Raw genomic sequence first — 115,343 nt, forward strand, 5'->3', positions numbered from 1 at the left:
CGAGCATGTTGTCGGGGATCGCCGCGCAGTTGATCGCCACGAAGGGCTGGCCTGCCCGCGGGGACTGCTGGTGAATGAAGCGTGCCAGCACTTCCTTGCCGGTACCCGACTCACCCGAGATCAGCACCGTCGAGTCGCTGCGCGCCACGCGCGCGGCCAGCTCCAGCAATTGTCGGCTGGCCGGCTCACAGGCTACCGGCCCCTCCTCGTCCACCGCACTCACGCGCCCGGCAGCATGGCGCTGCACCAAACACAGCAGCGCCTTGGGCTCGAACGGCTTGACCAGGTAATCGGCTGCGCCCTGGCGCATCGCTTCCACGGCACGTTCCACCGCAGCATGCGCGGTCATCAGCAACACCGGCAGTTGCGGCTGCTGGCGGCGCAACTGCGCCAGCAACTGGTGCCCATCCATACCCGGCATGTTCACGTCACTCACCACCAGGCTGAACGCTTCGCTCAGCACAGCCTCCAGTGCCTCTTCGGCACTGCCCACGGCGCGGTAGGCGAAACCGCCGATTTCCAGGGTATCGCCAAGCGCCTGGCGTAACACGCGGTCATCCTCGACCAGCAGCACCTTGATGGTCATCCGTGCGCCTCCGCCAGTTGCCCATCGATCAACGGCAGCTCGACCCGCACGCAGGTGCCGCGCCCGACCTTGGAACGCACGCTGAGCGTACCCTGGTGCGCCCGCACCACGGCCTTGACCACGGCCAGGCCCAGGCCGGTGCCGGTGGCCTTGGTGGTCAGGAACGGCTCGCCCAGGCGGCCCAGCACGTCGGCGTCGATGCCGCTGCCGGCGTCACTCACGCACAGGTGCAACACCTGCTGGCGACGGAACACGTGCACCTTGAGCCGCGCCGGCGCCTCGCTCGCTTGCAGGGCATTCTCGATCAGGTTGAGCATGGCGCCGACCAAGGTGTCGCGGTTGCACAGCAGCTCGCCCAGGTGGCTGTCGCACTGCCAACGCACGGCATGCCCTTGCACGTGCGACTGCGCGGCCTGCTGCAAGGCCTGGAACAGCCCTTTGGGGCTCACCCGATCGCCGAGCGGCAGCTCGCCACGGGCGAACACCAACATGTCGCGCACCTGGTGCTCCAGCTCGTGCAGGCGCTCCTTCAAGGTACCGACGAAGCGCTGGCGGGTTTCCACGCTCAGGTCTTGCTCGCTATCGGCCAGGTGGCTGGCGTAGAGCATGGCTGCCGACAGGGGCGTGCGGATCTGATGGGCCAGCGAGGCGACCATGCGCCCCAGCGACGACAAGCGCTCGTGGCGAGCCAACTGGTCTTGCAGGCGACGGGTTTCTGTCAGGTCGTTGAGCAGCACCAACTGGCCGGGCTCGGCATCCAGCGAGCGGGTGGCGATGGACAGGCGGCGGCCGTCGCGCAGCGAGACTTCATGGCCGTCGTCCTTGCGCGGGGCGAAGCTGCGGGCAATCACCTGGCGCCACAGCTCGCCGATCAGCGGCTCGCCGAGCAGTTCGCAGGCGGCCGGGTTGGCTTCGCGCACCAGGCCGTGGCCATCGATCACGATCACCCCGCCGGGCAGCAGGTCCAGCAGGTTCTGCAGGCGGTTGGCCAGGCGTTCCTTTTCACTGAGTTCGGCGATGCGCTGGGCGCTGACCACCGCCAGCTCGCCCTTCAGTTCGCTGACCCGCGCTTCAAGCAGGCTGTAGGACTGGCTCAGCTGGCTGGAGACCTGGTTGAACAGGGCGAAGGCTTGCTCGACACCCTGTCGGCTTTCCTGCTCGATCAGGGCATGCCCCTGCGGATCGGGGGCTCGGGAAACGTGGGCGGCCTGGGGCATCGTGCTCTCTCGCGTGGCTGACCGTCATAAAAACGGTATGTTGCCAGCGGTGTAGCAATAGCCGTGCCGAAGATGGGGATTTTCGGATGCGCTGCCTCCCTCGCCCGCAATGGGCAAGGGAGGCCAGCCAGGCTCAATCCGGCAGCCAGGCCTTGCGCCAGTGATTCAGGTTTTCGCCTTCGAGCATCCAGCCGCCCTGCACCGCATCGCGCAGTGCATCGCCCGCCTTCGCCGTCGCATCCAGGTCGGCAAGGTGCATGCGGATGGCCTCTACCCAGCTACGGAAGCGGTTCTTCACCAGGGTGACCGGCAAGTCGCTGTAGCCCTGATAGCAACGTACGTCGCTGGCGATCACCGGGAAACCACAGGCGCCGTACTCCAGCAGGCGCAGGTTGCTCTTGCACTCGTTGAACAGGTTCTGCTCGACGGGCGCCAGGGCCAGGTCCAGGTTCATTCTGGCCAGCGCCGCGGGGTAGTGTTCAAAGGCAATGCCTTGGTGGAACTCATGCACATAAGGCCGCAGCTTATCCGGGCACATGCCGAAGAACACCCACTCCACCTCGTTGGCCAGCTCCCTGACCACGTCCGCGATCACTTCCAGGTCGCCCGTGTGGCTTGCGCCGCCCGCCCAGCCGACACGCGGTTTGCGCGACTGCCGGCGCTGGGCGTTGAGGCCTTTCCAGTAGCGGGTATCCAGCGTGTTGTGTACCACCCGGATATCGTCATGCAGGCCGGCAAAGGCTTCGGCCAGCGGCTGCGAAGAGACGACAAAGCGGTCCACATAGGCCAGGCCGCGACGTATGGAGCGCAGAATGTCCTTGGGCATGTGCGCCCTGTGTACGCTCTTGATCGGCAGGTTGGGCAGATAGTCGTCCAGCTCGAAGACCTTGAAGGCCTGCGAAAACGCGTGCATCCGGCGTATGTGCTCAATCTGCTCGTCGCCCACCTGGCGCTGCAGGACGATGCTGTCCGGCTGGTAACGCTCCAGTTCGCCTGGTGCCAGGTGATTCCACGACAGCAGCCCCTCGGCCAGCCCCTCGCGGCTGAGCGCATCGAGCGGCTGGATGACCCGGTAGTTGCCACAACCCTGCCTGTCCGCCGCATGGGCCAGGATCGTCGGCAGCGGCTTCCAGGACGACAGCGGTCGCCAGCTCAGCTGGGTGGGCGCCAGGCCGAAGCCATTGGTGGACGACAGCGAGAAGTTCGGGTTGTAGAACGGGTCTCGCGCCAGTGCCGGCAGCCAGCGGGCAAACAGGGCGTCTTCTTCCTCGGTGCTGGCCGGCGTTGCCGCATCTTCGCTGAGCAGCAATTGCACACGCGGCGTCCACACGTTCAGGTAGCCGGCACGGGACAGGCGCAGGCACAGATCGACATCCGCCCAGCGCTGCAGCTCGGGTGTCTCGTCGAAACCACCCACCTCCAGGAACAGGCCCTTGTTCACCAGCAAGCACTTGCCGCTCACTGCGACATAGTTCTGGTCGACCTGCAGGCGCTGCAGGTAGCCAGATGCATCCAGCGGCTGCCCGGCAAAGGCTTCGCCAACCGGGCCGTTCAGGCCGAGCACGAAACCGGCATGGCTGATGGTAGCGTCCCCCGCCACCAGCTTGGCCCCCACCACGCCGACTTCCTGGCGCACGCCATGGTTGAGCATCTGCTGCAACCAGTCGCTATCGAGCACCGCAGCGCCCTCGTCCAGCCACAGCAGGAACTCACCACGCGCCTGCTCGGCGGCCTGGTTGCGCATGTGCGCAGGCGCCATGCCGGCAGGGAAACGCAAGCAACGAATGGCATCGGTGCCGAGCTGGGCAACGCTATCGAGCCAGCTGCTCACTGCTGGGCCGGCATCATTGCGCGCCAGCAGAAGCACCTCGTAGTTTCGATGGGGCGTCTTCTCCAGGATGGTTTCCATGCAACGCTGCGCCCGCTCCGTGCTGTTGCCCTGGAGCAGGATCAGGATGCTGACCGGCAAATCACCGGGGGCGCCGTAGTCGAGGTCATAACGCCCGGGCAGACGCGACTCGACGCGAGCCTGCGGAAAACCGCGTGCATGCAGATGGCGCTGAATGACCTCGCGCTCGTCCGGGCAGTCGCGCAGCGTCTGCGCATCGCTGATCAGCAACGGCTCGCTGATATGCCCCAGCCCCTCGAAACCGGCGGTCTCGATCAGGCGCAGGATGTACTCCAGCTCGAACGCCTGGCCTGCCTCCTGGCGGAAGCCGCCCATGTCCAGCCACACCTGACGGTTGAACAACCAGTGGCGTGACAGGCTCGCCGGCAAACTCAGAAGAAGATCAAGGTTGAGGTCAGGGCGCAGCGCAGCGCCCATTTCCGCGCCATCGCCACGCAAACCTTCATCACCATAAACGGCCCGACAGCCAGGCGCTGCCAGCAGATCAAGCGCGGCAATCAGCAGGCCGCTGGCAGTGAACTCAACGCCCGCCTCTACCAGCATGAACCAGTCGAACTCACCCGCCAGCACTGCCTGGTTGAGCTGGTCGCTGAGGCTGGCGTCACTCAAACGCAGGCACTGCAGTTTGCCCTGGGCCGAAGTTGCGGGTGCCTCCCCCGGCGTCAGCGCGATGACTTTCACTGTGGGGTAAAGGCAGTTATCGCTGCTCAAGCTTTGCAGCGATGCTTTCAAGGCATCCGCATGCCCTTCAGCGTCCACCACGATGACCCCGATTACAGGCCCACCCTGATGGGCTTGCAGGCGCTGCCCGATCAGCCGGCTCTGCATGGCATCCGGAACGCGTTCGGCCAGCCAGTCTTGCAGTGTCAATGACTTGGGCTTTTCGCCCAGATGCTCCAGCATTTGCTGGCGCCCGCGCTTGACTTCATCGCTACCACAGTCGGCATGGCGTGCATACAACTCACGATACAGCGCAGGGTAATCTTGCAGTGCCTGCTCCGAACGTCGTGCAGGGGCATTGTCATCCCGGCGCATGCGCACTTGCACCGTCTCATCACGAACATGGTGGAAAGCGCTTCGAGCACATAAGCGCATGAGGAAGTCCCAATCCTCCAGACCTGTCAGTGATTCGTCGAAGCCCCCTACGGCCAGCGCAAGCGCACGTGGGCAGGCAAAGGTGTTGACTGGGATGTAGTTGTTGACCAGTAACCGTTCGCGGGAGTACGCCTCGTGGGGGTAGCGCTGCTCACGCGCCACCTCGGCCCTCTCGCCCGCCGTGATCGTTTCCTGAATGAACACCGCATCCGTATACACCACGCTGTCGGGGTGAGCCGCCAGCGCGTTGGCCAATGCTTCGAGATGACCAGGCAGGAACAGGTCGTCGTCGTCCAGATAAACGACATACCGACCACGGGCCAGGTGCAAAGCAGTGTTACGGGCAGCGGCAGGGCCGCGATTACGGCCTTGGCGGATGTACGTGACAGGGAAATCGTAATCAGCCAGCAGCGACTCGACCGGGTCGCCGTTGTCATTGACCAGAATGACCTCGAAGTCCTTGAAAGACTGGTGGCCAATGCTGTTCAGCGCATCGCTGAGCAATTGCGGGCGGTTGTAGGTCGTCACGATAATCGAGAACAACGTCGTCTCTTGCTGCCGCGCCTGCCCTTCCAAACGCTCGCAGAGCTGGCGCGCCCGGGCACCCAACTCGGAATGCTGCTCGCCAGGGTATTGCTCCAGACGCCGCTCGAGGTGCGCCGCCACCTCGCGCTCACGCCCGTAGAGGTGATGCTGCGCATTGCGCTCGAATACGCCTTCGACAATGGCAAGGTGCCCGATCAATGGCTCAACGGAGGCGTAGAACTGGTTCGACTCCTGCGCACCGTGCCAGCGATAGCTGACACCGGGCATATCGACATAGGCGAAATCGGGGTAACGCTCCGCCATCTGCACGACCATCTCCCAGTCACCGGCACCGTACGTCTTGCCTGGGCTCCAGACCTGACAAAATGCCTCACGCCGGTAGATCACTGCCGACGGTGTCATGTAACTGTCGAAAATCAGCAGGTCAGCGACTTCATTGCGCCCACCGACATAATCGCCGTTGCGGTAACCGGGATGACGAGGCTGGTTCAACGCCTGCCCAGCGCCATTGACCCAGCGAATGCCGGTATAGCCAACCGCCACGTGGGGCTGGCTCTCCAGCGTAGGCAACAGGCGCGACAGGTGGCCTGGGTTGAAATAATCGTCGGCGGAAAGGAACGTGAAGTACCGCCCCTGTGCGATACGCAGGCCATTGCGCCAGTTGTAGCCTGGGCCGAAATTGTATCGGTTACGGATGTAGCGCACGCTCGGGTTGCCCGCGAATGCCGCCATTACCTCGGTGGTGTCGTCCGTGGACGCATTGTCCAGCACCAGGATCTCGATATCGTCCACGCCCTGGTCGAGTACCGACTGGACACACTGGCCAAGGTAACGCCCGTGGTTGTAGGTCGGGATCACGACACTCAACAGGGGCTCGAGGTGCCGTACCGCAGCGGCATCATCAGCGATTGCGGTGGTTACCTTGTACAGCCAGTAGTCTGCCGAACAATGGTAGTTCCTGGAGTAGTCGCGATCTTCCGTATCTCGGGTGATTGGCCACGCTTGCGAGTCGGATGCGTCAGCATCGGGAAGTTTCAGGTAATCCAGGCAGACCAGCGAAGTACTGGGCTGGCCTTCCTTTGCCGGGACAAGGATTTTGCTGAAGGCGGCTTCTTCTTGCAGCGCCTCCCGTTGCTCGGCATCACCTAATAGCAGATATCGCTGTGCTTTGGACGGCAACTCGCACACCGCCTGGGCCTGACGAGGGTGGGCAATCAGAAGCACGCCATCGGCCTCTCCTGCGGCATCGGTAGCCCGCTCGAACAACAGCCCGTTGCTCAAGCCATACACCGTCAGGGGCTGCAGCGGCAATTTGCGCTGCAAGCCTTCCCAGTCCGCATCGGACAGCAGGAATGCCTGCTGATCTTCCAGGCAAAACCCAGCTACCCGTACTCGCCAAGGTTGCCCGGCACAACGCCCACCTGCGATCAAAGCCCAATTCGTCATGCTGTCACTTCCCCAAAATGGTTGCTCGCTTGCGTCAAGCGACACGGCGCCTGTCGGCACGTAGCCTGTATGTCGTGAATCACGCAGATGCCGTCAGGTGCTTCCAGGACACGACGCGTGCCGCTGCCCTGAGGTGCTGATGGATAAGCGCTTCAATGTAATGTTCATGATCCCGCTCGGAACTGATGACCACGACATCGCCCTCTTCCACGTGCTCACTCATCCAGGCCAAGGGCTGAATGGGTACGCCCAGCATTTCTCTGCCCTGGCGATTGATGTTGGAATCGATACAGGCAACGACCTGATCGCCGTTTTTCTCGGCTTCAAGAATCAACAGCGCGGCGATGAAGGCACTACCGAAGATGATGATCCTGCGCCCCTCCAGGCCGGCCAGGATGCTCGAGCGTGGCGTTGCGGTGGCTTTGCGCGCCCAGCTCAGAAGTTTCTCGGTAGCGCTGGCATGCCCGGAGGCCGACAGCGTGTTCAGTTGGCACGCCGGTTCGCCCAGCGACAGAAGCTGGGCCAGCAGAAACACAGGCAGGCCCGCCAGAAAGGCGTCGGGGGCCAATGCCATGTTGCGCTGCAGGCCGTCGGCCGTTTTACCAATCTTCTTTAAAATGCCGTTGTTGATCGCCCTCGCGGGCTGGGTCGTAATGGCTTCCTGAATGAAGAAGCGCGCCGTGAAGGCATCGAAATGCAGGGTTTCTGCCTCCAGCCCGGGAACGCCCTTGGCGATGTGCTTCAGGTCTCGATAGAGGGCGACCCCAGGCAGCGACAGGCTCGCCGCATGGGAGAACTGCTGGGTATGCACCCGACGGCGCAGCAAGGGCTGGTCAAGGTAGCCGATGGCATGCCGGCGATTGATGCGCGCCGGCATCAGCACGTCCTCGATGCCCGCCGTCTCCAGGGTTTTCTTGCGCGCAGCCGCCTCGCCGAGGCACGCGTGTACCGCATACAACTTGGGCAGTACGGCGCGCTCCAGCATCACACCGCTGGGCATCGGCCACAGCCGCTCCTTGAGGAAACTGCTGATGTATTCCCCGGGCGCGAAAATTCGCTCCGCGTCGGGCACGGTGCTGCCCCCGACCAGCGCATGGCCATCCTGATCAATGTCGCTGACGCGCGTCCACACCAGCCGCACCTCGGGGTGGCCATCCATGAAGCGCATCTGCCGCTCCAGCATGTCTTGCTCCATGACGTCGTCGTCATGGGTGACGATCACCCGTCGCCCCAGGGCGAGGTGATAAGCCGAACGGCAGTTGAACTCCACGGTGGAAACATTGCGCGAGTTCCTGACGTAACGGATTCGCGGGTCCTGCAGGCCCAGAATGAACTGCGCCGTCCCGTCACTGCTGCCATTGTCGAGAACCAGCAGCTCGAAATCCTCGAAGCTCTGGCCGAGCACGGCAGCGAGGGACTGCTTGAGGTAGTCCAGTCGGTTGTAAGTCAGCAGAGCAACGGTCAGCGGCGGAATGGCTGGGTTCATGGCATGGACCGCAGCAGGTCGGCGATCTGACGGTGCTGCTGCTCGTGCACAAAGACGAAGTTGGTTTCCTGGGTTTGCTCGTCAATGCCCGGGCAGGGGTGCAGCCCCTCTTTGCTCAGGGTATAGGCCTGATAGCCGATACGACCAAGCCGCTCCACCACCTCGTTGGGGTGGTAGTCGAACTGCCTGGCCCACTTCCTCAATAGCTCGATCAGAATCACCGGCTTATGGCGAGCGAGCATCGCCTCGCCGCCCTGGATCACCATCAACTCCGCCCCCTCTACATCGCACTTGATGATCTGCGGCGCCAGCTCATGCTGCGCGCAGAAGCTATCCAGCGTCGTGGCCAGGCAGGACACCTTCTGCAGGCTTTCCTGGCTGCCCGGTTGCCCGGCCAGCACCTGGGAAGTGGCGCCGGAACAGTTGGGCGTGTAGAGAAACTCTAGTGTCGCCTGCTGGTTCGAAAAGGCCAGCCGGTGCGCCTCTATGTTGAACAAACCGTTGTGGCGGATGTTGCGCTCTAGAATCTCATGGGTATGCGGAATCGGTTCGAAGGCGTGAATCCGCGCCGAGGGGCAGTGCCGAGCCAGCGCCAGGGCATACCAGCCGCAGTTGGCGCCGATGTCCAGAACCACCCCGTTTTCCGGGGTGATGGCTTTGAGGAACTCGGTCTCCAGTGTTTCATAGGCACGGAAGTTCATCAGGGTGCAGGGCACCAGGTGCTGGTCCTGGGGGTCGAGAAACAACTCGATCTGCTGCGAGCGGGAACGCACGAAGACGCCCTCCGGCAGGATACGCAGAGACTCCACGTCGGTACCGGCGAGGAACTCGGGGTACGCGAACAGGCTGGCGTGCCGTGCGTGGATGGCCTCGATGTAATCCTGCTTGGCAGATTCCCCGGCCTCGTAGGCCGCACGGATGTGGTTAAGCGTGTTCATCGGCATTACCGGGCTCCGGTGGCGAGGCTGAGGATTCTGCCGCGCCAGTCATGTTGCTGGATCAGTGTGTCGCGGATCTCTGCAGCGTAAGTGGTACTGGCAATGAACACCGTGGCCCCCTGGTGCTGCGCCAGCTCATCGGGGCCGGTAATGGTCACACCGAGCAGGGGTTTGCCCTGCAGGTTCCTGTTCCGGTCGACGATGCCGCAGATATTGGCCTTGCCCAGCCGGGTATCGCAGAGCAACCGGCTGGTAAGCGCGCCAGCGCCCCAGATCAGCACCGGCTCGGCACTGGCCTCCAGTTGCTCGGCCAGCGCTTCCACCGGGCGCAATACCTGTCGCGACAGCTCGACATAACTGAGCAGGCTGGCAGCCGCCACAGCATCAAGCGTGAAACGCTTAGCTGCCTTGGTCGTCTTGCGGTACATGGCCAGCAGGTAATGGTTGTCGTAGAAATCGTTGTGCTGGGAGATGACCGTCACTTTCTCGAAGCCGCTGGCAGCCAGCAGGTTGTCCAGGCTGACGGCACTGAAGAAGTTGATGTGCTCCAGCGCAAACTCGAGGAAGGGCTCAGCCGGCGGCGTCTTGCCGAAGGCCTCGGCATCGGGAACCGCGATGAACAGATAACCATCGTCCGCCAGCAGCGCCGCAATCTTGGCCATGCTGTTGCGCAGGTCGGCAATGTGCTCCAGCACGCCGCAAAGGCTGATCAACTGGAAGCGCTCTTCAGTGACGAAAGCATCCACGGTCGCGCTTCTGATCTCCACCCCGTAGATTTCGTGCGCCAGCTTGGCTGCAGCCGGGCTGGGCTCCATACCGAGCAAGCGCTGGAAGCCTGCCTGTTTGAAATGTGCAAGGAAATGCCCCATGCCCGAACCGATATCGAGAATGCGAGCGTCGCTTGCCAGGTCTGCATGTTGCTGGACGAAGTGGAAGAAATCCCCGTGAATACGCGCCAACCCGGGCGGCAAGTCGGTATGCAGGTGATGCTCGACGTTCTGATAGAACTGATCGAGCGCCGACTGATCCGGAATGTCGCTGGCGTAGGCAAAACCGCAGTTGCGACAGGCCACCACATCGTAATGCACGGCCTGGGGAAGCCCCGGGAACAGAAAATGCTGACGGTGCAGTTGCTCTAGATGGCTTCCGCCACAAATTTCACACGCTCTCATATCGCCTACCCTGAACTTTACGAACGGCCTTGCCAAAACCGAAAGACGCAACAATAACTGGCCAAATCAAGCGGTCTTAACCCGCCTGTGTATTAAGACGAGAACGGTACCAACGTTGGGAAATATCACTGATCTGGGCAAGCTTCAAAAAGGTCTCGTCCGGAATCCCGGCGCAAATAGCAAGTTGCTGCTCCAGGTTGAACATTTCTTCGGGTGAGTAACGCGGGACGCGCTCCTCGCTGGCCACCTGCACGTCAGGCTCAGGTTCCCAACTATCAATAATCGAACCCGCTGCATCGATATTGCCGTCGAGCCCAAGCGTGCGCAGCGTCTGAACGAATCGCGCATAGGCATCTTGATACTGCGAAAGCGTCGCGGTGTAGTCACAGCGTGACAAGAAGAAGTTGATATCCATTGACGCAGGTAGCTCATGCTCCGCCACAAACGGCAGTGAGAAGAACTCGCACATTTCCCGCACCCTCGAATCGTGCGCAATGAACACGGCAGGCTTCCCGGCATGCAGCGCCGGCGTCAAACCATGCATGCGGGCACCGAACACAAAATCCATCGAGCCGAGGAATGCCTTCCACAGGCTATAGTTTGTAAAGTAGCGAACGCGCTTTTGTTTCAACAAGGCCAGCACAGGCGCCAAGTCTTTATAGAAACGCCGCGCCGCATGGATATCAGCCCCGCTGACCTTCCCGGGGTAATAGAGCGCCTGCGCAAGCAGGCCAAAGACCTGCTCGACATAGTAATAATCGTGCTGACTGGCCAGGCGCAGAACGTCGTCGATGCGGCTATGACGATTGCCCTGATAGTTCGAGTAGCACACCGCAACCTTTTCAGGGTTGTGCGGCACCTCCAGCAAGGACGTACGCAGCGAAGGGCCATTCAGGTAGAGGGACGGGCAGCCTAAAGGAACGGCATTCTTGATCCCGAGGCTATTCAGCACGTCCGCTGAATAATAACCGCGCGTCCCCACCACCGGTGACCGATCGGCAATCACACTCAGGTAGCGAACCACGGCAGGAGAAAGCTGCTTGTGGAAGCCGGGCTGATAATCGTACTCCCTGGCTTGAATGGATTCGCCAAGACTGAAAAAAGGAATTTTCAGTTTCTCGATAAAGTCCGTGACGTACGCGTAAGGGTAACCATCCTGGTCATAGGGAGGCGGCGCAATTCTGCAAGGAATGAAAAATATCACCTTGGAAAATCGTTCATTGACCTCTTCTGCGGTCATCCGAAAGTTCCACGCCTCAACATGACGCCCCGAGGTCAACATGGCGCCGGCATGAGCGTAAACAATATCCCCAATATTGATGAATTGAGAATGATATTGGTAGTTGGCCCCGGTCTTTCTAATGCCCTCAGGCGGAGGGAGGTAACCAATGAGTGTCGGACGCGAATCGGGAGCGGTCATGTATGGGCCTGCAAGAGTCGGGACAAACCCACATCCAAAGGTGTGAGTGGCGCCCACCCTAAAGCGCGAATTTTGTCGATATTGAAATGCCCGGCGTTTCTCACAGCAGGTGCCGGGCCACTGCGCGCCTGCGGCCTGACCGTGAGCTGCCCTGCCTTACCGGCTGAGGCAATCAACTTTTCGGCCAATTCCAGGATGCTGGTTTCCTGCGTTTCACCGACGTTGTAGGCATGGCCCGCTTCGCCCCGGAACAGGATGTGGAACAGCCCGAGCACGGTATCGGAGACATAGCAGAACGGACGCGAGGCGCTTCCATCGGAATCCAGCTGGATATCCCGGTTGTGAAGGACATCGGCAAGCAGATCGGAGATCGCCCGGCCATCGTCCAGCCGCATACCCGGCCCATAGCAATGGGAAATCCGCGCAATCCTGGCATCCACACCGTATTGGGTGTGGTAGGCCTGGCACAGCGTTTCGGCCAAGCGCTTGCTCTCGCCGTAGCAGGCCCGTGGAGCCAACGGGTCTTCCCGGCCAAAATCACCTTCCGCGATCGCATCGGTTTGCCAAGGGTTGTCGCCGTACACCGCACCACTGCTGAGAAACAGAAAACGTGCCTGCTTGTCCCGGGCCAGCTCAAGCAGTGCCCGGGTGCCATCGGTATTGGCACGGATCGTATCGACCGGCCGTTGCAGATAGTCCTTGGGGCTGGCAGGGCTGGCGGCATGGACGATGAAATCCAGCGGCGCAGCAAGGCCGCAGGGCTGGGTGACATCCTGGATCAGAGGCGTCACTTCGCCTGGAATATCCAGCCAGGGCATGCGCTGACGCAGTTTTGCCAGGTCCCGCGCCAGGGCGTACACGTGCACCTTCGCCTGAGGCTGACGCCGATTGAGCCAGACGAGGGCTTCGACGACATGCCCACCAATGAAGCCCGAGGCGCCAGTGACCAGAATATGACGGCCGTGCAGGGCTTCCCAGGGCAGCGGGGCTGTGAGCATCCCGCTCAAGTCCGCAGCGAGAACGGGATCAGGCGTTTTCATAGATGCTATCCAGGCCGATGATGCGCTGCGCTGCAATCCCAAGGTCGAGCAGGTGCTGACGGATGTCCGTGGCGAAGCGAATGGAGCAGATGAGGATGGGCAACTCCGCGTGCACTTGCGGATCGTAGGCACACACCACGTGTTTACCCAGGCGCTGCCCCCATTTGGTTTCTGATGAGTCCAGCAGGGCGTGGATATCCAGCGACTCGGCAATCGGTGCCAGATAATTGAGGTAGTCGCCGCCAATGCCGTACACCAGGAACGGGCCGCCAGTTTGCTCACGAAAACGCTGCAGCAGACGCTGCTCGCGTTGCGCGGCCGCAGGCTGCAAGCGGGCGACGAGGCGCACCGAGTCCGAGTAGACCGGCGATTCGTAATGCCCCACGGACAACGCTTCGCAGGTAAAGCCGCAACGTGCGAGCAGCAGGGCCAGCGACGCCGGGGTGAACTGGTGCAGGTGCTCGGGATTGCGATCGCTGGCCAGCAGCGGATGCCCGGCCTGGTTCGGCACCTCGATCAGCACACGCCCGTCCGCACTCAGAAGGCTCGCCCAGGCTGCAAGCTCCTGCTCGGGTCGAGCAATATGCTCCAGCACATGGAAGGACACGATCAACTGGTACGGCGTTGCCTCAATCTCGCTGGCTGGCGTGTGGAATACGCGGTCAAGTTTCTGCGTCGCCAGCACCCTGTCCTGCGACAACTCCACACCCTCATAGGTGACGGCAAAGCGCGCCTTGATCTCGCGACCGAGCTCACCTTCCGCACAGCCGACTTCGAGCACGCGTTCCTTGCCTGTCTTCAGCAAGTCGGATACCGCGGCGACACGTTCACGCATCTTGCGCTTGAACCAAGGCGTGTTCAGATCGTTACGAGCGACCAGCGTTTCATAGTAGCCCGCCTCGTCCATCGGCATCCGCCAACGATGCCCACACAGCCGGCAAGCGGTGTATTGCGGGCGGGGCAATACGCGCTCGACCGTTGCGCAGCAGGGGCATGTGTTGGCTGTAGCAGCTGTGTTCATGCGCGCACCAGGCGTTCCAGCAACTGTTGCGGCGAAGGCAATGGCTGCTCATGACTGGCAAATTGACCATAGCCCCAAGCGACTGGCCAGAACTCGACACCATTGGCCGCCGCTGCACGACCGTCTGCGACGGTATCGCCAATGTAGAGGGCCGATTGCGCGGCAATGCCGCCATCCCCCAGCAAGGCTGCGATCATGCCGGCCTTGTCCGTGTAGCGATCAGGGTAGGAGTCACTGGCATACACGTCGCTGAACAGCCCTTGCCAACCCAATGCCGCAATGATGCGCTGGGTCGGCAGCAGACGTTTGTTGGTCGCAATGGACAGATTGAAGCCCTGCTCGCGCAGCTGCTCCAAGATCGCCTGGCAACCCGCATAGGCCGGTGTTTCCAGGCAGGCTTCGGAATCGTAAATGTCCTTGAACGAGGCGCTCAGGGCATCCAGCAATGCTGCGTCGTCACTGCCGCTCAGTGTCGCCAGCGTCTGGCGCAAGGGCGGCCCGATCAGGCTGGCGTCTATGGGGCGCATGGCCTGCAGCCCGTGCGCCTTCAGCACACGGGTAAAGCAGACAAGAATGGCCGGCGCCGAGTCCACCAAGGTACCGTCAAAGTCGAACAGGACGTGGCGTTTCATCAATTGACCTGCTGCCGAACCTGGCGCGATACCGGGGCGATGTTGCCAGCCATTTCTTCCTCCAATACCGCCAGCGGCAGCAAGGGGCTCATGTCTTCCAGCGGCATCGAGGTCATCGAGCCATCCGCCTGCGGAATTGCCGCAACCTTCGGGCTCAACGCCTCATCCTTCATCAACACCACTTCCACGATCATCGGACGCGGCATTTGCACGGCCTCGGCCAGGCCCTGCTCCAGCTCGGCGGCATCGCTGATGCGCTTGAACGGCAAGTGGTAGGCACGTGCCAGTTCTTCCAGGTCTGGCATCCACAAGCCCGCCTCGGGGCCGGTGCCGACATAGCGGCTTTCGAAGTAGTTGCGCTGGGTATTGCGGATCGAGGCATAACCGCCGTTGTTCATCACCACCAGGCAGATCGGCAGGTTGAACCCGCGCAGCGTGGCCAGCTCCTGAATATTCAGTTGCAGGCTGCCATCGCTCTCCACCGCCACCATCGGCTTGCTGCCGTTGGCGAAGCACGCACCAATCGCAGCGGGCAGGCCGTAACCCATGGCGCCCAGGCCAGAGGTCAGGAATACACGCTGGCCTGGGCGATTGCGGAACACGGTGTAGAAGACTTCGACCGCCAACCCCGAGCTGCCGGTGCTGACCAGGGTATTTTCCGGCACGGCGTTGGAAAGCGCGTCAGCAAACTGGAAGTGGCTGATCGGCCCGCTGGCCGCGAAAGGCTTGCCGTCGTTGACGCCATAGCGTGACTTCCAGTCGCGGCAACGTGCCAACCATTGCGGGCGGTTGAACGAGGCACCTTTCAGCGACGCGGCCAGTGTTTCGATGAAGCTGGCGGCATCGCGGGTAACGGCGACATCGATGTCCATGTCGAGCTTGGCGATCTCGTTGGCATCCACATCCACGACGATCTTGCGTGCGTTGCGCGCAAAGTCGCGCGGCGCATAGGCGGTGATGATGTTGTCCAGACGACAGCCGATGGTGATCAGCAGATCGGCATTCTGTATTGCGAAGTTCGGTGCACGCAGCGCTACCACGCCTGGGCGACCGACATACAGCGGGTGCTCGTGAGGCAGCAGGTCCATTGCATTCCAGGTCGTCACCAGCGGCACGCCCATGCTTTCGATCAAATCACGGAAGGCTGCTGCCGCGCCGCTCAAGCGAACACCATGGCCGGCGAGGATCAGCGGCCGCTGGGCACCGTCAAGCAAGCTGCGGATCTGCTCCAGCGTTGCCGCGTCCAGCGCTGCAACGGGTGCTGTGGCCTCGTCCCAGCCCACCAGGCTGTCGGCATCGATCGGCGCGCCCTGCACGTCCAGCGGTACGTCGATCCATACCGGGCCGGCACGGCCATCTCGCGCTACAAAGACAGCGCGCTCCAACTCGCGGCGAATGTCTTCTGGCTGCTGGACGGTCACCGCATACTTGGTGATCGGCTCGACCACGCTGACGATATCCACTTCCTGCACGCCCTTCTGCCGAAGTGGCGCGCCACGCAGCAGGTCGGCACGCTTGACCTGGCCGGAGACGACCAGCAACGGCACCGACTCGATCCAGGCACCGGCAACGGCAGTCACCGCATTGGTCGCTCCCGGGCCAGTGGTGACCATCGCCACACCGATGTTCTCGTTGATCCGGCAGTAGGCTTCGGCGGCAATCGCGGCGGCCTGTTCATGGTGGCAGGCCACCACATCCAGGTTGGGGTGCTTGCCGACCGCGTCGTTGAGGTGCATGGCACCTCCGCCTGGCAACAGGAAGACGTGCTTCACACCCAGATCGGCAATGAAGTCAGCAATGTAGTCTGCAACACGATAGGGGCTTGGCACGTCAGTCCATCCAATAGCTCAAGAGGGTTTTACGGTCGCGATTGGCATTGATCGCTTCGTCGGTATAGAACGAATCATTGCTGAAATGCGTGGAGGACAGCTCTTCGATAATGGCCCCACCCTCGCTGTGGAAGGCATGGCGAACACCCGGCTCGACGGTGACCACATCCCCCGGACGGCAGACCCGCTTGACACCGTCCAGCTGCAGCGTCAGCTCGCCATGCAGGACGTGGAAGGTTTCTTCCTTGCGCTTGTGGTATTGCTCAGGGTGCTGTTGGCCTGGCAGCAGCATCAGCAGTTTCTTGCAGTAGCCGCGATTGACCACCGTGAGCATGGTCAAACCGATTTCGTCGAACTGCTCCAGGCCATAGTGGTGGGAGATCTCCAGGTCGACCCGCCCCGGCACCACTACATGGCTGCCGCTCAACTGTGCGCGCACTTGCTGGACAATCGCCCAGACCTTGTCACGCACATCACGCCGCGTGCTGTTCTGCGTGCTCAGTGCGGCATGCTCAGGGATATCCGCCTGGGCAGTGAAGGTGGCGTACTTCGACCAGTCGTTGGCAGTGACCTGCCCGTCTTGCGGCGGGAAGGCAAAATACACGTCGTCTGCCTGTACCACCTCACCCGCGGCAATGGGCCTGCGCGCAAACACACCACGACGCAGGGAGCGCAGGCTGTCGCGTTCACGCTCGTTCACCGGCAGACGCTGCTCGCCTTCACCACACAGCAACAAGGCATATTGCGCCGCTTCCAGCCAGCGCCGAACCTGCTCAGGGCTTGCCGAGTAGGCGTTGATGGGGAATTGCTCGGTGGGCAAGCCGACGTGTTTCTCGAAAATACGCGCGCCCTTGGCCAGCGCGATCTTGACGATATCGGTGTTGTCCGGGTTTTCATGGGTGGAAAAGCCCACGCGCACGTCAGGGTAGCGCCGGCGCAGAAAATCCACCTGCGACAGGTGCATGTTGGCATCCGGGGTCGGGTACTCCCCTACGCAATGCAGAATGGCGAAACTCTTTTCCCGGTGGGCTAGGAAGCTGACCAGACGATCGAGCTCATCCAGGGTCGAACCGGCCGTGGAGACGATCAGCGGCTGCTGAGTCTGTACCACGCGTTCCAGCAACGGCCAGTCGCTCATCGAGCAACTGGCGATCTTGATCGCATCCAGCCCCTGCTCTTCGATCACGCCTACCGATGCCTCATCGAACGGCGTGGACAGGCAAAGAAAGCCGTTGGCACGGATTTCCGCCACCAGGGTATCGAACTGCTCACGGGACAAACGTGTCTCGCCGAAACGCTTGATGTACTTCACATCGTCACGGCCGCGCATCGCCGGGTGAATGAAGGTATCCAGGTCACGGTATTGCAGCTTGAAGGCAAAGCGAAACGGGAACGCCTTGCACACCTCGGCAAATGCGCGAATCAGCGCCACGCCATGCGCCACATCGCCCATGTGGTTGTTGGCCATTTCGAGGATGAACAGCGGTTTGTCGAACAACGTACCGGTGTTGGCGGAAGAGGCAGTGCTCATCAGTGGGTTCCTCGATTGAGCCAGGTTTCGATGTGACTGGCCGCATGTTCCAGATGGTCATCGCTCAAGCCCGGCCAGAGGCCGATCCAGAACGTGTCGTTCATGATCTTGTCGGTGACCGGCAGTTCGCCGGAAACCCGGTAGTTCAGCCCCTGCATGTAAGGCTGGCGCGTCAGGTTGCCGGCGAACAGCAGGCGGGTACCCACGCCCTGTTCATCCAGGTAACGCAACAGCTCGAGGCGCTTCACGCCGCTGCCGTCGCGCAGGGTAATCGGGAAGCCGAACCAGGAGGGGTCACTGTCGCGGGTGGCCTGCGGCAGGATCAGTTGGTCTGCACAACTGGCCAGACGCTCGCTGAGCCAGCCGAAGTTGCGTTTACGCGCAGCGACGAAATCATCGACCCGGTCCATCTGCGCCAGCGCGCAGGCGGCCTGCATGTCGGTGATCTTCAGGTTGTAGCCCAGGTGCGAGTAGGTGTACTTGTGGTCGTAGCCTTGCGGCAGGCCACCCAGTTTCCAGCAGAAACGCTTGCTGCAGGTGTTGTCCTCGCCGGGCGCACAGTAGCAATCGCGGCCCCAGTCGCGGTACGACTCGATGATGCGCTTGAGCAACGGCGAGTCGGTGAACACTGCCCCACCCTCGCCCATGGTGATGTGGTGCGCCGGGTAGAAGCTGAGCGTGCCGATATCGCCGAAGGTGCCGACCATGCGCCCCTGGTAGGTGGAGCCCAGGGCATCGCAGCAGTCTTCGATCAGCCACAGGCCGTACTTGTCGCACAGGGCGCGGATCACGCCCAGGTCGAAAGGGTTGCCCAGGGTATGGGCGAGCATGATGGCCTTGGTCTTCGGGCCGATGGCCGCTTCGATCAGCGCCGGGTTGATGTTGTAGGTGCCCATCTCGACATCGACGAACACCGGTACCGCGCCAAACTGCAGGATCGGGTTGACGGTGGTCGGGAAACCGGCGGCAACGCCGATCACTTCGTCGCCGGGCTTGATCGCGCGGTCGCCGAGACGTGGCGAGGTCAGCGCGGAAAACGCCAGCAGGTTGGCCGACGAACCCGAGTTGGTGGTGAGTACGCAGCGACGGCCCAGGTACTTGGCCAGGCGCTTCTCGAACGCCTCGTTGAAGCGCCCGGTGGTCAGCCAGCCATCCAGCACGGCCTCGGTCATCGCCTGCAGTTCGCCCGCGCCGATCACCTTGCCGGCAGGCGGAACGCTGCTCTGCCCCGCCACGAAGGGTTTCGGCGCCATCTGCAGATCGGCATAGCGCCCGACCAGTTCGGCAATCTGTTGGCGCAACTGCTGCGCCGTACTGTCACTCATGGGATCCGCCTTGGTGAACCGCGATCTGCTCGCGGGTAACGATGTTCATATCACGCCCTGCGCGCCAGGCCAGATGCCAGTCCAGGGTCTGTTTCAGGGTGTCATCCAGCGACCAGCGGGGCGACCAGCCAAGCATCTGCCGCGCCTTGCTGGAGTCCAGCGCCAGCAGGCCGGCTTCGTGCGGCTGGGCATCGCCGGCCACCGACCAGCGCGCCTCGCCTGGCCAACGTTCGGCAAGGCGCCGGACGATCTCGCCGACGCTGGCCAGCCCTGCGCTGTCAGGGCCGAAGTTCCAGGCTGCGGCGTGTCGCTCGGCATCGGTCAGCAAGCCCTGCGCCAGTTGCAGATAGCCCATCAGCGGGTCGAGTACGTGCTGCCAGGGGCGCGTCGCATCGGGATACCGCAAGATCACCTCTTGGCCATCCTCCCAGGCACGCAAGATATCCGGCAGCAAGCGCTCGGCAGACCAGTCCCCGCCCCCTAGCACGTTGCCAGCGCGCGCCGTGGCCAGGGCCACGCCGGAGGTACGCAAGAACGAATCGCGGTAGCTCGCGCACAGCAGTTCGACACAGGCCTTGCTGCTGCTATAGGGGTCGAAGCCGCCTAGGGCGTCCTGTTCCCGGTAGGGCCAGGGCCATTCGCGGTTGTCGTAGCATTTGTCGGTGGTCACCACCAGCACCGCGCGTACCGAAGGCGTGGCACGCACGGCCTCCAGCAGGTTGAGCGTGCCCATGACGTTGGTTGCGTAGGTGTCGCCTGGCGCACGATAGGATTCGCGCACCAGCGGCTGAGCCGCCAGATGCAGCACCACCTCCGGCTGGAAATCCTTCAAGGCACCAGCCAGGGCCGAAGCATCACGGATATCGGCGAAATCGCCGGCTATCTGCTGCTGCAGCTGCGCGGCCTGCCACAACGATGGCGTGGTCGCGGCAGGCAAGGCAAAGCCGCGCAGTTCGGCGCCAAGCTGGCGCAGCCAGACGGCCAGCCAGCCGCCCTTGAAGCCGGTATGCCCGGTCAGCAGGACTCGGCGCCCAGCCCAGAATGCCGGGTTCAGCGCCATAGCTGCCATGCTGCTTCGCCGTTTTTCCAGTGTTCTTCAAGCAGCATGCGATCACGCAGGGTGTCCATCGGCTGCCAGAAGCCACGGTGCAGGTGGCTCATCAGCTGCTCCTCCTTGGCCAGACGACGCAGCGGCTCGTATTCCCAGGTGGTGTCGTCACCTTCGATGTAATCGAGCACGGCCGGCTCCAGCACGAAGAAGCCGCCATTGATCCAGCCGCCGTCGCCCAAAGGTTTTTCCTGGAAGCCACGTACCTGCTCGCCCTGCACATCCAGCGCGCCATAACGCCCCGGCGGCTGCACGGCGGTAACCGTGGCCAGCCTGCCGTGCTGCCGGTGGAAGTCGATCAGTTGGGGGATATCGACGTCGGACACACCGTCGCCGTAAGTCAGGCAAAAGGTTTCATCGCCAACATAGTCGCGGACACGCTTCAGGCGGCCACCGGTGGCGGTGTTTTCCCCGGTATCCACCAGCGTCACCCGCCAAGGTTCGGCGTGGCGGTTATGGATATCCATGCGATTTTCCGCCATGTCGAAGGTGACGTCCGACATGTGCAGGAAGTAGTTGGCGAAGTACTCCTTGATCACATAGCCCTTGTAGCCCAGGCAAATGACGAAGTCGTTGATACCGTAGTGCGAGTAGATCTTCATGATGTGCCAGATGATCGGCTTGCCGCCTATCTCGATCATCGGCTTTGGGCGCAGGTGGGATTCTTCGCTGATGCGTGTGCCCAGCCCACCGGCCAGAATGACTGCTTTCATTATGCTGTTTGTCCGCATTGGTCGGAGGGGTGACAAAAAACTGACCCCTGGCCCTTTATGCTATGCAAAGCAAAACGCATGCCTGCTTTATGCTGGCATTCGCTGCGGAATCGGTTTTATAGGCGAAGGGAATCGAGGCAGGGCTTGGGATGTGTGACAGGGAGGAAATCGAGCGTCGCATGGGCGGCGCTCAACTAATGGGCGACAGAAAAACCGAGGCGAAAACCCCGGCCCAGGCGTCAATCCTCCGCCTGGTCCTCGCCGCCCTGGCGGCTCATGCCGTACTTGCGCATTTTCTCCACCAGCGTGGTACGGCGAATGCGCAAACGTTCAGCCGCGCGCGCAACGATACCGTTGGCGTCGTCCAACGCCTGTTGAATCAGACCCTGCTCCAGGCTACCGAGGTAGTCCTTCAGGTCCAGCCCTTCAGGCGGCAGCATCGCAGGGTTGCTGAAGTTCGGCGCGTGGCCATTGATTGCCACGCGCTCTTCCAGGTCACTGCGCAGGCTGTCGACCATCTGCTCGTCTTCGTCATCGACGTAGCGGAATTTTTTCGGCAGCTCGGACACGCCAATCACCCCGTACGGGTGCATGATCGCCATGCGCTCGACCAGGTTGGCCAACTCGCGCACATTGCCCGGCCAGCCGTGGCGGCACAACGACATGATCGAAGCCGAATTGAAGCGGATCGAGCCGCGCTTTTCGTGCTCCATGCGCGAAATCAGCTCGTTCATCAGCAACGGGATGTCTTCTACCCGCTCACGCAGCGGCGCCATCTCGATAGGGAACACGTTCAACCGGTAGTACAGGTCTTCGCGGAAGGTGCCGTCCTCGATCATGCTCTCGAGGTTCTTGTGCGTCGCAGCGATGATGCGTACGTCGATACTCTGGGTCTTGTTGCTACCCACGCGCTCGAACGTACGCTCCTGCAGCACACGCAGCAGCTTGACTTGCATCGGCAACGGCATGTCGCCAATTTCGTCGAGGAACAGGGTACCGCCGTTGGCCAGTTCGAAACGCCCGGCACGGCTGGTGATCGCCCCGGTAAAGGCGCCCTTCTCGTGGCCGAACAGTTCGCTTTCGAGCAGCTCGGCCGGGATCGCGCCGCAGTTGACCGGCACGAACGGCGCTTCGCGGCGCTTGGAGTGGTAGTGCAGGTTGCGCGCCACCACTTCCTTGCCGGTGCCGGACTCACCCAGAATCAGCACGCTGGCGTCGGTATCGGCCACTTGCTGCATCATCTGCCGCACGTGTTGGATGGCACGGCTGGTGCCGACCAGGCTGCGGAACAGGTTGGGTTCGCGCTGGCGGCCACGCTCGCGGGCCTGGTCGTACATCTCGCGATAGACCTGGGCACGGTGCAGCGAATCCAGCAGCTGGCTGTAGCTTGGTGGCATTTCCAGGTTGGACAGTACCCGGCGACGAAGGTCTTCCGGGAGCTCGGCAGAAGAAATTTCACCTAAAAGCAGAACAGGAAGGAACTCATCCCAACCCGCCACTGTCTTAACGAGCCCTAGGAGATTGCCCGGAGCGTTTACAGCGCCGATGAGCACGCACAGCACTTCACGACTCGAGGACAACGTCTCGACCGCCTGTTGCCAGTCCTGGCTTGAGCAAGCGAGGTTCTCTTCGCCGAGAAAGTTCAGCACCACCGCAAGGTCGCGGCGGCGCGCACTGTCGTCATCGATCAGCAGAATCTTGGTTTCACGCCACATGCAATAGCAACTTCCCTAGTCATATCGGCGCCCTGCAAGGGCATGCTCGACATCATTCCGACTGAATGGTCAGTGTTCGGACGTCTGAAATTCGAAAACAGCCACTAGTAAAGTCAAAAAGGCCCAAACAGTCAAATTTATGGCGCCTTTTATTCAGTTGTGCGCATATTAACTGAACAGATGATAAACCTTCGAAGCATTTTTCGCTTGGTTGATCTGCATCATCTCTTCGGCAATTGCCTGGCGTTCACCGGTTGTCACATCGATCAGGTTGCGGTAGACCCGCAGCACCCCTTCCAGCTTTCCGCGCAGCAACGTCTGGTCCATCGCGTGGGTTTCCAGTACCTCGTCGATGCACGCGCGGCACGCCACATCCAGCTTGGCAATGGCATCCCAGTCACGCTCACCCAAGGCGCCGATCAGGGCATCACAGGTGTCATCGAGGCGTTGCAGTGCGGTCACGGTAATCTCCTTCCGTCAGCTGGCGGGCTGGGCGTCGGCGATGCCGTCCCAACCGCTTTTCACGGTAATCAGCAGCTGGGCAACTTCGTCGATAATGCCGGCATCGTTGTCGACGTTGGCCTGCATCAAGCGGTTGGTCATATAGACGTAAAGGGCGTCGAGCTTTTCGACGTACTCCGGGTTTTCGCTCTTTTCAGGCAACAACCCATCGCGCAGGCCGATGATGATGTCGATCGCCTTGCCGAGCATCAGCCCCTTTTCCGCGATGTCGCCACGGGCCATTGCACCCTTGGCTTGCGCCATGCGATCAAGGCCACCCTCCATCAGCATCTGCACCAGGCGATGCGGCGTGGCTTCGGAAATCTGGGCATGGGAATTGACCTTCTGGTACTGACGAAGGGCTCTCATGGGATTCATCTTGCGACCTCGTGACGGGCAGGCTAAAGGGGGGTGATATTCCCTGTATCGGGCAAAAGGCGGAAAACTTTACCGGCCGATGACATGAAGCCGGGCGTCACGCCCGGGCTTCACGCACCGCCCACTGATCAATCGTCGCTCGATTTGTTCAGTGCGTTGAGGGTACTCAGCACCGAGTTCTGCTGCTGACGCAACTGAGTGACCAGGGTATCCATGTTGTTGTACTTGTCTTGCAGGCTTTTCTGCAGGGCTTCCATACGAGCATCCAGCGAGTCCTGCTCGCTCTTGAGCTTGGTCAGGCTCTCGCTCAGGGTCTTGGAGCGCTCGGCGAGGGAGCCGGTGGCGGCTTTGGCGAATGGCTCGGTGACCTTCTGCAGGCGCGCCAGCAAGCCGTCCTTGCCATTGAAAATACTGGTCAGGTCTGCCGCATTGGTCGAGGCAACCTTGTCCCATTTCTTGTCGTCCAGGCTCAGCGCACCGCCATCCTGGGCCGAGGTGACACCGAAGGCCGCAAGCGATTTCAAGGTGCCATTGCCCGACACCGCATTGAGCTCTTCACGAATGGAGGACATCAACGTGCGCATCGCGGCATCACCGGTCAGCGCGGCAGCGGTCATGGTGCCGTTGGCATTCTTGGTGACCTTGGTTTCTGCGTTCATCACATTGAGCAAGGCGTTGTAGGTATCGATGAAACCCTTGAGGCCCGACTTCAACGTCGCGGAACTGGTACTCAGCGAAAGGATGGTAGCGGTCACTTCGCCACTGGTAGCGTTTTTCGGTGAAGTACCGATCAGCTTGATGTTCAGACCACTGACGGCATCGGTAATGTCATTGGTCTTGGACTTCATGGCAATGCCGTCGAGCGTGTACTCAGCGTCCGCCGGCTCATCGACAACGGTATAGCCCGTATCGATGCCTGAATCGCCCAGCAGCGTAATGTCGGAACCTTCACCCATCTTGGTCGAGGTGATGATCAAACGCGAGCCATTGGCATCCGTCAGCACGTTGGCGCTGAGGCCCGCCACGCCGAACTGGCTGTTGATGTTATCGCGCACCTGCTGCAGTGTTGCGCCGGCTGGAACACTCAGATCGTAGTTCTTGTCATTCTGACGAATGGTCAAGGTGGTCGGGGTGCTACCGGCATTGACTACCGAGCCCGCGCCGTTCGCATAGACCTTGGTCGAGATCTTCGAAGCAGTCGCCAACTTGTCGACAATCAACTTGAACGAACCGTTGGCAGCACCGGTACCCATGGTGACGGTCGCGACCTTCTCATCCGAAGACTTCAGGCTCAAACCGCCGAAGCTGTTGGTGTCGGTCATGTTGGTCAAGGCGCCGCGGAAGGCATCCAGGGCCGACTGAATCTTGCCGATAGAGGACAACGTGGTGGTTGCCTTCAGCGTTTGGGTATTGATCTGCGCCTGCTTCGGCGCCTTCTGCGCGGCTACCAGGGAATCGACAATCGCCTGGGTATCAATGCCCGAGCCAATACCGCTGACTGTTGTACCTGCCATCATTGCTCTCCTTGTTCAGTAGCTGCCGGATCCTTGGCGGATAAATCCATCAAATAGATAACAGCAACAAAAATCATGCCAGCCTATGCCTGATCAGTGAACAGCAGGCTGCCGGCTTCACTGAGGCTTTGTGCAAGCTTCAGCGCTGTTTCCGACGGGAGCTGGCGAATCACTTCACCTGATTGGGTGGCGATCACCTTGACCACAACCTGCCCCGTGGAATCATCAATGGAAAAGTCCAGCTGACGCTGGCTCGACTGGACGAAATCACGAATCTCGCCAACCGCCTTCTCCAGGTCTTCGCGCGAGTGCGGCTGACTGTCGGGGGCAGCAGCAGCCTCCTGCACTTTGGCAGGCACTACCGGGTCCCGGTCAGCGACTGGCGCCTGGGGTAACACAGACGGGTACACCTGGCTCAGCTTGACATTCATGTCCATGTTTCGAACTCCTCATGCCAAAAAGGGTGAAAGGGCACGTAAACGCGCCCTTTCACCCTTTACTCAGGCGCCTGAATTACTGAAGCAGTTTCAGGACCGAAGATGGCAGCTGGTTAGCCTGCGACAGGATCGCAGTCGAAGCCTGCTGCAGGGTCTGCTGTTTGGTCAGCTCGGCAGTTTCCGAAGCGAAGTCCACGTCCTGCACGGTGGAGCGGGCAGCGGTGGAGTTCTTCTGGATGTTCTGCAGGTTATCGACGGTGGTTTGCAGACGGTTCTGGGTAGCACCCAGGCCCGAACGGACGCTGTCGATCGAACCAATGGCCTTGTCGATGACGGCCAGAGCGTTCTGGGCGTTGACGGCGTCGGTAACATCGGTATCAGCGATGGTGGTTTTATCCGAGGACTTGGACGCCGCGCCGAACAGGTCAGTAGCACCCGTACCGGTTGCACCGTCAGCGACCGAGTAACCTTTGGCGGAGTCCAGAGAAATCTGGCCAGTGATAGTCGATTTGTCGTTAAGGGTAGCGGAAAGCGTGGTCAGAGTACCTGGGAAATCACCGCTGCCGTTGCGTGCACCCACCGAGATGGCGTCTGCGCCAGCTTTGGAGGTGAAGGCCAGGTTCTCGCCAGTGTCCGACTTGACCGACAGGCTCTTGGTCGATTCGTCATAGTTGACGCTGATACCCAGCTTGGCGGCGTTGGACTTCAACTGATCAGCCAGGCTTGCGGTGTCCTTAACACCGATGAAGCTGACGGTGCTACCGCCTACAGTCAGGTCGAAGTTGGCTGGAGTAGCTGCAGCGCCACTGGCAACAGCCAGTTTGACTTCGGTGCTGGCAGTAGCAGTCAGGCCACCGATCGAGCCATTGAGTTTGGCAGCGATGTCTTTGGCCGAGGAGCCGGCATCGTAGCTGACGGTTTTGCTCTGACCGTTGCCAGTGACAACCAGATCGGCTGCGGCGACGCCGCTGGCGCTTGGCGAGATAGTGCCCGACTTGATCTGCTGCGAGCCGATGCTCTTGGCGGAAACGTTGTCCAGGGCCAGGTTGATGGTTTCGTTGGCGTTGGCGCCGACCTGGATGGCCTTGGTGCCGTACGAACCGTCCAGCAGCTTCTGGCCACCGAAGGTGGTGGTTTCCGAGATACGGTTCAGCTCAGCGGTCAGGGCCTGGTATTCGTCGTTGTTCGACTTACGGTCGTCAGCGCTCAGGGAGCCAGTAGCCGAGGACAGAGCCAGGGTACGCATTTTTTGCAGGATGTCGGTCGAAGCCTGCATCGCACCTTCAGCGGTCTGGGCGATCGAGATACCGTCGTTGGCGTTCTTCACAGCCTGGCCCAGGCCATTGATCTGGCTGGTCAGACGGTTGGCGATCTGCAGGCCAGCAGCGTCGTCTTTAGCGCTGTTGATACGCAGACCCGAGGACAGACGCTGCATCGAAGTGGTCTGAGCGTTGCTCGCCTTGGTCAGGTTGCCCTGAGTAGTGATCGACGCAATGTTGGTGTTTACAGTTAAAGCCATGACGAAATCCTCGTTGGATGGGTACTGCGGCTTCCGGCCTTGGCAACCGCCGGCTTGGCCTAGAGAACCTTCGTAATAGTTATCGTCGGGTGCGCGGGTTGCTTGAGGGCTTTTTCGAAAAAAAAATACTGGCAAGCGGCCACCCTCGGAAAATCAAGGGCTTAAGGGCATTTTATTGGCGTCAAAAACCTTATGAAATGCCCCAGATAACGGCTTGCAGCACCACCACGAGAGCGGTTTTTCTGCAGGCATAAAAAAAGCGCCAGGCGGTGGCCGCCGGGCGCTTTTTTGGGGTCTGCGAGCAATCAGTCGCGATACAGGATGGCCGAACCCCACGACAAGCCCACACCAAAGCCGCTGATCGCCACACGCTTCCAGCTGCCGTCAAGCATGTGCTTCTGCAACAGCAGCGGCACGCTGGACGACACGGTGTTGCCGGTTTCCAGCATGTCCTTGACGAACTTCTCCGGGTGTTGCTCTTCGAAGCGCCGGGCCACGGCATCGACAATCGCCGCACTGCCCTGGTGAATACAGAAGGCGTCGATATCCGCCGACGTCAGGCCACTGGCATCCAGCAGTTCGTGCAGGTGCGCCGGCACCTTGACCAAGGCAAAGTTGAACACCTGGCGGCCGTTCATGAAGAACTTGCCGTCAGTGACTTTAAGGTGCTCGGCACCGGAGCCGTCAGTACCGAAACGCGCTTGACCCAAGTTCCACACCGCGTTTTCACCCATCCAGGTGGCCGTGGCGGCATCACCGAACAGCATGGTGGTGTTGCGGTCTTCCGGGTCGACGATCTTCGAATACGGGTCGGCGGTGATCAGCAAGCCGCTCTTCAGCCCTGCCGCTTCCATGAAGCCCTTGATAGCGTACAGGCCATACACGTAGCCGGAGCAGCCCAGCGACACGTCGAACGCCGCCACGCGGGTAGACAGGCCAAGTTTGCTCTGGACGATGGCAGCGGTGTGCGGCAGGCCTTCTTCATCACCATTCTGCGTGACCACGATCAGCGCATCGATCGACTGCGGATCAAGGTCAGGGTTGCTGGCGAACAGGGCCTGGGCGGCCTCTACGCACAGGTCGGAGGTTTCCTGCTCTTCGGCCTTGCGCGGCAAGAACGACGCGCCGATCTTGCCGAACATGAACTCTTCGTCCTTGCCGAACTTCGCACCCTGGACATAGTTGTCCAGGCCAGCGGTGGGCACGTAACTCGCGATGCTTTTGATGCCAATCATTCTGGCTTCCCAATGAAAACAGCCAAAGACCACCACTCGATGAATTGAGGGCGCCAAATACCGGAGCGTCACCGCCAAGGGTTGAAAGCAGAGCTCGCCTGCGCACCGGTAACAAAATGCTGCAACAGCTGCTGCATAGAATACAGGGAAGATGAGCGTTTTGACTCATTGGTCACATTGAAATGCTACGAAAGCCGTGCGCCGGGCGTGGAGACTGAGGAATTCGAGGAGTGACCAGGCAGGCACAGATCCCCGTAGGAGCGGCCTTGCGTCGCGAATGGGCTGCGTAGCGGCCCCGGCGATTTTTGCTGCGCCACAGAACCTGGGGCCGCTACGCGCCCCTTTCGCGACGCAAGGCCGCTCCTACAAACCCCGCGGGGCCTGGATGAGGAACACGATCAGCGCCACCCCGGGCAACCCGGCGCCCACCAGCGCTACCCCCTGCCAGCCGAACTCGGCAAACAGCGCACTGGCCATCGCCGAGCCCAACGCCCCGCCCAGAAAGATGCTGGCCATGTACACCGCGTTCATCTGTACCGCGAAGTCCAACAGCATACCTGTCAGCGCCAGGCCGATCACGCTGAGGCCAGGCGAAGTCAGCCCGATCAGCAGCGCCACCGGCGCCAGCATGCTGCGGGACTTTGTTCGCCGTGATTGGCGTGGCGTTGCCCCTGGGCCGCTGAGTGGCCGTTTGTAGGAGCGGCCTTGCGTCGCGAATGGGCTGCGCAGCGGCCCCAGGTTCTGTGGCGCAGCAAAAATCGTCGGGGCCGCTACGCAGCCCTTTCGCGACGCAAGGCCGCTCCTACAAACCCCGCCGGGCCTGGATGAGGAACACGATCAGCGCCACCCCGGGCAACCCGGCGCCCACCAGCGCTACTACCCCCTGCCAGCCGAACTCGGCAAACAGCGCACTGGCCACCGCCGAGCCCAACGCCCCACCCAGAAAGATGCTGGTCATGTACACCGCATTCATCTGTACCGCGAAGTCCAACAGCACGCCTGTCAGCGCCAGTCCGATCACGCTGAAGCCAGGCGAAGTCAGCCCGATCAGCAGCGCCACCGGCGCCAGCATGCTGCGGGACTTTGTTCGCCGTGATTGGCGTGGCGTTGCCCCTGGGCCGCTGAGTGGCCGTTTGTAGGAGCGGCCTTGCGTCGCGAATGGGCTGCGCAGCGGCCCCAGGTTCTGTGGCGCAGCAAAAATCGTCGGGGCCGCTACGCAGCCCTTTCGCGACGCAAGGCCGCTCCTACAAACCCCGCCGGGCCTGGATGAGGAACACGATCAGCGCCACCCCGGGCAACCCGGCGCCCACCAGCGCTATCCCCTGCCAGCCGAACTCGGCAAACAGCGCACTGGCCACCGCCGAGCCCAACGCCCCGCCCAGAAAGATGCTGGTCATGTACACCGCGTTCATCTGTACCGCGAAGTCCAACAGCACGCCTGTCAGCGCCAGGCCGATCACGCTGAGGCCAGGCGAAGTCAGCCCGATCAGCAGCGCCACCGGCGCCAGCATGCTGCGGGACTTTGTTCGCCGTGATTGGCGTGGCGTTGCCCCTGGGCCGCTGAGTGGCCGTTTGTAGGAGCGGCCTTGCGTCGCGAAAGGGCTGCGCAGCGGCCCCAGGTTCTGTGGCGCAGCAAAAATCGTCGGGGCCGCTACGCAGCCCTTTCGCGACGCAAGGCCGCTCCTACAAGGATTGTGCGAGCCTGTAGGGGCAGCAGCGGATCAGAGCTTGTTGAACAGGCTCAACTGGGAAATGCGCGAGAAAGCCAGCTGCGAAGCTTCGAGCATGGCTTGCTGCAAGGTCAGCGTAATCGCAGCCTGCGACATGTCTGTGTTGCCGATGGCGTTCTGGGTGGTCTTGTTGGCCAAGCCCAGGCTGGTGTTCTCCTGGCGCTGGATCTCCAGCGAGTTGCCACGGGCACCGATCGAACCCCGGGTGACATCGACCTGCTCACGGGCGCTGGCCAGGTTGGCGATGGCCGAAGCCGCGGCATCCTTCAGCGAGTTGGCCTGGCCTGTGCCCGTGACCGGCGTATCCAGCGCAGCGCGCAGCTGGCTGAGGGTTTCCAGTACGTTCTGGTTCTGGTGAGTGTTGGCGGTAACGGCAAACTGGTCACCCGCCTCCGGCGAACCGGATACCTGGTAGGTCACACCCGCCACCGTCAAGGCTGGCGCCGTGAACGTACCGGTAGCCACAGGCTTGCTGTCAGCCGTCAATGGCTGCGCGTAGAACTCGTAGCTGCCGGGCCCGGTGAACTTGATCACCGCACCGTTACTGGGGAACGTGCTGCGGTAGGCCGCCTCGTCGCTTACGGTGCTGCTGGTGACCTGGGCGCTGGAAGTGTTGCCGGCGCTGCGGGTGGTGTTGAACGAATCCGGCCGCGCCGCCAGGGAAAACTCGCGCCCCGCCACCGAAGCGTCGGCATCGGCGCCCTCTTCCAGCGTGACCGTGATTTCGAACTCGACGCCACGCAAGGCGATGCGGTTGGCGCCTTCGGTGTTGCTGTCGAAGTGACCGTTGGTGGCGGTTTCAGCGGTGATATCGCGGCCAGTGCTGTCGGTGATCACGTACTGGGTCGCACTGGTGAAGGTCAGCTTGTAGGGCTGGCCTGCAGTGAAGTTGTTGTTATAGCTGCTGCTCGAGGTCATCAAGCCTGGCGACACCCCGACCACGCCATCGTCGGTGGCCGGCACCAAGAGCGTCGACTGGGTGCGGCTCTTGTTGCTGGCCGAGTCGAATACGCTGAAGCCGGTATCGTTGGTCGCCAGGTTCAGGGTGTCGGACACCTGCAGGCTCAGTTGGGTCTGGTCACCGTGGTAGCTGTAGGTGCCGTCGGAGTTGCGCACATAGGGTGGCGAAGTGCTCTTGGAGCCGCCGAACATGTAGTCGCCATTGGCATCGCGCGAGTTCAGCAGGCCGAAGATGTTGGCTTCGATCTCTTTGAGCTCGGTGCTGATGGCCACGCGGTCGGAGTCGGTGACCCCAGGCCCACCCGCACGGATCGCCAGTTCACTGGCGCGCTGCATGGCGTCGTTGACGGTGGAGAGCACGCTCTCCTCCTGCAGCAGGGCATTGCTCACCGTATTGATGTTGCCGCCATACTGGTCCAGCAATGCCTGCTGTTGTTGCAGCAGCAGCAGGCGCGCTGCGCCGACCGGGTCATCGGCCGCCGTCTGGATACGGATACCCGAGGTGACCTGGTCGTTGGTCTTGTTCATGCCAGAGAAATTCTTGGAGTAGCTAGTGGCGCTGGACTCGTAGAACTGAGCAGTGGAAATACGCACGAGAGTCTACTCCTTACAAAGCATTGATCAGGGTGCTGAAGGTTTCTTGCGCCGCCTTGATGATCTGCGACGACGCCGTGTAGTAATGCTGGAACTTCACAAGGCTCGCCGCCTCGTCATCGAGGTTGACCCCGGAAACCGCGCTGCGGCTCTCGCTGGCGGACTTGATGACCGCCTCGGTCGCGGTGGTGTCGATGGCAGCCTGGCTGGCCTTGGCGCCCACGCGCTCGACCAGCGAGGCATAGGCCGAGGTGAAGCTGGTGCCGCCACCAGACCCGGTGTTCACCGTCGACTTGGTCTGCAGGTCGAGCAGCGCCGTGGCATTGCGGTTGTCTGCCTTGCCGTCGGCATTGAACGACAGGGTAAAGCTGTCATTCGCCGCCGGGCTGCCGCCGATCGTGGTTTCGACACTGAAGGTGCGCGGGTTGCCGCTGCCATCGAGGATTGGATTACCCGCCGCATCGAGCATGGGTACGGCCACGGCCAGTTTGTTGTCCTGGCCAGGCACCACGCTGCCGGTGCCGATCTGAGTGCCCTTGGCATCGAACAGCTTGTAGCCCTGGGAGCCACCGTTGGCGGCGTCGAACACCACGCGGACCGGCATCGAGTTGCGAATCGACTGCTGGATCAACGCGGTATCGGCACCGCCGTAGATGTCCAGCGATTCGCCCAGGGTAGGCTGGGTGATGGTGCCGGTGCCGCTGTTGCCGCTACCCGCTGCGGCGCTGACCGGCCCGGCGAACGCCAACTTGTTGGCATCGGTCAGGGCAGTGGTGATGCCGCCTGCCGCCGCACGGGTGGGGATTAACTTGAAGCTGTCGCCTGCCGCCAGGCCACCGCCTTTCAGCGCCAGGCTGAAGCCGTCGATCACCGGTGCCGGGTCGGCATTGAGGTCGAAGCTGCCCATGTCGGTGCCGTCGGAGCGGCGCACGCTGTACTGGTTGGCGCTGGTGAACTTCACCTCGTAGTCGTAGGTGGTCAGCGCGCCACTGTCGGCAATGCTCACATTCAGGTTGCCAGACCCTGCACTGTTGTTCGACGACGCCAGGCTGCGCTGGGCGATGGCGGTAGCGCTGTTGATGCTGGAGAACAGCGAACTGCCGAACTGGCCATTGGCATCCAGGCCCTGGCCCAGCTGGCTGTTGATGCTGTCAGCCACTACCAGGGCGACGCGGCCGAGCTCGTTCATCGACGGCGTCAGCACGTCCTGACGGTAGCGAAGCAGGCCGCCGATCGCGCCACCGCTCACCACCGAGGTCACGTCAGAGCTGAACGACTCATAGTTGATACGCAGGCTGGCCTGGCTCTTGTCGGCAACACCCGGCTGCACCGACAGGGTGTTGGCCTTGTTGCCGGTGACCAGCGACTGGCCGCTGCCCAGGTAGACGTCGTAGTTGCCGTCGCGCTCCTGCACGGTCACGCCGACCAGCTCGTTGAGCTGGCGAACCGCTTCGCTGCGCGCATCCAGCAGGCTGTTGGGGGTATTGCCGGTGGCCGTCGCTGCAGAGATCTGCTTGTTGTACTCGGCGATGTTGGCCGTGAGCTTGTTGACCTGACCCGCCATGGTATCGAGCTGCGAGTTGATCGTTTCGTTCTGCTGGGTGAGCTGGTTGGACACCGCGTTGAAGCGGTTGCTCAAGGTCTGCGCCTGGGTCAGCAGCAACTGCCGCGAAGCAACGTCGCCGGGCTTGGCCGCCGCCGTCTGCAAGGCCGAGAAGAACGCGGTAAGGACCGAACTGATACCGGTGTCGCGGTCAGCCAGCAGCTTGTCGACGCTAGTGATCTGGTCCTGGAACGCGACCGAGTCGGCCTGCAGCGAGGTGGCGGTCTGCAGCTGGTTGTCCAGGTAAGCGCTGTAGATACGGCGCACGTCCGACAGCGTAGTACCGGTACCGAGAAAGCCCGCGCCGATGTTATGCGAGGCCCCTGCGGCCTGGATCGTCTGCTGGCGCGAATAGCCACTGGTGGCGGCGTTGGCGATGTTGTTACTGGTAACCGACAATGCCGCCTGGCTGGCACTCAGGCCACTCAGGCCGATCGAAATCAGGCTCGACATGATTTAGTCCTTTTATAGATTCGTGGTTCTGCCAGCCATGGCGTATTGAGGGGTTGCTTGCATTTGCTGGGCGATGCTGATGATCTTCTTCGCATAGCCCGGGTCAGTCGCATAACCTGCCTTTTGCAGCTCTCTTGCAAACTGCTCAGGGTTATCGGCCGCGTCCAGCGCACCTTGATAGCGGGAATTGCCCTGCAACAGATTCACCAGGTCATGGAAGCTGTCCTGGTAGGAATCGTACGAGCGGAACGCCGCCGTTTCCTTGACGAATTGGCCATCACGGAATTCGCTGGTGATCGCCCTCGCCTGCTCGCCCTGCCAGTTGCCACTGGCCTTGATGCCGAACAGGTTGTGGCTGCTGCTGCCATCGGTGTTGCGCATGACCGACTTGCCCCAGCCCGTTTCCAGCGCCGCCTGGGCCACCAGATAGCGCGGGTCGATACCGATGCGCTTGGCGGCCTGCTCGGCCATCGGCAGCATGGTCGCCACGAACGTGTCGCTGTCGCTGAAGGCTTTGCTCGGCGCCAGCGGCGGCTGGGCCACGGCACGCCCGACAATGCGCAGGCCGTTTTCCGGCACGGCAAAGGCCTTGGCCACTTGCTGGCCGTCACGGGCCGGCACGGCGGCGCCGTTGCTGGTCGCGGCCGACGGCACGATGCCGGCCAGCAGGCGGTCAGTGAGCTTGCTCGGCAGCGCCAGGCGCCGCGCATTGAGGGCTGCGACGTCGTTGCGGGTGGCACCCGACTCGGTGGCATGCACCGGCTCAGCCACCTTGTTGCCCCACAGCGCCGGGCCACTGCCCTCGCCGCGCGCAAACGGGCTGCTGGCGCCTGCCGTGCTCTTGCTCTTGGTCAACTGGCGCACCAGCACGTCCTGCAGGCCGATACCGCCACCCTCGCGGGACATGCTCACCGCCAGCTGCTGGTCATACATGTCGCGGTACTGCTTGACCGTCTCGGTGTTCATCGGGTTGTCGGCGGCCAGCACATCGCTGGCCTTGCGCGAGGCCTTGAGCATTTCGCTGATGAACAGCGATTCGAACTCCTGGGCCACCTTGCGCACGTTGGCTTCGCTGTCGCGGTCGCCGTGCTTGAGCGAGTTGAGGCGGTTGAGGTCGGTGTAGGCGCCGCTGTCGACGCTGCCGGATACCAGGCTTTTGCTGTTCATCCTGCGTCCTCAGATCACGATCAGGTCGGCTTGCAAGGCGCCGGCCTGTTTCAGGGCTTCGAGGATCGCCATCAGGTCGCTGGGCGCCGCGCCAACCTGGTTCACCGCGCGGACGATTTCATCCAGCGTGGTCCCCGGGCCGAACTTGAACATCGGCTTGGCTTCCTGCTCGGCGTTGACCCGCGAGCGTGGCACCACGGCAGTCTGGCCATTGGAGAACGGCCCCGGCTGGCTGACGATCGGGTCTTCGGTAATGGTCACAGTCAGGCTGCCGTGGGTCACCGCGGCTGGCGACACCTTGACGTTCTGGCCAATGACGATGGTGCCGGTACGCGAGTTGATGATGACTTTCGCCACTGCCTGGCCCGGGTCGATCTCGAGGTTTTCCAGGATCGACAGGTAATCCACACGCTGGCTTGGGTCCATCGGCGCACTGACACGTACCGAGCCACCGTCCAAGGCCTGGGCGACGCCCGGGCCGAGCAGTTCGTTGACCTTGTCGACGATGCGCTTGGCGGTGGTGAAGTCTGGGCGGTTGAGGTTCAGGGTCAGGCTGTTGCCCTGGTTGAACCCGCTCGGCACGGCCCGCTCGACGCTGGCGCCGCCCGGGATACGCCCGGCCGACGGAACGTTGACGGTGATCTTCGAGCCATCGCGGCCTTCGGCATCGAAGCCGCCGACCACCAGGTTGCCCTGGGCGATCGCGTAGACGTTGCCGTCGATACCCTTGAGCGGGGTCAGCAGCAGGCTGCCGCCGCGCAGGCTCTTGGAGTTACCGATCGACGAAACGGTGATGTCCACCACCTGGCCGGGTTTGGCGAAGGCGGGCAGGTCGGCATGCACCGACACCGCCGCGACGTTTTTCAACTGCACGTTGCCGGAACCGGCCGGCACCTTGATGCCGAACTGCGACAGCATGTTGTTGAAGGTCTGCAGGGTGAACGGCGTCTGGGTGGTCTGGTCACCCGTGCCGTTGAGCCCCACCACCAGGCCATAGCCGATCAACTGGTTGGAACGCACGCCAGAGATGCTGGCGATGTCCTTCAAGCGCTCGGCCTGGGCCGCGAAGGCACAGGACAGGAGCAGGGTTGCGGCAATCAGCTGCCTCACGTTGAACATGGTCATCCGTACTCAGAAAGGCCAAAGCGGGCTGATGAAGAAGCGGTCCAGCCACCCGGGCTGGCTGGCATCGGCAAACGAGCCAGTCCCCGAATAGGTGATGCGCGCATCGGCCACGCGGGTGGACGGCACGGTATTGTCGGTGGCGATGTCGTCGGCGCGGATCATGCCGGCAATGCGCACCAGCTCTTCGCCGGTGTTCAGGGTCAGCCACTTCTCGCCGCGCACGGCGATGATGCCGTTGGGCAGCACTTCGGCCACGGTCACGGTGATCGAACCGGTCAGGGTGTTGCCCTGGGTGGCCTTGCTGTCGCCCTTGGTGGCACGTTCGCCGCTGTAGCCGGCCTCCAGCGAAAGGTCACCGCCGCCGAACGGGTTATTGGTGTTGGGTGTGCTGCCGAACAACGAGCTGAGGCCGATATCGGCCTTGCTGTTTTTCTGGATCTGCGAACCGGCGTTCTTGCTGGCCGAGGTGCGCTCGTTGAGGGTGATGGTGATGATGTCACCGACCCGGAACGCCTTGCGGTCGCTGTACAGGTTCTGCTCGAAACCGGCCTGGTAGATCGAACCGTTGTTGGCCGCCGACGGCAACGGGGTGCGCGGCAACACCGGCGCATAGTACGGGTCGTTGGGCTTGGGCGTCGGCGCGACGCAACCTGCCAGCAACACCGCCCCCCCCAGGGCGAAGACGGACAACAGACGATTCATGACGCTACCTCACGGTGTAACTGGGCTACGTGGATCAGGTTCAGGGTGTTACAGCTGCTGGGTGACGAACGACAGCATCTGGTCGGCGGTGGAGATGACCTTGGAGTTCATCTCGTAGGCACGCTGGGTGGTGATCATGTTCACCAACTCTTCCACGGTGCTGACGTTGGAGTTTTCCAAGGTCTGCTGCAGGGTGGTGCCGAAGCCGTTCAGGCCTGGGGTACCGACTTGCGGCGCACCGCTGGCGGCGGTTTCCAGGAACAGGTTGTCGCCGATTGCCTGCAGGCCGGTCGGGTTGATGAAGTCAGCGGTCTGGATGTTGCCGATGACCTGGGCCGCCGGGTTGCCGGCAGTGGTGATCGACACGGTGCCATCCTGGCCGACGGTGAAGGTCTGCGCGTCGTTCGGCACGACCACCGCCGGCTCCAGGGCAAAGCCGTTGGCCGTGACGATCTGGCCATCGGAGTTCAGGTGGAAGGTGCCGTCACGGGTGTAGGAAACCGTGCCATCGGGCTGCAGAATCTGGAAAAAGCCACGGCCGTTGACCGCCATGTCCAGCGGGTTTTCGGTGGTCTGCAGGCTGCCGGCGGTGAAGTTCTTCTGGGTGCCGACAATGCGCACACCGGTACCCACTTGCAGGCCCGAAGGCAGCTCGCTGTCCTGGGTCGACTGGGCGCCAGGCTGACGCTTGATCTGGTAGAGCAGGTCCTGGAACTCGGCGCGATCACGTTTGAAGCCGGTGGTCGAGACGTTGGCCAGGTTGTTGGAAATGACCGTCAGGTTGGTGTCCTGGGCGGACAGGCCGGTTTTAGCGACCCAAAGAGCCGGAAGCATGCTGTTCTCCTCGTGCGCCTGTTTTACGGCACCCGTTCAAATGTGATTAGCCGATTTGCAAAACACGCGCCATGGCTTCGTCGCCTTCCTTGGCCGTGTTCATCATCTTGACGTGCAGCTCGAACTGACGGGACAACGCCAGCACCGAGGTCATTTCCTCGACGGCGTTGACGTTGCTGCCTTCCAGGAAGCCCGACACCACGCGCACATTGACGTCGGCGTCGGCCGGTTGGCCATTGCTGGTATGGATCATGCCGTCCAGGCCCTTGGTCAGGCCTTTGGTGTCGGGGTTGACCAGCTTGATACGGTCGACCTCGGCCATTACCCGCGGGTCTTCACCCATGGCGCGGATGCTGATGGTGCCGTCGGCGCCCACTTCAACCTTCTGCTCCGGGGGGATGGCAATCGGGCCACCGTTGCCGATCACCGGCATGCCGTTGCCGGCACGCAGCACGCCCAGGGCATCGATGTTCAGGCTGCCGGTGCGCACGTAGGCTTCGCTGCCGTCCGGGGCCTGCACGGCGATGAAGCCCTTGCCGGTCACGGTGACGTCCAGCTCGCGACCGGTCTCGATCATCGGGCCTTCGCTGAAGTCAGTGGCCGGGCGCTCGGTCATGGCAAAGGCGCGCGCCGGAAAGCTGTCGCCAAACACCGGCATCGAGCGCGCCTGTTCCAGGTCGCGCTGGAAGCCGTTGGTGGAAATGTTCGCCAGGTTGTTGGCATGGGCCTTCTGCGCCAGCGCGTTCTGGCTGGCGCCGGTCATGGCCACGTAAAGCATCTTGTCCACAGCATCTCCTCTGCGCGTACCTGCCGCGCTGTCACTGGCGAGCATCAAGCAATAATCGAACCAGCTTTAAAGCCCCTTGAATTGGGGCTTTCCACGCACCGGTGTCAGGGAAGTGTCAGTTTGTCGGCGTATTCAGGCCAACGGTAGCCGGCTGCCCGTCAATAGTCCCGGCAGCCTGCATTGTTGTAAGGCCCTGAAAAGCGGGCCCAGCCCGACCCTGGGTTGTTCGCCGAGCACATATAGCGCCCGGTGGCAAGACTTTGCCAGAGATAGAAAGGAGCCGGCGCAGCGTAAGCCGCCATAGCAACTCCCAACACAGACACAAGGGCTAGAACCCACAGCTTTTTCATATCGCACTCCTGCCCAGGCCACGGTTTGTGCCAAACCCAACCGCCACCCAACGCTCACCATCAGGTCATCTGGATGATGGTCTGCATGATGGTGCTCTCAGTGGAGATGGTCTTGGCGTTCGCCTGGTAATTGCTCTGCGCTTTGATCAGGTTGACCAACTCGCCGGTCAAGTCAACGTTGGAGTCTTCCAACGCGCCACCGGCGATTTGGCCGAGGGTGCCGGTATCTGGCGCGCCGATGACCGGCACACCCGATGCGTAGGACTCTTTCCAACTGGTGCCGCCGATCGGAGTCAGGCCCTGCAAGTTGGCGAAGTTGGCAATGGCTACTTGGCCGATCACTTTGTTCTGGCCGTTAGTGAAGTTGGCGAACAAGAAGCCACCTTGATCCACGGTCAAGCCGGACAGCTCACCCGTGGCGAAACCGTCTTGTGTCTTGGCAGTGACCGCAGACGCTGCGTTGTACTGGGTAGTGCCGAGCATGTCCAAGTTAACCCCGCCGTCATGCGCGGTAGCACCATTGGCAGCCCAAGCGCCTGCAGCGTTTTTCTGTGCTGGAACCCACCCGTCGAGAGTGAAGGTCTTGTTGGCGGCGATGGTCATGCCGCCCGCCACCGGCCCTGCGGTCATCGCGGCAGTATCCAGGGTGCCGTCGGTCTTGAATGGCAGTTTGTTGACCAGCGCCGTGGTGGACGTCGGGTCAGCCGGATTACGACCATCGACAGTGCTGTACATGGTCCATGAGTTGCTGGCGGCATCTTTGACGAAGTACTGGTTCAGCTGGTGCGCATTGCCCTGACTGTCATAAACATCAGTGTTGAACGTGAAGTTGTAGGTCTTGACATTGGTCGGGTCAAACGGCGTCTCGGTCGGCGCGGCGGCGCTGGAGTTGAGGTTGACGGTTTCGGCAATACGCCCGGTCGGGTTCGGCGTCAGGTTGGAGGTATCGATTTGCAGATCGGTGAGCACGCCCTGGATGACCTTGCCGTTTTCATCCACCGCATAGCCTTGCAGATTGCCGCCCGACGCGCTGACCACATAGCCTTCCTTGTCGCTGTAGAACGCGCCGGCACGGGTATAGATCTTCGAGCCATTGTCACTGAGGGCGAAGAAGCCGTTGCCATCGATGGCCAAGTCCAGCGCTTGGCCAGTGGCATTGATGTTGCCCGGGGTGAATAGCTGCGAAACAGCGGCAGTCTTCACACCGCTGCCGATGGCATTCTTGCCGCTGCTGGTACCGCGGATGGAGTTGGAATACTGATCGGCGAACTCGGCGCGCGACGATTTGAAGCCAGTGGTGGCGACGTTGGCAATGTTGTTGCCGGTAACGTTCAGGGCCTTGTTTGCTGCATAGAGGCCGCTAAGGCCGATATTGAAAGACATGTGCTACTCCTGTCGTTGGGTTAGGCCCTAAATGCCAATGCTTTGAACTTTGGAAAGCGCGATACTGCCCAGCCCGGCGAGGTTGAGCGTCATCTCCGCGCCATTGCTACCCATGGTCACGCTGGTGACCGTGGCCGGCAGGTTGGTCGTCATGGCCGTGGCCTTGCCATCGATGCTGGCAGTGGCCTTGAAGGTGTAAGTGCCCTCCGCCAGTACCTCGCCATCTTCACCCTTGCCATCCCAGGTGAAGTCAGCCTTGCCCGCAGCCTTGGTACCCAGGTCCAGGGTGCGCACCAGCTTGTCGTCCTTGTCGTAGATACCGACGGACGTGGCGGTGCTCGAAGAGGTCAGGTTGACCGAGCCTTTGAGCTCCTTGCTGGTGTCGACCACGGCCTTGTCGGTCTGGACGATCACGTTGCGCCCAACCAGCGACGAGGCCTGCAAGGCCTGGGACGACTGGAACGAACCGGCGATGTAGTTCACCGTTTCGTTGAGCGTCTGCATGCTTTCAAGGCTGCTGAACTGCGCCAGCTGCGCCACGAACTCGCCGTTTTCCTGCGGGTCGAGCGGGTTCTGGTTTTTCATCTGCGTTACCAGCAACTGCAAGAACGCATCCTTGCCCAGCGCACTGCCGGCAGCGCCGGTGCTGCTGTCGGTCTTGCTGGTCTGCTTTTGCAGCGAGGTCAGGTACGCGCTGCCGACGTCACTGGTGGAATTGGTCGTGGTCATGTCGGCTTCCTATCACTGACCCAAGGTCAAGACTTTCTGCATCATGCTTTTGGCGGTGTTCATCAGCTCGGCGTTGGTCTGGAACGCACGGCTGGCAGAGATCATGTCAGCCATCTCCTCGACCACGTTGACGTTCGGGTAGTAGACGTAGCCGTCCTTGTTCGCCGCCGGATGGTTGGGCTCGTAGCGCGCTTCCAGGTTGCTCTGGTCTTCGACGATACCTTTGACCTGCACGCCCTGCCCGGCTTCGCCCTGGTCCTCGAACAGCGACTGGCTGGTACCGCCTTGCGCGTCCTGGAAGGTGGTGGCGAATACCGGATGGCGTGCGCGGTAGGTCTGGTCGATGCTCGACGACACGGTCTCGGCGTTGGCGATGTTCGAGGCCACGGTGTTGAGGCGAGTGTTTTGCGCGCTCATGCCGCTGCCGGCAATGTTGAAGACACTGGATAGGGACATGGTTACTCTCCGCGCAGGGCCGAAACCAGCCCTTTGAATTTACTGTTGAGCAAGGTGAAGCTGGCCTGGAAACCGATGGCGTTTTCCGTGTAGTTCGATTGCTCGATCTGGGCGTCCACGGTGTTCTGGTCGATCGACGGCTGCAGCGGCGTGCGGTACTTGAGCGCCTCGTCGCTCAGGGCCAGGCCATCGGCCTCGATGTGCCGGCTGTTGGTCCGATCCAGAGCGAAGCGGCCGCTTTGCTGTTTTTCACTTTCGGCGGCGAGCACCGAGGAGAAGTCCATGTCACGCGCCTTGTAGTTGGGCGTGTCGGCGTTGGCGATGTTGTTGGCCAGCACTTCGGCGCGCTGGGCGCGGAAGTCCAGGGCCTTTTCGTGAATGCCAAGCGCCTTGTCGAAGCTGATGCTCATGTCGGGGAAACCTTCGAAGGTTGACCGGAGTGTCGTTGAGCAAGGCATAGCAAGGGCTGTGCCAACCAGCGGAAAGGCCCGGAAATACGGGCTAGCAAGACGGAGTGCTGTCAGGGTGATGCCAGAAAAGCGGCAAAGGTCTTCCGCTTGAAGGGGCGCAAGCGGCAATTGCCGGTCGGCATAGGCGGCAAAACAAAAAATTGACGTGTTTGGCGATAGCGGTGTGGCGCCTATGAGATCGAGCGCCGCCCGCGCGGCGCTCGATCTCGTAGGCGCCACAACCCTCAAGGCAAACCCTACTTGGCCTGGTAGATAATCCCCGGGCTGCACTGCACCATCTGGTAATGGTCCGGCAACCCGTTCAGCGCCTCGGAGGCGCCAAGGAACAGGTACCCGCCCGGCTTGAGCGTGCTGTGGATACGCAGCAGGATGTCTTTCTTCACCTGGGCCGAAAAGTAGATCAACACGTTGCGACAGAACACGATGTCGAACTTGCCCAAGCTCGCGTAACTGTCGAGCAGGTTGAACGAGCGGAACTCGACGCGGCTGCGAATGGCCGGCTTGATCGCGTAACGCCCCGCCCCCTTGGGGTCGAAGTAGCGCTGCAGGCGCTCCTGCGATAGGCCGCGGGCAATCGCCAGGCTGTCGTATTCGCCGGTCTTGCAGTTGGTCAGCATGGTCCCGGACAGGTCGGTCGCGACAATCTGCGCGCCCATCTTCAACTGGCCCAGGTTGCTGCGCTCGAACTCATCGATAGCCATCGAGATCGAGTACGGCTCCTGCCCCGACGAGCAGGCCGCCGACCACATGCGCAGGCGCTGGCCCGGGTTGTTCTTGATGAACTCGGGGATGACCTTGTTCTTCAGCACCTCGAACGGGTAGGTATCACGGAACCACAGGGTCTCGTTGGTCGTCATCGCGTCGACCACCTGTTCGCGCAAACCGCTGCGCGGCTGGGTCTGGATGCGCTGCACCAGCTCGCCCAGGCTCTTGATACCTTGTTGCTCCATCAGCTTGTTGAGACGGCTGGAGACCAGGTACTGCTTATTCTCGCCCAGCAGGATGCCACAGGCTTTCTCCAGGAAGACCCGGAACTGTTCGAAATCCAAATTACCCGTAGACACTACTGCCGCCTCTTTTCAATCGCTGGTGCCGGGAGCGTGCTCCCGGCTGCTTCAATGTGTTGCCTTGATCCGGTCGACCACGCGCTGCGCCAGGTCGTCCGGTTTGAACTTGGCCAGGAAATCATCGGCGCCGACTTTCTTGACCATCGCCTGGTTGAATACCCCGGACAGCGAAGTATGCAGGACGATGTGCAATTTTTGCATGCGCGGATCGCTGCGGATCTCCGCGGTCAGCGTGTAACCGTCCATTTCTGGCATTTCAATGTCCGAGATCATCATCAGGAACTCTTCTTCCGGCCTTTTGCCCTCCTCCACCAATTGCCGGAGGTAGTTGAGCGCCTGGCGGCCATCGTTGAGCGCCACCACTTCGACGCCGACGGTTTGCAGGCAGCGGCTGACCTGCTTGCGCGCCACCGATGAATCGTCGACGGTCAACACCCGCAGCAACACGGCCTTGTCCTGCACCTCGGCATCGACCACACCGGCAGACACCTGCTCGGACGACGGCGCCACTTCGGCCAGCACCTTTTCCACGTCGATGATCTCGACCATGCGGTTATCCACCCGGGTGACCGCAGTCAAGTAGTGGTCACGGCCGGTGCCCTTGGGTGGCGGATGGATTTCTTCCCAGTTCATGTTGACGATGCGCTCGACCGAGTGCACCAGAAAGCCCTGGGTCTTGGTGTTGTACTCGGTGATGATCACAAAACTGTTGCGCGTGTCCTCCTGCAGTGGCGCCAACCCAGTAGCCATCGACAGGTCGAGGATCGGGATGGTCGCCCCGCGAATGTTGGCCACGCCGCGCACCACCGGGTGGGACTTGGGCAGCACGGTCAGCGCAGGGCACTGCAGCACCTCCCTGACCTTGAACACGTTGATGCCGTAGAGCTGGCCGCCATTGAGGCGAAACAGCAACAATTCCAGGCGATTCTGCCCCACCAGCTGTGTGCGCTGGTTGACCGAATCCATAACACCCGCCATGCCAGACTCCTTTACGTTTCAGCCTTTCGTTGCAAATCAGGTACCGAGTCGGCACGGGCTTTGCTTTTTTGAGCGCCATGTACACGAAAACGACATTTTTCCGACGATTGACGCACCTGCTGACTGGCTCGCTGGCCACGCTGTGCCTGCTGGTGCCCGGCGTTCGCACGCTGGCGGACGCGTTTACCTTGCCTGAACAGCTTATCGGTGTCACCCAAGGGTTTCTTGAATTCACCGTAGAAGATTATCTGGCCACCACCCAAACCGTCGGCCGTTACGAGATCCAGGTCAGCACCCTCGACCCGCGCTTGCGCATGCCATTGTGCAGCCAGCCACTGGACGCTTCGCTGGAAAGCCCCGCGCAGCCACTGGGACGGGTCACGGTGCGGGTGCGTTGCGACAGTGCGGCACCGTGGACCGTGTTTGTGCCGGCAACGGTGCGGCTGTTTCGCGATGTGGTGGTGGTCACCCGCCCGCTCAAGCGTGACAACGTGGTCGGCGAAGGTGACGTGGCCCTGCGCGAGCGTGATGTCGGCACCCTCGGCCAGGGCTTTCTCAGCGAGCTGGACCAGGCGGTGGGCATGAAGATGCTGCGCCCTACGGTCATCGACCAGGTGCTCACCCCGCAGCACCTTGAGCAAGCCGAAGTGGTGCGCAAGGGCGACCACGTGGTGATCATCGCCCGCAGCGGCAGCCTGAGCGTGCGCATGCCAGGCGAAGCGCTGAGCAAGGGTGGCCTGAGTGAACAGATCCGGGTGCGCAACCTCAATTCCAAACGGGTGATCAAGGCCCGGGTGACCGGCCCCGGCCAGGTCGAGGTGACGATGTAGCAGGATTGCGCTGGCAGTGTGGAACCGCTTTTCCTAAACTGTGTCAGAACACGGGTTCGCGAGCTTGCTGACAGGCGGCTATGCATTTGTGCCTAAAGTTTCTTTCGGGTTGGCCGAAAACAAGGCAAGCGTCCAAATACCCAGGGGTTTCTGATCATGGTCATCGACTTCAGTCGTTTGAATAACTCTCCGTCCGTCACGGGCGGCGTTCGCGGCAATGCCGCGCCCGGCACTGCCGAAAAGCCCGGCGCGAGCCAGGAAGCGCCTAAAAGCACCAGCGCCAGCGGAGAAGCCGTACACCTCAGCCAAGAGGCACAGCAGTTGCAAAAGATCAGCGACACGCTGCGCGAACAGCCCGTGATCAACAGTGCCCGCGTGGCCGAGTTGAAACAGGCGATCGCCGATGGCAGCTACCAGGTCGATGCCGGCCGGGTCGCCAGCAAACTGCTCGATTTCGAAGCCCAGCGCTGACCGTTCGGCGCGCTGACTTCACGGACGCTTAACAAAGCCAAGAGTTAGCCATGCACGACACCACCTTGCTGCAACTGATCGAAGATGACATCGCCCCGATGCAGGAACTGCTCGACCTCCTTCATAAAGAAGCGGTCGCCCTGCATGGCCGCGAGATGGCACTGCTGGAACAGATCCTGGCCCGCAAGCAGTCATTGATCATCTTGCTCGAGCAGCATGGGCAGCGGCGCAGCCAGTTGCTCACCGGCCTCGGCCTTAGCGCCGACCGCGCCGGTGTGCAGGCAGTGGCAGCGCAGTCGCAGCATGGCGAAACAATGCTGCAACGGCTCGATATGCTCTCGCAACTGATGGACACCTGCCAGCAGATCAACGAGACCAACGGGCGCATCATCCAAGTGCAGCAACACGTCACCAACAACCAGATCAGAATCCTCATGGGTGGCGATTCTCCGTCGCTCTACGACAGCCGTGGCGGCACCTCGCTGCTGGCCAAGCCGCGCGCCCTCAGCCAAGTGTGATACTTCTATCAAGGCACGGAACATACTGGCAAAATGCCGTTACTTGCGTGTGTCGTTTTTGCCTGGAGATTGATTAGCCGTGTTCAATGAAGCCGATGCCCCGCAGCCGCCGAAGGTGCTGAGTACACCTTTGGAGATCGCAGCCAACCTGCGACAGCTGCAGGAAAGCCATGATCCCCTGATCATCACCTTCCATGATCGCAACCAGCGGTTCCAGAGCTACGTGGTGAATGTTGACCGCGACAGCAATACCCTGGCACTGGACGAAATGATCCCCCGCGACGGCGAAAAATTCATCGAGAACGGCGAACCGTTCCGCGTCGAAGGCTTCCATGATGGCGTGCGCATCGCCTGGGAATGCACTGCCCAGCTGACCATCAGCGAAGTCGACGGCCACCGCTGCTACCGCGGCGCGATGCCGGAAGAAATGACCTACCACCAGCGCCGCAACGCCTTTCGCGCTGCGTTGAAGCTGTCGCAGCTGGTCGATGTCATCCTCGACGGCACCCACCTCAAAGGCAACGGTGCCCTGCGCGGCAAGCTGCTGGACATCTCTGCCACCGGCTGCAAGCTGCGCTTCGAAGGCAACGTCGAGGACCGCCTGCAACTGGGCCAGGTGTACGAGCGCTTCAAGGCCGGCAACCCGCTGGGCCTGATCGACACCATGGTCGAGCTGCGCCACCTGCACTTCGAGGAGCGTATCAACACCACCTTCGCCGGCGTGCGCTTCCATAACCTCAACGGCCAGGCGCAACGCAAGATCGAAAGCTTCGTCTACCAGTTGCAGCGTGAAGCGCGACGGTTCGATAAAGACGACTATTGAGGTCATCGCCTGATGCGCCAACGCCACCCAAACGGGTGGCGTTTTTGTTGGCGCCCATTACCCGACCTTGCATGCGGGCAACCGGGTTTGCTGACCAGCAAGGTTTCCCGCTTACCGCTGTTTTGGCGGCTGCTTAATGTGGTTTTGTACCGCCCGGCTGGGCGGGTCAGAGGAGCAGACAGCGCATGATTCGTTCCACATTTACCGCAGAATTGCATAGCCAGTTTGGCCGGATCGGGGTGGTTGATACACCTTATTGGGCCTATCCGCCTTTTGCTGCAAACCAGGACGGCTGGTTGTGTACCGACGACGAACGAGGTGATTCAGTCAGTTTCAAACCGCTCACATTCAAATTCACCTTCATCGAAGAAACGGCGAACCGCCTCATTTATCGAATCAACAGCACCGCAGACGCCAAGTTCAATAACGCAAGGCTTGAGCAAAACAGCAACGGCTGGCTGGGTATGTACGGGTACGGGCTGACATATGAGCTCACCAGCGGACTCAATCCTTCGGCGCTGCTGAACAAGGCCCCCTCCTTCCAGGATCAATGGAAGATTGAATTACTCGACAAATGGGACGGCAACCTGACGGGCGCCGAAGACGTCGAGTTTTACTTACGTGACAAAGACGGTCATCGGGTCTCGCAGGTTATGTCGGTCTACAAAGACCGATTCGAGACACTCCGTCACTGGTTCTTGCACGCAGGCACCAAGGACGGAACGATACTGAAATTCCACCTGCACGCCATCAAGGTGTTGTGATCTGCGGTGAGTCACCGCGACGCCCAGCGACGGATACGGCTCACTCGGCCTTCAACGCTGGGCGGCCTGACCTCACACAGACTTGTCGACTTCAGGTTGCGCCTTGGCTTCGCGCTCTACCGAGCCTTGGTCCGCTTCCGTATCCTCCGCCGCCACCGGCGCCTGCATCACATCCTGCACCGTCTGCTCATCGACCCGTGGGTCGAGCGCTGCCGACAACGGCGAACCGGCCGCCGGCATTGCCACGTGGCCCAGCGGCGCGTCCTGCACCTGGTGCAGCCCGGTGACCGCTTTCGGCCGAATGCGCCACACCAGCACCAGCGCGAAGAACGTGAAGAACGCATACAGCATCTGCGCCCCCAGCACTTTCATCAATACGCCCGCCGCCAGAGGGCCGATACAAGCGCCCACACCATAAGTGACCAGCAGCATGGCGGTCAGCGAGACCCGCCGCTCGCTTTCCACGTGGTCATTGGAGAACGCAACTGCCAAGGGGTACAGGCAGAACTGCAATAATGAAATGACAAAGCCGATACCGAACAGCAACTCCAGCGGCACGCTGGGCAAGAGGGCCAGCGGCGCAGAGGCCACTGCCAGGCCCACGGCAGCACTGCGGATCAGTAACGCGCGGTCGTAGCGGTCGGACAGCCAGCCCAACGGCCACTGCACCAGCAGCCCGGCAAAGATGCAGCTACCCATGAACAGACCAATCTGCTCGGTGGACAGCCCCTGATTGGAAGCGTACAGCGGCGCCAGGCCGTAGAACGAACCGACGATCAGGCCCGAACCGAGCACCGTGCTCAACGACTGCGGCACCCGCTTGATGAAGAACTTCGGCTCCATCGGGGCCGGGCGCAAAGGCGCCGGGTGAATGCGCCGGGTCATCGCCACCGGCACCAGGCACAGGGCGAAGCACATGGCGACCAGCATCAGCAGTTCAGGGCCGAGCTCGGGGTGCACCACCAGAATCAGCTGGCCGAGCACCAGCCCCAGGTAGGAGGCGATCATGTAGCCACTGAATACCGCACCGCGGTGCTTGGCATCGGCCTGTTCGTTGAGCCAGCTTTCGATGACCATGTACTGGCACATCATCCCCAGGCCGACCACCATCCGCAGCCCGACCCAGGCCGGCAACCAATTGGTCATGCCATGGCCGAGCACCGCCGCGCAAACGATACCGGCGCAGGTGGCATACGCGCGAATGTGCCCTACCCGGCCGATCAGCCGGTGGCCGACCTTGCCGCCCACGGCCAAGCCAAAGTAGTTGGCCGCCATCAACGCACCGACCCACAAGCTGTCGACATGGTCGGCCGCCAGGCGCAGTGCCAGGTAGGTACTGAGCAGGCCTGAGCCGATAAGCATCATCAAGGCAGCGAAATACAGCGACTGAAACGGCTTCCAGATGTTTCGCATACGTCCCGTCGGGCTCCCTGGTCAGGTGGCGTTGGCCTGGCAAGCATAAAAGCAATTGTGTTGCAGCGCAGTCCCTTGCCTGCGAAATAGCGTGCAGGGGACGCGTCCAGTAGCGGTTGTGTCGCGATCAGGCCTGTGCTGCCAGCACCCGACGCTCCCACGGCGTGATCTCGTCGAAGAAGTCGGTCAGCTCCAGCGTCTTGCTGGCAACGTAGCCTTCGATGAACTCGTTGCCGAACAGTTCCCGCGCCAGCGCGCTGCGCTTGAGGCGCTGCAGTGCTGCGTGCAGGGTGCACGGCAGGCTCAGGTGCTCTGGCACCTCGAACTCACCCTGGATGGCCGGCGCCGGCTGCAAGCGTTGCTCGATGCCGTGCAACCCGGCAGCCAGGCTTGCGGCAATCGCCAGGTACGGATTGGCATCGGCGCCGGGCAAGCGGTTTTCCACGCGCCGGGCCACGGGGGCGCTGGCCGGTATGCGCAAGCCCGCCGCGCGGTTATCCTCGGACCAGCAGGCGTTGTTGGGCGAGGCGTACGGGTGGCACAGGCGCTGGTAGGAATTGACATTGGGCGCAAACAACGCGGTGAAGTCCGCCATGCACGCCTGCAGGCCACCGATGAAGTGCAGGAAGGTGGCGGTCGGCTGTCCCTGCTCATCGCTGAACACGTTACGCCCGCTGCCGATCTCCACCAGGCTCTGATGAATGTGCATGGAACTGCCGGGGGTCTTGGCCAGGGGCTTGGCCATGCACACCACGGTCAGCCCATGCTTGAGCGCTACTTCCTTGAGCAGGTGCTTGAACAGGAAGGTCTGGTCGGCCAGCAGCAGCGGGTCGCCGTGCAACAGGTTGATCTCGAACTGGCTGATGCCCATCTCGTGCATGAAGGTGTCACGTGGCAGGCCGAGCGCTGCCATGCACTGGTAGACCTCGTTGAAGAACGGCCGCAAGCCATTGTTGGAGCTGACACTGAACGCCGAATGGCCAAGCTCCCGGCGGCCATCCTTGCCCAGGGGCGGCAGAAAGGGCTGCACGGGGTCGGTGTTGGGTGCAAAGACAAAGAATTCGAGTTCGGTGGCCACCACCGGGGCCAGGCCCAAAGCTGCGTAGCGGGCGATCACCGCCTTGAGCTGGCCGCGGGTGGACAACGCCGACGACCTGCCATCCAGTTCGTTGGCGTCGCAGATGGCCAGGGCGCGGCCATCCTCGCTCCAGGGCAGGCGGTGGATTTGCGTGGGCTCGGCCACCAGCGCCAGGTCGCCGTCATCACTGCCGTAGAACCTTGCCGGCGGGTAGCCGCCCATGATGCATTGCAACAGCACGCCACGGGCCATCTGCAGGCGCCGGCCTTCGAGGAAGCCCTCGGCAGTCATCACTTTGCCGCGCGGCACACCGTTGAGGTCGGGGGTGACGCATTCGATTTCATCGATGCCGTGAAGGTGTTCGGCAAGGGTGTTCTGGCCTGCGGTGGTCATGACGCTTGTCCTTGTTGTTATTGGCTGACAACAACATAGGCTGGGGGTGTTTAAAATATCAAGCACCTACTGGGTTGCCAGTGCTGGCAACCCTTTACTCGCGCAGGGTCATGCCATTGGCCGGCAACGGCAAGGCGGTCTTGTAGCGCACCTGCTTCAAGGCAAAACTCGAGCGAATGTTCGCCACTCCCGGCAACCGCGTCAGGTAATCGAGAAACCGCTCCAGCGCCTGAATGCTCGGCAACAGCACCCGCAGCAGGTAGTCCGGGTCGCCGGTCATCAGGTAGCACTCCATCACCTCGGGGCGCTCGGCGATCTCCTCCTCGAACCGGTGCAGCGACTGCTCCACCTGTTTTTCCAGGCTCACATGGATGAACACATTCACATCCAGCCCCAGCGCCTCCGGTGACAACAAGGTCACCTGCTGGCGGATCACCCCTAGTTCCTCCATGGCCTTGACCCGGTTGAAACAGGGGGTGGGCGACAGGTTAACCGAGCGCGCCAGCTCTGCATTGGTGATGCGGGCGTTTTCCTGAAGGCTGTTGAGAATGCCGATATCGGTACGATCGAGTTTGCGCATGAGACAAATTCACCGGTTTTTTGTGTTTATGCGGAATGTTTATCTGCGCCCGTCGGCAAAGGCAACCAACTTGAGAGAAATATTCTTCTGCCGTGCCACTAAGATGTAGGGGACGCTGACTTGCCAGTCACGAGCCGGTACTCAGCGGCGGCCGCTTCAGAGCTCACAAAAACAACATTCGAGCGAGCGTAAAAAGCATGAACGAGTACGCCCCCCTGCGTTTGCATGTGCCCGAGCCAACCGGCCGGCCAGGCTGCCAGACCGATTTTTCCTACCTGCGTCTGAACGATGCAGGTATTGCCCGTAAACCTTCGATCGACGTCGACGCTGCCGACACCGCCGAGCTGTCCAACAGCTTGATCAGGGTGCTGGACGAGCATGGCGACGCACTTGGCCCGTGGGCCGAGGACATCGACCCAATGGTCCTGCGTCAAGGCATGCGCGCCATGCTCAAGACGCGTATCTTCGACAGCCGCATGGTGGTTGCCCAGCGCCAGAAAAAGATGTCCTTCTACATGCAGAGCCTGGGCGAGGAAGCCATCGGCAGCGCCCAGGCCCTGGCGCTGAACCGCACCGACATGTGCTTCCCCACCTACCGCCAGCAAAGCATTCTCATGGCCCGCGACGTGTCGCTGGTGGAGATGATCTGCCAGTTGCTGTCCAACGAGCGTGACCCGCTCAAGGGCCGCCAACTGCCGATCATGTATTCGGTGCGCGAGGCAGGTTTCTTCACCATCAGCGGCAACCTGGCGACCCAGTTCGTGCAGGCGGTCGGCTGGGCCATGGCCTCGGCGATCAAGGGCGATACCAAGATCGCCTCGGCCTGGATCGGCGACGGCGCCACTGCCGAGTCGGACTTCCACACCGCCCTGACCTTCGCCCATGTGTACCGCGCGCCGGTGATCCTCAACGTGGTCAACAACCAGTGGGCGATCTCCACCTTCCAGGCGATTGCTGGCGGTGAATCGACCACCTTCGCCGGCCGTGGCGTAGGTTGCGGCATCGCCTCGCTGCGCGTCGACGGCAACGACTTCGTCGCTGTCTACGCCGCCTCGCGCTGGGCTGCCGAACGCGCCCGCCGTGGTCTGGGACCTTGCCTGATCGAGTGGGTCACCTACCGTGCCGGCCCGCACTCGACCTCCGACGACCCATCCAAGTACCGCCCCGCCGATGACTGGAGCCACTTCCCGCTGGGCGACCCGATCGCCCGCCTGAAGCAGCACCTGATCAAGATCGGCCACTGGTCCGAGGAAGAACACCAGGCCGTCACCGCCGAGTTCGAAGCTGCGGTCATCGCGGCGCAGAAGGAAGCCGAACAGTACGGCACCCTGGCCAACGGCCACATCCCGAGCGCAGCCTCGATGTTCGAGGACGTGTACAAGGAAATGCCCGAACACCTGCGCCGTCAACGCCAGGAACTGGGGGTTTGAGATGAACGACCATAACAACAGCATCAACCCGGAAACCGCCATGGCCACCACTACCATGACCATGATCCAGGCCCTGCGCTCGGCCATGGATATCATGCTTGAGCGTGACGACAATGTCGTGGTCTACGGCCAGGACGTCGGTTACTTCGGCGGCGTGTTCCGCTGCACCGAAGGCCTGCAGAACAAATACGGCAAGTCGCGCGTGTTCGACGCGCCGATCTCCGAAAGCGGTATCGTCGGTACCGCCGTGGGCATGGGTGCCTACGGCCTGCGCCCGGTGGTGGAAATCCAGTTTGCCGACTACTTCTACCCTGCGTCCGACCAGATCGTCTCGGAAATGGCCCGCCTGCGGTATCGCTCGGCCGGCGAGTTCATCTCGCCGCTGACCCTGCGCATGCCGTGCGGGGGTGGTATCTACGGCGGCCAGACCCACAGCCAGAGCCCGGAGGCGATGTTCACCCAGGTGTGCGGACTGCGCACGGTCATGCCGTCCAACCCCTATGACGCCAAGGGCCTGCTGATCGCCTCGATCGAATGCGACGACCCGGTCATCTTCCTCGAGCCCAAGCGCCTCTACAACGGCCCGTTCGACGGCCACCACGACCGCCCTGTGACGCCGTGGGCGAAGCACCCGCACAGCGCCGTGCCGGATGGCTATTACACCGTGCCACTGGACAAGGCGGCGATCACCCGCCCGGGCAATGATGTCACCGTGCTGACCTACGGCACCACGGTCTACGTGGCCCAGGTGGCCGCCGAGGAGACCGGCGTCGACGCCGAAGTCATCGACCTGCGCAGCCTGTGGCCGCTGGACCTGGAAACCATCGTCGCGTCGGTGAAGAAGACCGGCCGCTGCGTGGTGGTGCATGAGGCCACCCGTACCTGTGGTTTCGGTGCCGAGCTGGTGTCGCTGGTTCAGGAACACTGCTTCCATCACCTCGAAGCGCCGATCGAGCGCGTCACCGGCTGGGACACCCCCTACCCCCACGCACAGGAATGGGCTTACTTCCCAGGGCCTTCGCGGGTAGGTGCGGCATTGAAACGGGTCATGGAGGTCTGAATGGGCACGCACGTCATCAAGATGCCGGACATTGGCGAAGGCATCGCACAGGTCGAGTTGGTCGAGTGGTTCGTCAAGGTCGGCGATGTGATCGCCGAGGACCAGGTAGTGGCCGATGTCATGACCGACAAGGCGACCGTGGAAATCCCTTCGCCGGTCAGCGGCAAGGTGCTGGCCTTGGGTGGCCAGCCGGGTGAAGTGATGGCGGTCGGCAGCGAGCTGATCCGCATCGAAGTAGAGGGCAGCGGCAACCATGTCGACGCGCCGCAGGGCAAGCCGGCCGACACCAAGCCGGCCGAGGCAGTTGTCGCGCCAGTCGCGAGCACGCCGCAGCCGCGTGCCGCAGTGCCAGCGCCCGCCTGCCAGGGCGCAGCCCCCCACACCGCCGCGCCCATCGTGCCGCGCCAGGCCGGCGACAAGCCACTGGCCTCCCCAGCCGTGCGCAAACGTGCGCTGGATTCCGGTATCGAACTGCGCTACGTACACGGCAGCGGCCCGGCCGGGCGCATCCTGCACGAAGACCTCGACGGTTTCATGAGCAAACCGCAGACCGCAGCCGGGCAAGCACCGAGCGGCTACGCCAAGCGTACCGACAGCGAGCAGGTGCAAGTCATCGGCCTGCGCCGCAAGATCGCCCAGCGCATGCAGGACGCCAAGCGCCGGGTCGCGCACTTCAGCTATGTCGAGGAAATCGACGTCACCGCCCTGGAAGCCCTGCGCCAGCAGCTCAACCAGAAGCACGGCGACAGCCGTGGCAAGTTGACCTTGCTGCCGTTCCTGGTCCGCGCCCTGGTCGTGGCCCTGCGCGACTTCCCGCAGATCAACGCCACCTATGACGACGAAGCACAGATCATCACCCGCCATGGCGCGGTGCATGTGGGCATCGCCACCCAGGGTGACAACGGCCTGATGGTGCCGGTGCTGCGCCATGCCGAAGCCGGCAACTTGTGGGGCAATGCCAGCGAAATCTCGCGCCTGGCCACTGCTGCGCGCAGCAACAAAGCCAGCCGCGAAGAACTGTCCGGCTCGACCATCACCCTGACCAGCCTCGGTGCGTTGGGCGGCATCGTCAGCACGCCGGTGGTCAACACCCCGGAAGTGGCGATCGTCGGCGTCAACCGCATGGTCGAGCGGCCGATGGTGATCGACGGCCAGATCGTCGTGCGCAAGATGATGAACCTGTCCAGCTCGTTCGACCACCGGGTGGTCGATGGCATGGATGCCGCGCTGTTCATCCAGGCCGTGCGTGGCCTGCTTGAACAACCCGCCTGCCTGTTCGTGGAGTGAGCATGCAACAGACTATCGAAACCACCCTGCTGATCATCGGCGGCGGCCCTGGCGGCTATGTGGCCGCCATCCGCGCCGGGCAACTGGGTATCCCCACCGTGCTGGTCGAAGGCCAGGCGCTGGGCGGCACTTGCCTGAACGTCGGCTGCATTCCGTCCAAGGCATTGATCCATGTCGCCGAGCAGTTTCACCAGACCTCGCGGTACACCGCGCCGTCGGCACTGGGCATCAGTGTCAGCGCGCCGCGCCTGGACATCACCCAGAGCGTGGCCTGGAAAGACGGTATCGTCGACCGCCTGACCAGTGGGGTTGCGGCCTTGCTGAAAAAGCACGGGGTCAAGGTGATCCACGGCTGGGCGAAGATCCTCGACGGCAAGCATGTCGACGTCGATGGCCAGCGCATCCAGTGCGAGCACCTGCTGCTGGCCACAGGCTCCAACAGCGTCGAACTGCCGATGCTGCCGCTGGGCGGGCCGATCATTTCCTCGACCGAGGCACTGGCACCGGCGGCCTTGCCGCAGCACCTGGTGGTGGTAGGCGGTGGCTATATCGGCCTGGAGCTGGGTATCGCCTACCGCAAGCTGGGCGCACAGGTGAGCGTGGTGGAAGCACGCGAGCGCATCCTGCCAACCTACGACAGCGAACTGACCAGCCCGGTGGCCGAGGCGCTGAAGAAGTTGGGCATCGCCGTGCATCTGGGCCATAGCGTCGAAGGTTACGACAATGGTTGCCTGCTGGCCCGCGACGGCCAGGGCGAGCAACTGCGCCTGGAAGCCGACCGGGTACTGGTGGCCGTGGGCCGCCGCCCCCGCACCCAGGGTTTCAACCTTGAATCCCTGGCGCTGAAGATGAACGGCGCCGCCATCGCCATTGACGAGCGCTGCCAGACCAGCATGCACAATGTCTGGGCCATCGGCGACGTGGCCGGTGAACCGATGCTCGCGCACCGGGCCATGGCCCAGGGCGAGATGGTCGCCGAGATCATCGCCGGCAAGACGCGGCGCTTCGAACCCAGCGCAATCGCTGCGGTGTGCTTTACCGACCCGGAGATCGTGGTGGTCGGCAAGACGCCTGAGCAGGCCAGCCAGCAGGGCCTTGACTGCATCGTCGCGCAGTTCCCGTTCGCCGCCAACGGCCGGGCCATGAGCCTTGAGTCCAAAGCCGGCTTCGTGCGCGTGGTAGCGCGCCGCGACAATCACCTGATCCTGGGTTGGCAGGCGGTGGGCGTGGCCGTTTCGGAATTGTCCACGGCCTTTGCCCAGTCACTGGAAATGGGCGCATGCCTGGAAGATATCGCGGGCACCATCCACGCCCACCCGACGTTGGGTGAAGCGGTGCAGGAAGCGGCATTGCGTGCGCTGGGCCACGCCCTGCATATCTGACGCTGAAAGGGCTCAGGCCGATTGAGTCCCTGGGGGGGCGGGTAAAACCGCTCCCCCTCAGGCACCCGCTAAATCAGCAAGATCCGTGTTGTTCTGCAAGCGCAGTCAGGTCATCCGCTATTGCGTTCTTGCCCGCCCCCTTGGCCCGGTATAGGGCCTTGTCGGCACGGGCCAGCAGGTCATCCGGCGCATCACCTTCCTGCCACTGCACCACCCCATAGCTCATGGTCAGGCGACACTCGCCGACCGGCTCCACCTTCTCCATCACCTGGCGCAACCTTGCAGCCACTTCAAGCGCCTCGTCCAGCAGCGTCTGCGGCAGCACAATGACGAACTCATCGCCGCCCCAACGCGCCAGCAGGTCATATTCGCGCAGGCAGGTACGCAGGTTGTCGACCACCTGGACCAGCGCCGCATCGCCACGGGCATGGCCATAGCGGTCATTGATCGGTTTGAAGTCATCCACGTCCATGGCAATCAGCGACAACGGCTGGCGGAAGCGTTGGCTCCGCTCGCATTCCTGCTGCAGCACCTTGTCCAGCCGATAGCGATTGGCGATCCGGGTCAACGCATCGCGCTCGGCTAATTCGCGGTTTTCATCCAGCTGGCGCTGCAACTGCTGGTTGACCCAGGACAACTCAAGGGTGCGTTCGGCCACCAGGCTTTCCAGCGACAGGTTCTGTTGCTCAAGCTGCGCTACCCGCCGCTTGCCGGCATCGATGTTGCGGTGGGCGCCAAGCATGCGCGCCACCGAGCCGTCGCTGTTGCGGGCGATGATGTAGCCGCTGTCTTCGACCCACAGATAACTGCCATCCTGGCAACGACATCGGTACTCGATCAGGTAGCGCTCGTTGCGTTGGGTGATGTAGGCCTCGAAGTGCGCTATTACCCGCGGATAGTCCTCCGGGTGGATCACGCTTTCCCAGGTCAGCACCGAGTTGGCCATGGAATGGCTGGCGTAGCCGAGCATGGCGTACCAACCCGGGTTGCGATAGACGTAGCCGGTGTTGGCATTCCAGTCCCAGATGCCGTCGCTGATCAATTCGAACAAGGTATGCAGCTGCTGCTCACTGAAGCCGGCGGGTGCCGGCCTGGTGTTGTGACTCATGGACGCTCTCCCTGATGTCCAGCAACTGCGCCCCGGTCAAGGAGCTGCCGACAGTTTTGATAGGTGCCGCAGGCGGCAAGGCAAAGCCGCTGACGGGCAAGCATATGCCCGCCAGGGTGCAACCGGAATAGGACCAAGGGGCTATTTCTCGATGGGCCTCGCGGCGGCGGCTGGTTTGGCTGGCATTGCGTTTCGTATAAGATATCCACAAAGCCTGATTGCTGGAAAATCCCGTGCCGCTGCCGTCGTTCAAAGCTACCAACCTGGGTGCCACACCTTCGATGTCCGAAATCATCGCCAAGCACCTGCGCGAGGCGATCATCTCGGGGCAGCTCGCCGAAGGCGAACCGGTGCGCCAGGACGAGGTGGCGCAGGCCTTCAATGTCAGCAAGATTCCGGTGCGCGAGGCGTTGAAACGCCTTGAAGCGGAAGGCCTGGTGGACTTTCATCGCAACCGTGGCGCCCTGGTTACGCGCATCTCCGAGCCCGAGCTGGCGCAGATGTTCGAGGTCAGGGTGCTGCTGGAGGTGAAGGCGATTCGCCTGGCGATCCCCAACATGACCGAAGCGCACTTTGCCCGTGCCGAAGCCATCTGCGCGGAGTTCATCGGCGAGGACGATATCGGCCGCTGGGCCGACCTCAACTGGGCGCTGCATGCGTGTTTGTACGAGCCCGCAAAACGCCCCTACCTGATCGGCCTGATTCGCTCCATCCATGACAAAGTCGAACGCTATCTGCGCATGCAGATGAGCTTGTCGGCCGGCAAGGACCGCGCGGATCACGAGCATCGCGACATTGTCGCCGCCTGCCGCGCACGGGACGTGGAGCTGGCTGCCCGGCTGATCGAGACGCACATCAATGGGGTGTGCCAAAGCCTTTACGATCATCTGCCCCATAACTGAGCAGCCCTGCCTTGATTTTTAGGGTGGCGTATAGCGAGCGCCGCCCGCGCGCGACCGCCTGTCCTTGGCTTCGTTTTTGCTTATCTAGATATCGTATACGAAATACAATATAAGGAATGTGCGGCACACAACGATGCCGAACTGCCTACTCCTTCTTCCAATAATACGTATCGGAGTGCAAAACGATGGCCACACCCACAACTGCGGCATCAGTGAGTGCCGCGAACACAGCAGAAAAGGCGCCTGCGGGCATCAAACGCGTGGTGGCAGCCGCCATGGCGGGCGCCGTTGCCGAGTGGTACGAATTCTTCCTGTATGGCACCGCGTCCGCGCTGGTCTTCGGCCAGTTGTTCTTCCGCCAGACCGGCAGCGCGATGGACGGCATCATCGCGGCATTCGCCCTCTATGCCGTGGGCTTTCTCGCCCGCCCCATCGGCGGCCTGGTATTTGGCCACTACGGTGACAAGGTCGGGCGCAAACACTTGCTGCAGATCAGCCTGATCGTGGTCGGGGTGACCACCTTCCTCATGGGCTGCCTGCCCACCTTCGAACGCATCGGCTATGCCGCCCCCATCCTGCTGGTGGTATTGAGATTGATCCAAGGCTTTGCCTTTGGCGGCGAATGGGGTGGGGCCGTGCTGCTGGTGTCCGAACACAGCCCGGACAACCGTCGCGGCTTCTGGGCCAGCTGGCCGCAAGCGGGCGTGCCGGCAGGCAACCTGATTGCCACGGTCATCCTTCTGCTGCTCTCGACCAACCTGTCCGAAGCGCAATTTCTCGACTGGGGCTGGCGCGTCGCCTTCTGGTTCTCGGCCGTGGTGGTGCTGATTGGCTACTGGATCCGCACCCGGGTCGATGATGCCCCCATCTTCAAAGAGGCCCAGGCCCGCCAGCAGCGGGTGGAAAGCCAGCAACTGGGCGTGGTCGAGGTGGTCACCAAATACTGGCGCGAAGTGCTGATCGGCATCGGCGCCCGGTTTGCGGAAAACATCCTCTACTACATCGTCGTCACCTTCTCCATCACCTACCTGAAGCTGGTGGTGCACAAGGACACGTCAGAAATCCTGCTGCTGATGTTTGGCGCTCACCTGCTGCACTTCTTCATGATCCCGCTCATGGGCTACCTCTCGGACATCATCGGCCGCAAGCCTGTGTACCTGATCGGCGCCGTGCTCACCGCGTTCTGGGGCTTCGTCGGCTTCCCGATGATGGACACCGGCAACGACTGGCTGATCATGGCGGCCATCACCCTGGGCCTGGCCATCGAGTCGATGACCTACGCGCCCTACTCCGCCCTGATGGCCGAACTGTTCCCGACCCATGTGCGCTACACCGCCCTGTCGCTGTGCTACCAGGTGGCGCCGATCCTGGCCGGTTCGCTGGCGCCGCTGATCGCCGTGACCCTGCTGAAGGAATACAACAGCTCCACACCGATCGCCTGGTACCTGGTGGCCTCCGCCGTGATCTCGATCATTGCCGTCGCCGGTGCCAGGGAAACACGTGGCAAGTCGCTGCGGGCGGTGGATGAAGAATCCCTGGCACGCACCGCCGACCGCTGACAGACCAACAAGAACGACAACCCTCGAGGTAATGACCATGAGCAACATCTTCACCGGCACCATCCCCGCACTGATGACCCCGTGCACCCCCGAGCGCAAGCCTGATTTTGACGCCCTGGTGCGCAAAGGCCGCGAACTGATCGAAGCTGGCATGAGCGCCGTGGTGTATTGCGGCTCCATGGGCGACTGGCCGCTGCTCACCGAGGCAGAGCGGCAGGAGGGGGTGGCACGCCTGGTAGCGGCCGGCATCCCAACCATCGTCGGCACCGGTGCGGTCAACTCCCGCGAAGCCGTGGCCCATGCCGCCCATGCGGCGAAGGTTGGCGCCCAGGGGTTGATGGTGATCCCCCGTGTGCTGTCCCGTGGTGCGTCGGCAGTGGCCCAGAAGGCCCACTTCAAGGCCATCCTCGATGCCGCCCCGCAGCTGCCGGCGGTGATCTACAACAGCCCGTACTACGGGTTCGCGACCCGCGCCGACCTGTTTTTCGAACTGCGCCGCGAGCACCCCAACCTGATCGGCTTCAAGGAGTTCGGCGGCGCTGCGGATATGCGTTATGCCGCAGAGTTCATCACCGCCAAAGATGATGACGTCACCTTGATGGTGGGCGTCGATACCCAGGTGGTGCACGGGTTCGTCAACTGCAATGCCACCGGCGCCATCACCGGCATTGGCAATGCGCTGCCGCGCGAGGTGCTGCACCTGGTGGCGCTGGCCAAACGTGCAGCCCAGGGCGATGCCAAAGCGCGGCGCCTTGCCGGGGAACTGGAAGCGGCCCTGGCCGTGCTGTCGTCCTTCGATGAAGGCTGCGACCTGGTGCTGTACTACAAGCACCTGATGGTGCTCAACGGCAACCCGGAATACGCCCGGCACTTCAACGAAACCGATGCATTGACCGACGCCCAGCGCCGCTATGCCGAACAGCAGTACGCGCTGTTCCGCGCCTGGTACGCCGACTGGTCGGCGGCCAACAACGTAGACTGACAGCGCGCAGCCATGCCCCCTTCCCTTGGGCAGGGGGCAGCAGTGTGTAAGATCTACCCTTGCGGCCAACTTTCACGGGCATTACCTTGGCAGCAACCCTCGCCCTCTCGGACATCGTCAAGGACTTCAAATGCCGTACCCCAGCGCGACCCAAGCGTTCAGACAGGGCGCCCACAGCGTCCTGCCGTTGACCTCCGGGGTCGTGCCGTTCGGCTTGATCACCGGGGTCACAGCCATCGGCATGGGCCTGTCGCCCGCCGATGCCATCGGCATGACCTTGCTGTTCTATTCAGGCTCGGCGCAAATGGTGGTGATGCAGTTGATGCAGAACAGCGCCCTGCCGGTAACCATGGTGGTCACGGCGCTGGTGATCAACCTCCGCTTCCTGATGTACAGCGCCAGCCTGGCCCCGCACCTTGGCCACCTGCCGCGGCGGCGCAAGTGGCCGATGGCCTACCTGCTTTCGGACCAGTCCTTTGCCTTGTGTTCGTTGAAAATGGCCTCGGGGGAACTGGGCCGTTTCGCCTTCCACTACTACGCCGGCACGGCCATCACCATGTGGTTCGGCTGGAACCTCTCGGTGCTGGCCGGCATATACCTGGGCGCGGGCATCCCGGAAGACTGGTCCCTGGGCTTTGCCATCCCCTTGTCGTTCCTGGCGCTGCTGATCCCCAGCCTGCGCAGCCCGGCGACCATTGGCGCGGCATTGACCGGTGGTGTACTCGCCGTGCTGGCGGTAGACCTGCCCTATAACCTGGGCCTGTTGGCGGGTGCACTAGGCGGGATCATCGCCGGCCTGCTCCTCGAGCGCCTGCAAAAAGGCAGAACCGTGCAGCCTGTGGCTGATGAACACCGCGAACAGGAAGCATCATGAGCGAAATGACCCCATGGATGACCTTCTTGCTGATCGGCCTGGGCACCTTCGCGGTGCGCTTGTCGTTCATCGAGTTCTACGCCGTGCTGCGCATACCGCCGCTGTTTCGCCGCGCCCTGGCGTATGTGCCGGCCAGCGTGCTGGCCGCACTGGTGCTGCCGGCCGTGGTGCTGCCTGACCGGCAGGCCGACTTCGACTGGCTGAACCCGCAGATACCGGCTGCGATACTCGCGGGCCTGGTGGCCTGGCGAACGCGCAGCACGCTGCTGACGCTGGGCGTGGGCATGGGCGCGCTGTGGGCGTTGAAGCACTGGGGGCTGTAGGCTTTGGCGAAGGGCGTGAAGAAATGGCGTCCCAGGCAGGAATTGAACCTGCAACCTTCCCCTTAGGAGGGGGATGCTCTATCCAATTGAGCTACTGAGACGCAAACACCGGCAGTGAGCACTGCACGGTTGGACGGCCAGCATGTTAACCAGCATGCTGGCATTTGTCATGCTGCAACAGGCCTTTTTCACGTAATCCTTTTCTGCGGGCCGGTGCCGGGCGCGTCTGGCCCGGCAATCACGCCTTCATCGTGCAGCAGTTTGAACAACCTGGTCACCGCCGCTTCGAGCGTGGTGGAGTTGTCCAACACATGCACTGACGGATCGGCGACCGCCTGCAGCCCGCTGTTACGTGCCAGGCGCTGCTCGATCTCTTGCGCGGTCTCCCGGCCTCTGGCAAGCAAGCGCTCGCGCAGCACCTGCGGTTTCACGTCGATGAGCAGCGGCAGAAGGCCCGGGTAGCGCCGCCGCGCTTCGCTCAGGTAGGCCCGGGAACCGTTGACCAGTACCGGCCTGCCCGCCTGCAGCCATTGATCGACCTGTAGCGGGATGCCGTAACCCAGGCCATTGGCACGCCAGTGCATGGCGAAAGCACCTTGGGCACACAGCGCTTCGAACTGCTCGGCAGTGACGCCATGGGCAGCTTCACCCTTGGCTTCGGCCGAACGGGTGATGACGCGACGGGCGATTTGCACCCCGGCTGCAACAAGTTGTTCGCGCGCGGCATCGATCAGGGAATCTTTCCCGGAACCCGAGGGTCCTATGAGAAATATCAGCCGGCCTGTCGCTGATCGACGAGCGCTTGCGTCATGTTGCATAGCCACTATGCTCTAAGGAAGGAAACCCGCGCATTCTAGGTGTTTTCTTGGCCTTTTGCTGCGTTTTACCAGTTTTTGACGGCAGAAGAATGACGGCAGGGCAAGTTGGGGCAGGTAAAACTTTTCAAACCAGTGCTCATTTCTGATAATTGGTACTGGCATAAAGCCTTTATCCAGCTCACTATTTGTCACAGAATTGACGCCAAGGAAACGGCGAGCATGAGGCAAGATGAGCATCCAATTTTCCATGTCGGTTGAACATTTTGTCGTCGTCACGGTCGTACTTCCACCCCCGTGCGGCCAATTTGACAACCGCGTCCCCTGAACCAGAAAATCCGGTCAATTTATATGCGCCCATTGAAACAGGCTATTTATTCGAGCCGCACTGCTGACAAGTTTGTCGTCCGCCTGCCAGACGGGATGCGTGAGCGCATTGCCGAGGTAGCGCGCAACCATCACCGCAGCATGAACTCCGAAATCATCGCGCGCCTGGAACAGAGCCTTATCCAGGAAGGTGCGTTGGGTGACGAGCTGAGCATGCGCCTGGACAGCCCTGAACTGTCCCTGCATGAGCGCGAGCTGCTGCAGCGCTTCCGCCAACTGTCGCACCGACAGCAGAACGCTCTGGTCGCCCTCATCGCTCACGATGTGGAAATGGCCGCAGACGCTTCCTGACGTCAGCTTGCAATCGAGTACAAAAAAGCCAGCGTAAGCTGGCTTTTTTGGTTCTGCCTGTGGGAGCCGGGTTCACCCGCCCCCACACGCCGGGGTTCAGAGCAGGAACAGCGTCGCCAGCCCGAGGAAGATGAAGAACCCGCCACTGTCGGTAACCGCAGTGATCATCACACTCGACCCCATCGCCGGATCGCGCCCCAGACGCGTCAGCGTCATCGGGATCAACACGCCCATCAGCGCGGCCAACAGCAGGTTAAGCGTCATCGCCGCGGTCATCACCAGGCCCAGCGACCAGCTGTCATACAGCCAGAACGCCACCACGCCGATTACGCCACCCCAAATCAGGCCGTTGAGCAGCGACACCGCCAGCTCCTTGCGCATCAACCGACTGGTATTGCCTGGCGACACCTGGTCCAGCGCCATGGCGCGCACGATCATGGTGATGGTCTGGTTGCCCGAGTTACCCCCAATACCTGCCACGATCGGCATCAGCGCAGCCAGCGCCACCAGCTTCTCGATCGACCCCTCGAACAGGCCGATCACGCGCGAGGCCAGAAACGCCGTGATCAGGTTGATGGCCAGCCATGCCCAGCGGTTGCGCAGCGAACGCCAGACCGAAGCGAAGATGTCTTCTTCTTCGCGCAGACCTGCCATGTTCAGCACTTCGCTCTCGCTCTCCTCACGGATCAGGTCCACCATTTCGTCGATGGTCAGACGGCCGATCAAGCGATCGCTCTTGTCCACCACCGGGGCGGATACGAGGTCGTAACGCTCGAAGGCTTGAGCAGCGTCGTAGGCATCTTCATCGGGGTGGAAGGACACAGGGTCGGTCGCCATGACCTCCGCCACCTTCTTGTCCGGGTCATTGACCAGTAGACGCTTGATAGGCAGCACGCCCTTGAGGATGCCGTCATAGTCGACCACGAAGAGTTTGTCGGTGTGGTTCGGCAACTCTTTCAGGCGGCGCAGGTAACGCAACACGACTTCGAGGCTGACGTCTTCGCGGATGGTGACCATCTCGAAGTCCATCAGCGCACCCACCTGCTCCTCGTCGTAGCTCAACGCCGAGCGCACACGCTCGCGTTGCTGGGCATCGAGGGTTTCCATCAACTCGTGAACGACGTCGCGCGGCAGCTCCGGCGCCAGGTCGGCGAGTTCGTCGGCGTCCATTTCCTTGGCAGCAGCGAGCAGCTCGTGATCGTCCATGTCGGCGATCAGCGACTGACGAACCGAATCGGAAACTTCAAGCAGGATGTCGCCGTCGCGGTCCGAGCGCACCAGCTGCCAGACCGTCAGGCGGTCTTCCAGGGGCAATGCTTCGAGGATGTAGGCGACGTCGGCGGGGTGCAGGTCATCGAGCTTGCGTTGCAGCTCGACCAGGTTCTGGCGGTGGACCAGGTTTTCCACCAGGTCGTGGTGAGCACCCTCCTGGCGGTGGGTGAGGTCTTCGACCACACGCTGACGCTGCAGCAGTTCGACCACCTGGGCCAGGCGATCCTGCAGGCTCTCTTGCGCTTTCTTTACTTCTACTTCAGTCATAGGCGAGCTCCACTCCCAGCAGCGGAGCACGCCGGGGGAATCAATCGGTCAGATCTTTCTGTATGAAACTTGTTAAGGAGTAACTACTGGGTAAGTCCATGGTGGTATTCCACAAGCCCCGGCGGGGCTGACGGGCGCAATCATACACTGCCTCGGCGGGCAGATCGCTTAAATTTTTGGCCAGAACAATCGTTTGCGAGATAAAGCTAGGACAACGCTCGAAGCTATCAGTGCGACGGCTGTACTGGATCAGGAAGCACATTTGTTTTCTTGGCAGGCGGCGCGCCAGCTTCTGGCGGCACCCCAGCGATTACAGAAAAGCTTAGTTGGACATCGCCGACAATTCAGCGAAACAGAAAAACAAAAAGCCCGCTTGAATAAGCGGGCTTCTTGTTTGTGTGTGGCGGACTCAGCAGGATTCGAACCTGCGACCGCTCGGTTCGTAGCCGAGTACTCTATCCAGCTGAGCTATGAGTCCGCAATGGGTAGTTTTAGACCAGATTACCACTGGTTGTCTGAAGTAGCTTTGCAAGCAGAGCCACTTCAAAAAGTGGCGGACTCAGCAGGATTCGAACCTGCGACCGCTCGGTTCGTAGCCGAGTACTCTATCCAGCTGAGCTATGAGTCCGCAATAGGTAGTTTTAGACCAGATTACCACTGGTTGTTTGAAGTAGCCTTGTAAGCAAAGCCACTTCAAAAGTGGCGGACTCAGCAGGATTCGAACCTGCGACCGCTCGGTTCGTAGCCGAGTACTCTATCCAGCTGAGCTATGAGTCCGTGTCTTGCCGCGCATTATAGGCCGCTGAATCATTTTAGCAAGAACTTTTTTCGTTTAATTTCAACGACTTAGCGTTCTTACCGATTACAGCGCCCTAAGCGAATAATGGCGGTGAAGGGGGGATTCGAACCCCCGATACCCTTATGAGGTATACTCCCTTAGCAGGGGAGCGCCTTCGGCCACTCGGCCACCTCACCGCAACACGAGGCGAATATTAAAGAACCTCTTTCACCTTTGCAACCCTTTTTTTGAAAAAAACTTCAAAAAAATTAAAGGCTTGGCTCTTCATCCTTCTCCTTCTTGATCCGCAGGTAGATTTCCTCGCGGTGAACAGCCACTTCTTTAGGGGCGCTGACGCCAATACGCACCTGGTTGCCTTTGACGCCAAGCACCGTCACGGTGATCTCGCCGTCTCCAATGATCAGGCTCTCGGCGCACCGACGAGTCAGAATCAACATAGCTTTCTCCTTACGCATAACTTTCAGGGGTAACAGTCTTGGGTATCAGGGCCTGGCCGTGGACGACGACCCAGGCCCTGGTTGTTCGCCACGCAGGGCAAGCGCCTGCCTGGCGAGCAGAAACGCGAAGGGCGCGGCAAGCCGCGCCCTTCCAGGCAGCGCCTTACTCGCCCTGTCGGGCAGGAGCGTCGAGCTCGAACGCGGTGTGCAGCGCGCGTACGGCCAGCTCCAGGTACTTCTCTTCGATCACTACCGACACCTTGATCTCGGAGGTGGAGATCATCTGGATGTTGATGCTCTCCTTGGCCAGGGCTTCGAACATGCGGCTGGCAACGCCGGCGTGTGAGCGCATGCCAACGCCAACGATCGAGACCTTGGCGATCTTGATGTCGCCGATCACTTCACGGGCACCGATTTCGCGGGCGGTGTTTTCCAGCACGCTTTGCGCCTTCTCGTACTCGTTGCGGTGTACGGTGAAGGTGAAGTCGGTGGTGTTATCGTGCGCAACGTTCTGCACGATCATGTCGACTTCGATGTTCGAGGCGCTGATCGGGCCGAGGATCTTGAAGGCCACGCCCGGGGTGTCCGGCACGCCGCGAATGGTCAGCTTGGCTTCATCACGGTTGAAGGCGATACCGGAAATGATCGGCTGTTCCATGGATTCCTCTTCATCAATGGTAATGAGGGTACCTGGACCCTCCTTGAAGCTGTGCAGCACGCGCAGCGGGACGTTGTACTTGCCGGCGAACTCCACCGAACGGATCTGCAGCACCTTGGAGCCGAGGCTGGCCATTTCCAGCATCTCTTCGAAGGTGATCTTCTCCAGGCGCTGCGCCTGCGGCACAACGCGCGGGTCAGTGGTGTAGACGCCATCGACGTCGGTGTAGATCTGGCACTCGTCGGCCTTGAGCGCCGCCGCCAGGGCCACGCCGGTGGTGTCGGAGCCACCACGGCCAAGGGTGGTGATGCTGCCGTGCTCGTCGACGCCCTGGAAGCCTGCAACCACGACCACGCGCCCTTCCTTGAGGTCGTTACGAATCTTCTGGTCGTCGATCTGCAGGATGCGCGCCTTGTTGTGCGAGCTATCGGTCAGAATGCGTACCTGATTGCCGGTGTAGGACACCGCTGGCACACCACGCTTGATCAAGGCCATGGTCAGCAGGGCAATGGTGACCTGCTCACCGGTCGACACGATCACGTCCAGCTCACGTGGAACCGGCTGATCGGTGATCTGCTTGGCCAGATCGATCAGGCGATTGGTTTCACCGCTCATGGCCGACAGCACAACCACCAGGTCGTCGCCTGCCTCACGGTGTTTCTTGACCTTTTCGGCTACCTGCTCGATCCGCTCGATGGAACCGACAGAGGTGCCGCCAAATTTCTGTACGATCAACGCCATTTCAATGGTGCCTCAGCCCATACAGGGCCCCAAAAAACAATCCAACATGAAGGGGCCGGCGACTACCCGCCGGCCCCCTCATCTCAAAGTCCCTGCTCTGCGAACGGCACGGCCAGCGCCAGGGCCTGGTCCAGCGCAGCGACGTCGACGCCACCACCCTGGGCCATGTCCGGACGGCCACCGCCCTTGCCACCCACTTTTGCTGCGGCTTGTTTCATCAGATCGCCAGCCTTGAGTTGGCTGGAGAGGTCTTTGGTCACGCCGGCCACCAGCACGACCTTGCCCTCATGCTCGCTGCCCAGCAGGATCACTGCGTGGCCGAGCTTGTTCTTCAGCTGATCGACCAGGGCCAGCAGGGCCTTGCCATCCTGCCCATCCAGGCGAGCGGCAAGTACCTTGGCACCTTTGACCTCAACGGCCGCGTTGGAGAGATCATCCCCGGCGGCGCTGGCGGCTTTGGCCTGCAGCTGTTCCAGCTGCTTCTCCAGCTGACGGTTGCGCTCGAGCACAGCCGACAGCTTGTCGATCAGGTTGTCACGATTACCCTTGACCAGTTGCGCGGCTTCCTTGACCTGCTCTTCGGCAGCGTTCAGGTAGGCCAGCGCAGCCGCGCCGGTAACCGCTTCGATACGACGTACGCCAGAGGCCACGCCGCCTTCGCTGATGATCTTGAACAGGCTGATATCACCCGTGCGCTTGGCATGGATACCACCGCACAGCTCCACCGAGAAATCGCCACCCATGCTCAGCACACGCACGGTGTCGCCGTACTTCTCGCCGAACAGGGCCATGGCGCCTTTGCGCTTGGCGGTTTCGATGTCGGTCACCTCGGTCAGCACTTCGGTGTTGCGGCGCACTTCACGGTTGACGATCTCTTCCAGCGCCTTGATTTGCTCTGGCTTGACCGCCTCGAAGTGGCTGAAGTCGAAACGCAGGCGCTGGCTGTCGACCAGCGAGCCCTTCTGCTGTACGTGGTCGCCCAGCACCTGGCGCAGCGCTTCGTGCAGCAGGTGGGTGGCCGAGTGGTTCAGCGAAGTGGCGTGCTGCACTTCGGCATCGACCTTGGCCTCGACCTCGGCACCCACGCTCAGCGCACCGCTGGCCACCACACCGTGGTGCAGGAAGGCACCGCCGGTCTTGGTGGTGTCGCGCACGTCGAAGCGCACGGCGCCAGCCTGCAGGTAACCGCAGTCACCGACCTGGCCACCGGACTCGGCGTAGAACGGCGTGCGATCGAGGACCACTACACCCTGCTCGCCCTCGCCCAGTTGCTCGACGGCCTGGCCGTCCTTGTACAGGGCGATGACCTTGGCCTGGCCTTCAGTGGTGGTATAGCCCAGGAAGTCAGTGGCGGTGTCGACCTTGACCAGGCTGTTGTAGTCCATGCCGAAGGCACTGGCAGAGCGGGCACGCTCACGCTGGGCGTCCATTTCGCGCTCGAAACCGGCTTCGTCGATGGTCAGCTCGCGCTCACGGGCGATGTCGGCGGTCAGGTCCATGGGGAAGCCGTAGGTGTCGTACAGCTTGAACACCACGTCACCCGGGACCACGTCACCCTGCAGTTGCGCCAGGTCCTGTTCGAGGATGCGCAGGCCTTGCTCCAGGGTCTTGGCGAACTGCTCTTCTTCAGCCTTGAGCACGCGTTCGATATGCGCCTGCTGGCTTTTCAGTTCAGGGAAGGCTTCACCCATTTCGGCCACCAGCGCGGCAACGATCTGGTAGAAGAAGCTGCCCTTGGCACCCAGCTTGTTACCGTGGCGGCAAGCGCGGCGGATGATGCGGCGCAGCACGTAGCCACGGCCTTCGTTGGATGGCAGCACGCCATCGGCAATCAGGAAGCCGCAAGAACGGATGTGATCGGCGACCACTTTCAGCGACGCCTGGCTGTCATTGCTGCAACCGATGGCCTTGGCCGCCGCGCTCAGCAGGTTCTGAAAGAGGTCGATCTCGTAGTTCGAGTGAACATGTTGCAGTACCGCACTGACCCGTTCCAGGCCCATGCCGGTGTCTACCGACGGGGCTGGCAGCGGGTGCAAGACGCCATCGGCGGTGCGGTTGAACTGCATGAAGACGTTGTTCCAGATCTCGATGTAACGGTCGCCGTCTTCTTCCGGGGAGCCGGGTGGGCCGCCCCAGATGTCGGCGCCGTGGTCGTAGAAGATCTCGGTGCAGGGGCCGCACGGGCCGGTATCGCCCATGGTCCAGAAGTTGTCGGACGCGTAGGGGGCGCCTTTGTTGTCACCGATGCGCACCATGCGCTCGGCCGGCACGCCGATTTCCTTGGTCCAGATGTCGTAGGCTTCGTCATCGGTGGCGTACACGGTAACCCAGAGCTTTTCCTTGGGCAGGTTAAGCCACTTGTCCGAGGTCAGGAAGGTCCAGGCGTAGGTGATCGCGTCACGCTTGAAATAGTCGCCGAAGCTGAAGTTGCCCAGCATCTCGAAGAACGTATGGTGACGCGCGGTGTAGCCGACGTTTTCCAGGTCGTTGTGCTTGCCGCCGGCGCGTACGCACTTCTGGCTGCTGACCGCGCGGGTGTAGGCGCGTTTTTCCTGGCCGAGGAAGCAGTCCTTGAACTGGTTCATGCCGGCGTTGGTAAACAGCAGGGTCGGGTCATTGCCCGGAATCAGGGAGCTGGAGGCGACTCGGGTATGCCCCTGCTCCTCGAAGAAGCGAAGGAAGGCTTCACGGATTTCTGCGCTTTTCATAGGTTCTTCCACGGAAACGGCGGCCCTGATGGGCAAACGCGTCGACGAAACGACGGCAAAGGGCCGCATTATATCGGTCCTGCAAGCTCGGTGCAGTGTGTTTATGCGATGGAAAACGTCGATTAGACGGTTTTCAGGCGGTTGCAAACGAAAATGACATGACCGGATGCTAATTGCAGCCTTTCGCCACTGGCAAGCCCATTACGGCCGAAGGGAAGGGAAAATGGAATAGACGGTGAATTAAAAGGTTTTCATTCGAAATCGGATCCAAACCGACTCTCTCACTGGCGGCGGGTTGGCCGCGCCGACCGGCAAGCGGCACCCTCCATAGCACACTAAAGAATGTCTCAGCGCTATCTGTGTAGCGCCCTGTGTCCTGCGTTCATACCTAGTCTGGCCAACCCTTTTCCCAGAGCACATGCACATGACTACCCATGCAGTAACTGCGCAGCGCGTGGACGGTAATGACAGAAGCAAAGGCGCCGGTTTCGGCGAAATGGATGAAGCAATCGGCTATGACAACCCGTCGCCTTCAGGGCTCGGCGTCTCACGGGTCTATTTCAATTACGAGCTGTTCGATCTCTACAAGGCGCCCTTGGTACATTTTCAGCGCAGGGTCATCGAGGCCATCGATGACGAGGAAAACGTCGGTAACCTGGACGAGATTCTGGTCTGGTTGAGTACCGCCAATGTGAAATTGAGCCAGGGCAGCGATATCACCCTGGAAGTCGAAGGCGAATCTTTCATCATTCAGCAGGCCTCACCTGAGCAGCGGCTTCATTTGCTGTTCATGGGCACAATGCTGCCAGAAACGATTGGCGCTGGCGTCACGTGCCCGCTGCGCATTGACGCCAGCGCCGACCCGGACAGGCATTTTGAAATCACCGCCATCGAAAACCTGTACCTCTACGGCACCCCACAGTTCCTGGCACGCGTCTTCGAACAGCTGGCCCTTCTGCCGGGCTACCCCGAACTCAAGCGGCTTCTGGATACAGCGCGCCAACAGTACGCCAGCGTGCCTGATATCGTGCTCATGCAGCGCCATGCCGGGCCGCCGCAACAGGGCCCGGGCTTTGACCTGCAACGCGTGATCCCTGCCAAGTATTCACATCTGCTGCCGGGCAGCTACACCGCTGTGCTTTACGACCCCTATGACGCCAGCGGCCTCGACGGACTGACCACGTTGGCGAGAATCCTGCAGCAGGCCTATGACGCACTGGCACCAGACATGCTGGCCCCTGCCCCAACGTCAGCCGACTGACCGGTTCAGGCCAGACTACGCCCTTCATCAGGCACGATGAGAATCCCTGCCCTGAGGCCATTCCTGACCTTGGGGTTGGGGAAGATGATGCGCGCACCCTCCTCTTCGACTACCCAGCGCATCTCGGCCAGGTCTTCAGCCAACAGGTAACCTTTGCTCAACTCGGAGAAGTTTTCGATATCCGCCGGCAAGTGCAGGCGGAAGCCCTCGCTGTGCTTGATGATCTCGCGGGCGACACTGAACAGTTTCAGGCCATCGAGCGAGTCTTGCGCCTCGGGTTCGGTGCCTTCGATGATCTGGATCAGGCGCTTTTCCAGCTTGTCCAGATTGACCTCTTCGTTCTGCCCGAACGGCCGCGCCCTGCCCAACTCCAGGGTAAACGCCTCGGCATCGAGCTGCTCATAGGTGAATGCACTGAAGGTGATGGACGACTTGCTCTGCAGCAGCACCGCCTCCATGCCGGCTGCCGCCAGGCGCGCCAGCTCTCGACGAGAATGTTTGCGCCCTTCCTTGTACGGGTACAGGGCGAACTGCTCGATCTTCGAACCACGGATGGCGGTATGCAGGTCGTAATGCAAGCGCAAGCGCTCGGGCTTGCTGAAGAACACCCGGGCAAACTGCTCAAGCTCCGCGGCGCGCAGCGCCTCGAAACCACTGGAAAGCTCGTGACGGCCATTGAACAGGCGGTTGATGTCCTGCTCGATGAAGCGCTCGCCCTTGCGGATGGCCGCCGGGTTACCGAACAGGAACAACACCCGCGCGCACGGTTTGATCTTGCCATTGGCCACGCCATGCAGCAGCCGTTCGAGCAATTCGATCGGCGCTGTTTCGTTGCCATGGATGCCGGCCGACAACAGCAGGTCGAGCCCGCAATCTTCAGCCTCGGTCGGGCGCACTTCGAGTGCGCCCTCCCCCAGCCAGCGCAAACGCACGCCCTTGGGTGTAACTTGGGTCTTCTCGGCCGGTTCGTGATCGGTCAAGGTCAGCTCAAGCAATTTGCCGAGGGCGAGCATAGGCACTTCCTTAGTGTTGGTGGCCGCAGTCGGGGCCATGGACGTGATCGTCGCCGTCAGCGACTTCGGCCGGCTCCATCTCCAGCTGCAGGCTGACCAGGTTGGTGGCCATCGGGCGCAGCAGCAGGTTGGCGTACTCGGTGTCGTCTTCCTCGACGTCCACGCCAATCAGCAACTGGCCGCGGCCGTCCTGCTGAATCCACACTTCCTTGCCTTGCCAGACAACGGCAAAGCGGGTGCAGGAAGTTTCCAGCTGGGTGCCGTCTTCGTCTTCGAGGATCAGGCGCAGGGCATCGGTCATTACTTAGTCTCTCTTCAAGGTTGGCGTTGGAACGGATAGACCGAACCCAATTGCAGAATCTGAGTCAACTCATCCAGTGCCGTACGGCATTCGACCAACAACTGCGGGTCGGCAAGGTCCGCTTCGCCCATGCGGTCGCGGTAATGCTTGTCTACCCACTGCAGCAGCGTGTCGTACAGCGGCGCGGTCATGATAACGCCTGGATTGACCGCCGCCAGTTCCGATTCCTTCAACGCTACGCGAAGACGCAGGCAAGCAGGGCCCCCGCCGTTCTGCATGCTTTGCTTGAGGTCGAACACCTTGACCTCGCTTACCGGGCCGCCCTGCTGGGTCAACTGGCCAAGATAAGCCCAGACCCGCTCGTTGCTCCGGCATTCTTCCGGCACCACCAACAGCATGGAGCCGTCATCGCGGCTGAGCAGCTGGCTGTTGAACAGGTAGGAACGCACCGCATCCTCCACCGCCACTGCCGCACGCGACACACGGATGGCCTGGAAGTTGCCACCCTTACTGGCCAGTTTAGCTTGCAGCTGGCCAAGCACCGCATCGGTCTCGAGGAAGGCGTCTTCGTGGTAGAACAGCACCTCGCCGTTACCCACCGAAATCACGTCATTGTGGAACACGCCCTGGTCGATCACCGCCGGGTTCTGTTGAGCGTAGACCACGCCGTCGTCGCTCAGGCCATGCAGCCGGGCCACGGCTTGGGACGCTTCCAGGGTCTGGCGCGCCGGGTACTTCTGCGGCGCGGGGTAGCGGCTGTCGAACGCGCTGCGGCCGTAGACGAAGAATTCGACGCCCGCTTCGCCGTAGCGACGGCAGAAGCGTGTGTGGTTGGCCGCACCCTCGTCGCCGAACTGCGCCACCGCCGGCAACGCCGGGTGGTGAGCGAAGTGCCTGTCATCGGCGAACATCGCACCCAGCACACGGCTGGTGGTCGGGTGCTCGATACTGCGGTGGTACTTGCAGTTGAGGTTGGCGGCCGTGAAATGCACGCGACCATCGGCCGTGTCGGCACTGGGGCTGACCGTGGCGGCATTGGCCACCCACATGCTCGACGCCGAGCAACTGGCGACCAGCAAGGGCATGGCTTCCCTGGCTGCGCGCTGGATCACCTCGGCATCGCTGCCTGAGAAGCCCAGGCGGCGCAACGCGGCCACGTCTGGCCGTTCCTGCGGGGCCAGCACGCCCTGCTTGAAGCCCATGTCGGCCAGGGCCTTCATTTTTGCCAGGCCCTGGCGCGCGGCTTCGCGCGGGTTGGACGACTGCTGGCTGTTGCTCTGCGAAGCCACATTGCCGTAGGACAAGCCGCCATAGTTGTGGGTTGGCCCCACCAGGCCATCAAAATTCACTTCGTAGGATTTCATCGGCTAGGCTCCGAGACCGTTTGTTATAGGGTGACGCCCGGCGTCAGGGTTGCCGGCAAGGCGAGGCTGGCGGTCTCCAGCGAGGCCACGGGGTAAGCGCAGTAATCGGCTGCATAGTAGGCACTGGCGCGGTGGTTGCCGCTGTTGCCGACGCCACCGAACGGCGCGCTGCTGGCGGCACCGGTCAGCTGCTTGTTCCAGTTGACGATGCCCGCCCGGCTGCGCAGCCAGAAATACTGGTAGCGCGCGCGGGAGTCGGAGAGCAACCCGGCGGCCAGGCCGTACTGGGTGTTGTTGGCCTCATCGATGGCGGCATCGAAGTCGGTGTAGCGAATCACCTGCAGCAACGGGCCGAAGAACTCTTCGTCAGGGCGCCCGGCAACGGCGCTGACATCGAGGATGCCAGGCGTCAGCAGTGCGGCGTCGGCCTGCGGCTGAGTCATCTCCAGCAACTTCACGGCGCCCTTGCCCACCAGGTCGGCCTGGGCTGCAAGCAGCGCCTGGGCCGCCTGCAGCGATATCACCGAGCCCATGAACGGCGCTGGCTGCTGGTCGAATGCGCCCACCGTGATGCTTCTGCACACCTCGACCAGCCGCGCGATCAGCGTATCGCCCCAGGCCCCTTGCGGCACCAGCAGGCGACGCGCGCAGGTGCAGCGCTGGCCAGCGGAAATGAATGCCGACTGGATGATGGTGTACACCGCAGCGTCGAGGTCCTTGACCTCGTCCACCACCAGCGGGTTGTTACCGCCCATCTCCAGCGCGAGAATTTTGTCCGGGCGCCCGGCGAACTGCTGGTGCAGCAGGTTGCCGGTGCGACTGGAGCCTGTGAAGAACAGCCCGTCGATCCCCGAGTTGGCCGCCAGCGCCACACCGGTTTCGCGCGCGCCCTGCACCAGGTTGAGCACACCGGCGGGCAGGCCGGCAGCGATCCAGCAGTTGACGGTCAGCTCGGCAACCTTGGGCGTCAGCTCGCTGGGCTTGAACACCACGCAGTTACCCGCCAGCAGCGCCGGCACGATATGCCCATTGGGCAAGTGGCCCGGGAAGTTGTAAGGCCCGAACACCGCCACCACACCATGTGGCTTGTGCCGCAACACGGCGGTGGCATCGGCCAGCGGGCCGCTTTTTTCGCCGGTCCGCTCGCGGTAGCTCTGCACCGAAATCGCCACCTTGTTGACCATGCTGGTGACTTCGGTCGCAGACTCCCACAGCGGCTTGCCGGTTTCTTCACCGATGCAATGCGCCAGCGCCTCGGCATGCTGTTTCAGCTGTTCGGCGAATTTTTCCAGCACGTCGATACGCGCTTCCAGGCTCAGTTGTGCCCAGGCCGGAAAGGTCTGGCGAGCGGCCCGCACGGCGGCATCAACCTGGCTGGCATCGGCACCCTGCCCTTCCCAGACTACGGCCTGGCTCACCGGGTTGAGCGATTGCAGGGCGGCGCCCTGGCCGGCCTGCCAGTTGCCGGCGATGTAATGCGTGGTCATTTACTGGGCCTCCCGGCTAGCCGACAGCGGCACGGCCCGCACGTTGTCGCCAGCCCCCATGCGCAGGCGCTTGGCGGTCAGCGGGTCGACCACCAGAGTGCCTGCCGCCAGGCGTGCGGGCGCGGCGGTGATGCGGCAGTCGTCGCGTTTGCGGTTGTGGATGATGTAAGGCGTCGCGTCATCGCCGGGGGTGCCGACCGCCAGCACCAGGGTCTGGCTTTCGCGCACGGCGCGAATTTTCGCGGTCTCGCATTCGATGGCAGGGCCAGCGTCGAAGATGTCGACATAGCCTTGGTAGCTGAACCCTTCCTGCTTGAGCATGGCCAGCGCAGGCTCGGTGTCGGTGTGCACACGGCCGATCACATTGCGCGCCGCCTCGGACAGGAAGCAGGTGTACAGCGGGAACTTGGGCATCAGCTCGGCGATGAACGACTTGTTGCCCACCCCGGTCAGGTAGTCGGCCTGGCTGAACTCCATCTTGAAGAAGTGCCGGCCCAGGCTTTCCCAGAACGGCGAACGCCCCTGCTCGTCGGACATGCCGCGCATCTCGGCGATGATCTTCTTGCCGAACAGCTCCGGGAATTCGGCGATGAACAGCATGCGTGCGCGTGACAGCAAGCGGCCGTTGAGGCCAGAGCGGTGGTCGCTACGCAGGAACAGCGAGCACAGCTCGGAGTTGCCGGTCAGGTCGTTGGCCAGGAACAGGGTGGGGATCTCGCGGTAGATGTTCAGCTCCTGCGAGGCGCTGACGGTCAGGCCGACCCGGTAGTTGTACCAGGGCTCACGCAGGCCGACGGCACCGGCGATGGCGCTGATGCCCACCACCATGCCTTCGTCATTCTCCAGCACGAACAGGTAGTCGGTATCGCCACGTTCGGCTTCACCACGGAAGCTCTTTTCGGCCCAACCCACGCGATGCCCGAGGCGTTCTTCGTTGGCCGGCAGCGTAGTCAGCCCAGTGGTGCCGGTGCTGCGAGCCAGTTCGATCAGCGCGGGTAAATCGCTGCTGCGTACGGGACGAACGATCATGCTATCTCCTTGAGCGGCGACCTCTGCCACCGCGAAACGCTTCGTTTCGAGCTTGCTGTTACGAGCGGTCTGCGCAGGCTCGCGCCTCAGACGGCAACCAGACGCACACTGCCACCCTCACCAATGCCCAGGGCGTCGGCCGCATCGCGCCCCAGGCTGACCGGTTTGCCGGGCACCCAGTCGAGCTCCAGCAACACTGCACGGTAGTCCTGCAACTGGCCGTTGCACACCAAGTACGGGCGCCCGCCCTTGACCGGGGCATCTTCAAGCTTGACCGGCACCACACGGCTCTGGGCAATCGAGCGAATGCCCGAAGCCCGCGCATGCAAGGTCGGCCCGCCGTCGAAGATGTCGATGTAGTGCTCGGTCTCGAAACCTTCACGCATCAGGATGTCGAAGGTGATCTGCGCCCGCGGATGAACCTGGCCCATGGCTTCCTGGGCTTCGTCGGGCAGCAGCGGCACATAGATCGGGTAGTGCGGCATCAGCTCGGCCAGGAACGTGCGGCTCTTCAACCCGCACAGGCGCTCGGCGTCGGCGTAGTTGAGGTCGAAGAAATTGCGCCCTATGGCATCCCAGAATGGCGATTCGCCCTGATCATCGCTGTAGCCAACGATCTCGGTCACCACCGAGTCGGCGAAGCGCTCCGGGTGCGCGGCCATGAACAGCAGGCGGCCACGCGAGTTGAGCTCGGCCCAGCCACTGCCGACCAGTTCAGGCAAGACGTAGAAGCTGGTCAGCAGGCTGTTGCCGGTCAAGTCATGGCACAGCGACAGGACATGGATCTTGTTGTGGATCTTCAGCTCGCGCGAGGCGTGCACGAAGGTCTCGTTACGGAAACTGTAGAACGGCTCGGAGTAGCCGGCCGAGGCGACGATGGCCGAACAGCCGGCAAGCTTGCCGGTGACGCTGTCTTCGAGCACGAAGAAGTAGCTTTCTTCGCCATTGAAGCTGACCTCGGCGGCGAAGGAGGTTTCCGACGCGGCGATCTTGTCGCCCAGACGGGCAGAATCGTCCGGCAGCGAGGTGACACCAATGGGGCTGTCGGCAGCCATGCGCTGCACTTCGTTCAGGTCAGCCATTTGCGCGGGGCGCATCACCAGCATGGTGTCACTCCTTTGGTAAAGCGGGCCGCTTAAGGCGGCACGAAAAAACGGCGGGCGCGCGATTGACACTGCAAGCACGCGCCCGCGCTGGAATTCAGGTATCGCCGGCCCCTTCTGGGCCGACGACAGGACCGCAGGCTTATCAGCCCTGGGTCAGTGTGGCCACGGCGCGTTCGAAGCGGTCCAGGCCTTCATCGATGTCGGCGTCTTCAACCACCAGGCTAGGCGCGAAACGCACCACGTCCGGGCCGGCTTGCAGCACCATCACCCCTTCTTTCTCGGCGGCGTTGAGCACGTCCTTGGCCTTGCCCTTCCAGGCGTCGGTCAACACGCAGCCAATCAGCAGGCCAACGCCACGCACCTGGGTGAACAGGCTGTACTTCTGCCCGATCTGCTCCAGACGGGCCTTGAAACGCTCGTGCTTGGCCTTGATACCGGCCAGGGTTTGCGGGGTGTTGATCACGTCCAGCACGGCGCAGGCAACGGCGCAGCCCAGCGGGTTGCCACCATAGGTGGTGCCGTGGGTGCCGACAGCCAGGTGCTTGGCCAGCTCGGTGGTGGTCAGCATGGCGCCGATCGGGAAACCGCCGCCCAGGCTCTTGGCGCTGGTCAGGATGTCGGGGGTCACACCGTAGTGCTGATAGGCGTACAGCGAACCAGTACGGCCGACGCCGGTCTGCACTTCGTCGAAGATCAGCAGTGCATTGTGCTCATCGCACAGCTTGCGTGCGCCTTCCAGGTAAGCCTTGTCGGCCGGGACCACACCGCTCTCGCCCTGGATCGGCTCGATCACCACGGCGCAGGTCTTGTCGGAAATCTGTGCCTTGAGCGCTTCCAGGTCGTTGTACGGCACATGGCTGATGCCGGTGATCTTCGGCCCGAAGCCGTCGGAGTACTTCGGCTGGCCGCCGACGCTGACGGTGAACAGGGTGCGCCCGTGGAAGCTGTTCACGGTGGCGATGATTTCGTGCTTTTCAGGGCCGAAACGGTCATGGGCAACGCGACGGGCCAGCTTGAAGGCGGCCTCGTTGGCTTCGGCACCGGAGTTGCAGAAGAAGGCTCGGTCGGCAAACGTCGCGTCCACCAGTTTGTGGGCCAGGCGCAGCGCCGGCTCGTTGGTGAATACGTTGGATACGTGCCAGAGGGTGTTGGCCTGCTCGGTCAGTGCCTTGACCAGTGCCGGATGGCAGTGACCCAGGGCGTTGACGGCGATACCGCCAGCGAAGTCGATCAGCTCGCGACCCGACTGGTCCCAGACTCGGGAACCCTCGCCTCGCACAGGAATGAAGGCCGCCGGCGAATAGTTGGGGACCATGACCTGGTCGAAATCGGCACGTTGCACCGGGGCTTGCTCAACGGACATCTGAGTCTCCTGAAGAGGAACGCTGGCCTGGAAGTGGCGAGCGATGGGGGGATTGTAAGGACTGATGGGCGCCTGTCCTTGCGGCCAAGCGACAACTTGTTACAGCGCAAAACCCTGTTTTACCCAGGCTTTCGGCAATGCGACAAACACTGTCGCAATCGCGCAGTGTAACGGGAGTGGGTGGCTGGGTGAACGGGTGTTCACACCGGGATTGGATGCTGCCGGCACCGACCCATTCGTGGGGCCTGCACCGTCAGACAAGCGTCAACCCTTCTCGGCGGGCGCCGAACTCAACTCGAACGGGCTGCTGTTACGCCGCTGGTTGCGGTCTTCACGCGGCGTCGCGCCAAAGAAATTGCGGTACGCACTGGAAAAATGCGGCCCCGAGGAGAACCCGCACGATAAGCCGATCTGGATGATCGACTTGCTGGTCTGCATCAGCATCTGCCGCGCTTTGTTAAGCCGCAGCTCGAGGTAATACTGGCTGGGTACCCGGTTCAGGTACTGCTTGAAGATGCGCTCCAGCTGCCGACGCGACACGCACACATGCTGAGCGATCTCGTCGGTGGTCAGCGGCTCTTCGATATTGGCTTCCATCAGCAATACGGCCTGGGTCAGCTTGGGGTGGCTGGAGCCCAGGCGGTTCTGCAACGGAATACGCTGACGCTCGCCCCCCTCGCGGATACGCTCGACCACCAGTTCTTCAGACACCGCCCCCGCCAGCTCCGCACCATGATCACGGGCCAGCACGGCCAGCAACAGATCAGTCACCGCCATACCACCACAGGCGGTCAGGCGGTCACGGTCCCAGTCGAACAGGTGGCTGGTGGCGATGACCTTGGGGAAGCGCTCGGCAAAATCGTCCTGCCAGCGCCAGTGCACCGCCGCACGATAACCGTCGAGCAGGCCAAGCTGGGCCAGCGGATACACACCGGCCGACAAGCCGCCGATCACGCAACCACTTCGCGCCTGCTGCTTGAGCGCGGTCGACAGCACCGAGCCGACGGCCTGCGGTGGCTCGTCGGCCAGCAACAAGAGCTTCTGACAGCCCTCCAGGCGGCCATTCCACGGCTCGCCCGGCAGGCGCCAGGCACCCTCAACGGCAGGCTCGGCCTGAAGAAAGGCCAATTCGTAGACCACATCCGGATGCACCCGCTGGGCCACCTGCAACACTTCCTCGGCCAGCGCCAGGGTCAAGGGCTTGGTGCTGGGCCAGATGAGAAAACCGATTCGCTGGGTGGTCATAGGGTGCGGTCCGAAACCTGGGGTCGTTCGAGTCTGTGGCGCAGGGTCAGGCTGCGCTCGCTGCGCAGCATGCCCTATTCTGGTGCAAAGATGCAGCGTTCTTTACTTGAGGCTGCCGGAGAGGAACTGCTTGAGCCGCTCCGATTGCGGGTTGGCCAGCACCTCGCGCGGGCAACCGGTCTCTTCCACCAGGCCCTTGTGCAGGAATACCAACTGGTTCGACACCTCGCGGGCAAAGCCCATCTCGTGGGTCACCACCACCATGGTCCGGCCTTCCTGGGCCAGTGCCTGCATGACCTTGAGCACATCACCCACCAGCTCGGGGTCGAGCGCCGAGGTCGGTTCGTCGAACAGCATCACCTCAGGCTCCACGGCCAGGGCACGGGCAATCGCCACGCGCTGCTGCTCGCCACCGGACATGTGCCCCGGGAAGGCATCCTTGCGGTGGGCGACACCGACTTTGGCCAGGTAGTGCTCGGCCTTTTCCAGGGCCTCTTTCTTGTTCATCCCGAGCACGTGCACGGGGGCCTCGATGACGTTTTCCAGCGCAGTCATGTGCGACCACAGGTTGAAATGCTGAAACACCATCGACAGGCGCGAGCGCATGCGCTGCAACTGACGCGGGTCGGCCGCCTTGAGTGCGCCATCCTTGCCGGCGACCAGCTTTAACTCTTCGTTGTTGAGCAGGATCTTGCCGGCGTGGGGCTGCTCGAGCAGGTTGATGCAGCGCAGGAAGGTCGACTTGCCCGAACCGCTGGAGCCGATGATGCTGATCACATCGCCAGCCTTGGCCGCCAGGGACACGCCCTTGAGCACTTCATGGCTGCCGTAACGCTTGTGCAGGTCTTGGACTTCGAGTTTGTACATGCTGTCGATTCTCACAGAGCGGTCAGTGCTTGCGCGGCGCCAGGTAGCCGAGCCAGCGGCGTTCGGCCATCTTGAACAGGCGCACCAGGATGAAGGTCAGGCACAGGTAGAACACGCCCGCCGTGATGTAGGCCTCGAAAGGCAGGTAGTACTGGGCATTGACCGTGCGCGCCGCGCCAGTGATGTCGATCAGGGTAACGATCGAGGCAAGGCTGGTGGTCTGCAGCATCATGATCACTTCGTTGCTGTACTGCGGCAGCGCCCGGCGCAAGGCCGACGGCAGCAGGATGCGCCGGTACATCTTGAAGCGCGACATGCCCATGGCCTTGGCTGCCTCGATCTCGCCATGGGGCGTGGCCTTGAGGCTGCCGGCGATGATCTCTGCGGTGTAGGCACTGGTGTTGACGGCAAAGGCCAGGCAGGCGCAGAAGGTGGCACTGGACAGCATCGGCCAGAAGATACTCGCGCGCACCGCTTCGAACTGGGCCAGGCCGTAGTAGATCAGAAACAGCTGCACCAGCATCGGCGTGCCGCGAATCACATAGGTGTACAGCCAGGCACTGAGGTTAACCAGCGGCTGCTTGGACACCCGCATCAAGCCCAGCGGAACCGCTGCGAGCAGGCCGAAGAACAGCGACAGCGCCAGCAGCTTGAGGGTGGTCAGCAGCCCGCCGAGGTACAGCGGCATGGCCTCCCACACCACGTTGTAGTCGAAGATCATAGTTCAACCACCTTGACGCCCACCGAGTAGCGTTTTTCAAGATACTTCAAGGCCAGCAGCGAGACACTGGTCAGCACCAGGTACATGGCCGCCACCGCCAGAAAGAAGGTGAAGGGTTCGCGGGTGGCGTCAGCCGCCTGCTTGGCTTTGAACATCATGTCCTGCAGGCCGACCACCGAGATCAGCGCCGTGGCCTTGGTCAGCACCAGCCAGTTGTTGGTGAAGCCCGGAATGGCCAGGCGGATCATCTGTGGCACCTGGATGCGGAAGAACACCTGAAGGTTGCTCATGCCATAGGCCACGCCGGCTTCGGCCTGACCCTTGGGGATGCCGAGGAAGGCGCCGCGGAAGGTTTCCGACAGGTACGCGCCAAAGATGAAGCCCAAGGTGCCGATGCCCGCAGCCAGCGGGTTCAGGTCGATGTAGTCTTCGTAGCCAAACAGCGGCGCTACCCGGTTGATGATGTCCTGCCCGCCGTAGAAGATCAGCAGGATCAGTACCAAATCCGGAATACCACGGATCACCGTGGCATACATATCGCCCAACCAGGCCAGCCAGCGCACCGGCGACAAGCGCAGCGCCACGCCAATCAGGCCGAGCACGATGGCCAGGGCCATCGACGACAGGGCGAGCTGCAGCGTCAGCCACGCCCCGTCGAGGATGACTGCCCCGTAGCCTTTCAACATGATGAGGTCCTCGACCTAAAGAATGAAAAATGGTGCAAACCTCAGAGCCTCTGCTGTTTGCACCATTGCACAGGTGAAACCCGACGTCTTAGTTCGAGTCTGGACCGTAGATGTCGAAGTTGAAGTACTTCTTCTCGATTTCTTTGTACTTGCCATTGGCACGGATGGCGTCGATGGCCGCGTTGATGCGGTCGACGTTGGCCTTGTCACCCTTGCGCACGGCAATGCCAATGCCGTCGCCGAAGTACTTGGCGTCGGTGAACGCTGGGCCAACGAAGGCGAAGCCTTTGCCTGCGTCAGTTTTCAGGAAGCCGTCTTCCAGCAGGGTGGCGTCAGCCACCGTGCCATCGAGGCGGCCGGCAGCCACATCCAGGTAGATTTCGTTCTGGGTGCCGTAAGGAACCACGGTGGCACCTTTGGCGCCCAGCACTTCCTTGGCGAAGCGGTCATGGATCGAGCCGCGCTGCACGCCGATCTTCTTGCCCTGCAGTTCGCCCAGGCTGTCGCTGACGGTGGTGCCTTCCTTCATCACCAGGCGTGCTGGGGTCAGGTAGTAGCGGTTGGTGAAGTCGACCGACTTCTTGCGGTCTTCGGTAATCGACATGGACGACAGAATCGCGTCGATCTTGCGCACCTTCAGTGCCGGGATCAGGCCGTCGAACTCTTGCTCGACCCAGGTGCACTTGGCTTTCATCTCTTCACACAGGGCATTGCCGATGTCGTAGTCGAAACCGGCAATGCTGCCGTCGGGCTGCTTGAAGGCAAAGGGTGGGTAGGCGGCTTCGATACCGATTTTCAATGGTTTTTCATCGGCCTGCGACACCAGGGAAAACACGGACAGCGCCAGGGCGCCAAGCAGTGCGAGCTTCTTCATCAGGTAACTCCATCGGTACGGGGCAATACAAGGCAGGTAACGGCTGCCCGATATGCGAATGGGTACAACGCGAGCCGCGCAGGGTCGGTCGGAGACCACGAGCGAGTGAGTGGCATTTTAACGACAGCCCGGTAGTCGATATTTCTTCAAAGCGACAACTACTTACAGAAGCGCTTGAAACCGCTGCGGGCGATGTTGACAGCCATTGCAAGATATGCAAGAGCGCAAGAATTAGAACCCATTGAACTAGCAAATACTGGGCCTATTATTGGCAAAGCCTTGTGTCACGGCAAGTGCAGCGTACCACCCAGGCAAAAATGCCTGCAAAAATGCACCGAAAGTGGGCCGAACTGTTTCCTCGCGCCCCGTTTGCGATCACCCAAGGTGACAGAAGAGTTACCGATGAATGTCGGTAACAGTAAAGCAAAAACCCCGCCGGTTGCCCGAGCGGGGTTTTTATCAGGGCCTCAGGGGGGCGTGCCACAACCCCCTGCGCATCACGCCGAAGCCAGGTTCATCGCTTTGTGCGTGTCGATCAGGTGCTGTACCACACCCGGGTCGGCCAGGGTCGAGATATCCCCCAATGAGCCGTACTCCGCCGTGGCGATCTTGCGCAGGATACGCCGCATGATCTTGCCCGAGCGGGTCTTCGGCAGCCCAGGCGCCCACTGGATCACGTCCGGCGAAGCAATCGGCCCGATCTCCTTGCGCACCCAGTTTTTCAGCTCCAGGCGCAGTTGCTCGCTGGGCTCCACGCCGGCATTGAGGGTGACATAGACATAGATGCCCTGCCCCTTGATGTCGTGCGGCACACCCACCACGGCCGCCTCGGCAACCTTGGCGTGGGCAACCATGGCACTTTCGATTTCGGCAGTGCCCATGCGGTGGCCGGACACGTTGAGCACGTCATCCACACGGCCGGTGATCCAGTAGTAACCATCCTCGTCGCGGCGCGCGCCGTCACCGGTGAAGTACATGCCACGGAAGGTCTTGAAGTAGGTGTCGACGAAACGGTCGTGATCGCCATACAGCGAACGCGACTGGCCCGGCCAGGAATCGAGGATCACCAGGTTGCCTTCGGCGGCGCCATCGATGAGGTTGCCCAGGTTGTCCACCAGCGCCGGCACCACACCGAAGAACGGACGGGTTGCCGAACCCGGCTTGAGGCCGGTGGCGCCTGGCAACGGGCTGATCAGGATGCCGCCAGTTTCGGTCTGCCACCAGGTATCGACGATCGGGCAACGCTCTTTGCCGACCGCCTTGTAGTACCAGTTCCATGCCTCGGGGTTGATCGGCTCGCCGACCGAACCCAGCAGGCGCAGGCTGGAACCATCGGCGCCGTCAACGGCCGCCTGCCCTTCGGCCATCATGGCGCGAATCGCGGTAGGCGCGGTGTAGAGGATGTTGACCTTGTGCTTGTCGATGATTTTCGACACCCGGGTGATGTCCGGGTAGTTCGGCACACCCTCGAACAGCAAGGTGGTGGCGCCGTTGGCCAGCGGGCCGTAGACGATGTAGCTGTGGCCGGTGACCCAGCCCACGTCTGCGGTGCACCAGTAGACCTCACCCGGGCGGTAGTCGAACACCCGCTCATGGGTCAGCGCGGCATACACCAGGTAACCCCCCGTGGTGTGCAGCACGCCCTTGGGCTTGCCGGTGGAGCCGGAGGTATAAAGGATGAACAGCGCTTCCTCGGCACCCATTTCTTTCGGCGCGCAGTGGCTGGAAGCCACTTTCATCAGGTCTTCGTACCAGATGTCGCGGTGCTGGTGCCAGGCAATCTCGCCACCGGTGCGCTTGCACACGATGATCTTCTGCACGCTGTTGGTTTCAGGGTTGGTCAGGGCCAGGTCGACGTTGCCCTTGAGCGGGGTACGACGGCCGCCGCGCAAGCCTTCGTCGGCGGTGATCACTACCTTGGACTTGCAGTCGATGATTCGGCCGGCCAGCGCCTCGGGGGAGAAGCCGCCGAATACCACCGAGTGGATTGCACCGATGCGGGCACAGGCCAGCATGGCGACCACGGCCTCGGGGATCATCGGCATGTAGATGGTCACCACGTCGCCGCGGTGCACGTCCTGGCCACGCAAGGCGTTGGCAAACTTGCAGACCTGCTCGTGGAGCTCGCGGTAGGTGATGTTGCGGTGCTCGGAAGGGTCGTCGCCTTCCCAGATGATCGCCAACTGGTCGCCACGCTCTTCAAGGTGGCGGTCCAGGCAGTTGGAGGAAACGTTCAGAGTGCCATCGGCAAACCACTTGATATCGACATGGTGGTCATCGAAGGAGGTCTGCTTGACCTTGGTAAACGGCTTGATCCAGTCCAGACGCTGGGCCTGCTCGCGCCAGAAGCCGTCCGGGTTGATCACCGATTGCTGGTACATGGCCTTGTAGGTGGCCTCGTCGGTCAGGGTAGTGGCCGCAACCTCGGGACGAACGGGATACAGTGGAGCCGCACTCATCTGTGTTACCTCGGTGTAATAGTTGTTTTTGTATGGAACCGTTTGTAACTGTACCAGAGCGACAAAAGCCATTCGACGTTGGTAGTAAAGCGGCCGAATTTGGTACTGACGTACGAGCAGAGCGCTCTAGCTAGCGGCTCGTAGCCCTGGCCCGAAAAAAGCAGGGTGCTTTTGGGGTGATTGTTACAGATTCTGTCAAAACACTTTATCAAAAGGCCTACTGTTTCAGCGCAAGCCGCCCCCCTAAAATTCATCTCGCCAACAACGGCAAGGCGATTAACTTCTGGTAACAGCCCCCACGAAGGCAAGCGTTAATCCCCCTCTACTTCGATAGTTAAAACCCGCAGCACGTGCGGCGTTACAAACCCCGCGCACCCCCTCACGACCTTAGACAGGTAAATAGAAAATGAAAGCTTTACTGGTATTGGTACTTGGCAGTCTTTGCGGCGCGGCAATGGCCGGCGAAGCAAACGATGCCGAGCAGATTCCGGTTGAACAGTACAGTTATTCGCAGCACCTGGACATTGCCCGCGTCATCTCCATGAGCGAAGTGCCCAACGTCTGTGAAGTCGTGCCCGCCCGCATGACCTACGAGGACTCCAAGGGCCAGACGCACATTCTTGAATACCGCGTGATGGGGAATGGCTGCTCTAACGGCTAACCCTTGAGATCAGGGCCCCGCTGGGGCCCTTCGCGGGCAAATCCGCTGCCACACGCCATTCAAACTTACATCGACGACTATTATTCTGGCGTCTTGCCCAGCGAATAATCACGCAACTTGTTGGCAATGGTCGTGTGCGAAACACCCAATCTTTTGCCCAATGCGCGGCTACTTGTAAATTCCCCCATCAAACTTTCCAGTACGGCCTTTTCAAAGCGCCCGACAATCTGCGAAAGGTCCCCTTCCAGGGAAAACTCCCCCAGCGGTTGACGCACGCCATAATCGGGCAAACGAATATGCTCGCTTTTAACCACACCGCCTTCACATAACGAAACCGCCTGGAACAATACGTTTTCCAGTTGCCGCACATTACCGGGCCAGTGGTACTGGCTGAGTTTATCCATTGCTGCCGGCAGCAGGCGCGGCAACGCGCAGCCAATTTGTCGGCTGGCCTGATCGAGAAAGTGCTGCACCAGCCCTTCCAGCCCATCCATGCACTCACGCAAGGGCGGAATGTGCAAAGACAACACATTGAGGCGGTGATACAGGTCCTGGCGGAACTCGCCGCGTGCGCACAACTCGGACAAGTCCACCTGGGTCGCGCAAATGACCCGCACATCCAGGTACACCTCTTCATCACTGCCTACCCGGCGAAAGCAACCGTCCTGCAGAAAACGAAGCAGCTTCACCTGCAGCCGCGGGCTCATCTCCCCGACCCCATCGAGAAACAGCGTACCGCCAGCCGTCAGCTCCAGCAGCCCCAGCTTGCCTTCGGCCCGCGCCCCTTCGAAGGCACCGGGCCCGTAGCCAAACAGCTCGGTCTCGGCCATCGACTCGGGCAACCCCGCGCAATTGAGCGCCATCAGCGGCGACTGCCCACGCGGGCTGGCCAGGTGACAGGCGCGCGCCAGCAGCTCTTTACCGGTGCCCGTCTCGCCTTCGATCAGCAAGGGTGCATCCAGGGGCGCCATGCGCCGCGCCTCACGCACCACCGCCGCCATCACCCGCGAGCTCTGGAAGATACTGTCAAAGCCGCGCAACTCCTGCTTGCGCACGTTATAGATACGCTCACCGATACGGTCGGCGCGGTGCAAAGTCAGCACCGCGCCGGCCAGCGCCTCGCTGTCGTCATGCTCGGATTGCAACGGCGCGATATCGGCGAGAAACACGTCGCCCTTGACCTTGACTCGCAAGCCGTTGATGCGCGACTTGTTGGCCCGCACCAGTTCGGGCAGGTCGAAGTCTTCGACATAACGCGCCAGCGGCATGCCCGGCACCTCGTCGACGCGCACCCCGAGCAACTGCGCCGCCGTTCGGTTGGCGGCAACGATGCTGCCGCCCATGTCGATCGACAGCACAGGGAAGTCCAACGCGCCCAGTAAAGCATTCAGCTCCATGTGCCGACGCTCACTGGGCATCAAACCCACGCGCTTGACGCCAAACACCCCGGCAATGGCCTCGAATTTCGGCCGCAGGGCCTGGAACTGCAGGTTGATCAGGTTCGGGCAGTGCAGGTAGATGGCATTGCCATGATCCCCCCCCACCTCGCCGCGCAGCACGTTGATGCCGTACTCCACCAACAGGTTGAGGATGTCGCGAAGGATGCCGATGCGGTTCTGGCAATGCACTTTGATACGCATGAGAGCTCTCTAAGCGCCGATGTTTTTCACCTGGGCGCGGAAAATTCGTAAAGATAAGCTGACAAAAACAGGCAAACCATCAGCCCTATGCCCCGGATTTTCCGTCACGCGCGTCGTTTTGTAAAATTTTCGTTACGAACAGCTGCCAACCCAACACCTGACAGAAACACCTACCCCCGTGCAAATTGCCGGATGAGGGGATATTCCTAGGGTAAGCACATAACAAGAAAAGCCCTCACCAGGAGAGCCACATGAAACAGACGCAATACGTGGCACGCGAGCCCGATGCGCATGGTTTTATCGACTACCCGCAGCAAGAGCATGCGGTGTGGAATACGCTGATCACCCGTCAGCTGAAAGTCATCGAAGGCCGTGCGTGCCAGGAATACCTGGACGGCATCGACCAGCTCAAGCTGCCCCACGACCGCATCCCGCAACTGGGCGAGGTCAACAAGGTGCTGGGCGCCACCACTGGCTGGCAGGTCGCCCGCGTACCGGCACTGATCCCCTTCCAGACCTTCTTCGAATTGCTGGCCAGCAAGCGCTTCCCGGTTGCCACGTTCATCCGCACCCCGCAAGAACTGGACTACCTGCAGGAACCGGACATCTTCCACGAGATCTTCGGCCACTGCCCGCTGCTGACCAACCCCTGGTTCGCCGAGTTCACCCACACCTATGGCAAACTCGGCCTGGCCGCGAGCAAAGAGCAGCGCGTGTACCTGGCACGCCTGTACTGGATGACTATCGAGTTCGGCCTGATGGAGACCCCGCAAGGTCAGAAGATCTATGGCGGCGGCATCCTTTCCTCGCCGAAAGAAACGGTCTACAGCCTGTCGAATGAACCGGAACACCAGGCGTTCGACCCGATAGAGGCGATGCGCACGCCGTACCGCATCGACATCCTGCAGCCGCTGTACTTCGTCTTGCCCAACCTCAAGCGGCTGTTCGACCTGGCCCATGAAGACATCATGGGCATGGTTCAGCAGGCCATGCAGCTGGGCCTGCACGCCCCCAAGTTTCCACCCAAGGTTGCTGCCTGAAGCCACCCTGATAACAACTCGAACTGGAAAAGTAATCATGAATGCCTTGAACCAAGCCCATTGCGAAGCCTGCCGCGCCGATGCACCGAAAGTCAGCGACGAGGAACTGGCAGAGCTGATTCGCGAAATCCCGGACTGGAACATCGAAGTGCGCGACGGCCACATGGAGCTGGAGCGCGTGTTCAAGTTCAAGAACTTCAAGCATGCCCTGGACTTCACCAACGCCGTGGGTGCAATCGCTGAAGCCGAAGGCCATCACCCTGGCCTGCTGACCGAGTGGGGCAAAGTCACCGTGACCTGGTGGAGCCACTCGATCAAGGGCCTGCACCGCAACGACTTCATCATGTGCGCGCGTACCGACAAGGTTGCCGAGTCGACTGAAGGCCGCAAGTAACACCTGAAGACGGGGCCGCTGTGCCCCCCCCTATACGGCGTTCCGGCGCGAAGGGGGGGCACAGCGGCCCCGTTTTTTTGTAAGACAAATGTCCGTTATTCGCCCGTAAACCCGACAAGCGAACGGGAAAAAGTTCAAACTGTCATCTAGACTGCTGTATCCTGCCCCAGCTTTCCGAAGCCCTAAACGCGCCTGGCGCAGCCTTTTCACTCACACTTGCGAGGAACGACGAGATGCATGAAATCCCGAATCTTCCCTTCCCAAGCCTGAACCCAGAAGAGCAAACCGTTTCCGTCCACGCCGAGCCGACGCCTGCCGTCGACCAGGATGGTGACGATCAATCCAGCGCTGATCAGGAATAAACCGCGCATCACAACTGTGTGAAAACGGCTGACCTGCGGGCCACCGCGGTCAACACGTTTTCACACCGTTCAGCCTCAGGCAGTAGCCTGCTACCCCCCGCTCACCTGCCAGGCTATGCATCGTTGCGGCTCCCTTACCGGAGATTGCACCATGCATTCACCCTCCCCCGCTCCCGACGAGTACCGCCGCCGCATAGAGGCGATCACTGCCCAGGACATCCTGCTGGCGAATGATACGTCCGGCCCCCTCGACCTGAAGACTTCGCTGAGCCTGCACTTTGACCGGGCATTCGACTTCGACGACCTGTTTCCGCGTCAGCTCCAGGACCATGAGTTGCGCGAGGCCCTGAACCAGGCTTTTGCCAGCCAGGCAGCCGCGAGCCACCTCAACGCCTTTTTCAAACGCCCGCCAGCCACCCCCTTGGCCACCGGCGAGTGTGCCTATTTTTTCAGAACCTTGGTGGCACGGGCACTTCCCGACGACCTTACTGGCCCATCGGGTGCCGCTGCCTATCAAAGCTGCAGCCTGGCCCAGACACTCTGGGCCAGGCACCTTTGCCACAAGCGCCGTGACGCCTTCCTCATAGCGGCCCTGCTGCTTCACAACGACCTGCCCGACGAGGCCCCGCTACCCCTTGCGCCGGCAACGACAGTGGAACTTGCGCATGCCCTGGACCTCAATGCCTTGTCACACCACCTGCTGGCCACCCCGGCCGGCACCAACCCAGCCGAGCACCTGTTCGCGACACTTGAGGCAGACGTCTACTACCAGGGGCTGCGCTATCGCCCCCCGACCCTGCGTGAACGCGAAGCCGGCCATGAGCCCAACCAATACGGCAAAGTCACCTTGCCGGGTGCAGCATTGAATGCCCCCGTCGCCCATGTACTGGATGCATTGCTGCACGCCCAAGCGTTCAGCCAGTGGGCCGCTCGCCTGGCACAAGCCCTGCAATTGCCCGAGGCAATCAACAGCCGTGACCTTGCCGAGCAGGCCATGACCGATTGGCTCTACCCACCGCATGCGCGACGTGCCGGCTATGTATTGGACTTCGAACTGTTCAACCCGCAGAACCAGAGGCTGCCCTATGCCGACATACGCCTGGACCTGACCAACAGTGTGCAGGCAAGCCTCGGCTGCCGCCCCGCCGTTGCCGAACTGGCCGCCGAGTTACTGCTGCGCCATTTCGCCCCCGAACTGCTGCTCGACGACACCCCCACAGCGATACCTTATCGGCCCGACCTGAACTGGGCCATTCTGCGCCAAGGGGTCATGCTGCTGCGCGACCTGCAGCGCCCGCTGAGCCATGAACAGGCAGAGCAGATACTCAGCCAGACCGTCCAAGACTCCGCTGGCAGCAGTGAAGCCCTGCGCGACACGCTCGCCCAGTGGGGGCCGCTGCAAGGTCACATCGCGTACATGCCGCCGTGGTCGGCCCAGCAATGGCGCACGGTCTACGATCACTACCTGATTGCCTGGGATGTGGCGCAACTGCAGCAGCAGCCAGACCGCATTGCCGAAGCGTGCAGGTTGCTGGAGGCGGCCAACATCGACCCGGCCGGGCACAACGCCGATGGCCAGCTTCACCTTGAAGCGTATCTCGATCTACAAACCCGCTACAGCGCGAAAGGCCTACCAGACGTCACGCAATGGTTCGAAGAGGCATTTGACCGCTGGCTGGCCTCAGCCCGAATACTCCATGAAGGCCTGATGCAACGGCTGCTCAGGCATCTACCGGAAGATTATCTGCAGGCACTGCGCGAAGGCCCGTGGACCTGTTACGCCGCGACCTGGCCACGTTATCGGCAACCTGGCCCGGTCCCGCCCTATGGTGACAGTCCCGAGGAACACTGGCAGCAAGAGGTAGGCACACTGGGCATGCTGGTTTTGTTGCAAGGTGAACACGACCACACGTTGCTGGAACTGTTCCCGCAGCGCTTGACATGGAACGAGCGCGCCATCCCCTCGGCTGCCGCCCACCGCCTCTCGGACATTGTGACACTGCCCTATCAGGCCTATAACGAAGCGCCCCCTACCTGGGATGTCGCCACGTTCCATTCCAGCCTGAGCACCATCATCCAAGCGCCGGCGAAGCACAGACTGGAGGCTCTGACCAACGCCTACGTCCAATACGTCGGGCTAGGTAACAGCGCAGCGTTGCATGCTGTCAGCAAAGGCGCCACGCGACACGAGGCATTTCTTGCCGAAAAGCGCCAAACCAGCAACTGGGGTTACCTGTGGAAGCTGATCAAACACACTGTGCCGGGGGCTGCGTGCATCGATGCCCAGAACGGGCAGGATGCAGTGAGTTGCATACTGGACGTGGTGGCCGGCGCAGGCTCGGCAACCCGTGCGATCCGCCGCGCAGCCAACCCACTGGCGCGCCTGTCCGCTGCCAACAGCCAAGCCGCTCAGGCGATGCGCCTAGGGCTGGTCAAATCAGCCAGGCGCTGGTCCGAGTTATCCGAATTGCCGCCTGCGGTCTATGCCCGAACCGTTGGGCCCAGGCGCTGGCACAGTCAGCCTGAACTTCCCACTCATGCCACTTGGCCGGACAACTTCAGGCTCGATCAGCCGCCCCCGCCCGGCCTGACCCCCGGCCAGTTCATGCGCGACCGCCTGACACCGCCGGATGCACCTTTGGCGTGGCAAGGCCATCCCCGCCCCCTGTCAATTGCCAGGAGCGATGGCCAGGTGGATACACTCATCAACGGCGCTACCTATCGCCATCACCCCGGCGAACTCAGCAATACGCTTCGCCGCATCGACAACCAGAAGTTGTCGTCTGCACCTGCCCCAACCCTGCAAAACGCGCCGTACCGTAACGAAGGTGACAGGCATATCGCCTTGAGCTTCTCCCCGGCCGCCAACGAAGCGCATACCCCCCTGTTCGGCCAGCAGGTAAGCCATGCCTTCCAGCATGTGCGTATCGAGCCTGCGCCCATACGCATGCACGGAGGCGACAGCCGGTTTGACGCCTGGACACAGGCCATGGTGCATGAGGGCAAGGTGGTGAACTACACCGGCCAGCCGTCCAAACCGCTCGCCCCGATAAAGGCACTGGAGGCTCAGGTTCGCCTGGGCATCATCACCCCCCCGGTTTACCACCGACGCATCACTGCCGACCCTTTGGCGGAATTCTGGTTTGGCTTGCCCGAAACGTTTTCAGCCGCCCAAGTGCAACTGATCGCCCGCGTCTGCCCACCGGTGCGCCTGGGCGGGCTGGCCAGAACCGTGCCCGACCGCCGCACGTTGAGGGCGGCAATCATCGCGTGGCAAAGCCGCGACTGGATAATCGTCGAGGCCGATGTCGGCGTCTTCTATGCAGCGCAGTGGGTGATATCGCCCTGGCAAGCACGCCAGTTGAACGCGCTTGCAGCCGGTACATTGCGGCCAGGTGACCTGCCCACGCCACCCTCCAGCACGCGACAAACCCTGTCGCGGGTGCGCGACGACAAGATGATCGAACGTTATCTGCAGGTCAGCGAAACCTACCGGATCGTCGCGACTCGCCCCAATCTGCAGCGTGACATCGACAACCTGACCGCCCTCCTGCGCGACTGGCTTGAACACAGCCGCGCCAGCCACCCGCCCGCGCCCAGCGTGTTCAAGGAAGTACTCGATGCCGCCGAGGCGCGCATGCTGCCGGAATACGCCAAGAGCATTCTCACGGCTCCCAACGCCCAGGATGCCCTCACCGGTGTCGCCAAGCTCAACCTGGCAGGTCTGAACCGGGAAATCATTCCCGCCTGGCGGCCACTGCGCCAAGCCGCGCTGACTGAGCAGGATCACGTAGCCCTTGTCCTCAATACCTTGCTGCCCGCCACCGGCACCGACGCGCCCTTCATGCCGATGAGCGTGGCCGAACTACTCAGCGAAGCTGGCGCGCTGCAACTTCGCCGACACTTGCCTGGTGCTAACCTGGCTTTCGCTACCGCGACACTGGAAGATGGCAGCCGCCGGGTCTACTTTTCGCTGTCCGGTGGCTGGAAAAACCGCAAGGTAGGCATACCAACACCGCCAGCCGAACCGCACACACGCGTGACCTACATCGATGCACGCGCGCGCATGGAGGGCCAGCCACCGTCCCCCCGCTTTACTGAGCTGCCCACATTGCGTCGCCCCGACCACTTCAATATCGTCGAGCATCATAGGCACCTGGACTCCGAACGTTTGATCGCCACAGTGCTCAACGACGACCTGCTTGCCACGCACGCCAGCGTGCGCAGCATATACGTCTTCACCCTGTTCAGTACCTGCCGCTCATGCGGAGGCTACGTGCTGCCGCGGCTGCGACTGGACCATGGCGCAGCATCCTTCAGTGTCAGCTGGCTGGTGGACTACAAGGAGTAACCGTGCGCCGTGGGCAGGCTTGTTCATCAAAGACCTGCCCACAGGCCGGGCCAGGGTGGATATGATTACACCGTTCTCGCCCGTCTAGCCCAATGGATCTGCCATGCCCGCCAAATCCACGTCACACCTTGCGATCACCGCGCAGGTGGTGTCCATCGTCCTTTTCACGTTCATCGGCTACCTGAATATCGGCATCCCCCTGGCCGTGCTGCCGGGTTATGTGCATAACGACCTGGGCTTCAGCACCGTGATCGCCGGCCTGGTGATCAGTGTGCAGTACCTGGCCACATTGCTCAGCCGCCCTACGGCCAGCCGCATCATCGATAACCTCGGCAGCAAGAAGGCAGTGATGTACGGCTTGGCCGGATGCGGGCTCAGCGGCGTATTCATGCTGGCCTGCGCCTTCCTCACCCACTTGCCCTGGCTGAGTTTGACCTGCCTGCTGGTCGGCCGCCTGGTGCTGGGCAGCGCCGAAAGCCTGGTGGGTTCTGGCGCAATTGGTTGGGGGATCGGCCGAGTGGGCGCCGAAAACACGGCCAAGGTGATTTCCTGGAACGGCATCGCCAGCTACGGCGCGCTGGCCATCGGCGCCCCACTGGGTGTGCTGATGGTCAAGAGCCTGGGGCTGTGGAGCATGGGCGCAAGCATCATCCTGTTGTGCGTGCTCGGCCTGCTGCTGGCCTGGCCGAAGCGCGCCGCGCCAGTGGTCAGCGGGGTGCGCCTGCCGTTCCTGCGGGTGCTGGGCAAAGTGTTCCCGCATGGCTCGGGGCTGGCACTGGGCTCGATCGGCTTTGGCACCATCGCCACCTTCATCACCCTGTACTACGCCAGCCGTGGCTGGGCGAATGCGGCACTGACCCTGAGCCTGTTCGGGGCCAGTTTCATCTGTGCGCGGCTGCTGTTCGGCAACCTGATCAACCGGCTGGGCGGCTTCAGGGTGGCGATCGCCTGCCTGGCGGTGGAGACGCTTGGCCTGCTGATGCTGTGGCTGGCGCCCAGCGCCGAGCTGGCATTGGCCGGGGCGGCGCTCAGTGGTTTTGGCTTCTCGCTGGTGTTCCCGGCACTAGGGGTCGAGGCGGTGAACCAGGTGTCGGCGGCCAACCGCGGGGCGGCGGTGGGCGCGTATTCGCTGTTCATCGATTTGTCGCTGGGCATTACCGGGCCGTTGGTGGGCGCGGTGGCGGCGGGGTTCGGGTTTGCTTCGATGTTCTTGTTTGCGGCGGGGGCTTCGGGGTGCGGGCTGGTGTTGAGCCTGTACCTGTATCGGCAGGCGCGACATGGCCGCAAACAGGCCCAGGATGCTTGAGCTTGCAAGGCCTGGACTGCCCTCTTCGCGGGCAACACCGCGAAGAGGGCCTTACAGGTTTACCGCTGCGCGTATTGCAACACCACTTCCAGCGGATGACGCATCTGCCGCTCGGTCATGCGCTTGACCTGGCTGCGGCACGAGTAACCTGTCGCCAGCGCCTCGCCTTCCTTGTCCAGCTTGGTCGCCCAGGACTGCTCGAAGATGGTCCGTGAAGTCGCCTGGTTACGCGCTTCATGCCCGTAGGTGCCGGACATGCCGCAGCAACCGGTAGCCTCGGTCACCAGCTTCAGACCCAGGCGCGCGAACACCTGCTCCCAATGCCGGGTACTGGCCGGTACGTTGGTTTTCTCGGTGCAGTGGGCCATCAAGCGGAAATTGCCGGGTGCGGTCGGCGCCTGCTCGGGCAGCACATCCATCAGCCACTCCTGCGGCAACAGCACGTTCGGGCAGCCTTCCAGGCCCGGCACCTTCTGGTACTCCTGGCGGTACACCAGGGTCATGGCCGGGTCCAGCCCCACCAGCGGCACGCCGCAATCGGCCAGGGCCTTGAGCTGGGTACCGTTGCGGATCGCCGCCTTGGCGAAGGCCCCCAGGAAGCCCTGCACATGCAAGGGCTTGCCGTTGGCACTGTATGGCGCCAGGAATACCCGGTGGCCCAGGCGGTGAGCCAGGTCGATGAAGGCAGCCAGCAGCGGCGTCTCGAAGTAACGGGTGAAGGCATCCTGCACCAGTACGATGCTGCGCTCACGCTGGGCCGGCGTCAGCTCGCGCAGGGCCGGCACGCTGGCCACGCCGACGCGGCAGCGGGTCAAGGTGGCCTGGAAGTTGAAACGGCTGATCAACGGGCTGTCGACCATGCCGACCTTCTCGGCCAGCAGCTTGCTGACCCACTTCGAGCCCATTACCGCGTTGTACAGCCCCGGCGCATGCGCCAGGTACGGGATGGTGAACTCCAGCGAGCCGATCAGGTAATCACGCAGCGGGCGCTGGTAGCGGCCGTGGTAGAGCTCGAGGAAACGCGAGCGGAAGTCCGGCACGTTGACCTTGATCGGGCATTGCCCCGCGCACGACTTGCACGCCAGGCAACCGGCCATGGCGTCGTAGACTTCGTGGGAGAAGTCTGCCTGCCCCTGGTCGCGCCCGCGGTTGTTGCGCAGCCGCGCCGGCAGGCCCTTGAGCCAGGACACCTTGTTGCGCGCTGCCGCCAGCACATCGATATCCGCCGCACCTTGCAGGCGCAACCATTCACGCATCAACGAGGCACGGCCCTTGGGTGAGTGCTGGCGCTCACGGGTGGCCTTCCACGACGGGCACATGGCGTCGTTGGGGTCGTAGTTGTAGCAGGCGCCGTTGCCGTTGCAGTGCACGGCGCTGCTGAAGTTCTGCCAGACGCGCTCGTCGATGGTGCGGTCGAGGTCACCGCGCAAGGTTACGCCATCGACCTTGGTCAGGCCTTCGGCGCTGTCTGGCGGTGTGCAGATTTTTCCGGGGTTGAGCTGGTTGCGTGGGTCGAATGCACCCTTGAGGCGCTGCAACGCCGGGTACAGTTCGCCAAAGTAATCGGGCACGTACTCCGAACGCAGGCCCTTGCCGTGCTCACCCCAAAGCAGCCCGCCATAGCGCTGGGTCAGCGCCGCCACGGCATCGGAAATCGGCTTGACCAGTGCGGCCTGGGCCGGGTCTTTCATGTCCAGCGCCGGGCGCACGTGCAGCACGCCGGCGTCGACGTGGCCGAACATGCCATAGGCCAGGCCATGGCCGTCGAGCAGCGCGCGGAAGTCGGCAATATAGTCGGCCAGTTGCTCTGGCGGTACTGCCGTGTCTTCGACGAATGGCTGCGGGCGCACCTCGCCCTCGACGTTGCCAAGCAGGCCCACCGAGCGTTTGCGCATGGTGTAGACGCGGGTGACGGCCTCGGCGCCCTCGGCCAGGGTGTGCCCAAGGCGCTCGACGCTGGTGTCGCTTTGCAGGTGCTGGATGAACGCCTGCACCCGCGCATTGACCTCGTCAGGCTGATCGCCACAGAACTCCACCAGGTTGATACCCAAGGTCGGGCGCTCGGGGTCGGCGGGGAAATATTCGGCGACGCTGTGCCAGACGATGTCCTTCATCGCCAGCATCAGTACCTTGGAGTCGACGGTTTCGATCGACAAGGGTTTGTGCGCCATCAAGGCATTGGCATCACGCAGGGCATCCATGAAGCTGGTGTAGCGGACGTTGACCAGTACCGCGTATTTCGGGATCGGCAGCACATTGAGCTTGGCTTCGACCACGTAACCCAGCGACCCTTCGGCACCGCACAGCACGCTGTTGAGGTTGAAGCGCCCCTGCTCGTCGCGCAGGTGCGCCAGGTCGTAACCGGTCAGGCAGCGGTTGAGCTTGGGGAAAGTGCTTTCGATCAGTTCGGCCTGGGTTTCCTGGATTTCGCGGGCCACCCGATAGACTTCGCCAACCCGCCCCGGCGCGGCGCAGGCCTGGGCCAGCGCGGCGTCATCGATGGGCAGGCTGTGCAGGCGTTCGCCGCCGAGCAGTACGCTGTGCAATTCGAGCACGTGATCGCGGGTCTTGCCGTAGGTGCAGCTGCCCTGGCCGCTGGCGTCGGTGTTGATCATGCCGCCGACGGTGGCGCGGTTGGAGGTGGACAGTTCAGGCGCGAAGAACAGCCCATGGGGCTTGAGCGCGGCATTGAGCTGGTCCTTGACCACACCGGCCTGGACCCGTACCCAACGCTGTTCGACGTTGATTTCGAGGATGCTGTTCATGTGCCGCGACAGGTCGACCACGATGCCGTCGGTCAGCGACTGGCCGTTGGTGCCGGTACCGCCGCCACGCGGGGTCAGCTTGACCTGCGCAAAGCGCGCCTCTCCCATCAGCGCGGCGACCCGCGCCACGTCATCGGCGTCACGCGGGAACACCGCCGCCTGGGGCAGGCGCTGGTAAATCGAGTTGTCGGTGGCCAGCACCGTACGGGTCGCGTAATCGGCACTGATCTGGCCACGGAAGCCGCTGTTGCGCAGGGCTTCGAGGAATTCTGGGTAGTTCGCGGACGGTGCACTGGTCGGCAGCTGGGCGATCATCGAAGGATGGCCTCTTGATATGGGCTAATTCACGGAAATCCTGTCACACCGGCATGAGTCGTTTCACACCTGATGACGAATAGGCCAATGTTCCTGTACTTTCGCGCCAGGGGCAAACGGATAATCCTGCCGCTATCGATGACTTTTATGAATGAATTACCGCCACCTGACACCGTCCATGTCACTGCTGCTGGCATTCGAAGCCGCCGCGCGGCATGAAAGCTACACCCGCGCCGCCGCCGAACTGTCACTGACCCAGAGCGCCGTCAGCCGCCAGGTGCAGGCGCTGGAGCAGCAATTGGGGCTGACGCTGTTCCGCCGCGAGGGCCGCCAGGTGCAGTTGACCGACGTCGGCCGGCTGTACCAGCGCGAGCTGAGCGAGGCATTGGGCCGCATCCGCAGCGCCACGCTGCAGGCGCTGGCCTACCAGTCGGGCGTCGGCACGCTGCGCTTGGCCACCCTGCCCACCTTCGGCTCGAAATGGTTGCTGCCGCGGCTGCATGCGTTCTACAGCGCCCACCCGGGCATGTTGGTGCATATCCATTCACGGATCGAAGCGATCAACTTCGACACCAGCGAGATCGATGCGGCCATCGGGGTGGCGAGCCACGACCTGCCAGGGCTGATCTGCCACCGCCTGCATGCCGAGGAGCTGCTGGTGATCCTGCCGCCAGAGGCAGCCGCCGACCCGCATGGCTGGAGCCCCGCCCAGGTCAGCGAGGAAGTGCTGCTCAATGTCGCCAACAACCCGCATGCCTGGGGCGAGTGGTTCTCGCATCACCAGCTGCCGCATCGGGCGATGCGCCTGGGGCCGAGTTTCGAGCTGACCTCACACCTGATCCAGGCGGTGCGGGCCGGCATCGGCATTGGCCTGGTGCCGCGGATTCTGGTGCAAGAGGAGCTGGCCAAGGGCGAGCTGTTCAGCCCCGGCGCAGCATTTGCCAGCCAGCGCAGCTATTACCTCATCTACCCGCCGCGCAATGAAGCGCTGCCGTCGTTGCGGGCGTTTCGCAGCTGGTTGCTCGAGCAGATCTGAGTTTTTGACAGCTTTATTGGCAACAAAAAACCCGATGCCAATGACCTGACATCGGGTTTGCGTTATCGCCTGCAGCGCTTACTTGGCAACAGTACCGGCAGCGGTGCCATTGGCCTGTGCATCACGCTTGGGCTTGAAGATGTAGAAGATGAACATCACCAACAACCACACCGGGATCGCATACACCGAAATATTGATACCCGGAATCTGCAGCATGATGCCGAGTATCAGCACCACGAACGCCAGGCAGATGTAGTTGCCGTAGGGGTACCACAGCGCCTTGAACAGCGGCTTCTGGCCAGTGCGGTCGAGGTGCTGGCGGAATTTCAGGTGCGAGTAGCTGATCATCGCCCAGTTGATCACCAAGGTCGCCACGACCAGCGACATCAACAGCTCCAGCGCATTCTGCGGAATGAAGTAGTTGAGCAGCACTGCAATCAGGGTCACTGCAGCCGACACCAGGATCGAACGCACCGGCACACCGCGCTTGTCGACCTTCGCCAGGGCCGCCGGGGCGTCACCTTGCTCGGCCATGCCCAGCAGCATGCGGGCGTTGCAGTAGGTACCGCTGTTGTACACCGACAGCGCTGCGGTCAGGACCACGAAGTTCAGCAGGTGGGCGGCCACGTCGCTGCCCAGCAGGGAGAACACCTGAACGAACGGGCTGCTGCCGTAGCTGCCGCCAGAGGCGTCGATGCTGGCGACCAGGTTGTCCCACGGGGTCAGCGACAGCAGCACGACCAGCGCACCGATGTAGAAGATCAGGATGCGGTAGATGACCTGGTTGATGGCCTTGGGAATCACGGTCCTCGGCTTGTCGGCCTCGGCTGCGGTGAAGCCGAGCATTTCCAGGCCACCGAAGGAGAACATGATGAACGCCAACGCCATCACCAGGCCGCTGACGCCATGCGGGAAGAAGCCGCCGTGCGCCCACAGGTTGGTAACCGAAGCCTCGGGGCCACCGCTACCGCTGGTCAGCAGGTACGCACCCAGGCCGATCATGCCGACGATGGCCACGACCTTGATGATGGCGAACCAGAATTCTGCCTCGCCGAAGACTTTCACGTTCATCAGGTTGATGAAGTTGATCAGCAGGAAGAAGCCCGCCGCCGTGACCCAGGTCGGGATCTCTGGCCACCAGTAGTGGATGTACTTGCCGACCGCCGTCAGCTCCGACATGCCCACCAGGATGTACAGCACCCAACAGTTCCAGCCCGACATGAAGCCGGCGAAGCCGCCCCAGTACTTGTGGGCAAAGTGGCTGAACGAACCGGCCACCGGCTCTTCGACGATCATCTCGCCCAACTGGCGCATGATCATGAAGGCGATGAAGCCGCAGATGGCATAGCCAAGAATCATCGACGGGCCGGCGGATTTCATCACGCCTGCCGAACCCAGGAACAGGCCGGTACCAATCGCTCCGCCGAGGGCGATCAACTGGATATGGCGGTTCTTCAGGCCCCGCTTTAGCTCGCCTGAATGCATGTTTTGTCCACTCATGAACGAAGTCACCTGCATTGTTTTTATCTGTGACGAAATCGGACCCACCGCGCTCGTGGCGCAGCGGAATGGGCAAGGTGGTTACCTTGGGTTTCTTGAACGCGGGCGCCGCCAGGGCGGGTCAGCCGGGTGTGATCAAGAGTGCGCGGTACGCAAGAGGGTCACAGGTAAAACGCGGCGCACTGTATACCCCTGCAAGCGCGCAGGCGTCAACGCGTTGCGTCATTTCCCCGGGGAAAAACGCAGCGATCCTGTGGTGAAGGCCTTGAAAGGCGAAGTGATCGGCGTACATGGCGCCTCCATTTGTTGTTTTGTCAGCACGCCTCTCTGGGCGGGCTTTTGCACACGGCAATGGCCGCTATATCAGCGTGCGGCGGGGGTTTGGGCAATAGGGGGCGCGAGCAACAGGGGTGCCTCGCCGCGCGGGGTGCGGCAAGTTATGTTTACACAGGTAGGGGAAATCTGAATTCAGGGCGTATTTTGCCTGCATCCGTATAAATTTCTTTACAGGCCGGTTTGAAAACTTGCCAGTCGTCAGAAAAATTCTTTTTGTTCAATATCTTGGCGACAGCCTAAGGTGCCGCCGCTGAATCCAAAGCAAAAAAAACCAGCCCGGAGGCTGGTTCTTATCTAGCGCTGCAGATCAACCGCGCGGCTTGCCGCGACCACGGCCTGCCGGCTTGTCGCCGTCTGGCTTGGCGGTACGCTTGCGCATCTCGCTCGGGCGCTCGGCCACCGCGCTGCCACGGTTGCCTTTACGCGCGTCGTCACGCGACTGGCGCGCAGGGCGCTCACCGGAGGTATCACGCGGTTGGCGGGCTGGGCGCTCACCCGCGCTGTCACGCGGTTGGCGTGCTGGGCGCTCGGCAGCCCCTTCGCTGGCAGGGCGCAGGTTGCGCACGCGCTCGCCACGGCCCATCGGACGGCTCGACTTGCGCTGCATGCGCTCCATCTTGTCCTTGGCCTTGAGGTTCAAGGTCGGCAGCGCAACTGGCTGCAGGCCCACTTCAGCGGCCAGGATGTCGATTTCACCCTGGGTCATTTCGCGCCAGCGGCCCATCGGCAGGTCAGAGTTGAGGAACACCGGGCCGAAGCGCACGCGCTTCAGGCGGCTGACCACCATGCCCTGCGACTCCCACAGGCGACGCACTTCACGGTTACGGCCTTCCATCACCACGCAGTGGTACCAGTGGTTGAAGCCTTCGCCGCCCGGTGCCTTCTGGATGTCGGTGAACTTGGCCGGGCCGTCTTCGAGCATCACGCCAGCCTTGAGGCGATCGAGCATCTCGTCATCGACCTCGCCCCGCACACGTACCGCGTACTCACGGTCCATCTCGTAGGAAGGGTGCATCAGGCGGTTGGCCAACTCACCGTCGGTGGTGAACAGCAACAGGCCGGTGGTGTTGATGTCCAGGCGGCCGATGTTGATCCAGCGCCCTTCTTTCGGCCGCGGCAGGCGGTCGAACACCGTCGGGCGGCCTTCCGGGTCGTCACGGGTGCAGATCTCGCCGTCGGGCTTGTTGTACATGATCACCCGGCGGGTGGCCTCGGCGGCTTCTTCGCGCTTGATCAGCTTGCCATCGACAGCGATGGCGTCGTGCAGGTCGACGCGCTGGCCGAGGGTGGCGGCCACGCCATTGACCTTGATGCGGCCCTGGCTGATCCAGGCCTCGACGTCACGGCGCGAACCGACGCCAATGCGCGCCAGTACTTTCTGCAGCTTTTCGCCGGATGGAGGGGTAATTTCGGTATTTTGCAGGTCTTGCTCACTCATCTGGGCACCTCCCGGTGTAGGAATGAAAAAGGGGTCTTGGCGACGAACGCGCCAAAGGGCCGCGCATCATACGCGGTTCGTATCAGGAACGCACTCGAGCGTAGTGGGTTTTGCGGGGGCCGGCAGGGTTTTCTGCCCAGTGGTTTTGCGCTGTTAGTGCGGGCCTCTTCGCGGGGCAAGCCCGCTCCCACCGGTTTGTGGGCTCTGACGGTGAGCGGCCAAACCTGTAGCAGCGGGCTTGCCCCGCGAAGAGGCCCGCACTGCCAGCATAAGCCTCAGGTCTGCAACTTGCCCTCGTCCTCCAGTGAAGCCTCGGGTTCAACCACCTCCTCTTCTTCACGCAAATCATCAAAATCGGTCTTCAGCCCCTCTTCCATCGCATCCAGCTCCACCAGCAGGCTGCGGAAGCTGGTCTCATCCTTCGGCACCTCGGCCTCGGCTTCGTCCTCGCCAAGGCTGGCATCGGCCAGCGCCTGCAGGTGCGCAGGTACTGGCGCGTCATCGGGGTCGAGCAACGGCTCCGGTTCCATCTCGCGCAGTTCGGCCAATGCCGGCAGCTCCTCAAGGCTCTTGAGATTGAAGTGGTCGAGAAATGCCTTGGTGGTGGCGAACATCGCCGGCCGCCCCGGCACTTCGCGATAACCCACGATGCGAATCCACTCGCGCTCCATCAAGGTCTTGATGATATTGCTGTTCACCGCCACGCCGCGCACGTCCTCGATCTCGCCACGGGTGATGGGCTGGCGGTAGGCAATCAGCGCCATGGTTTCGAGCAGCGCACGGGAATAGCGCTGCGGCCGCTCTTCCCACAGGCGCCCAACCCACGGAGCAAAGGTTTCGCGGATCTGCAGGCGATAGCCGGTGGCAACTTCCTTGAGCTCGAAGGCACGCCCGCTGCAGGACTTGCCGAGCACTTCCAGGGCCTTCTTGAACACCTTGGGCTCCGGGCGCTCGGCCTCCTCGAACAGCTCGTACAAGCGCTCCAGGGACTGCGGCTTGCCCGAAGCGAGCAAAAAAGCTTCGATCAGCGACGCCAGGTCGCGGGGTTCATTCAGGTTCATCAGGTTCTTCAACAAACTCGGCGCGAAGCCGGACGTGGATCGCGGCGAAAGGCTCATTCTGCACCAGTTCGACCAGTGATTCCTTCACCAGCTCAAGAATCGCCATGAACGTCACCACCACCCCCAACTTGCCCTCTTCTGCGCCGAACAGCTCGACGAAGGGCACGAAGGCGCCGCCCTTGAGGCGTTCGAGTACTTGGCTCATGCGCTCACGGGTAGACAGCGTTTCGCGGGTGATCTGGTGGCTTTCGAACAGGTCATTGCGGCGCATCACCTCGGCCATCGATACCAGCAGCTCCTCCAGGCTGACCTGGGGCAGCAGCTTGCGCACCTTGGCTTGCGGTGCTTCCAGGCGCGGCACGACAATGTCGCGACCCACCCGTGGCAGTGTATCGATCCCTTCTGCAGCGGCCTTGAAGCGCTCGTATTCCTGCAAGCGGCGGATCAGTTCGGCGCGCGGGTCGCCCTCTTCCTCCTCGATCTCGGCCGAGCGGGGCAGCAACATGCGCGACTTGATCTCGGCCAGCATGGCCGCCATGACCAGGTACTCGGCTGCCAGTTCCAGGCGCACGCTCTTCATCAGCTCGACATAGCCCATGTACTGGCGGGTGATCTCCGCCACCGGGATGTCGAGGATATCGATGTTCTGCTTGCGGATCAGGTACAGCAGCAGGTCCAGCGGGCCTTCGAACGCCTCGAGAATGACTTCAAGCGCATCCGGCGGGATGTACAGGTCTACCGGCATCTCGGTCAGGGCTTCGCCATAGACCAGGGCCAGTTGCAACTGTTGAGGCGACTCGGCCTTCTCGGCCGGCGCCTCGGGCGCCTCCACCTGGCTCACGCATTGACCATGAATGGCGTGGGGTCGCCACAACCTTCGCGGATCAGCTCGGGCTCGTCGCCGGACAGGTCGATGATGGTCGATGCCTTCAGATCACCGAAACCGCCGTCGATCACCAGGTCCACATGATGCTCCAGCCGCTCACGGATCTCGTAGGGGTCGGTCATCGGCTGGTCGTCGCCCGGCAGGATGAGGCTGACACTCATCAGTGGCTCGCCCAGTTCAGCCAGCAGCGCCAGGGTGATGGCGTGGTCCGGCACGCGCAGGCCGATGGTGCGGCGTTTCTCGTGCAGCAGCAGGCGCGGCACTTCACGGGTGCCGTTGAGAATGAAGGTGTACGGCCCCGGCACATGCGCCTTGAGCAGGCGGAAGGTACCGGTATCGACCTTGGCATACAGCCCCAGTTGCGACATGTCGCAGCACATCAGGGTGAAGTTGTGGGTCTTGTCCAGGCCACGCAGGCGCCGTACGCGCTCCACCGCGCCCTTGTCGCCAATCTGGCAACCCAGCGCATAGGCCGAATCGGTCGGATAGACCACCACCCCGCCCTTGCGGATGATCTCCACCGCCTGGCGGATCAGCCGCTGCTGCGGATTCTCCGGATGTATCTGGAAAAATTGGCTCACGTAGTCTTCCTGTTCATACCGCCAAAGGCTGTTCATGGCTGAATCGGCGCCACAGAGGTGGCAGGTCCTCGGGCAAAGGCCGGTAGGCACCGATTTCGCCCCAGGTGCCGGGGCCGTGGAAGTCACTGCCAGCGCTTGCCAGCAGGCCGAACTCGCGGGTGAGGATGGACATCGTGCCCACCTGCTCGGCCGGCATCATCCCGTTGACCACCTCAAGCGCCTGCCCGCCTGCCTGAATATAGTCGGCAATCAGCCGTCTGCGCTTGCTGCGGGTCAGATCGTAATGCATCGGATGCGCCAAGCTTACCCAAGCGTTGGACTGGCGCAGCGTAGCGACAGTTTCATCCAGGGTCGGCCAGTGCTGCTTGACGTCACCCAGCTTGCCGGCGCCCAGCCACTTGCGGAACGCTTCGCCGCGGTCCTTGACGTGACCGGCACGCACCAGAAACTCGGCAAAGTGCGGGCGCGCCGGGGCGTTGCCACTGTCGCCCAACGCTTGCTGCACGGCCCTGGCACCCTCAAGCGCGCCGGGCATGCCCTTGGCAGCCAGCCGTTTGTCGATTTCCTCGGCACGCAGCCAGCGGCCACGGTGCAGGGCTTCGATGGCTTCGAGCAACGGCGGTGCGTCGAGGGGGAAGTCATACCCCAGCACATGGATGGTCGCCCCACCCCACGTGCACGACAGCTCTACCCCGCTAACCCAGTGCATGCCGCGCTCGCGGCAGGCCTGGCGCGCTTCGGCCAGCCCTTCGAGGGTGTCGTGGTCGGTGAGTGCCAGCGTTTGCACCCCGTGCTCATGGGCCCGGGCGACCAGGACCGTGGGCGACAGGGCGCCGTCGGAGGCCGTGCTGTGACAGTGCAGATCAACATTCATGGAGGAGCGCTTTCGCTGGAATCGATGTTTGTTATTATGCCGTCACATCCCGATTCTGGCTGCCATTGTGAAACAATTCATCGATTTCATCCCGTTGCTACTGTTCTTCATCGTCTACAAGCTCGACCCGCGGCCCCTGGAGGTTGCCGGCCACAGCTTCGAATTCGGCGGTATCTACAGCGCCACGGCCATGCTCATCGTCAGCTCCCTGGTGGTCTACGGTGCCCTGTTCCTGCGCCAGCGCAAGCTGGAAAAGGGCCAATGGCTGACCCTGATCGCCTGCCTGGTGTTCGGCGGCCTGACCCTGACCTTCCACAGCGAAACCTTCCTCAAATGGAAAGCGCCGGTGGTCAACTGGCTGTTCGCCCTGGCCTTCGCCGGCAGCCACTTCATCGGCGACCGGGTGCTGATCAAGCGCATCATGGGCCACGCCCTGACCCTGCCCGATGCCATCTGGGCCCGCCTGAACCTGGCCTGGATCTGCTTCTTCCTGGTCTGCGGTGCGGCCAACCTGTTCGTCGCCTTCACCTTCCAGGCCTTCTGGGTCGACTTCAAGGTGTTCGGCAGCCTGGGCATGACCGTGATCTTCCTGGTGGCCCAAGGTGTGTACCTGTCACGCCACCTGCACGACGACCCTACTACCTCCAAACCCAAGGATTGACATGCTCTACGCCATCATCGCCAGCGACGTCGCAAACTCCCTGGAAAAGCGCCTGGCTGCCCGCCCGGCACACATCGAGCGCCTGCAGCAGCTCAAGGCCGAAGGCCGCGTGGTGCTGGCAGGCCCACATCCGGCCATCGACAGCAACGACCCAGGTGAAGCCGGTTTCAGCGGCAGCCTGATCGTGGCCGAGTTCGACTCCCTGGCTGCGGCACAGGCCTGGGCCGATGCCGACCCGTATATTGCTGCGGGCGTGTACGACAACGTCATCGTCAAACCCTTCAAGCAAGTCCTGCCTTGACCCGACACCGCGCGGCCCTTTTCGCGGGTAAAGCCGCACCCACAGGGCCGCGCGGTACTGGCGGTTATACGCTTGCCATCAGTCTGCGGTATCTTTGCCACTGGCGGGCCGAATACTCGCCGTCAATGGTTGAATTGAGTGAGTCATGAGCGAGCTGTTACTGATTGATGATGACCAGGAGCTGTGCGAGCTGCTCGGCAGCTGGCTGACCCAGGAAGGGTTTACCGTCCGCGCCTGCCATGATGGCCTGAGCGCACGCCAGGCCCTGGCCGAACATGCCCCGGCCGCCGTGGTGCTGGATGTGATGCTCCCAGACGGCAGCGGCCTGGAACTGCTCAAGCAATTGCGCAGCGAACATGCCGACCTGCCTGTGCTGATGCTCTCGGCACGGGGCGAACCCCTGGACCGCATCCTCGGCCTTGAGCTCGGCGCCGACGATTACCTGGCCAAACCCTGCGACCCGCGCGAGCTCACGGCCCGCCTGCGCGCCGTGTTGCGCCGCAGCCACCCGGCAGCCACCACCACCCAGGTAGAGATCGGCGACCTGGTCTACAGCCCGGCACGTGGCGTGGCCAGCATCGATGGCCGCGAGATGACCCTGACCCTGTCCGAAAGCCGCATCCTCGAAGCCCTGCTGCGCCAGCCGGGTGAGCCGCTGGACAAGCAGGAACTGGCGCAGATCGGCCTGGGCCGCAAGCTGACCCTGTACGACCGCAGCCTGGACATGCACGTCAGCAACCTGCGCAAGAAGATCGGGCCGCATGCCGATGGGCGCCCGCGCATCGTTGCGCTGCGCAGCCGCGGCTATTACTACAGCCTGTGACGTGCCGGGGCCGCCTCGCAGCCCCAACACGCTCGGCAACTCATCTTTACCCAGCCTTTACCCTCCCCTGACCGCCCTTGACGGTCAGTTGCGTAGACTGTGCTCATCCGGTAACCACCGGCCTATGAAAGGAGAGACACCATGCGCAAGACCCTTATCGCCCTGATGTTCGCCGCCGCCCTGCCGACCGTGGCCATGGCCATGCCTGAAGGCGGCCCGCGTCACGACGGCCCGCATCATCGCGGTGATGCGCCTTTCGCCCAACTGGACCTGAGCCGCGACCAGCGCCAGCAGATTGGCAAGCTGATGGGCGAGCAGATGAAGCAACGCCGCGACATCACCGAGCGCTACCTGTCCAAGCTGCCGGCCGCCGACCAGAAGGCCATGGAGGACGAACTCAAGGCCAGCCGCGACAAGACCGACAGCCAGGTCCGCGGCCTGCTCAAGCCTGAGCAACAGAAGCAGTTCGACGAGCTGCAAAAAGAACGCGCCGCGAAGAAAGCCGAATGGCAAGAGTTCCAGGCCTGGAAAGCTGAAAAAGGCGGCAAGGCCCAGTAAGCTGTCCGCCCCACGCCCGGCCCGCACCCCTGCGGGCCGGGCTTTTCCCGTTTGCAGGAGGTGCACTTGCGTTCACTGTTCTGGCGCATCCTGGCCAGCTTTTGGCTGGCCATTACCCTGGTTGCGGGCCTGTCGATCCTGCTCGGCCACATGCTCAACCAGGACGCCTGGATCCTCAGCCGCCACCCGGGCCTCAACACCCTGGCCAGCCATTGGGCCAAGCACTACGAACAGGAAGGCATGGACTCGGCGCAGCACTTTCTCGAACGCCGCAAGCAACGCTTCAAGATCGACGTGCAGGTGCTGGACGACAGCGGCGACGCTGTCGTGCCCGGTACCTTCCCGCGCCGCGCCGCCGCGTTCGAGGCACGCCAGCACAATGACGAGCGGCGCCTGCCGTGGCGCCGTCTGACCGAGGAATACACCAGCCCCTACAGCGGTGAAACCTACCTGCTGATCTACCGAATCCCTCATCCCGAACTGGACGCCTGGCACCGTGAGAGCCTGCTCTGGCCGCTCAGTGCGCTGGGTATCGCCCTGGTGGTACTGACCCTGTTCAGCCTGCTGGTAACCCTGTCCATCACCCGCCCTTTGAGCCGCCTGCGCAGCGCCGTGCACGACCTCGGCCAGACCAGCTACCAGCAGAACAGCCTGGCCCGCCTGGCCGCCCGCCGCGATGAGTTCGGGGTACTGGCCAACGACTTCAACAAGATGGGCGCCCGCCTGCAGAGTACGATCGGCAGCCAGCGCCAGTTGCTGCGCGATGTGTCTCATGAACTGCGCTCACCGTTGGCACGGCTGCGCATTGCCCTGGCATTGGCCGAGCGTGCCGAGCCCGAGCAGCGCCAGGCCTTGTGGCCACGGCTGACCCGTGAATGCGACCGGCTCGAAGACCTGATCAGCGAAATCCTCGCCCTGGCCCGCGTCGATGCCGAGCAGGCCCACGCCGAGCCGGTCGACCTCAACGCCTTGCTGGGCGGCGTGCGCAAGGATGCGTTGCTCAGCGCACCGGAGCAGGAGGTGCGGCTGCAGGCGCAAGCAGGGCTGACCTTGCAGGGTTGGCCAACCCTGATCGAGCGCGCCGTGGACAACCTGCTGCGCAATGCCTTGCGCTTCAACCCGGCCGGGCAGCCGATCGAAATCAGCGCCGAGCGTGAGCAGGACCGTATCGTGTTGACAGTACGCGACCATGGCCCCGGGGTAGCGGCTGAGTACCTCGCGCAGCTGGGTGAGCCGTTCTTCCGTGCGCCGGGGCAGCAAGCAGCTGGGCATGGGCTGGGGCTGGCGATTGCGCGCAAGGCGGCGGAGCGCCATGGCGGCAGCCTGGTACTGGCGAATCATCCGCAGGGCGGGTTTGTGGCCAGGCTGGAGTTACCTGTAACGGAGGTCATGGTTTGAGATTGCCGGGGCCGCTACGCGCCCCAGCATTCTCAGCGGTTACTCACCCCAGGCACTGACGAAATCAGCAGTCTCCAGCACTGGCGCCGTACGCGGCTCGTTCACCGGCGTGCCCACATACAGATAACCGATCAACTCCTCGCTCTCGGCCAACCCCAGCCCCTTGTGCACATGCGCGTCAAAGGCCATGTCACCGGTACGCCACACCGCGCCAACCCCCTGGGCATGCGCCGCGATCAGAATGCCATGGGCCGCACACCCCGCCGCCAGGCGCTGCTCGGACTTGGGCACCTTGAAGTGGTCCTGCAGCTTGGCGATCACCACGATCAGCAACGGCGCACGCAGCGGCATGGCGCGAGCCTTGTCCAGCGCTGCCTGGCTGGCATCACCCTTGTTCTGTACCGCTTCGGCGAACAACTCGCCGAGCTTCTCGCGGCCCTGGCCTTCGATGGTCAGAAACCGCCACGGGCGCAGCTGGCCATGGTCCGGTGCACGCAATGCGGCCTGGAATAACGCCTCGCGCTGGGCATCATTGGGCGCGGGGTCGGTCAGGCGTGGCACGGAAACACGGTTGAGCAATGCGTCGAGAGCCTCCATCGGCTACCCTCCTGGCAGGTGAATGTGCGGCCATTCTAGCGTTTACATCACCAGACCCATAGGTAGAATGGCGCCCTTCCGTTTCGAGTCAGAGCAGATCACATGGCGTTGCCGACCTTAAGGATCATTGGTTTCATCATCGGCATCTTTCTGATCACCCTGGCCGTCAGCATGGTCGTGCCCATGGCCACCCTGGTGATCTTCGAGCGCACCGGCGACATGCCGTCGTTCCTCTGGTCCAGCCTGATCACGTTCATTGCCGGCCTGCTCATGGTCGTACAGGGCCGCCCCGAGCATGTGCACCTGCGCCCGCGCGACATGTACCTGCTGACTGTCAGCAGCTGGCTGGTGGTGTGCGTGTTCGCCGCCCTGCCGTTCCTGCTGACCCAGCACATCAGCTACACCGACGCCTTCTTCGAGAGCATGTCCGGCATCACCGCCACCGGCGCCACGGTGCTCAGCGGCCTGGACAGCATGTCGCCGGGGATCTTGATGTGGCGCTCGATGCTGCACTGGCTCGGCGGCATCGGCTTCATCGCCATGGCGGTCGCGATTTTGCCGCTGCTGCGCATTGGTGGCATGCGCCTGTTCCAGACCGAGTCCTCGGACCGTTCCGAGAAGGTCATGCCCCGTTCGCACATGGTGGCCAAGTCGATCGTCGGCGTGTACGTCGGCTTCTCCGTGCTCGGCGCGCTGGCCTTCTGGTGGGCCGGCATGCGGCCGTTCGATGCCATCAACCATGCCATGTCGGCGATTTCCACCGGCGGGTTCTCGACCTCCGACCAGTCGCTGGCAAAATGGGATATCCCTGCCGTGCACTGGGTCGCGGTGGTGGTCATGATCCTCGGCAGCCTGCCCTTCACCCTGTATGTGGCGACCCTGCGCGGCAACCGTAGGGCGTTGCTCCGCGACCAGCAGGTTCAGGGGTTGCTCGGCATGTTGGTGGTCACCTGGTTGGTGCTGGGCTCCTGGTACTGGGCCACCACCAACCTGCACTGGCTGGATGCCTTGCGCCACGTGGCGCTGAACGTGACCTCGGTGGTGACCACCACCGGCTTCGCCCTGGGCGACTACAGCCTGTGGGGCAATTTCTCGCTGATGCTGTTCTTTTACCTGGGCTTCATCGGCGGCTGCTCTGGCTCGACCGCAGGCGGTATCAAGATTTTCCGCTTCCAGGTCGCCTACATCCTGCTCAAGGCCAGCCTCAACCAACTGATCCACCCGCGCGCAGTGATCAAGCAGAAGTACAACGGGCACCGCCTCGACGAAGAAATCGTGCGTTCGATCCTGACCTTCTCGTTCTTCTTCGCGATCACCATCTGCGTGATGGCGTTGCTGTTGTCGCTGCTGGGCGTGGACTGGATGACCGCACTGACCGGTGCTGCCGGCACGGTATCGGGCGTAGGCCCGGGGCTGGGCGAAGTGATCGGCCCGGCCGGCAACTATGCCACGTTGCCGGACGCCGCCAAGTGGATCCTCGCCGGCGGCATGCTACTGGGCCGCCTGGAGATCATCACGGTGCTAGTGTTGTGCATGCCGGCGTTCTGGCGTCACTGAGCCCCTCAGGCTCCGCGCCCAGACGGGCACGGTACTCGCTGGGTGTGGCATCGAACCAGCGACGGAACGCCCGGTAGAAATTACTCGGGTCGGCAAAGCCCAACAGGTAGGCGGTTTCCAGCAAGGTCATGCCCGGCTGGGCGAGGTACTGCTCGGCCAGCTCACGCCGGGTATCGTCGAGCAAGGTCTGGAAGCTGGTACCTTCTTCTTGCAGGCGCCGCTGCAAGGTACGTTGAGACAGGTGCAGGGCCTGGGCCAGGGTTTCGCGCTTGGGCTCGCCCTGAGGCAATATGCGGCACAGCACCTGGCGGACCCTGTGGGTCACCCGGCTTTCCGAGAAGCGCGCCAGGTACTCACCGGCAAAACGGTCATGCAGCACCGCCATCGCCTCGTTGGCAGTCGGCAGCGGCGCCTCCATGTCGGCACGCTCGAACACCAGTGCATCGTGCGGTGCGTCGAACACCAGCGGTGAGTGGAACGCCACCTTGTAAGGTTCGACGTTCTTGGGCTGCGGCCCCTGAACCAGCACACGTCGTGGCTGAATGTCACGCCCGCTGAGCCAGGTGCACAACGCAAGCGCACAGGCCAACGACGCTTCGGCGCTGTGCCGGGTTGGCGGCAGATGGTCGCCATGCACGGTCAGAACCAGCGAATAGCCCTCTGGGCCAAGGCGAAAGCTGAGGTCGGAACTTTCGGCAATGATGCGCTGGTACCGCACCAGCCGCTCGAAACCTTCGGCCAGGGTGCGGCTGGACATCAACGCATAGCCCACCACATGGAACGACGCCGGGCGCACCACCCGCGCCATGTTCAGGCCGATGGCTTCGTTGCCCGACAGCTCTACCGCCAGTTGCCAGAGCCGGGTCATGGCGTCCTGGGGGAAACGCGCGTCGGGGTCATCTAGGGCAGCGAAGTCCAGCCCTAGCTGCTTGAACATGGCCGGGCAGTCGAGCCCTTCCAGCTCGAGTGCCTTGACGATCCCTGATGCCCAGCTGGCTGACGTGGTTCTTTCACTCATGACAGGCTTCTTATGCTGACCGCTCCTGCGGTGAACCCCAAGGATACTCAATTGGCGCCTATTGTCACTGGTAGGCCCCGCCAATGACTCTAGACTCGATTCAGGCTCCACGCCGTGCATCTTATCCACAAGTATTAATCCCGGAGCACTGCCATGACCCGCACAGCGCAGTTTCGCAGTTTTGCCGAGTTCTACCCCTACTACCTGGGCGAGCACAGCAACCCCACGTGCCGCCGCCTGCACTTTGTCGGGACGAGCCTGGTAATTGCCCTGCTGGCGTACACCATCGGCAGCGGCAAATGGTTGCTGCTGCTGGCCGTGCCGCTGTTCGGCTATGGGTTTGCCTGGGTCGGGCATTTCTTTTTCGAGAAGAACCGGCCGGCGACGTTTACCTACCCGTTCTATAGCCTGATGGGTGATTTCGCCATGTTCCGCGATATTCTGCTGGGCAAGATCAGCCTGTAAATCGCCGGGGCCGCATTGCGCGCCCCATGCCCCTCAAGCCTCACGCCGATTCGCGCACCGTCGCCACCTTCTGCGCGCTCTGCGCCTGCACATCCGCCAGCCGATACAATTCGATGCTGCCATCCCAGTGCTCGATCAACGCCGTGCACGACTCCACCCAATCCCCGCAATTGAGGTACTCGACCTCCCCCACCTTGCGCATTTCGGCATGATGAATATGCCCGCAAACCACCCCATGAAAGCCTCTGCGGGTGCACTCATGGGCAATGGCAGCCTCGAAGTCACTGATGAAGTTCACCGCGCCCTTGACCTTGTGCTTGAGGTAGGCCGACAACGACCAGTAGCCATAGCCGTAACGGGCACGCCAATGGTTGAGCCAACGGTTGAGCACCAGGGTGGACTCATACGCGCGGTCCCCCAGAAACGCCAGCCAGCGGTGGTAGCGGGTAATCACATCGAACTGGTCGCCATGGATCACCAGCAGGCGTCGGCCATCGGCAGTCAGGTGCTCGGCCTCGTCCACCAACTGGATATTGCCCAGCATCAGCTTGGAATAGCGGCGCAGGAATTCGTCATGGTTGCCGGTGACATAAATCACCTCGGTGCCCCGCTTGCTCATGGTCAACAGGCGTCGGATCACGTTGGTGTGGGCCTGCGGCCAATAGATGCCACCGCGCAGCTTCCAGCCATCGATGATATCGCCCACCAGGTAGATGCGGTCGGCCTGGTAGCCCTTGAGAAACCGCGACAGATGCTCGGCCTGGCAGTCACGGGTGCCCAGATGTACATCGGATATCCATAAGGTGCGCACGCGCTGCTTGCGCGAAGGACGGGAGAGTTCGGCATGGGTCATGGGCGGGCTCCGGCGCAGTTTGCTGGAGCCTGGCAGGTGCAGATGACAGTGCAGTGGCAAAACGGTTACCGGTGATGGCCTGCCGTGAATGAGGCACAATGCGCACCTGCCCTGCGAGGACGCCCCATGACCACCGGCCCGATTCTCTCGCTGCGCCGTTACCGGAACAGCCTGATTACCCACAGCCACGAACATCCGCAACTGGTGTTCGGCTTGGCTGGACGCTTGCACTTCGAGGTCCAGGGCCACGGGGCACGGGTTGATCGCCAGGGCCTGATGGTGGTGCCGGCAGGCGCACATCACACCTGCGCCAGCGATGCTGGCAGCGATTGCCTGGTGCTGGATGTGCCCGGGGAGCACTGGTTGCGTGAACAGCTGGGCGAGCATGCCGATGCCAGCCGTCGCCTGCTCGATCGCCCCGCTGCCTTGGGCCTGGATAGCCGCCAGCAGCAGCTGGTCGACTGGCTGGCGACCAGCCCCATCGACGACCCGCTGATTGCCCGGCAAGGCGCGGCGCTGCTGTTGGCCAGCCTCAACCCCGCGGCAGCCGCAAGCATCCGGCCCAGCCAGCGCCTGCCTTATGCCGCCTTCGATGCGCATATCGAGCAACATGCCGCCCACCCCTTGCAGGTGGCCGACCTGGCGCGCCTGGCCGGCCTGTCCACTGCGCGGCTGCATGCGCGCTTCATCGCCGAATGCGCGATGACGCCGATGGACTACATTCGCCAGCGGCGCCTGCTCAAGGCGCGGCAGCTGGTGGAGCGGACCTTGCTGCCGTTGGGCGAGATTGCGGCGCAGGTGGGGTACAGCTCGCAGAGTGCGTTTTCGGCGGCGATGCTACGGGCGTTTGGCTGTACACCGCTAGCCTTGCGGCGAGCGTCTGGCGACAACGGACGCTAGGCGCGCGACAGATCGTATTGGCCTGAGGACTTACACT

Annotated in this window: 101 protein-coding genes, 5 tRNA genes and 3 pseudogenes (1 of these 109 only partly in view); 31 read left to right on the forward strand and 78 right to left on the reverse strand. The window is 62.2% G+C overall.

The features are described from left to right. The 39 genes and pseudogenes from LOY26_RS19140 to LOY26_RS19330 form a co-directional block, all read right to left on the reverse strand. A protein-coding gene (locus LOY26_RS19140) for a sigma-54 dependent transcriptional regulator (RefSeq protein ID WP_258713991.1) crosses the window boundary here: on the reverse strand, window positions 1-586 show its 5' end (the start). 779 nt of this gene lie to the left of the window's left edge; the window shows 586 of its 1,365 coding nt (coding positions 1-586); it begins with the start codon at window positions 584-586; the stop codon falls past the left edge of the window. After that, window positions 583-1,803: a PAS domain-containing sensor histidine kinase gene (locus tag LOY26_RS19145; protein ID WP_258713992.1), complete on the reverse strand. Its 1,221-nt coding sequence runs from the start codon at window positions 1,801-1,803 to the stop codon at window positions 583-585. Before LOY26_RS19145 ends, LOY26_RS19140 begins: the two co-directional genes overlap by 4 nt. A 133-nt stretch (window positions 1,804-1,936) precedes the next feature. Beyond that, window positions 1,937-6,799, reverse strand: a complete 4,863-nt coding sequence (locus LOY26_RS19150) for a glycosyltransferase (RefSeq protein ID WP_258713993.1) — start codon at window positions 6,797-6,799, stop codon at window positions 1,937-1,939. A gap of 79 nt (window positions 6,800-6,878) precedes the next feature. Beyond that, window positions 6,879-8,285, reverse strand: coding sequence for a glycosyltransferase family A protein (locus LOY26_RS19155; RefSeq protein ID WP_258713994.1), 1,407 nt, complete (start codon window positions 8,283-8,285; stop codon window positions 6,879-6,881). Continuing rightward, window positions 8,282-9,223, reverse strand: a complete 942-nt coding sequence (locus tag LOY26_RS19160; RefSeq protein WP_238338601.1) for an FkbM family methyltransferase — start codon at window positions 9,221-9,223, stop codon at window positions 8,282-8,284. Before LOY26_RS19160 ends, LOY26_RS19155 begins: the two co-directional genes overlap by 4 nt. Before the next feature lie 5 nt (window positions 9,224-9,228). Continuing rightward, window positions 9,229-10,395, reverse strand: coding sequence for a class I SAM-dependent methyltransferase (locus LOY26_RS19165; protein WP_258713995.1), 1,167 nt, complete (start codon window positions 10,393-10,395; stop codon window positions 9,229-9,231). Window positions 10,396-10,471: 76 nt separating this feature from the next. After that, entirely contained in the window at window positions 10,472-11,815 is a 1,344-nt protein-coding gene (locus LOY26_RS19170; RefSeq protein WP_258713996.1) for a polysaccharide pyruvyl transferase family protein, read from the reverse strand. Continuing rightward, on the reverse strand, window positions 11,812-12,891 hold the full coding sequence (locus tag LOY26_RS19175) for an NAD-dependent epimerase/dehydratase family protein (protein WP_238338599.1): 1,080 nt from the start codon (window positions 12,889-12,891) through the stop codon (window positions 11,812-11,814). The genes LOY26_RS19170 and LOY26_RS19175 overlap by 4 nt, the downstream gene beginning before the upstream one ends. After that, window positions 12,842-13,819 carry a class I SAM-dependent methyltransferase gene (locus LOY26_RS19180; RefSeq protein WP_258713997.1) on the reverse strand — a complete coding sequence of 326 codons (978 nt, stop codon included), beginning with the start codon at window positions 13,817-13,819 and terminating at the stop codon, window positions 12,842-12,844. The genes LOY26_RS19175 and LOY26_RS19180 overlap by 50 nt, the downstream gene beginning before the upstream one ends. Before the next feature lie 53 nt (window positions 13,820-13,872). Beyond that, window positions 13,873-14,508 carry an HAD family hydrolase gene (locus LOY26_RS19185; RefSeq protein WP_186656302.1) on the reverse strand — a complete coding sequence of 212 codons (636 nt, stop codon included), beginning with the start codon at window positions 14,506-14,508 and terminating at the stop codon, window positions 13,873-13,875. Next, window positions 14,508-16,337, reverse strand: coding sequence for a thiamine pyrophosphate-binding protein (locus tag LOY26_RS19190; RefSeq protein WP_033699484.1), 1,830 nt, complete (start codon window positions 16,335-16,337; stop codon window positions 14,508-14,510). Before LOY26_RS19190 ends, LOY26_RS19185 begins: the two co-directional genes overlap by 1 nt. Window position 16,338: 1 nt before the next feature. Then, a complete protein-coding gene (locus tag LOY26_RS19195) occupies window positions 16,339-17,868 on the reverse strand; it encodes an N-acetylneuraminate synthase family protein (RefSeq protein ID WP_258713998.1) in 1,530 nt (509 codons plus the stop codon). Beyond that, a complete protein-coding gene (gene rfbH / locus LOY26_RS19200) occupies window positions 17,868-19,193 on the reverse strand; it encodes a lipopolysaccharide biosynthesis protein RfbH (protein WP_258713999.1) in 1,326 nt (441 codons plus the stop codon). The genes LOY26_RS19195 and rfbH overlap by 1 nt, the downstream gene beginning before the upstream one ends. After that, a complete protein-coding gene (gene rfbG, locus LOY26_RS19205; protein WP_186656501.1) occupies window positions 19,186-20,253 on the reverse strand; it encodes a CDP-glucose 4,6-dehydratase in 1,068 nt (355 codons plus the stop codon). The genes rfbH and rfbG overlap by 8 nt, the downstream gene beginning before the upstream one ends. Continuing rightward, a complete protein-coding gene (gene rfbF / locus LOY26_RS19210) occupies window positions 20,244-21,014 on the reverse strand; it encodes a glucose-1-phosphate cytidylyltransferase (RefSeq protein WP_033699490.1) in 771 nt (256 codons plus the stop codon). Before rfbF ends, rfbG begins: the two co-directional genes overlap by 10 nt. A 239-nt stretch (window positions 21,015-21,253) precedes the next feature. Then, window positions 21,254-22,729, reverse strand: a complete 1,476-nt coding sequence (gene fleQ, locus LOY26_RS19215; RefSeq protein WP_033699493.1) for a transcriptional regulator FleQ — start codon at window positions 22,727-22,729, stop codon at window positions 21,254-21,256. A gap of 168 nt (window positions 22,730-22,897) precedes the next feature. Continuing rightward, entirely contained in the window at window positions 22,898-23,191 is a 294-nt protein-coding gene (locus LOY26_RS19220; protein WP_186656277.1) for a flagellar protein FliT, read from the reverse strand. 15 nt (window positions 23,192-23,206) lie between these two features. Continuing rightward, window positions 23,207-23,608 (reverse strand): flagellar export chaperone FliS, encoded by a 402-nt coding sequence (fliS, locus tag LOY26_RS19225; protein WP_033699497.1) that lies wholly within the window; start codon window positions 23,606-23,608, stop codon window positions 23,207-23,209. Between the two features lie 128 nt (window positions 23,609-23,736). Continuing rightward, window positions 23,737-25,122, reverse strand: a complete 1,386-nt coding sequence (gene fliD, locus LOY26_RS19230; RefSeq protein WP_186656274.1) for a flagellar filament capping protein FliD — start codon at window positions 25,120-25,122, stop codon at window positions 23,737-23,739. A gap of 83 nt (window positions 25,123-25,205) precedes the next feature. After that, window positions 25,206-25,559, reverse strand: a complete 354-nt coding sequence (locus LOY26_RS19235; RefSeq protein ID WP_033699500.1) for a flagellar protein FlaG — start codon at window positions 25,557-25,559, stop codon at window positions 25,206-25,208. Between the two features lie 76 nt (window positions 25,560-25,635). Further along, window positions 25,636-27,078, reverse strand: a complete 1,443-nt coding sequence (locus tag LOY26_RS19240) for a flagellin (protein ID WP_033699502.1) — start codon at window positions 27,076-27,078, stop codon at window positions 25,636-25,638. A gap of 305 nt (window positions 27,079-27,383) precedes the next feature. Beyond that, a complete protein-coding gene (locus LOY26_RS19245; RefSeq protein ID WP_258714000.1) occupies window positions 27,384-28,313 on the reverse strand; it encodes a ketoacyl-ACP synthase III in 930 nt (309 codons plus the stop codon). A 363-nt stretch (window positions 28,314-28,676) separates the two neighbouring features. After that, a pseudogene (locus LOY26_RS19250) lies at window positions 28,677-28,943 on the reverse strand (MFS transporter); the annotation flags it as partial. 172 nt (window positions 28,944-29,115) lie between these two features. Continuing rightward, a pseudogene (locus LOY26_RS19255) lies at window positions 29,116-29,385 on the reverse strand (MFS transporter); the annotation flags it as partial. 172 nt (window positions 29,386-29,557) lie between these two features. Then, a pseudogene (locus LOY26_RS19260) lies at window positions 29,558-29,824 on the reverse strand (MFS transporter); the annotation flags it as partial. 210 nt (window positions 29,825-30,034) lie between these two features. Then, a complete protein-coding gene (locus LOY26_RS19265) occupies window positions 30,035-31,597 on the reverse strand; it encodes a flagellar hook-associated protein 3 (protein WP_033699504.1) in 1,563 nt (520 codons plus the stop codon). Between the two features lie 13 nt (window positions 31,598-31,610). Continuing rightward, window positions 31,611-33,653 carry a flagellar hook-associated protein FlgK gene (flgK, locus tag LOY26_RS19270; protein ID WP_258714001.1) on the reverse strand — a complete coding sequence of 681 codons (2,043 nt, stop codon included), beginning with the start codon at window positions 33,651-33,653 and terminating at the stop codon, window positions 31,611-31,613. 12 nt (window positions 33,654-33,665) lie between these two features. After that, a complete protein-coding gene (gene flgJ / locus LOY26_RS19275; protein WP_258714002.1) occupies window positions 33,666-34,820 on the reverse strand; it encodes a flagellar assembly peptidoglycan hydrolase FlgJ in 1,155 nt (384 codons plus the stop codon). Between the two features lie 9 nt (window positions 34,821-34,829). After that, a complete protein-coding gene (locus tag LOY26_RS19280) occupies window positions 34,830-35,939 on the reverse strand; it encodes a flagellar basal body P-ring protein FlgI (RefSeq protein ID WP_033700185.1) in 1,110 nt (369 codons plus the stop codon). 12 nt (window positions 35,940-35,951) lie between these two features. Then, window positions 35,952-36,647, reverse strand: a complete 696-nt coding sequence (flgH, locus tag LOY26_RS19285; RefSeq protein ID WP_033699509.1) for a flagellar basal body L-ring protein FlgH — start codon at window positions 36,645-36,647, stop codon at window positions 35,952-35,954. Window positions 36,648-36,695: 48 nt separating this feature from the next. Further along, on the reverse strand, window positions 36,696-37,481 hold the full coding sequence (flgG, locus tag LOY26_RS19290) for a flagellar basal-body rod protein FlgG (RefSeq protein WP_033699511.1): 786 nt from the start codon (window positions 37,479-37,481) through the stop codon (window positions 36,696-36,698). Between the two features lie 46 nt (window positions 37,482-37,527). Further along, window positions 37,528-38,268: a flagellar basal body rod protein FlgF gene (locus tag LOY26_RS19295; protein ID WP_033699512.1), complete on the reverse strand. Its 741-nt coding sequence runs from the start codon at window positions 38,266-38,268 to the stop codon at window positions 37,528-37,530. 158 nt (window positions 38,269-38,426) lie between these two features. Further along, window positions 38,427-38,618: a hypothetical protein gene (locus LOY26_RS19300; RefSeq protein WP_077068494.1), complete on the reverse strand. Its 192-nt coding sequence runs from the start codon at window positions 38,616-38,618 to the stop codon at window positions 38,427-38,429. A 60-nt stretch (window positions 38,619-38,678) separates the two neighbouring features. After that, the gene (gene flgE / locus LOY26_RS19305) at window positions 38,679-40,001 is read right to left on the reverse strand and encodes a flagellar hook protein FlgE (RefSeq protein ID WP_033699514.1); all 1,323 of its coding nucleotides are present in this window, start codon (window positions 39,999-40,001) and stop codon (window positions 38,679-38,681) included. Window positions 40,002-40,028: 27 nt separating this feature from the next. Beyond that, on the reverse strand, window positions 40,029-40,730 hold the full coding sequence (flgD, locus tag LOY26_RS19310; protein ID WP_095063736.1) for a flagellar hook assembly protein FlgD: 702 nt from the start codon (window positions 40,728-40,730) through the stop codon (window positions 40,029-40,031). 12 nt (window positions 40,731-40,742) lie between these two features. After that, window positions 40,743-41,186, reverse strand: a complete 444-nt coding sequence (gene flgC / locus LOY26_RS19315; RefSeq protein ID WP_033699519.1) for a flagellar basal body rod protein FlgC — start codon at window positions 41,184-41,186, stop codon at window positions 40,743-40,745. A 2-nt stretch (window positions 41,187-41,188) separates the two neighbouring features. Next, window positions 41,189-41,596 carry a flagellar basal body rod protein FlgB gene (gene flgB / locus LOY26_RS19320; protein WP_033699522.1) on the reverse strand — a complete coding sequence of 136 codons (408 nt, stop codon included), beginning with the start codon at window positions 41,594-41,596 and terminating at the stop codon, window positions 41,189-41,191. Between the two features lie 296 nt (window positions 41,597-41,892). Beyond that, complete coding sequence (gene cheR, locus LOY26_RS19325; RefSeq protein ID WP_047583440.1) at window positions 41,893-42,720, reverse strand: protein-glutamate O-methyltransferase CheR; 828 nt, start codon at window positions 42,718-42,720, stop codon at window positions 41,893-41,895. A 51-nt stretch (window positions 42,721-42,771) separates the two neighbouring features. Continuing rightward, window positions 42,772-43,701, reverse strand: a complete 930-nt coding sequence (locus LOY26_RS19330; protein WP_033699526.1) for a chemotaxis protein CheV — start codon at window positions 43,699-43,701, stop codon at window positions 42,772-42,774. A 77-nt stretch (window positions 43,702-43,778) separates the two neighbouring features. Between LOY26_RS19330 and flgA the strand changes: the two genes are divergently transcribed. From flgA to LOY26_RS19355, 5 genes are all read left to right on the forward strand, one after another. Further along, complete coding sequence (gene flgA / locus LOY26_RS19335) at window positions 43,779-44,531, forward strand: flagellar basal body P-ring formation chaperone FlgA (protein WP_156310990.1); 753 nt, start codon at window positions 43,779-43,781, stop codon at window positions 44,529-44,531. Window positions 44,532-44,687: 156 nt separating this feature from the next. Next, window positions 44,688-45,002: a flagellar biosynthesis anti-sigma factor FlgM gene (flgM, locus tag LOY26_RS19340; protein ID WP_258714003.1), complete on the forward strand. Its 315-nt coding sequence runs from the start codon at window positions 44,688-44,690 to the stop codon at window positions 45,000-45,002. A gap of 50 nt (window positions 45,003-45,052) precedes the next feature. After that, the gene (locus tag LOY26_RS19345) at window positions 45,053-45,520 is read left to right on the forward strand and encodes a flagella synthesis protein FlgN (RefSeq protein ID WP_033699531.1); all 468 of its coding nucleotides are present in this window, start codon (window positions 45,053-45,055) and stop codon (window positions 45,518-45,520) included. A gap of 79 nt (window positions 45,521-45,599) precedes the next feature. Beyond that, window positions 45,600-46,343 (forward strand): flagellar brake protein, encoded by a 744-nt coding sequence (locus tag LOY26_RS19350; protein WP_186656238.1) that lies wholly within the window; start codon window positions 45,600-45,602, stop codon window positions 46,341-46,343. 185 nt (window positions 46,344-46,528) lie between these two features. Next, window positions 46,529-47,107: a hypothetical protein gene (locus LOY26_RS19355; protein ID WP_258714004.1), complete on the forward strand. Its 579-nt coding sequence runs from the start codon at window positions 46,529-46,531 to the stop codon at window positions 47,105-47,107. A 72-nt stretch (window positions 47,108-47,179) separates the two neighbouring features. On the opposite strand, the gene LOY26_RS19360 is transcribed toward LOY26_RS19355, so the two are convergent. From LOY26_RS19360 to bkdR, 3 genes are all read right to left on the reverse strand, one after another. Beyond that, window positions 47,180-48,520, reverse strand: a complete 1,341-nt coding sequence (locus tag LOY26_RS19360) for an MFS transporter (RefSeq protein ID WP_033699534.1) — start codon at window positions 48,518-48,520, stop codon at window positions 47,180-47,182. Between the two features lie 127 nt (window positions 48,521-48,647). Next, window positions 48,648-49,889, reverse strand: coding sequence for a glutamine synthetase family protein (locus tag LOY26_RS19365; protein WP_077068544.1), 1,242 nt, complete (start codon window positions 49,887-49,889; stop codon window positions 48,648-48,650). A gap of 196 nt (window positions 49,890-50,085) precedes the next feature. Continuing rightward, window positions 50,086-50,571 carry a Bkd operon transcriptional regulator BkdR gene (gene bkdR, locus LOY26_RS19370; protein ID WP_027593063.1) on the reverse strand — a complete coding sequence of 162 codons (486 nt, stop codon included), beginning with the start codon at window positions 50,569-50,571 and terminating at the stop codon, window positions 50,086-50,088. Window positions 50,572-50,768: 197 nt separating this feature from the next. Between bkdR and LOY26_RS19375 the strand changes: the two genes are divergently transcribed. Genes LOY26_RS19375 through lpdA form a run of 4 tightly spaced genes read left to right on the forward strand, consistent with a single transcriptional unit; the run spans window position 50,769 to window position 55,730 of the window. Beyond that, window positions 50,769-52,001 carry a 3-methyl-2-oxobutanoate dehydrogenase (2-methylpropanoyl-transferring) subunit alpha gene (locus LOY26_RS19375; RefSeq protein ID WP_047583445.1) on the forward strand — a complete coding sequence of 411 codons (1,233 nt, stop codon included), beginning with the start codon at window positions 50,769-50,771 and terminating at the stop codon, window positions 51,999-52,001. Between the two features lies 1 nt (window position 52,002). Beyond that, window positions 52,003-53,061, forward strand: a complete 1,059-nt coding sequence (locus LOY26_RS19380) for an alpha-ketoacid dehydrogenase subunit beta (RefSeq protein WP_033699538.1) — start codon at window positions 52,003-52,005, stop codon at window positions 53,059-53,061. After that, window positions 53,062-54,348 carry a dihydrolipoamide acetyltransferase family protein gene (locus LOY26_RS19385; protein ID WP_258714005.1) on the forward strand — a complete coding sequence of 429 codons (1,287 nt, stop codon included), beginning with the start codon at window positions 53,062-53,064 and terminating at the stop codon, window positions 54,346-54,348. It abuts the gene before it with no gap. Window positions 54,349-54,350: 2 nt separating this feature from the next. After that, window positions 54,351-55,730: a dihydrolipoyl dehydrogenase gene (gene lpdA, locus LOY26_RS19390; RefSeq protein ID WP_258714006.1), complete on the forward strand. Its 1,380-nt coding sequence runs from the start codon at window positions 54,351-54,353 to the stop codon at window positions 55,728-55,730. A gap of 73 nt (window positions 55,731-55,803) precedes the next feature. Here lpdA and LOY26_RS19395 read toward each other — a convergent pair whose 3' ends face one another. Further along, window positions 55,804-56,838, reverse strand: coding sequence for a sensor domain-containing diguanylate cyclase (locus LOY26_RS19395; RefSeq protein ID WP_258714007.1), 1,035 nt, complete (start codon window positions 56,836-56,838; stop codon window positions 55,804-55,806). Window positions 56,839-57,119: 281 nt separating this feature from the next. Here LOY26_RS19395 and LOY26_RS19400 point away from each other — a divergent pair, with 281 nt between their 5' ends. From LOY26_RS19400 to LOY26_RS19420, 5 genes are all read left to right on the forward strand, one after another. Next, complete coding sequence (locus tag LOY26_RS19400) at window positions 57,120-57,740, forward strand: GntR family transcriptional regulator (RefSeq protein WP_152604616.1); 621 nt, start codon at window positions 57,120-57,122, stop codon at window positions 57,738-57,740. 185 nt (window positions 57,741-57,925) lie between these two features. Beyond that, window positions 57,926-59,299: a fosfomycin efflux MFS transporter AbaF gene (abaF, locus tag LOY26_RS19405; protein WP_274098337.1), complete on the forward strand. Its 1,374-nt coding sequence runs from the start codon at window positions 57,926-57,928 to the stop codon at window positions 59,297-59,299. A 37-nt stretch (window positions 59,300-59,336) separates the two neighbouring features. Then, on the forward strand, window positions 59,337-60,281 hold the full coding sequence (locus LOY26_RS19410; protein ID WP_408980744.1) for a dihydrodipicolinate synthase family protein: 945 nt from the start codon (window positions 59,337-59,339) through the stop codon (window positions 60,279-60,281). 130 nt (window positions 60,282-60,411) lie between these two features. Then, entirely contained in the window at window positions 60,412-61,155 is a 744-nt protein-coding gene (locus LOY26_RS19415; RefSeq protein ID WP_186656191.1) for an AzlC family ABC transporter permease, read from the forward strand. Then, window positions 61,152-61,478, forward strand: coding sequence for an AzlD domain-containing protein (locus LOY26_RS19420; protein WP_033699548.1), 327 nt, complete (start codon window positions 61,152-61,154; stop codon window positions 61,476-61,478). Before LOY26_RS19415 ends, LOY26_RS19420 begins: the two co-directional genes overlap by 4 nt. Window positions 61,479-61,502: 24 nt before the next feature. Here LOY26_RS19420 and LOY26_RS19425 read toward each other — a convergent pair. The 3 genes from LOY26_RS19425 to LOY26_RS19435 all read right to left on the reverse strand — a co-directional run bounded on the left by LOY26_RS19425 (window position 61,503) and on the right by LOY26_RS19435 (window position 62,533). Next, a tRNA-Arg gene (locus LOY26_RS19425) sits at window positions 61,503-61,579 on the reverse strand. An 87-nt stretch (window positions 61,580-61,666) separates the two neighbouring features. Then, window positions 61,667-62,296 (reverse strand): phosphonate metabolism protein/1,5-bisphosphokinase (PRPP-forming) PhnN, encoded by a 630-nt coding sequence (gene phnN, locus LOY26_RS19430; protein WP_258714009.1) that lies wholly within the window; start codon window positions 62,294-62,296, stop codon window positions 61,667-61,669. A gap of 12 nt (window positions 62,297-62,308) precedes the next feature. Further along, entirely contained in the window at window positions 62,309-62,533 is a 225-nt protein-coding gene (locus LOY26_RS19435) for a hypothetical protein (protein ID WP_081874734.1), read from the reverse strand. 111 nt (window positions 62,534-62,644) lie between these two features. On the opposite strand from LOY26_RS19435, the gene LOY26_RS19440 reads away from it, so the two are divergent. Further along, window positions 62,645-62,971 carry an Arc family DNA-binding protein gene (locus LOY26_RS19440; RefSeq protein WP_033699552.1) on the forward strand — a complete coding sequence of 109 codons (327 nt, stop codon included), beginning with the start codon at window positions 62,645-62,647 and terminating at the stop codon, window positions 62,969-62,971. Between the two features lie 96 nt (window positions 62,972-63,067). On the opposite strand, the gene mgtE is transcribed toward LOY26_RS19440, so the two are convergent. From mgtE to alaS, 8 genes are all read right to left on the reverse strand, one after another. Continuing rightward, window positions 63,068-64,510, reverse strand: a complete 1,443-nt coding sequence (mgtE, locus tag LOY26_RS19445; RefSeq protein WP_033699555.1) for a magnesium transporter — start codon at window positions 64,508-64,510, stop codon at window positions 63,068-63,070. A 401-nt stretch (window positions 64,511-64,911) separates the two neighbouring features. Further along, window positions 64,912-64,988, reverse strand: a tRNA-Arg gene (locus tag LOY26_RS19450). 73 nt (window positions 64,989-65,061) lie between these two features. Continuing rightward, window positions 65,062-65,138: transfer RNA gene (locus LOY26_RS19455), tRNA-Arg, on the reverse strand. Between the two features lie 72 nt (window positions 65,139-65,210). Continuing rightward, window positions 65,211-65,287, reverse strand: a tRNA-Arg gene (locus LOY26_RS19460). A 107-nt stretch (window positions 65,288-65,394) separates the two neighbouring features. Continuing rightward, window positions 65,395-65,485, reverse strand: a tRNA-Ser gene (locus LOY26_RS19465). A gap of 72 nt (window positions 65,486-65,557) precedes the next feature. Then, window positions 65,558-65,746, reverse strand: coding sequence for a carbon storage regulator CsrA (csrA, locus tag LOY26_RS19470; RefSeq protein WP_003254503.1), 189 nt, complete (start codon window positions 65,744-65,746; stop codon window positions 65,558-65,560). Window positions 65,747-65,909: 163 nt separating this feature from the next. Continuing rightward, window positions 65,910-67,145 carry an aspartate kinase gene (locus LOY26_RS19475; protein WP_033699557.1) on the reverse strand — a complete coding sequence of 412 codons (1,236 nt, stop codon included), beginning with the start codon at window positions 67,143-67,145 and terminating at the stop codon, window positions 65,910-65,912. A gap of 83 nt (window positions 67,146-67,228) precedes the next feature. After that, complete coding sequence (alaS, locus tag LOY26_RS19480; RefSeq protein WP_186657945.1) at window positions 67,229-69,853, reverse strand: alanine--tRNA ligase; 2,625 nt, start codon at window positions 69,851-69,853, stop codon at window positions 67,229-67,231. Window positions 69,854-70,277: 424 nt separating this feature from the next. Between alaS and LOY26_RS19485 the strand changes: the two genes are divergently transcribed. Beyond that, window positions 70,278-71,114, forward strand: a complete 837-nt coding sequence (locus LOY26_RS19485; RefSeq protein WP_258714010.1) for a hypothetical protein — start codon at window positions 70,278-70,280, stop codon at window positions 71,112-71,114. A 5-nt stretch (window positions 71,115-71,119) separates the two neighbouring features. Here the strand turns inward: LOY26_RS19485 and astE are convergent, their stop codons facing one another. The 13 genes from astE to acs all read right to left on the reverse strand — a co-directional run bounded on the left by astE (window position 71,120) and on the right by acs (window position 85,629). Next, entirely contained in the window at window positions 71,120-72,127 is a 1,008-nt protein-coding gene (astE, locus tag LOY26_RS19490; protein ID WP_186657949.1) for a succinylglutamate desuccinylase, read from the reverse strand. A gap of 10 nt (window positions 72,128-72,137) precedes the next feature. Continuing rightward, entirely contained in the window at window positions 72,138-72,428 is a 291-nt protein-coding gene (locus LOY26_RS19495) for a topoisomerase II (RefSeq protein ID WP_033699561.1), read from the reverse strand. 14 nt (window positions 72,429-72,442) lie between these two features. After that, on the reverse strand, window positions 72,443-73,792 hold the full coding sequence (astB, locus tag LOY26_RS19500) for an N-succinylarginine dihydrolase (RefSeq protein WP_186657951.1): 1,350 nt from the start codon (window positions 73,790-73,792) through the stop codon (window positions 72,443-72,445). Between the two features lie 23 nt (window positions 73,793-73,815). Next, window positions 73,816-75,279, reverse strand: coding sequence for a succinylglutamate-semialdehyde dehydrogenase (gene astD / locus LOY26_RS19505; protein WP_258714011.1), 1,464 nt, complete (start codon window positions 75,277-75,279; stop codon window positions 73,816-73,818). Beyond that, window positions 75,280-76,308 (reverse strand): arginine N-succinyltransferase, encoded by a 1,029-nt coding sequence (astA, locus tag LOY26_RS19510; protein WP_186657955.1) that lies wholly within the window; start codon window positions 76,306-76,308, stop codon window positions 75,280-75,282. An 86-nt stretch (window positions 76,309-76,394) separates the two neighbouring features. After that, window positions 76,395-77,414, reverse strand: coding sequence for an arginine/ornithine succinyltransferase subunit alpha (gene aruF / locus LOY26_RS19515; protein WP_047583454.1), 1,020 nt, complete (start codon window positions 77,412-77,414; stop codon window positions 76,395-76,397). Window positions 77,415-77,556: 142 nt separating this feature from the next. Next, a complete protein-coding gene (locus tag LOY26_RS19520) occupies window positions 77,557-78,777 on the reverse strand; it encodes an acetylornithine transaminase (RefSeq protein WP_186663958.1) in 1,221 nt (406 codons plus the stop codon). A gap of 264 nt (window positions 78,778-79,041) precedes the next feature. Beyond that, on the reverse strand, window positions 79,042-80,022 hold the full coding sequence (argR, locus tag LOY26_RS19525; RefSeq protein ID WP_033699568.1) for a transcriptional regulator ArgR: 981 nt from the start codon (window positions 80,020-80,022) through the stop codon (window positions 79,042-79,044). Between the two features lie 102 nt (window positions 80,023-80,124). Next, entirely contained in the window at window positions 80,125-80,889 is a 765-nt protein-coding gene (gene aotP / locus LOY26_RS19530; RefSeq protein WP_186657974.1) for an arginine/ornithine transport ATP-binding protein AotP, read from the reverse strand. Window positions 80,890-80,911: 22 nt separating this feature from the next. Then, window positions 80,912-81,610 (reverse strand): ABC transporter permease, encoded by a 699-nt coding sequence (locus LOY26_RS19535; protein WP_186657978.1) that lies wholly within the window; start codon window positions 81,608-81,610, stop codon window positions 80,912-80,914. After that, window positions 81,607-82,296, reverse strand: coding sequence for an ABC transporter permease (locus tag LOY26_RS19540; RefSeq protein ID WP_033699572.1), 690 nt, complete (start codon window positions 82,294-82,296; stop codon window positions 81,607-81,609). Before LOY26_RS19540 ends, LOY26_RS19535 begins: the two co-directional genes overlap by 4 nt. Window positions 82,297-82,384: 88 nt before the next feature. Beyond that, a complete protein-coding gene (locus LOY26_RS19545) occupies window positions 82,385-83,170 on the reverse strand; it encodes an ABC transporter substrate-binding protein (protein ID WP_033699573.1) in 786 nt (261 codons plus the stop codon). A gap of 497 nt (window positions 83,171-83,667) precedes the next feature. After that, complete coding sequence (gene acs / locus LOY26_RS19550) at window positions 83,668-85,629, reverse strand: acetate--CoA ligase (RefSeq protein WP_033699574.1); 1,962 nt, start codon at window positions 85,627-85,629, stop codon at window positions 83,668-83,670. Window positions 85,630-86,035: 406 nt separating this feature from the next. On the opposite strand from acs, the gene LOY26_RS19555 reads away from it, so the two are divergent. Then, the gene (locus LOY26_RS19555) at window positions 86,036-86,290 is read left to right on the forward strand and encodes a DUF2790 domain-containing protein (RefSeq protein ID WP_033699576.1); all 255 of its coding nucleotides are present in this window, start codon (window positions 86,036-86,038) and stop codon (window positions 86,288-86,290) included. A gap of 80 nt (window positions 86,291-86,370) precedes the next feature. On the opposite strand, the gene LOY26_RS19560 is transcribed toward LOY26_RS19555, so the two are convergent. Next, complete coding sequence (locus LOY26_RS19560; protein ID WP_033699577.1) at window positions 86,371-87,930, reverse strand: sigma-54-dependent phenylalanine hydroxylase transcriptional regulator PhhR; 1,560 nt, start codon at window positions 87,928-87,930, stop codon at window positions 86,371-86,373. 251 nt (window positions 87,931-88,181) lie between these two features. Between LOY26_RS19560 and phhA the strand changes: the two genes are divergently transcribed. The 5 genes from phhA to LOY26_RS19585 all read left to right on the forward strand — a co-directional run bounded on the left by phhA (window position 88,182) and on the right by LOY26_RS19585 (window position 95,383). Next, window positions 88,182-88,970 carry a phenylalanine 4-monooxygenase gene (phhA, locus tag LOY26_RS19565; RefSeq protein WP_033699579.1) on the forward strand — a complete coding sequence of 263 codons (789 nt, stop codon included), beginning with the start codon at window positions 88,182-88,184 and terminating at the stop codon, window positions 88,968-88,970. Between the two features lie 37 nt (window positions 88,971-89,007). Then, the gene (locus tag LOY26_RS19570; protein WP_258714012.1) at window positions 89,008-89,364 is read left to right on the forward strand and encodes a 4a-hydroxytetrahydrobiopterin dehydratase; all 357 of its coding nucleotides are present in this window, start codon (window positions 89,008-89,010) and stop codon (window positions 89,362-89,364) included. A gap of 233 nt (window positions 89,365-89,597) precedes the next feature. Further along, window positions 89,598-89,726, forward strand: coding sequence for a hypothetical protein (locus tag LOY26_RS19575; protein WP_077068497.1), 129 nt, complete (start codon window positions 89,598-89,600; stop codon window positions 89,724-89,726). A 151-nt stretch (window positions 89,727-89,877) separates the two neighbouring features. Continuing rightward, on the forward strand, window positions 89,878-94,077 hold the full coding sequence (locus tag LOY26_RS19580) for a deaminase domain-containing protein (protein WP_258714013.1): 4,200 nt from the start codon (window positions 89,878-89,880) through the stop codon (window positions 94,075-94,077). Between the two features lie 103 nt (window positions 94,078-94,180). Continuing rightward, complete coding sequence (locus LOY26_RS19585; protein ID WP_047583456.1) at window positions 94,181-95,383, forward strand: MFS transporter; 1,203 nt, start codon at window positions 94,181-94,183, stop codon at window positions 95,381-95,383. A gap of 59 nt (window positions 95,384-95,442) precedes the next feature. Here the strand turns inward: LOY26_RS19585 and LOY26_RS19590 are convergent, their stop codons facing one another. Further along, window positions 95,443-98,463 (reverse strand): FAD-binding and (Fe-S)-binding domain-containing protein, encoded by a 3,021-nt coding sequence (locus LOY26_RS19590; protein WP_258714014.1) that lies wholly within the window; start codon window positions 98,461-98,463, stop codon window positions 95,443-95,445. A gap of 151 nt (window positions 98,464-98,614) precedes the next feature. On the opposite strand from LOY26_RS19590, the gene LOY26_RS19595 reads away from it, so the two are divergent. Further along, window positions 98,615-99,499, forward strand: coding sequence for a LysR substrate-binding domain-containing protein (locus LOY26_RS19595; RefSeq protein ID WP_258714015.1), 885 nt, complete (start codon window positions 98,615-98,617; stop codon window positions 99,497-99,499). A 78-nt stretch (window positions 99,500-99,577) separates the two neighbouring features. Here the strand turns inward: LOY26_RS19595 and LOY26_RS19600 are convergent, their stop codons facing one another. The 6 genes from LOY26_RS19600 to LOY26_RS19625 all read right to left on the reverse strand — a co-directional run bounded on the left by LOY26_RS19600 (window position 99,578) and on the right by LOY26_RS19625 (window position 106,175). Continuing rightward, window positions 99,578-100,999: an amino acid permease gene (locus LOY26_RS19600; RefSeq protein ID WP_186658004.1), complete on the reverse strand. Its 1,422-nt coding sequence runs from the start codon at window positions 100,997-100,999 to the stop codon at window positions 99,578-99,580. Window positions 101,000-101,642: 643 nt separating this feature from the next. Then, the gene (gene rluB, locus LOY26_RS19605; protein ID WP_258714016.1) at window positions 101,643-102,773 is read right to left on the reverse strand and encodes a 23S rRNA pseudouridine(2605) synthase RluB; all 1,131 of its coding nucleotides are present in this window, start codon (window positions 102,771-102,773) and stop codon (window positions 101,643-101,645) included. A 275-nt stretch (window positions 102,774-103,048) separates the two neighbouring features. Beyond that, window positions 103,049-103,834, reverse strand: a complete 786-nt coding sequence (gene scpB, locus LOY26_RS19610) for an SMC-Scp complex subunit ScpB (RefSeq protein WP_258714017.1) — start codon at window positions 103,832-103,834, stop codon at window positions 103,049-103,051. Further along, window positions 103,821-104,579 (reverse strand): ScpA family protein, encoded by a 759-nt coding sequence (locus LOY26_RS19615; RefSeq protein ID WP_162181148.1) that lies wholly within the window; start codon window positions 104,577-104,579, stop codon window positions 103,821-103,823. The genes scpB and LOY26_RS19615 overlap by 14 nt, the downstream gene beginning before the upstream one ends. A gap of 92 nt (window positions 104,580-104,671) precedes the next feature. Continuing rightward, window positions 104,672-105,301 (reverse strand): L-threonylcarbamoyladenylate synthase, encoded by a 630-nt coding sequence (locus LOY26_RS19620; RefSeq protein ID WP_186658025.1) that lies wholly within the window; start codon window positions 105,299-105,301, stop codon window positions 104,672-104,674. 13 nt (window positions 105,302-105,314) lie between these two features. Further along, complete coding sequence (locus LOY26_RS19625; protein WP_033699594.1) at window positions 105,315-106,175, reverse strand: PHP domain-containing protein; 861 nt, start codon at window positions 106,173-106,175, stop codon at window positions 105,315-105,317. A 67-nt stretch (window positions 106,176-106,242) separates the two neighbouring features. On the opposite strand from LOY26_RS19625, the gene LOY26_RS19630 reads away from it, so the two are divergent. The 5 genes from LOY26_RS19630 (at window position 106,243) to LOY26_RS19650 (ending at window position 109,916) form a co-directional block, all read left to right on the forward strand. Continuing rightward, window positions 106,243-106,836 (forward strand): septation protein A, encoded by a 594-nt coding sequence (locus tag LOY26_RS19630; RefSeq protein ID WP_033699595.1) that lies wholly within the window; start codon window positions 106,243-106,245, stop codon window positions 106,834-106,836. Between the two features lies 1 nt (window position 106,837). Further along, window positions 106,838-107,137: a YciI family protein gene (locus LOY26_RS19635; protein ID WP_033699597.1), complete on the forward strand. Its 300-nt coding sequence runs from the start codon at window positions 106,838-106,840 to the stop codon at window positions 107,135-107,137. 145 nt (window positions 107,138-107,282) lie between these two features. Continuing rightward, window positions 107,283-107,960: a response regulator transcription factor gene (locus LOY26_RS19640; protein WP_033699599.1), complete on the forward strand. Its 678-nt coding sequence runs from the start codon at window positions 107,283-107,285 to the stop codon at window positions 107,958-107,960. Window positions 107,961-108,101: 141 nt separating this feature from the next. Next, window positions 108,102-108,518 carry a Spy/CpxP family protein refolding chaperone gene (locus LOY26_RS19645; protein ID WP_258714018.1) on the forward strand — a complete coding sequence of 139 codons (417 nt, stop codon included), beginning with the start codon at window positions 108,102-108,104 and terminating at the stop codon, window positions 108,516-108,518. A gap of 60 nt (window positions 108,519-108,578) precedes the next feature. Beyond that, on the forward strand, window positions 108,579-109,916 hold the full coding sequence (locus LOY26_RS19650) for a HAMP domain-containing sensor histidine kinase (protein ID WP_186658030.1): 1,338 nt from the start codon (window positions 108,579-108,581) through the stop codon (window positions 109,914-109,916). Window positions 109,917-109,955: 39 nt separating this feature from the next. Here LOY26_RS19650 and LOY26_RS19655 read toward each other — a convergent pair whose 3' ends face one another. Further along, window positions 109,956-110,513 (reverse strand): NAD(P)H nitroreductase, encoded by a 558-nt coding sequence (locus LOY26_RS19655; RefSeq protein WP_033699602.1) that lies wholly within the window; start codon window positions 110,511-110,513, stop codon window positions 109,956-109,958. A 102-nt stretch (window positions 110,514-110,615) separates the two neighbouring features. On the opposite strand from LOY26_RS19655, the gene LOY26_RS19660 reads away from it, so the two are divergent. Then, window positions 110,616-112,070, forward strand: a complete 1,455-nt coding sequence (locus LOY26_RS19660; RefSeq protein WP_033699604.1) for a TrkH family potassium uptake protein — start codon at window positions 110,616-110,618, stop codon at window positions 112,068-112,070. Here the strand turns inward: LOY26_RS19660 and LOY26_RS19665 are convergent. After that, window positions 112,027-113,088 carry an AraC family transcriptional regulator gene (locus tag LOY26_RS19665; protein WP_047583458.1) on the reverse strand — a complete coding sequence of 354 codons (1,062 nt, stop codon included), beginning with the start codon at window positions 113,086-113,088 and terminating at the stop codon, window positions 112,027-112,029. The two genes, LOY26_RS19660 and LOY26_RS19665, sit on opposite strands and share 44 nt — an antisense overlap. Before the next feature lie 153 nt (window positions 113,089-113,241). On the opposite strand from LOY26_RS19665, the gene LOY26_RS19670 reads away from it, so the two are divergent. Beyond that, entirely contained in the window at window positions 113,242-113,553 is a 312-nt protein-coding gene (locus LOY26_RS19670; RefSeq protein ID WP_033699608.1) for a DUF962 domain-containing protein, read from the forward strand. Window positions 113,554-113,593: 40 nt separating this feature from the next. Here LOY26_RS19670 and LOY26_RS19675 read toward each other — a convergent pair whose 3' ends face one another. After that, a complete protein-coding gene (locus tag LOY26_RS19675) occupies window positions 113,594-114,406 on the reverse strand; it encodes a UDP-2,3-diacylglucosamine diphosphatase (RefSeq protein ID WP_186663948.1) in 813 nt (270 codons plus the stop codon). A gap of 126 nt (window positions 114,407-114,532) precedes the next feature. Between LOY26_RS19675 and LOY26_RS19680 the strand changes: the two genes are divergently transcribed. Next, window positions 114,533-115,306 (forward strand): AraC family transcriptional regulator, encoded by a 774-nt coding sequence (locus tag LOY26_RS19680; RefSeq protein WP_033699612.1) that lies wholly within the window; start codon window positions 114,533-114,535, stop codon window positions 115,304-115,306. The last annotated feature ends 37 nt before the right edge of the window (window positions 115,307-115,343 follow it).

Origin of the sequence: Pseudomonas sp. B21-047 (assembly GCF_024748775.1) — a bacterium.
GTDB lineage: Bacteria > Pseudomonadota > Gammaproteobacteria > Pseudomonadales > Pseudomonadaceae > Aquipseudomonas > Aquipseudomonas capeferrum.

Coding starts and splice junctions, on each gene's coding strand:
- LOY26_RS19145 (WP_258713992.1), bottom strand. CDS start 1,803: ATGCCCCAGGCCGCCCACGTTTCCCGAGCCCCCGATCCGCAGGGGCAT.
- LOY26_RS19150 (WP_258713993.1), bottom strand. CDS start 6,799: ATGACGAATTGGGCTTTGATCGCAGGTGGGCGTTGTGCCGGGCAACCT.
- LOY26_RS19155 (WP_258713994.1), bottom strand. CDS start 8,285: ATGAACCCAGCCATTCCGCCGCTGACCGTTGCTCTGCTGACTTACAAC.
- LOY26_RS19160 (WP_238338601.1), bottom strand. CDS start 9,223: ATGAACACGCTTAACCACATCCGTGCGGCCTACGAGGCCGGGGAATCT.
- LOY26_RS19165 (WP_258713995.1), bottom strand. CDS start 10,395: ATGAGAGCGTGTGAAATTTGTGGCGGAAGCCATCTAGAGCAACTGCAC.
- LOY26_RS19170 (WP_258713996.1), bottom strand. CDS start 11,815: ATGACCGCTCCCGATTCGCGTCCGACACTCATTGGTTACCTCCCTCCG.
- LOY26_RS19185 (WP_186656302.1), bottom strand. CDS start 14,508: ATGAAACGCCACGTCCTGTTCGACTTTGACGGTACCTTGGTGGACTCG.
- LOY26_RS19195 (WP_258713998.1), bottom strand. CDS start 17,868: ATGAGCACTGCCTCTTCCGCCAACACCGGTACGTTGTTCGACAAACCG.
- rfbH (WP_258713999.1), bottom strand. CDS start 19,193: ATGAGTGACAGTACGGCGCAGCAGTTGCGCCAACAGATTGCCGAACTG.
- rfbG (WP_186656501.1), bottom strand. CDS start 20,253: ATGGCGCTGAACCCGGCATTCTGGGCTGGGCGCCGAGTCCTGCTGACC.
- rfbF (WP_033699490.1), bottom strand. CDS start 21,014: ATGAAAGCAGTCATTCTGGCCGGTGGGCTGGGCACACGCATCAGCGAA.
- fleQ (WP_033699493.1), bottom strand. CDS start 22,729: ATGTGGCGTGAAACCAAGATTCTGCTGATCGATGACGACAGTGCGCGC.
- fliS (WP_033699497.1), bottom strand. CDS start 23,608: ATGAATCCCATGAGAGCCCTTCGTCAGTACCAGAAGGTCAATTCCCAT.
- fliD (WP_186656274.1), bottom strand. CDS start 25,122: ATGGCAGGTACAACAGTCAGCGGTATTGGCTCGGGCATTGATACCCAG.
- LOY26_RS19235 (WP_033699500.1), bottom strand. CDS start 25,559: ATGGACATGAATGTCAAGCTGAGCCAGGTGTACCCGTCTGTGTTACCC.
- LOY26_RS19240 (WP_033699502.1), bottom strand. CDS start 27,078: ATGGCTTTAACTGTAAACACCAACATTGCGTCGATCACTACTCAGGGC.
- LOY26_RS19245 (WP_258714000.1), bottom strand. CDS start 28,313: ATGATTGGCATCAAAAGCATCGCGAGTTACGTGCCCACCGCTGGCCTG.
- flgK (WP_258714001.1), bottom strand. CDS start 33,653: ATGTCGAGCCTGATTTCGATCGGCCTGAGTGGCCTGAGTGCCAGCCAG.
- flgJ (WP_258714002.1), bottom strand. CDS start 34,820: ATGAACAGCAAAAGCCTGGTATCCGGCAGCGTCGACAGCGGCGCCTAC.
- LOY26_RS19280 (WP_033700185.1), bottom strand. CDS start 35,939: ATGTTCAACGTGAGGCAGCTGATTGCCGCAACCCTGCTCCTGTCCTGT.
- flgH (WP_033699509.1), bottom strand. CDS start 36,647: ATGAATCGTCTGTTGTCCGTCTTCGCCCTGGGGGGGGCGGTGTTGCTG.
- flgG (WP_033699511.1), bottom strand. CDS start 37,481: ATGCTTCCGGCTCTTTGGGTCGCTAAAACCGGCCTGTCCGCCCAGGAC.
- LOY26_RS19300 (WP_077068494.1), bottom strand. CDS start 38,618: ATGAAAAAGCTGTGGGTTCTAGCCCTTGTGTCTGTGTTGGGAGTTGCT.
- flgE (WP_033699514.1), bottom strand. CDS start 40,001: ATGTCTTTCAATATCGGCCTTAGCGGCCTCTATGCAGCAAACAAGGCC.
- flgD (WP_095063736.1), bottom strand. CDS start 40,730: ATGACCACGACCAATTCCACCAGTGACGTCGGCAGCGCGTACCTGACC.
- flgC (WP_033699519.1), bottom strand. CDS start 41,186: ATGTCCCTATCCAGTGTCTTCAACATTGCCGGCAGCGGCATGAGCGCG.
- flgB (WP_033699522.1), bottom strand. CDS start 41,596: ATGAGCATCAGCTTCGACAAGGCGCTTGGCATTCACGAAAAGGCCCTG.
- LOY26_RS19330 (WP_033699526.1), bottom strand. CDS start 43,701: ATGGCGGGTGTTATGGATTCGGTCAACCAGCGCACACAGCTGGTGGGG.
- flgA (WP_156310990.1), top strand. CDS start 43,779: ATGTACACGAAAACGACATTTTTCCGACGATTGACGCACCTGCTGACT.
- flgM (WP_258714003.1), top strand. CDS start 44,688: ATGGTCATCGACTTCAGTCGTTTGAATAACTCTCCGTCCGTCACGGGC.
- LOY26_RS19345 (WP_033699531.1), top strand. CDS start 45,053: ATGCACGACACCACCTTGCTGCAACTGATCGAAGATGACATCGCCCCG.
- LOY26_RS19355 (WP_258714004.1), top strand. CDS start 46,529: ATGATTCGTTCCACATTTACCGCAGAATTGCATAGCCAGTTTGGCCGG.
- LOY26_RS19360 (WP_033699534.1), bottom strand. CDS start 48,520: ATGCGAAACATCTGGAAGCCGTTTCAGTCGCTGTATTTCGCTGCCTTG.
- LOY26_RS19365 (WP_077068544.1), bottom strand. CDS start 49,889: ATGACTGCCGAGGGCTTCCTCGAAGGCCGGCGCCTGCAGATGGCCCGT.
- bkdR (WP_027593063.1), bottom strand. CDS start 50,571: ATGCGCAAACTCGATCGTACCGATATCGGCATTCTCAACAGCCTTCAG.
- LOY26_RS19375 (WP_047583445.1), top strand. CDS start 50,769: ATGAACGAGTACGCCCCCCTGCGTTTGCATGTGCCCGAGCCAACCGGC.
- LOY26_RS19380 (WP_033699538.1), top strand. CDS start 52,003: ATGAACGACCATAACAACAGCATCAACCCGGAAACCGCCATGGCCACC.
- LOY26_RS19385 (WP_258714005.1), top strand. CDS start 53,062: ATGGGCACGCACGTCATCAAGATGCCGGACATTGGCGAAGGCATCGCA.
- lpdA (WP_258714006.1), top strand. CDS start 54,351: ATGCAACAGACTATCGAAACCACCCTGCTGATCATCGGCGGCGGCCCT.
- LOY26_RS19395 (WP_258714007.1), bottom strand. CDS start 56,838: ATGAGTCACAACACCAGGCCGGCACCCGCCGGCTTCAGTGAGCAGCAG.
- LOY26_RS19400 (WP_152604616.1), top strand. CDS start 57,120: ATGTCCGAAATCATCGCCAAGCACCTGCGCGAGGCGATCATCTCGGGG.
- abaF (WP_274098337.1), top strand. CDS start 57,926: ATGGCCACACCCACAACTGCGGCATCAGTGAGTGCCGCGAACACAGCA.
- LOY26_RS19410 (WP_408980744.1), top strand. CDS start 59,337: ATGAGCAACATCTTCACCGGCACCATCCCCGCACTGATGACCCCGTGC.
- LOY26_RS19415 (WP_186656191.1), top strand. CDS start 60,412: ATGCCGTACCCCAGCGCGACCCAAGCGTTCAGACAGGGCGCCCACAGC.
- LOY26_RS19420 (WP_033699548.1), top strand. CDS start 61,152: ATGAGCGAAATGACCCCATGGATGACCTTCTTGCTGATCGGCCTGGGC.
- phnN (WP_258714009.1), bottom strand. CDS start 62,296: ATGCAACATGACGCAAGCGCTCGTCGATCAGCGACAGGCCGGCTGATA.
- LOY26_RS19435 (WP_081874734.1), bottom strand. CDS start 62,533: ATGCTCATCTTGCCTCATGCTCGCCGTTTCCTTGGCGTCAATTCTGTG.
- LOY26_RS19440 (WP_033699552.1), top strand. CDS start 62,645: ATGCGCCCATTGAAACAGGCTATTTATTCGAGCCGCACTGCTGACAAG.
- mgtE (WP_033699555.1), bottom strand. CDS start 64,510: ATGACTGAAGTAGAAGTAAAGAAAGCGCAAGAGAGCCTGCAGGATCGC.
- csrA (WP_003254503.1), bottom strand. CDS start 65,746: ATGTTGATTCTGACTCGTCGGTGCGCCGAGAGCCTGATCATTGGAGAC.
- LOY26_RS19475 (WP_033699557.1), bottom strand. CDS start 67,145: ATGGCGTTGATCGTACAGAAATTTGGCGGCACCTCTGTCGGTTCCATC.
- alaS (WP_186657945.1), bottom strand. CDS start 69,853: ATGAAAAGCGCAGAAATCCGTGAAGCCTTCCTTCGCTTCTTCGAGGAG.
- LOY26_RS19485 (WP_258714010.1), top strand. CDS start 70,278: ATGACTACCCATGCAGTAACTGCGCAGCGCGTGGACGGTAATGACAGA.
- astE (WP_186657949.1), bottom strand. CDS start 72,127: ATGCTCGCCCTCGGCAAATTGCTTGAGCTGACCTTGACCGATCACGAA.
- LOY26_RS19495 (WP_033699561.1), bottom strand. CDS start 72,428: ATGACCGATGCCCTGCGCCTGATCCTCGAAGACGAAGACGGCACCCAG.
- astB (WP_186657951.1), bottom strand. CDS start 73,792: ATGAAATCCTACGAAGTGAATTTTGATGGCCTGGTGGGGCCAACCCAC.
- astD (WP_258714011.1), bottom strand. CDS start 75,279: ATGACCACGCATTACATCGCCGGCAACTGGCAGGCCGGCCAGGGCGCC.
- astA (WP_186657955.1), bottom strand. CDS start 76,308: ATGATCGTTCGTCCCGTACGCAGCAGCGATTTACCCGCGCTGATCGAA.
- aruF (WP_047583454.1), bottom strand. CDS start 77,414: ATGCTGGTGATGCGCCCCGCGCAAATGGCTGACCTGAACGAAGTGCAG.
- LOY26_RS19520 (WP_186663958.1), bottom strand. CDS start 78,777: ATGTCCGTTGAGCAAGCCCCGGTGCAACGTGCCGATTTCGACCAGGTC.
- argR (WP_033699568.1), bottom strand. CDS start 80,022: ATGACCACCCAGCGAATCGGTTTTCTCATCTGGCCCAGCACCAAGCCC.
- aotP (WP_186657974.1), bottom strand. CDS start 80,889: ATGTACAAACTCGAAGTCCAAGACCTGCACAAGCGTTACGGCAGCCAT.
- LOY26_RS19535 (WP_186657978.1), bottom strand. CDS start 81,610: ATGATCTTCGACTACAACGTGGTGTGGGAGGCCATGCCGCTGTACCTC.
- LOY26_RS19540 (WP_033699572.1), bottom strand. CDS start 82,296: ATGTTGAAAGGCTACGGGGCAGTCATCCTCGACGGGGCGTGGCTGACG.
- LOY26_RS19545 (WP_033699573.1), bottom strand. CDS start 83,170: ATGAAGAAGCTCGCACTGCTTGGCGCCCTGGCGCTGTCCGTGTTTTCC.
- acs (WP_033699574.1), bottom strand. CDS start 85,629: ATGAGTGCGGCTCCACTGTATCCCGTTCGTCCCGAGGTTGCGGCCACT.
- LOY26_RS19555 (WP_033699576.1), top strand. CDS start 86,036: ATGAAAGCTTTACTGGTATTGGTACTTGGCAGTCTTTGCGGCGCGGCA.
- LOY26_RS19560 (WP_033699577.1), bottom strand. CDS start 87,930: ATGCGTATCAAAGTGCATTGCCAGAACCGCATCGGCATCCTTCGCGAC.
- phhA (WP_033699579.1), top strand. CDS start 88,182: ATGAAACAGACGCAATACGTGGCACGCGAGCCCGATGCGCATGGTTTT.
- LOY26_RS19570 (WP_258714012.1), top strand. CDS start 89,008: ATGAATGCCTTGAACCAAGCCCATTGCGAAGCCTGCCGCGCCGATGCA.
- LOY26_RS19575 (WP_077068497.1), top strand. CDS start 89,598: ATGCATGAAATCCCGAATCTTCCCTTCCCAAGCCTGAACCCAGAAGAG.
- LOY26_RS19580 (WP_258714013.1), top strand. CDS start 89,878: ATGCATTCACCCTCCCCCGCTCCCGACGAGTACCGCCGCCGCATAGAG.
- LOY26_RS19585 (WP_047583456.1), top strand. CDS start 94,181: ATGCCCGCCAAATCCACGTCACACCTTGCGATCACCGCGCAGGTGGTG.
- LOY26_RS19590 (WP_258714014.1), bottom strand. CDS start 98,463: ATGATCGCCCAGCTGCCGACCAGTGCACCGTCCGCGAACTACCCAGAA.
- LOY26_RS19595 (WP_258714015.1), top strand. CDS start 98,615: ATGAATTACCGCCACCTGACACCGTCCATGTCACTGCTGCTGGCATTC.
- LOY26_RS19600 (WP_186658004.1), bottom strand. CDS start 100,999: ATGAGTGGACAAAACATGCATTCAGGCGAGCTAAAGCGGGGCCTGAAG.
- rluB (WP_258714016.1), bottom strand. CDS start 102,773: ATGAGTGAGCAAGACCTGCAAAATACCGAAATTACCCCTCCATCCGGC.
- scpB (WP_258714017.1), bottom strand. CDS start 103,834: ATGAACCTGAATGAACCCCGCGACCTGGCGTCGCTGATCGAAGCTTTT.
- LOY26_RS19615 (WP_162181148.1), bottom strand. CDS start 104,579: ATGCCGGTAGACCTGTACATCCCGCCGGATGCGCTTGAAGTCATTCTC.
- LOY26_RS19625 (WP_033699594.1), bottom strand. CDS start 106,175: ATGAATGTTGATCTGCACTGTCACAGCACGGCCTCCGACGGCGCCCTG.
- LOY26_RS19635 (WP_033699597.1), top strand. CDS start 106,838: ATGCTCTACGCCATCATCGCCAGCGACGTCGCAAACTCCCTGGAAAAG.
- LOY26_RS19640 (WP_033699599.1), top strand. CDS start 107,283: ATGAGCGAGCTGTTACTGATTGATGATGACCAGGAGCTGTGCGAGCTG.
- LOY26_RS19645 (WP_258714018.1), top strand. CDS start 108,102: ATGCGCAAGACCCTTATCGCCCTGATGTTCGCCGCCGCCCTGCCGACC.
- LOY26_RS19655 (WP_033699602.1), bottom strand. CDS start 110,513: ATGGAGGCTCTCGACGCATTGCTCAACCGTGTTTCCGTGCCACGCCTG.
- LOY26_RS19660 (WP_033699604.1), top strand. CDS start 110,616: ATGGCGTTGCCGACCTTAAGGATCATTGGTTTCATCATCGGCATCTTT.
- LOY26_RS19665 (WP_047583458.1), bottom strand. CDS start 113,088: ATGAGTGAAAGAACCACGTCAGCCAGCTGGGCATCAGGGATCGTCAAG.
- LOY26_RS19670 (WP_033699608.1), top strand. CDS start 113,242: ATGACCCGCACAGCGCAGTTTCGCAGTTTTGCCGAGTTCTACCCCTAC.
- LOY26_RS19675 (WP_186663948.1), bottom strand. CDS start 114,406: ATGACCCATGCCGAACTCTCCCGTCCTTCGCGCAAGCAGCGCGTGCGC.
- LOY26_RS19680 (WP_033699612.1), top strand. CDS start 114,533: ATGACCACCGGCCCGATTCTCTCGCTGCGCCGTTACCGGAACAGCCTG.